93 protein-coding genes (1 of these 93 running past the window's edge) are annotated in these 115,343 nt (G+C 39.8%); 50 read left to right on the forward strand and 43 right to left on the reverse strand.

The features are described from left to right. Nucleotides 1-240 precede the first annotated feature (240 nt). The gene (gppA, locus tag H5120_RS11390) at nt 241-1,734 is read right to left on the reverse strand and encodes a guanosine-5'-triphosphate,3'-diphosphate diphosphatase (RefSeq protein ID WP_182674432.1); all 1,494 of its coding nucleotides are present in this window, start codon (nt 1,732-1,734) and stop codon (nt 241-243) included. Between the two features lie 43 nt (nt 1,735-1,777). Next, complete coding sequence (gene rhlB, locus H5120_RS11395) at nt 1,778-3,055, reverse strand: ATP-dependent RNA helicase RhlB (RefSeq protein WP_002960940.1); 1,278 nt, start codon at nt 3,053-3,055, stop codon at nt 1,778-1,780. Nucleotides 3,056-3,146: 91 nt separating this feature from the next. Between rhlB and trxA the strand changes: the two genes are divergently transcribed. Both trxA and rho read left to right on the forward strand, forming a co-directional pair. Further along, a complete protein-coding gene (trxA, locus tag H5120_RS11400) occupies nt 3,147-3,473 on the forward strand; it encodes a thioredoxin TrxA (protein ID WP_002960942.1) in 327 nt (108 codons plus the stop codon). A gap of 186 nt (nt 3,474-3,659) precedes the next feature. Further along, on the forward strand, nt 3,660-4,919 hold the full coding sequence (gene rho / locus H5120_RS11405) for a transcription termination factor Rho (protein ID WP_002960945.1): 1,260 nt from the start codon (nt 3,660-3,662) through the stop codon (nt 4,917-4,919). Nucleotides 4,920-4,982: 63 nt separating this feature from the next. Here rho and H5120_RS11410 read toward each other — a convergent pair whose 3' ends face one another. Further along, nucleotides 4,983-7,802, reverse strand: coding sequence for an ATP-binding protein (locus tag H5120_RS11410; protein WP_182674434.1), 2,820 nt, complete (start codon nt 7,800-7,802; stop codon nt 4,983-4,985). A 76-nt stretch (nt 7,803-7,878) separates the two neighbouring features. Between H5120_RS11410 and H5120_RS11415 the strand changes: the two genes are divergently transcribed. Beyond that, nucleotides 7,879-8,451: a DNA-J related domain-containing protein gene (locus H5120_RS11415; RefSeq protein ID WP_182674436.1), complete on the forward strand. Its 573-nt coding sequence runs from the start codon at nt 7,879-7,881 to the stop codon at nt 8,449-8,451. 22 nt (nt 8,452-8,473) lie between these two features. Here H5120_RS11415 and dbpA read toward each other — a convergent pair whose 3' ends face one another. Next, on the reverse strand, nt 8,474-9,862 hold the full coding sequence (gene dbpA, locus H5120_RS11420) for an ATP-dependent RNA helicase DbpA (protein WP_002960948.1): 1,389 nt from the start codon (nt 9,860-9,862) through the stop codon (nt 8,474-8,476). Between the two features lie 188 nt (nt 9,863-10,050). Here dbpA and H5120_RS11425 point away from each other — a divergent pair, with 188 nt between their 5' ends. The 3 genes from H5120_RS11425 (at nt 10,051) to H5120_RS11435 (ending at nt 14,738) form a co-directional block, all read left to right on the forward strand. Further along, on the forward strand, nt 10,051-12,129 hold the full coding sequence (locus H5120_RS11425; protein ID WP_182674438.1) for a TonB-dependent siderophore receptor: 2,079 nt from the start codon (nt 10,051-10,053) through the stop codon (nt 12,127-12,129). A 180-nt stretch (nt 12,130-12,309) separates the two neighbouring features. Continuing rightward, nucleotides 12,310-13,710, forward strand: a complete 1,401-nt coding sequence (locus H5120_RS11430; RefSeq protein ID WP_182674440.1) for a M20/M25/M40 family metallo-hydrolase — start codon at nt 12,310-12,312, stop codon at nt 13,708-13,710. An 86-nt stretch (nt 13,711-13,796) separates the two neighbouring features. After that, nucleotides 13,797-14,738 (forward strand): tetratricopeptide repeat protein, encoded by a 942-nt coding sequence (locus tag H5120_RS11435; RefSeq protein WP_182674442.1) that lies wholly within the window; start codon nt 13,797-13,799, stop codon nt 14,736-14,738. Nucleotides 14,739-14,771: 33 nt separating this feature from the next. Here H5120_RS11435 and H5120_RS11440 read toward each other — a convergent pair whose 3' ends face one another. After that, a complete protein-coding gene (locus H5120_RS11440; RefSeq protein ID WP_259397836.1) occupies nt 14,772-16,736 on the reverse strand; it encodes a S9 family peptidase in 1,965 nt (654 codons plus the stop codon). 80 nt (nt 16,737-16,816) lie between these two features. Next, nucleotides 16,817-17,722 carry a DUF808 domain-containing protein gene (locus H5120_RS11445; protein WP_182672069.1) on the reverse strand — a complete coding sequence of 302 codons (906 nt, stop codon included), beginning with the start codon at nt 17,720-17,722 and terminating at the stop codon, nt 16,817-16,819. A 145-nt stretch (nt 17,723-17,867) separates the two neighbouring features. On the opposite strand from H5120_RS11445, the gene H5120_RS11450 reads away from it, so the two are divergent. The 5 genes from H5120_RS11450 to H5120_RS11470 all read left to right on the forward strand — a co-directional run bounded on the left by H5120_RS11450 (nt 17,868) and on the right by H5120_RS11470 (nt 23,185). Then, entirely contained in the window at nt 17,868-18,149 is a 282-nt protein-coding gene (locus tag H5120_RS11450; RefSeq protein ID WP_024595167.1) for an MliC family protein, read from the forward strand. Nucleotides 18,150-18,215: 66 nt separating this feature from the next. Continuing rightward, a complete protein-coding gene (locus H5120_RS11455) occupies nt 18,216-20,246 on the forward strand; it encodes a methyl-accepting chemotaxis protein (RefSeq protein ID WP_182672070.1) in 2,031 nt (676 codons plus the stop codon). A gap of 71 nt (nt 20,247-20,317) precedes the next feature. Next, nucleotides 20,318-21,784 (forward strand): 4-hydroxy-3-polyprenylbenzoate decarboxylase, encoded by a 1,467-nt coding sequence (gene ubiD, locus H5120_RS11460; protein ID WP_002960958.1) that lies wholly within the window; start codon nt 20,318-20,320, stop codon nt 21,782-21,784. 109 nt (nt 21,785-21,893) lie between these two features. Further along, nucleotides 21,894-22,607 carry an NAD(P)H-flavin reductase gene (gene fre, locus H5120_RS11465; RefSeq protein ID WP_149594663.1) on the forward strand — a complete coding sequence of 238 codons (714 nt, stop codon included), beginning with the start codon at nt 21,894-21,896 and terminating at the stop codon, nt 22,605-22,607. A 167-nt stretch (nt 22,608-22,774) separates the two neighbouring features. Next, complete coding sequence (locus H5120_RS11470) at nt 22,775-23,185, forward strand: CBS domain-containing protein (protein WP_182674444.1); 411 nt, start codon at nt 22,775-22,777, stop codon at nt 23,183-23,185. A gap of 54 nt (nt 23,186-23,239) precedes the next feature. On the opposite strand, the gene add is transcribed toward H5120_RS11470, so the two are convergent. The 8 genes from add to cyaY form a co-directional block, all read right to left on the reverse strand. Next, nucleotides 23,240-24,241: an adenosine deaminase gene (add, locus tag H5120_RS11475; protein ID WP_002960964.1), complete on the reverse strand. Its 1,002-nt coding sequence runs from the start codon at nt 24,239-24,241 to the stop codon at nt 23,240-23,242. A 127-nt stretch (nt 24,242-24,368) separates the two neighbouring features. Further along, on the reverse strand, nt 24,369-27,056 hold the full coding sequence (locus H5120_RS11480; protein ID WP_182674446.1) for a CHASE domain-containing protein: 2,688 nt from the start codon (nt 27,054-27,056) through the stop codon (nt 24,369-24,371). A gap of 51 nt (nt 27,057-27,107) precedes the next feature. Beyond that, entirely contained in the window at nt 27,108-28,217 is a 1,110-nt protein-coding gene (locus H5120_RS11485) for a heme biosynthesis HemY N-terminal domain-containing protein (protein ID WP_182674448.1), read from the reverse strand. Next, nucleotides 28,214-30,055 carry a uroporphyrinogen-III synthase gene (locus H5120_RS11490; protein ID WP_182674450.1) on the reverse strand — a complete coding sequence of 614 codons (1,842 nt, stop codon included), beginning with the start codon at nt 30,053-30,055 and terminating at the stop codon, nt 28,214-28,216. The genes H5120_RS11485 and H5120_RS11490 overlap by 4 nt, the downstream gene beginning before the upstream one ends. Next, nucleotides 30,056-30,994, reverse strand: coding sequence for a hydroxymethylbilane synthase (hemC, locus tag H5120_RS11495; RefSeq protein WP_024594617.1), 939 nt, complete (start codon nt 30,992-30,994; stop codon nt 30,056-30,058). It abuts the gene before it with no gap. A gap of 35 nt (nt 30,995-31,029) precedes the next feature. Next, entirely contained in the window at nt 31,030-32,007 is a 978-nt protein-coding gene (locus H5120_RS11500; protein WP_182674452.1) for a DUF2914 domain-containing protein, read from the reverse strand. A gap of 22 nt (nt 32,008-32,029) precedes the next feature. Continuing rightward, nucleotides 32,030-32,686: an alpha/beta hydrolase gene (locus H5120_RS11505; protein ID WP_182674455.1), complete on the reverse strand. Its 657-nt coding sequence runs from the start codon at nt 32,684-32,686 to the stop codon at nt 32,030-32,032. Then, nucleotides 32,683-33,006 (reverse strand): iron donor protein CyaY, encoded by a 324-nt coding sequence (gene cyaY / locus H5120_RS11510; protein WP_002960979.1) that lies wholly within the window; start codon nt 33,004-33,006, stop codon nt 32,683-32,685. The genes H5120_RS11505 and cyaY overlap by 4 nt, the downstream gene beginning before the upstream one ends. 168 nt (nt 33,007-33,174) lie before the next feature. On the opposite strand from cyaY, the gene H5120_RS11515 reads away from it, so the two are divergent. The 8 genes from H5120_RS11515 to H5120_RS11550 all read left to right on the forward strand — a co-directional run bounded on the left by H5120_RS11515 (nt 33,175) and on the right by H5120_RS11550 (nt 39,295). Next, entirely contained in the window at nt 33,175-33,369 is a 195-nt protein-coding gene (locus H5120_RS11515; protein ID WP_182674457.1) for an LPS translocon maturation chaperone LptM, read from the forward strand. Further along, nucleotides 33,370-34,623, forward strand: a complete 1,254-nt coding sequence (gene lysA / locus H5120_RS11520; RefSeq protein WP_002960983.1) for a diaminopimelate decarboxylase — start codon at nt 33,370-33,372, stop codon at nt 34,621-34,623. Between the two features lie 64 nt (nt 34,624-34,687). Further along, nucleotides 34,688-35,518, forward strand: a complete 831-nt coding sequence (gene dapF, locus H5120_RS11525) for a diaminopimelate epimerase (protein ID WP_182674459.1) — start codon at nt 34,688-34,690, stop codon at nt 35,516-35,518. After that, nucleotides 35,515-36,126, forward strand: coding sequence for a DUF484 family protein (locus H5120_RS11530; RefSeq protein WP_182674460.1), 612 nt, complete (start codon nt 35,515-35,517; stop codon nt 36,124-36,126). The genes dapF and H5120_RS11530 overlap by 4 nt, the downstream gene beginning before the upstream one ends. Continuing rightward, nucleotides 36,123-37,067: a tyrosine recombinase XerC gene (locus H5120_RS11535; protein WP_182674463.1), complete on the forward strand. Its 945-nt coding sequence runs from the start codon at nt 36,123-36,125 to the stop codon at nt 37,065-37,067. The genes H5120_RS11530 and H5120_RS11535 overlap by 4 nt, the downstream gene beginning before the upstream one ends. Before the next feature lie 10 nt (nt 37,068-37,077). Beyond that, nucleotides 37,078-37,785, forward strand: a complete 708-nt coding sequence (locus tag H5120_RS11540) for an HAD-IA family hydrolase (protein WP_182674465.1) — start codon at nt 37,078-37,080, stop codon at nt 37,783-37,785. Nucleotides 37,786-37,813: 28 nt separating this feature from the next. Then, the gene (locus H5120_RS11545; RefSeq protein WP_182674468.1) at nt 37,814-38,917 is read left to right on the forward strand and encodes a retroviral-like aspartic protease family protein; all 1,104 of its coding nucleotides are present in this window, start codon (nt 37,814-37,816) and stop codon (nt 38,915-38,917) included. Between the two features lie 21 nt (nt 38,918-38,938). Then, on the forward strand, nt 38,939-39,295 hold the full coding sequence (locus H5120_RS11550; RefSeq protein WP_008136149.1) for a HopJ type III effector protein: 357 nt from the start codon (nt 38,939-38,941) through the stop codon (nt 39,293-39,295). Nucleotides 39,296-39,305: 10 nt separating this feature from the next. Here the strand turns inward: H5120_RS11550 and H5120_RS11555 are convergent, their stop codons facing one another. Continuing rightward, the gene (locus H5120_RS11555; protein ID WP_182672083.1) at nt 39,306-39,713 is read right to left on the reverse strand and encodes a GNAT family N-acetyltransferase; all 408 of its coding nucleotides are present in this window, start codon (nt 39,711-39,713) and stop codon (nt 39,306-39,308) included. A 40-nt stretch (nt 39,714-39,753) separates the two neighbouring features. Continuing rightward, on the reverse strand, nt 39,754-40,059 hold the full coding sequence (locus H5120_RS11560; RefSeq protein WP_002961002.1) for a DUF6482 family protein: 306 nt from the start codon (nt 40,057-40,059) through the stop codon (nt 39,754-39,756). Nucleotides 40,060-40,168: 109 nt separating this feature from the next. On the opposite strand from H5120_RS11560, the gene H5120_RS11565 reads away from it, so the two are divergent. From H5120_RS11565 to H5120_RS11575, 3 genes are all read left to right on the forward strand, one after another. Then, nucleotides 40,169-40,861: a pseudouridine synthase gene (locus H5120_RS11565; RefSeq protein ID WP_182674470.1), complete on the forward strand. Its 693-nt coding sequence runs from the start codon at nt 40,169-40,171 to the stop codon at nt 40,859-40,861. Between the two features lie 102 nt (nt 40,862-40,963). Continuing rightward, complete coding sequence (locus tag H5120_RS11570) at nt 40,964-41,338, forward strand: BlaI/MecI/CopY family transcriptional regulator (RefSeq protein ID WP_007377323.1); 375 nt, start codon at nt 40,964-40,966, stop codon at nt 41,336-41,338. A 9-nt stretch (nt 41,339-41,347) separates the two neighbouring features. Next, a complete protein-coding gene (locus H5120_RS11575; protein WP_182674472.1) occupies nt 41,348-42,556 on the forward strand; it encodes a TonB family protein in 1,209 nt (402 codons plus the stop codon). Between the two features lie 73 nt (nt 42,557-42,629). Here H5120_RS11575 and H5120_RS11580 read toward each other — a convergent pair whose 3' ends face one another. After that, on the reverse strand, nt 42,630-43,013 hold the full coding sequence (locus H5120_RS11580) for an MAPEG family protein (RefSeq protein ID WP_182674474.1): 384 nt from the start codon (nt 43,011-43,013) through the stop codon (nt 42,630-42,632). Between the two features lie 239 nt (nt 43,014-43,252). Here H5120_RS11580 and H5120_RS11585 point away from each other — a divergent pair, with 239 nt between their 5' ends. Next, nucleotides 43,253-44,131 (forward strand): DMT family transporter, encoded by an 879-nt coding sequence (locus tag H5120_RS11585; RefSeq protein ID WP_182696179.1) that lies wholly within the window; start codon nt 43,253-43,255, stop codon nt 44,129-44,131. Nucleotides 44,132-44,198: 67 nt separating this feature from the next. Here H5120_RS11585 and H5120_RS11590 read toward each other — a convergent pair whose 3' ends face one another. The 4 genes from H5120_RS11590 to H5120_RS11605 all read right to left on the reverse strand — a co-directional run bounded on the left by H5120_RS11590 (nt 44,199) and on the right by H5120_RS11605 (nt 49,329). Continuing rightward, nucleotides 44,199-44,516, reverse strand: a complete 318-nt coding sequence (locus H5120_RS11590; RefSeq protein WP_002962354.1) for a multidrug efflux SMR transporter — start codon at nt 44,514-44,516, stop codon at nt 44,199-44,201. Continuing rightward, complete coding sequence (locus H5120_RS11595) at nt 44,516-46,048, reverse strand: bifunctional GNAT family N-acetyltransferase/carbon-nitrogen hydrolase family protein (protein ID WP_024595458.1); 1,533 nt, start codon at nt 46,046-46,048, stop codon at nt 44,516-44,518. Before H5120_RS11595 ends, H5120_RS11590 begins: the two co-directional genes overlap by 1 nt. Before the next feature lie 88 nt (nt 46,049-46,136). Next, nucleotides 46,137-46,985 carry an MBL fold metallo-hydrolase gene (locus H5120_RS11600; protein ID WP_039486908.1) on the reverse strand — a complete coding sequence of 283 codons (849 nt, stop codon included), beginning with the start codon at nt 46,983-46,985 and terminating at the stop codon, nt 46,137-46,139. 58 nt (nt 46,986-47,043) lie between these two features. Continuing rightward, nucleotides 47,044-49,329, reverse strand: coding sequence for a penicillin acylase family protein (locus tag H5120_RS11605; RefSeq protein ID WP_182674476.1), 2,286 nt, complete (start codon nt 49,327-49,329; stop codon nt 47,044-47,046). Between the two features lie 156 nt (nt 49,330-49,485). Here H5120_RS11605 and ycaO point away from each other — a divergent pair, with 156 nt between their 5' ends. From ycaO to folX, 7 genes are all read left to right on the forward strand, one after another. Further along, nucleotides 49,486-51,246 (forward strand): 30S ribosomal protein S12 methylthiotransferase accessory factor YcaO, encoded by a 1,761-nt coding sequence (ycaO, locus tag H5120_RS11610; protein WP_182674478.1) that lies wholly within the window; start codon nt 49,486-49,488, stop codon nt 51,244-51,246. Between the two features lie 115 nt (nt 51,247-51,361). Further along, nucleotides 51,362-54,724 (forward strand): ATP-binding protein, encoded by a 3,363-nt coding sequence (locus H5120_RS11615; protein ID WP_182674480.1) that lies wholly within the window; start codon nt 51,362-51,364, stop codon nt 54,722-54,724. A 43-nt stretch (nt 54,725-54,767) separates the two neighbouring features. Further along, nucleotides 54,768-55,397, forward strand: coding sequence for a YceH family protein (locus H5120_RS11620; RefSeq protein WP_002962344.1), 630 nt, complete (start codon nt 54,768-54,770; stop codon nt 55,395-55,397). Nucleotides 55,398-55,465: 68 nt separating this feature from the next. After that, nucleotides 55,466-56,296: an ammonia-dependent NAD(+) synthetase gene (gene nadE, locus H5120_RS11625; protein ID WP_182674482.1), complete on the forward strand. Its 831-nt coding sequence runs from the start codon at nt 55,466-55,468 to the stop codon at nt 56,294-56,296. Nucleotides 56,297-56,518: 222 nt separating this feature from the next. Continuing rightward, entirely contained in the window at nt 56,519-57,238 is a 720-nt protein-coding gene (gene folM, locus H5120_RS11630; RefSeq protein ID WP_182674484.1) for a dihydromonapterin reductase, read from the forward strand. 22 nt (nt 57,239-57,260) lie between these two features. Continuing rightward, nucleotides 57,261-57,815, forward strand: a complete 555-nt coding sequence (gene folE / locus H5120_RS11635) for a GTP cyclohydrolase I FolE (RefSeq protein ID WP_002962341.1) — start codon at nt 57,261-57,263, stop codon at nt 57,813-57,815. A 4-nt stretch (nt 57,816-57,819) separates the two neighbouring features. Further along, nucleotides 57,820-58,176 carry a dihydroneopterin triphosphate 2'-epimerase gene (folX, locus tag H5120_RS11640; protein ID WP_002962340.1) on the forward strand — a complete coding sequence of 119 codons (357 nt, stop codon included), beginning with the start codon at nt 57,820-57,822 and terminating at the stop codon, nt 58,174-58,176. A gap of 16 nt (nt 58,177-58,192) precedes the next feature. On the opposite strand, the gene H5120_RS11645 is transcribed toward folX, so the two are convergent. Then, nucleotides 58,193-58,627 (reverse strand): YqaA family protein, encoded by a 435-nt coding sequence (locus H5120_RS11645; protein WP_182674486.1) that lies wholly within the window; start codon nt 58,625-58,627, stop codon nt 58,193-58,195. A 228-nt stretch (nt 58,628-58,855) separates the two neighbouring features. Next, nucleotides 58,856-59,221, reverse strand: coding sequence for a DUF4870 domain-containing protein (locus H5120_RS11650; RefSeq protein ID WP_002962338.1), 366 nt, complete (start codon nt 59,219-59,221; stop codon nt 58,856-58,858). Nucleotides 59,222-59,406: 185 nt separating this feature from the next. On the opposite strand from H5120_RS11650, the gene H5120_RS11655 reads away from it, so the two are divergent. The 4 genes from H5120_RS11655 to H5120_RS11670 all read left to right on the forward strand — a co-directional run bounded on the left by H5120_RS11655 (nt 59,407) and on the right by H5120_RS11670 (nt 63,142). Beyond that, entirely contained in the window at nt 59,407-60,108 is a 702-nt protein-coding gene (locus H5120_RS11655) for a spondin domain-containing protein (RefSeq protein WP_182672096.1), read from the forward strand. Between the two features lie 10 nt (nt 60,109-60,118). Further along, complete coding sequence (locus H5120_RS11660; RefSeq protein WP_182674488.1) at nt 60,119-60,856, forward strand: spondin domain-containing protein; 738 nt, start codon at nt 60,119-60,121, stop codon at nt 60,854-60,856. A gap of 62 nt (nt 60,857-60,918) precedes the next feature. Continuing rightward, complete coding sequence (locus H5120_RS11665; protein WP_182674490.1) at nt 60,919-61,644, forward strand: response regulator transcription factor; 726 nt, start codon at nt 60,919-60,921, stop codon at nt 61,642-61,644. A gap of 10 nt (nt 61,645-61,654) precedes the next feature. Next, nucleotides 61,655-63,142 (forward strand): cell wall metabolism sensor histidine kinase WalK, encoded by a 1,488-nt coding sequence (locus H5120_RS11670; protein WP_182674492.1) that lies wholly within the window; start codon nt 61,655-61,657, stop codon nt 63,140-63,142. 43 nt (nt 63,143-63,185) lie between these two features. Here H5120_RS11670 and H5120_RS11675 read toward each other — a convergent pair whose 3' ends face one another. Next, nucleotides 63,186-65,360: a S9 family peptidase gene (locus H5120_RS11675; protein WP_182674494.1), complete on the reverse strand. Its 2,175-nt coding sequence runs from the start codon at nt 65,358-65,360 to the stop codon at nt 63,186-63,188. Between the two features lie 199 nt (nt 65,361-65,559). On the opposite strand from H5120_RS11675, the gene H5120_RS11680 reads away from it, so the two are divergent. Next, nucleotides 65,560-66,030: a DUF2721 domain-containing protein gene (locus H5120_RS11680; protein WP_007377300.1), complete on the forward strand. Its 471-nt coding sequence runs from the start codon at nt 65,560-65,562 to the stop codon at nt 66,028-66,030. 74 nt (nt 66,031-66,104) lie between these two features. Here the strand turns inward: H5120_RS11680 and H5120_RS11685 are convergent, their stop codons facing one another. Continuing rightward, nucleotides 66,105-66,638, reverse strand: a complete 534-nt coding sequence (locus tag H5120_RS11685) for a S8 family serine peptidase (RefSeq protein WP_101163830.1) — start codon at nt 66,636-66,638, stop codon at nt 66,105-66,107. 11 nt (nt 66,639-66,649) lie between these two features. Then, nucleotides 66,650-68,983 carry a S8 family serine peptidase gene (locus tag H5120_RS11690; RefSeq protein WP_182674496.1) on the reverse strand — a complete coding sequence of 778 codons (2,334 nt, stop codon included), beginning with the start codon at nt 68,981-68,983 and terminating at the stop codon, nt 66,650-66,652. Nucleotides 68,984-69,208: 225 nt separating this feature from the next. On the opposite strand from H5120_RS11690, the gene H5120_RS11695 reads away from it, so the two are divergent. Continuing rightward, complete coding sequence (locus H5120_RS11695) at nt 69,209-69,661, forward strand: cytochrome c (protein WP_024595584.1); 453 nt, start codon at nt 69,209-69,211, stop codon at nt 69,659-69,661. 114 nt (nt 69,662-69,775) lie between these two features. Here the strand turns inward: H5120_RS11695 and H5120_RS11700 are convergent, their stop codons facing one another. Then, on the reverse strand, nt 69,776-72,931 hold the full coding sequence (locus H5120_RS11700; protein ID WP_182672100.1) for an efflux RND transporter permease subunit: 3,156 nt from the start codon (nt 72,929-72,931) through the stop codon (nt 69,776-69,778). A gap of 14 nt (nt 72,932-72,945) precedes the next feature. Further along, nucleotides 72,946-74,124, reverse strand: coding sequence for an efflux RND transporter periplasmic adaptor subunit (locus tag H5120_RS11705; RefSeq protein WP_182674498.1), 1,179 nt, complete (start codon nt 74,122-74,124; stop codon nt 72,946-72,948). A gap of 288 nt (nt 74,125-74,412) precedes the next feature. On the opposite strand from H5120_RS11705, the gene H5120_RS11710 reads away from it, so the two are divergent. Beyond that, nucleotides 74,413-76,920, forward strand: a complete 2,508-nt coding sequence (locus tag H5120_RS11710; RefSeq protein WP_182674500.1) for a zinc-dependent metalloprotease — start codon at nt 74,413-74,415, stop codon at nt 76,918-76,920. Nucleotides 76,921-76,989: 69 nt separating this feature from the next. Here H5120_RS11710 and H5120_RS11715 read toward each other — a convergent pair whose 3' ends face one another. The 4 genes from H5120_RS11715 to H5120_RS11730 form a co-directional block, all read right to left on the reverse strand. After that, nucleotides 76,990-77,778 (reverse strand): PhzF family phenazine biosynthesis protein, encoded by a 789-nt coding sequence (locus H5120_RS11715; RefSeq protein WP_182674501.1) that lies wholly within the window; start codon nt 77,776-77,778, stop codon nt 76,990-76,992. A 19-nt stretch (nt 77,779-77,797) separates the two neighbouring features. After that, nucleotides 77,798-78,271 (reverse strand): pilin, encoded by a 474-nt coding sequence (locus tag H5120_RS11720; protein WP_154903804.1) that lies wholly within the window; start codon nt 78,269-78,271, stop codon nt 77,798-77,800. Continuing rightward, a complete protein-coding gene (locus H5120_RS11725; protein WP_182674503.1) occupies nt 78,268-79,092 on the reverse strand; it encodes a hypothetical protein in 825 nt (274 codons plus the stop codon). The genes H5120_RS11720 and H5120_RS11725 overlap by 4 nt, the downstream gene beginning before the upstream one ends. Nucleotides 79,093-79,162: 70 nt before the next feature. Continuing rightward, nucleotides 79,163-79,777, reverse strand: coding sequence for a PQ-loop repeat-containing protein (locus tag H5120_RS11730; RefSeq protein WP_182672142.1), 615 nt, complete (start codon nt 79,775-79,777; stop codon nt 79,163-79,165). A gap of 290 nt (nt 79,778-80,067) precedes the next feature. Between H5120_RS11730 and H5120_RS11735 the strand changes: the two genes are divergently transcribed. Both H5120_RS11735 and H5120_RS11740 read left to right on the forward strand, forming a co-directional pair. Then, nucleotides 80,068-81,201, forward strand: a complete 1,134-nt coding sequence (locus H5120_RS11735) for a PepSY domain-containing protein (protein ID WP_182674505.1) — start codon at nt 80,068-80,070, stop codon at nt 81,199-81,201. A gap of 49 nt (nt 81,202-81,250) precedes the next feature. Further along, the gene (locus tag H5120_RS11740; protein ID WP_182674507.1) at nt 81,251-82,411 is read left to right on the forward strand and encodes a lipopolysaccharide assembly protein LapB; all 1,161 of its coding nucleotides are present in this window, start codon (nt 81,251-81,253) and stop codon (nt 82,409-82,411) included. 16 nt (nt 82,412-82,427) lie between these two features. Here H5120_RS11740 and H5120_RS11745 read toward each other — a convergent pair whose 3' ends face one another. From H5120_RS11745 to H5120_RS11760, 4 genes are all read right to left on the reverse strand, one after another. Continuing rightward, on the reverse strand, nt 82,428-85,244 hold the full coding sequence (locus tag H5120_RS11745; RefSeq protein ID WP_182674509.1) for a hypothetical protein: 2,817 nt from the start codon (nt 85,242-85,244) through the stop codon (nt 82,428-82,430). A gap of 122 nt (nt 85,245-85,366) precedes the next feature. Then, nucleotides 85,367-86,914, reverse strand: coding sequence for a PH domain-containing protein (locus H5120_RS11750; protein WP_182674511.1), 1,548 nt, complete (start codon nt 86,912-86,914; stop codon nt 85,367-85,369). Beyond that, nucleotides 86,907-87,440 (reverse strand): PH domain-containing protein, encoded by a 534-nt coding sequence (locus H5120_RS11755; protein ID WP_182197757.1) that lies wholly within the window; start codon nt 87,438-87,440, stop codon nt 86,907-86,909. The genes H5120_RS11750 and H5120_RS11755 overlap by 8 nt, the downstream gene beginning before the upstream one ends. 36 nt (nt 87,441-87,476) lie before the next feature. Beyond that, nucleotides 87,477-88,325, reverse strand: a complete 849-nt coding sequence (locus tag H5120_RS11760) for a D-hexose-6-phosphate mutarotase (RefSeq protein WP_182674513.1) — start codon at nt 88,323-88,325, stop codon at nt 87,477-87,479. A gap of 427 nt (nt 88,326-88,752) precedes the next feature. On the opposite strand from H5120_RS11760, the gene H5120_RS11765 reads away from it, so the two are divergent. The 11 genes from H5120_RS11765 (at nt 88,753) to H5120_RS11815 (ending at nt 104,456) form a co-directional block, all read left to right on the forward strand. Next, the gene (locus H5120_RS11765) at nt 88,753-89,235 is read left to right on the forward strand and encodes a MarR family winged helix-turn-helix transcriptional regulator (protein ID WP_002960189.1); all 483 of its coding nucleotides are present in this window, start codon (nt 88,753-88,755) and stop codon (nt 89,233-89,235) included. 100 nt (nt 89,236-89,335) lie between these two features. After that, nucleotides 89,336-90,658, forward strand: coding sequence for a hypothetical protein (locus H5120_RS11770; RefSeq protein WP_002960190.1), 1,323 nt, complete (start codon nt 89,336-89,338; stop codon nt 90,656-90,658). Nucleotides 90,659-90,787: 129 nt separating this feature from the next. Next, nucleotides 90,788-91,183, forward strand: coding sequence for a YbaN family protein (locus H5120_RS11775; protein WP_024596096.1), 396 nt, complete (start codon nt 90,788-90,790; stop codon nt 91,181-91,183). A 124-nt stretch (nt 91,184-91,307) separates the two neighbouring features. Next, nucleotides 91,308-91,940, forward strand: coding sequence for a PepSY-associated TM helix domain-containing protein (locus H5120_RS11780; protein WP_182674515.1), 633 nt, complete (start codon nt 91,308-91,310; stop codon nt 91,938-91,940). Next, nucleotides 91,940-92,449: a DUF2271 domain-containing protein gene (locus tag H5120_RS11785; protein ID WP_182674516.1), complete on the forward strand. Its 510-nt coding sequence runs from the start codon at nt 91,940-91,942 to the stop codon at nt 92,447-92,449. The genes H5120_RS11780 and H5120_RS11785 overlap by 1 nt, the downstream gene beginning before the upstream one ends. 34 nt (nt 92,450-92,483) lie before the next feature. Beyond that, entirely contained in the window at nt 92,484-93,329 is an 846-nt protein-coding gene (locus H5120_RS11790; protein ID WP_002960196.1) for a DUF4198 domain-containing protein, read from the forward strand. A 544-nt stretch (nt 93,330-93,873) separates the two neighbouring features. After that, the gene (locus tag H5120_RS11795) at nt 93,874-96,402 is read left to right on the forward strand and encodes a TonB-dependent receptor (RefSeq protein ID WP_220487077.1); all 2,529 of its coding nucleotides are present in this window, start codon (nt 93,874-93,876) and stop codon (nt 96,400-96,402) included. A gap of 282 nt (nt 96,403-96,684) precedes the next feature. Beyond that, complete coding sequence (locus H5120_RS11800) at nt 96,685-98,688, forward strand: methyl-accepting chemotaxis protein (RefSeq protein ID WP_182672113.1); 2,004 nt, start codon at nt 96,685-96,687, stop codon at nt 98,686-98,688. Between the two features lie 203 nt (nt 98,689-98,891). After that, nucleotides 98,892-99,785, forward strand: coding sequence for a hypothetical protein (locus H5120_RS11805; RefSeq protein WP_182674518.1), 894 nt, complete (start codon nt 98,892-98,894; stop codon nt 99,783-99,785). A gap of 222 nt (nt 99,786-100,007) precedes the next feature. Further along, nucleotides 100,008-102,404: a PKD domain-containing protein gene (locus H5120_RS11810; protein ID WP_182674520.1), complete on the forward strand. Its 2,397-nt coding sequence runs from the start codon at nt 100,008-100,010 to the stop codon at nt 102,402-102,404. A gap of 162 nt (nt 102,405-102,566) precedes the next feature. After that, nucleotides 102,567-104,456 carry a monovalent cation:proton antiporter-2 (CPA2) family protein gene (locus H5120_RS11815; RefSeq protein ID WP_182674522.1) on the forward strand — a complete coding sequence of 630 codons (1,890 nt, stop codon included), beginning with the start codon at nt 102,567-102,569 and terminating at the stop codon, nt 104,454-104,456. Nucleotides 104,457-104,588: 132 nt separating this feature from the next. On the opposite strand, the gene H5120_RS11820 is transcribed toward H5120_RS11815, so the two are convergent. From H5120_RS11820 to H5120_RS11850, 7 genes are all read right to left on the reverse strand, one after another. Next, on the reverse strand, nt 104,589-105,422 hold the full coding sequence (locus H5120_RS11820; RefSeq protein ID WP_182674523.1) for a hypothetical protein: 834 nt from the start codon (nt 105,420-105,422) through the stop codon (nt 104,589-104,591). Between the two features lie 232 nt (nt 105,423-105,654). Then, nucleotides 105,655-106,368: a hypothetical protein gene (locus H5120_RS11825; RefSeq protein WP_182674524.1), complete on the reverse strand. Its 714-nt coding sequence runs from the start codon at nt 106,366-106,368 to the stop codon at nt 105,655-105,657. A 139-nt stretch (nt 106,369-106,507) separates the two neighbouring features. Continuing rightward, a complete protein-coding gene (locus tag H5120_RS11830) occupies nt 106,508-108,298 on the reverse strand; it encodes an alkaline phosphatase (RefSeq protein WP_182674525.1) in 1,791 nt (596 codons plus the stop codon). An 11-nt stretch (nt 108,299-108,309) separates the two neighbouring features. After that, nucleotides 108,310-109,899, reverse strand: coding sequence for an alkaline phosphatase (locus H5120_RS11835; RefSeq protein ID WP_039486975.1), 1,590 nt, complete (start codon nt 109,897-109,899; stop codon nt 108,310-108,312). Nucleotides 109,900-110,108: 209 nt separating this feature from the next. Continuing rightward, nucleotides 110,109-112,544 carry a TonB-dependent receptor gene (locus H5120_RS11840; RefSeq protein ID WP_182674526.1) on the reverse strand — a complete coding sequence of 812 codons (2,436 nt, stop codon included), beginning with the start codon at nt 112,542-112,544 and terminating at the stop codon, nt 110,109-110,111. A 208-nt stretch (nt 112,545-112,752) separates the two neighbouring features. Continuing rightward, entirely contained in the window at nt 112,753-114,492 is a 1,740-nt protein-coding gene (locus tag H5120_RS11845; RefSeq protein WP_182674527.1) for a solute:sodium symporter family transporter, read from the reverse strand. Nucleotides 114,493-114,583: 91 nt separating this feature from the next. Continuing rightward, nucleotides 114,584-115,343: the final stretch of an alpha-xylosidase gene (locus tag H5120_RS11850; RefSeq protein WP_182674528.1), read on the reverse strand. 1,301 nt of this gene lie beyond the right edge of the window; the window shows 760 of its 2,061 coding nt (coding positions 1,302-2,061); its start codon lies off the right edge, out of view — the gene reads right to left on this strand; its stop codon occupies nt 114,584-114,586.

Genomic DNA, 115,343 nt, shown 5'->3' on the forward strand with positions numbered 1-115,343 from the left:
TTGTCAACACTTAAATTTAAACTTTCTAAAAAGATTCAATCTAAGTTTTACTTAACACCCTGAGTTGTTCGTGCCTCGCTATGCGTTGCTGTTTCCCGTCTCAGTGGGGTCGCATTATAGGGAGATCCAAAAACAGATCAACCCTTTTTTGAAGAAAACTTGAAATAATGTGCTGTTCGCACATATTTACATCGAAATGGTTACTTTAAACACTAAAAAGGCCCTAATGGGCCTTTTTAATTAGTTTACTATGAGCATCCAGCCAAGTTTTCCTTGCTGTTTAGACTCTTGTTGCAGCTCGCTGGCCATTAACGGATGATCTTTTAACCAGTTACTTTCAAACTTAAGGTCTAACACTTCATTTTTAGCAGTTAACTTAAACTTAGGCAGTACATCATCTTGTCTGCGCATTGATAAAATGACTGCTATTCGTAGTAATCTCACTATATATTGCGCTAATAGACTATTTACGCCGAGTGAATTAAAACAACCTTTTGGAAAATCAGATCGATGTGCATCTGCTACCGCTACTATTAATTTATGCTCTGATTGTGAAAAACCAGGCATATCGGTATTTTCCAAAATATAAGCGGTATGTTTATGGTACTGCTTATACTCTATTAGTAATCCAACCTCATGAAGCTGCGCTACCGCTTTTAATAGTGGTAACCCATTTAAGCTTTCAATTGGCCAATCTTTATCAATACTCAGCGCTAACTGCATTGCCAAGCTAGAAACTCGACACGCTTGTTTTTGATCAACATGATAACGACTCATAAACCCATCAACTGTGCGTTTGCGAATGTCGTTATTATGAAACTCCGGAACCATGCTATATAAAACACCTTCACGCAGTGCTCCACCCGCCAATCCCATTTTTTCTATTTCAAGAGATTCAAATAGTGCGATTAAGATTGCAAGTCCTGATACAAATACCAGTCGACGGTCTTCACTTAATCCAGGAAGGTCTAGCGCTGCAATAGTGCTAAATGCAATTGCTTGGTCTTTTATAGTGTTGAGCTTTTCAAGTGTAAGTAAGTCGTCAAGATTTTGCGCGACCATAATTTCTTGAATTGCTTGTACTGTACCAGAAGCTCCAGATGCAATTTGCCATCCAGCTGCTTTATACTCTGGAGAAATTTCATCAATGACTGTACGAGCCGCTTTTATTGCTGCGTTAAAGTTACTCTTACTTAGTTGGCAATCTTTAAAATAGCGTTCAAGATAGGTAACACAGCCCATATTGAGGCTTTTGTAATGTAGGGCATCAAATGCTTTACCAATTACAACTTCTGTACTTGCACCACCAATATCAATAACAAGCTGTTTGCCAGTACAAGATGAAGTATGGGCAACACCTTTATAAATTGTGCGCGCTTCTAATTCTCCGCTAATAACATTAATGTTATGGCCAAGAATCTTTTCTGCATGATTTTTAAATACGTCGGCGTTAGTTGCTAACCGTAAGGTAGCTGTTGCTACTATGGTGATGTTTTTATCTGGGATATCTTGTAGACGCTCAGCAAAAAGGGCAAGGCATTCCCAGCCTCGCTGCATTGCTTCAGTGCTTAATACGTTTCCTTTATCAAGCCCTGCGGCTAATCGGACTTTGCGTTTAACACGTCCAATTGTTTGTAGACCGCCAGCAATTGATTTGGCAATAAGCATATGAAAGCTATTTGAGCCCAAATCAATAACTGCGTACACATTTTTTTGCGGTTTAAGTTGCCCCACCGTTCAAAAACCTCTAGTTACTACTACTTATACAAACGGTCGCTTACGACCGTCCTTTTTGGTAACTATTATTTGGGCGACGTCCGCTGTTATTACTACGGTTACGTGGACCTGTTGAATAGTTGCGCTTTCTTTGAATAATAGGCTGAGTTAAATCATCTAGCAATGCTGTTTTATCATAATGTGATAAAGGAATGCTGTGCTCTATATATTCTTCAATTTCATGCAGGTTGTATGCATATTGCTCACATGCAAAACTAATTGCGTGGCCTGATGCACCAGCGCGGCCAGTACGGCCAATACGGTGAACATAATCTTCACAATCGTCAGGTAAATCAAAGTTAAACACATGACTTACTTCTGGAATATGAAGACCACGCGCTGCAACATCGGTCGCAACTAAAAAGTCTAAATCACCTTTGCTAAATTGCGCTAATATAGTTTGGCGTTTTTTCTGGTTAACATCACCAGTAAGCATACCTACACGATGACCGTCTGATTTAAGCCAAGCATATACTGTTTCACAACTATGCTTGGTATTTGCAAACACGATTGCTTTCTCTGGCCATTCTTCTTCAATTAAGGTTAACAACAGCTTAATTTTATCTTCTTGCGAAGGATGAAATAGCTCTTCTTGAATACGTTTACCCGTTTTAACGTCAGGTTCAATTTGAACATGCTCTGGGTTTGTCATGTGCTCAAAAGCTAATTCTTGTACGCGGTACGATAATGTGGCAGAAAATAATAAGTTTAAACGCTTTGATGTATCTGGCATGCGATCGAACATATAGCGAATATCTTTGATAAAACCTAAATCGAACATACGATCGGCTTCGTCCAGCACGACTACCTCAATTTCATTAAGGGTGTAACAGCCTTGCTTATACAGATCAATTAGGCGACCTGTAGTACCAATTAAAATATCAACGCCTTTTTCTAGTTGTGCACGTTGTTTTTCGTAATCTTCGCCACCATATACTAAACCTAAGTTAAGATTACAGTGCGGCGCTAAAATTTTAGCATCTTTGTGTATCTGAATCGCAAGCTCCCGAGTAGGGGCCATGATCAGGGCTCTTGGATGTTTACTAGGTGCTTTGCTAGATTGTAATAACCGATGGCACGTGGCAGTTAAAAACGCCAACGTTTTGCCTGTACCCGTTTGAGCTTGGCCCGCGATATCGCGTCCATCACAAATAAAAGGTAGGCATTTTGCTTGAATAGGTGTGCAATATTCAAACCCATTCTCGGTTAAACCGGCAACCACTTCCGGTGCGATAGCAAAGTCTGAAAACTTTTTATCGGTTAAATGTGTCTTAGTCATAGCGTTTAAGCATAACGTTTAAACTTGCAATAAGAAACAAGAGTGTTTAAATACGCACTAAATATTTCGCCTAACTAAATCGGAGAGCGCAATGAGCGAGAAAATAATCCAAATTACTGACGATAGCTTTGAAGCTGACGTATTACAATCAGACAAACCAGTACTAGTAGATTTCTGGGCTGAATGGTGTGGACCTTGTAAAATGATCGCCCCTATTCTTCACGAAGTTGCTGATGAATACGACAGCCGTGTGACTGTTGCTAAATTAAATATTGACCAAAATGCTGGCACACCGCCAAAGTTTGGTATTCGTGGTATCCCTACTTTACTTCTTTTTAAAGATGGCCAAGTAGCTGCAACGAAAGTAGGTGCTCTTTCAAAAACTCAACTTATCGAGTTTTTAGAAAACAACATCTAACGGTAAGCTAGAACAATAAAAAGGGCTTTTTTGCCCTTTTTTAAATTTATTTTGTATAAAGACTGGACGCTTTGCCAGTGAACTGCTAGTTTATAAAGCCAACTAATCCTTAGTTATATTCAACAAACCTCACTCAACGATCAAAGCGATTTTGAGTATGACAACTGTAATAAAGAACCCACCAATATGCATTTACGCGAATTAAAAGACAAGTCGATTAAAGAGCTTGTAGACTTAGCTGAGTCCATGGGGCTCGAAAACGTAGCCCGCTTAAGAAAGCAAGATATCATTTTTGCCATTCTTAAATCCCATGCCAAAGGCGGAGAGAATATCTTCGGCGGCGGTGTATTAGAGATTTTACAAGATGGTTTCGGCTTCTTAAGATCATCAGAAGCCTCTTACTTAGCTGGGCCAGATGACATTTATGTTTCACCTAGCCAAATTCGCCGTTTCAGCATGCGTACTGGCGATTCAATTTCAGGCCTTATTCGTCCACCTAAAGACGGTGAACGTTACTTTGCTTTACTTAAAGTAAATGAAGTTAACTTTGATAAACCTGAAAACTCTCGAACTAAAATTCTTTTTGAAAACCTTACTCCACTACATGCAAACGAACGTTTTCGCATGGAACGTGGTAACGGCAGTAAAGAAGATATTACAGCCCGTGTACTTGATTTAGCATCTCCAATTGGTCGCGGCCAACGTGGCTTGTTAGTAGCTCCGCCAAAAGCGGGTAAAACAATGCTACTTCAAAACATTGCACAATCAATTACGCATAATCATCCTGATGTAACATTAATGGTTTTACTTATTGATGAACGTCCGGAAGAAGTAACAGAGATGCAACGCCTAGTAAAAGGTGAAGTTATTGCATCAACGTTCGATGAGCCAGCTTCTCGTCACGTACAAGTTGCCGAAATGGTTATCGAAAAAGCAAAACGTTTAGTTGAACATAAAAAAGATGTTGTTATCTTATTGGATTCAATCACTCGTTTAGCACGTGCTTATAACACCGTTATTCCTTCATCAGGTAAAGTACTTACTGGTGGTGTTGACGCTAACGCATTACATAAACCTAAGCGCTTCTTTGGTGCTGCACGTAACGTTGAGGAAGGTGGTAGCTTAACAATCATAGCTACAGCGCTTATCGACACTGGCTCTAAAATGGATGAAGTTATCTACGAAGAGTTTAAAGGTACTGGTAACATGGAACTTCACCTTAACCGTAAAATTGCGGAAAGACGTGTATTCCCTGCTATCGACTTTAATCGTTCAGGCACTCGTCGTGAAGAATTACTAACAAAACCAGATGAGCTTCAAAAGCTTTGGATTTTACGTAAAATTGTTCATGACATGTCAGAAATTGATGCAATGGAATTCTTAATCGATAAACTATCGATGAGCAAAACCAATGATGAATTTTTTGATTCGATGAGACGCCAATAAAGCGTTTTAGCTGAATAAAAAAAGCGCCTAAGGCGCTTTTTTTATGTCGGGATCAAACACAGTTTAACTTTCGTTATACTTTTTAAGTACACTCTGCAGCGTATCAACGAGCGCTTTAAAGTCATTCGCACTACTTTTTTGGGTCCTGCGTAAAAGGGCTCTATCTAAACTTTGAGCCGATTGCGCAATTTCATCTAAACCAAACATTTGCGCCGCTCCTAAAATGCGATGACTATCTTTTTGTAGCGCGGCTAAATCTTCACTTATAAAATGCTGAGTAATCGTTTCACTCTCCAAAGCAAAGCTTTGCTTAAAACTTATCACAAGATCGCTCATATCAACTTCATTTTGCTTTGTAATTGGCTGATCTTCTGCATTATGTAGGTGACTAGAAAGCGCTTTATAAAATGACTCTTTATCTATCGGTTTACCTAAGTAACCACTAAACCCTAATTCTAAATAGCCATCCACTTCATGACTCATAGCATTTGCAGTTAAAGCAAAAATAGGCCGCTCAAAACCACACTGTTTTAATAGCTGAAAAGCAGAACGCCCATCCATCACAGGCATTTGAATATCGAGTAGCACTAAATCAGGATACTCTTTTAAGCACTGCTCTACCGCTTGCTCACCGTTTTCAACGGCAATAACCTCGAGCCCCATTGAACGTAAATAGCGGCTTATTAACCTTCGATTATCAGGGTGATCTTCTGCAAGTACAACACGCCCTGCCAATTGCTTATTTACCTTTGGAGCACTTTGAGTTTCAATCAGGCTTTGCGATTTATTTACTTCTGCGCACGGTAAAAAGAACGAAAACTGACTGCCCTTTTTGTATTCGCTTTGTACACTGATATAACCGCCCATCATCGCGGCTAATTGTTGCGATAAGCTAAGGCCTAACCCTGTCCCCCCAAAGCGACGGCTAATACTGTTATCAGCTTGGCTAAAGCATTCAAAAATAAGCTTTAACTGTCTAGAGCTCATACCAATACCGGTATCTTTTACAATAATTACTAGCCCTTGTTCACTCTTATTTAAAGCAATAATGATTTGGCCAGCGTGAGTAAACTTAATAGCATTAGCACATAAATTTATAAGAATTTGTTTTACGCGTATTAAATCCAGCTTAGTGTAAAACTCATTACCCACTTGATTGTCTAAAATGAGGCGTAAATTTTTTGCTTTTGCTTGAGTGATAAACATTGCATGTACGTCATTTACAAGCTCTACAATATCAAAGCACGAAATATTTAACTCTAACCTATTAGCTTCAATTTTACTTAAATCGAGCACGTCGTTTATTAAGCTTTTTAAATGGTCGCTATGGCGCTGAATTACTCTTAATTCATCTTTAAGTGACTCAGGCTCATATAATTCATTAATTAAAGCATCTGTTTGCCCTAAAATAGCCGTTAGTGGAGTGCGGATTTCGTGGCTAATATTGGCCAAAAACTGGCTTTTAACATCGTTAGCTTCTCTTAGCTCCTGTGCTATTGCTTGTAACTCGGCAGTGCGCTGCGTAACTTGCTCTGTTAACTGCTGCTTAGCGCGTTTTTCTGCGCCACGGCGGTAAAGCGCAATACCAGTTACAACAACCAAAAGTAATAGTAAAAAAGAGAATAAAGTAAGCTGAGAACGCTGCGACATTTTTAGCTCTTGCACACGTCGATCTTGTTTAAGTTTTTCTATCTCTTGGTTTAATTGGGTTGCTTTAAATTGATGCTGAAGTACCGCTAATGCATTTATAATTGCTGTACTTCTGAGTTTTCGCAGCTCACTAATATATTCTTGTTGCAAGGCCATTGCGCTTGAATAATCGCCTTTACTGGCTTCAAGTAGTGCTTTAGTCCCTAAACCCTCCCTAATTATTCGCTCACTGCCATATTCATGGGCAAGTGAAATAGCTCTATCTAAACTTATTTTCGCCTCTTCTAAGTTGCCTTTAACAAACTGAATTTTACCAAGCGCATGTAGCGCATTAAGCTCTAAATTATGGTTACCTATTTTAAGCGCATAATACTCACCTAATTTAGCTTGCTCGTATGCTTCATCTACTTTTTTTAACACTAAATTAGTATTTGCCAAGTTAGTATATTGCGTAGATAACTTATTGTAATCATTGGCTGAAATATAATAACGCAGCGCTAGCTGGTAATAATGAAGTGCTAAGTCAAATTGATTACTCTCCATATGAGCAACACCCATATTGTTGTATACCTGCGCAATACCGCTTTTATCATCTAACCGCTGATAAACTTTAAGTACATCTTGATAAAGACTAAATGCACTATCGTAGCGTGATAAGCGTATATAAACGCCTGCTATATTAAGTAATATGTCGGTTTGATCTTGCTCACTACCGTGCGCTTCGTAAATAGCTTTTGCCTTTAAGTAAAACTCTAGGGTATCGCCTAGCTTATTCATATTAAAATAAGCCAAACCAATATTATTTAGTAAATTTGCTTGTTCAAGTAGTTGTTCATTTTTTTCAGCTAATACTAGGGTGCGGGTATATTCACTTATGGCCTTTTGAAATAAGCCTTGGTAAAAAAGTGCTACACCTTGCATTTTTATTGCACGAAAGTGCTCGTCAGGAAAGAAAGTATCTGAAGTGTTTTTTTCTAATAATTTAAAATAGTGTAAAGATTCTTTAAAATTATCAGCCGATAACGCACTATTACCTAATGCCGAATAAACAGCGACACGCTCTTTTTTAGAAACGTTTTTATTAGCAAGTAACGTATTTGCTAATTGTAATTTAGGCTCCCACTGCACTTCGTTTTTGAATTGCTCAAATAACGAATCACTATTTTGGGCATAGCTAGGAGCTATTAGTACACAGCATATAGTAAATAAGAGGCATTTAAACTTGCCCAGCATAATTTTAATCCTTCAAACCGTTACTTATATCAGTGTAATCTTTATTGAAGATACACTAACTACTAGGGCCTAAACAATGCTTAACCCACTGATTGATGAGATTTTTGAGCTGATATTAACAAGGCAGGTTTGGCAAGTTCATACTTTAGCAGCAGAACTGACAAACCGCAGCGCAATAACAACACTCGATAAAAGCCCTGAACGTGATTTATTTAAACGTAACTTTTTAATTATGAATGCATTGTACCAACTGCAGGCACAATTACGCCCTCAAAGTTTACTCATTTCAACTCTGCATATCGAGCTTTTAGAAAAAGAAGATAATAGTTTAGTAACAACGAACGAAAATTTGCGAGATTATTATTTAGATTGGCGTAATTACGATACCGGTGAAGAGAAAATTGATGAGCTTTTGAATAGTTTTTGGCATCAGTTTAAAACGACATCACCACAACAAGTATTAAATGACAATGAATTTAAAGCGTTGGCTTTAGAATGGAAGTTACCTGAAAATTTCACTCTTAAAAACGTTCAAAAGCGCTGGAGACAACTTGCATTACAGATGCACCCAGATAAACCAAATGGTTGTGAAGTTAAGTTTAAAAAAATAAAATTACAATACGAGCAGCTAAAGGTAGCTGCTCGCTAATTTGTTAATTTAGCTATTTAAATTAACGAGTAAGGCGACGAGCGCGTATTTTACGCCCTTTAATGTTGCCTTCGGTTAGTTTGCGAAGTGCTGGTTTTGATGAGTTACGTTCAACAGCAACAAATGCTACGTTATCAAGTACGTTAATTTTACCTACTTGACGACCTGCAACCCCATCCTTACCTGTCAGAGCACCAAGAATATCGCCTGCACGTACTTTTTGCTTTTTACCTGAGTCAATCATCAAAGTAACCATTTCAGGGCGGTACGGCGGTTTATCTAATAAATTAAACGGCGGCATTTGCTCTGGAGTAATATCACGCTCGTAATGATCGCCAATTTGTGCAATTTTAAACGCTTCAGCTTCACCGTAAATAGAACAAGCAATGCCCTTTTTACCAGCACGTCCAGTTCGGCCAACACGGTGAACATGTGTTTGCGTGTCATGTGCTAAATGGTAGTTAATAACCATATCCATGTCATCAATATCTAAACCTCGTGCAGCAACATCGGTTGCAACAAGTATTGAAGCACTTTTATTTGAAAAGTGAATTAGCGTACGTTCACGATCGCGTTGCTCTAAATCACCGTGCAATGCAACAGCGCTGAAGCCTTCGTCAGCTAAATCATCACACACTTGTTGAGTTTCTACTTTGGTATTACAAAATACAACACAGCTTTGTGGTGTAAATTTAAGAAGTAATAACTTAAGCGTTGGATAGCGCTGCTTATTGTTATCCATTTTGTAGAAGTACTGCTTAATTGTGCTTTTGGCTTGCTCTTCTTCTACTTTAACCATTTCTGGATTTTTAAGTACACGCTTAGCAATTGCTTCAATAGCTCTTGGGAAAGTAGCACTAAATAACAATGTTTGACGATTTTGTGGAATACGCTCAATAATTGCATCAAGTGTGTCTTGAAAACCCATATCAAGCATTTGATCAGCTTCATCAAGCACCAATGTTTCCACATCATCTAAACGTAGAGTACCTTTACGAATATGGTCATCAACACGCCCTGGCGTGCCAACAATAATATGCGCGCCATGTTCAAGTGAACCTATTTGCGGGCCAATTGAAACACCACCACATAACGTCAATATTTTAATGTTATGAATGCCGCGCGCTAATTTACGCATTTCTACCGCAACCTGCTCGGCAAGTTCGCGAGTCGGACACAAGACTAAAGATTGAATACGAAAGCGTTTTACGTTTAATTTAGCTAACACACCCAAGCTAAACGCAGCAGTTTTACCTGAACCGGTTTTTGCCTGAGCAATGATGTCTTTACCAGCAAGTACAGGCGGCAAACTTTGCGCTTGTACAGGTGTCATGTGGGCATAGCCAAGTGTTGATAAGTTATCAACGAGTCCAGCCGGTAAAGCCAAAGATGAAAAAGCAGTTGAAGTCACAGTAAGTTCCATAGCAATAAAATAACATGGGAGAAAGCCCCACTAATATGCAGCTTATAATAGCAGAATTCGTAATTTGCAACCATTAACAAACACATTATAAAACATGTTAATGAAAGGTGTTGAAAATGATAGTAGTTTGCATTAAGATCGCGATTGTTTTTACATACCTGCGCTGGAAGCAATTAATGAAACTGAATTCTATTTACATAGCACTATTAGCAAGCATTACAACAAGCACATATGCAAACACTACCGACCTTGAACGCATAGAAGTAAAGGGAAGCTACTTTAACGATTACAAAGTAGATAACGCTAATGGCGCAATGAGAACATCAGCTTCATTACTTGAAACTGCACAATCTGTCACTGTAATAACCGACACTATTATTAGCGAACAGCTTGCCACTACACTTGGCGAAGTACTCACAAATGACGCAAGCTTAACTGCAGGCTCACAACAACGGAATCGTGAAGTATTTAACTTACGCGGCTTTGAGCTGAGCTCATCGACAGGTTATTTACGCGACGGTCATCAGCATTGGTCGCACTATCAGCAACCAATCGAAATTTTGCAACAAGTTGAAGTAATTAAAGGCCCATCAAGCATTTTATATGGTCAGTCAGGCCCAGGTGGCTTGGTTAACATGGTAACTAAAAAGCCTACAGCACAAACATTATTTAATGCCAGTGCCGATGTAGATCAGCATGGGTCAACGCGCTTTATGGTTGATGCTGCAGGTGCCTTGACTGAATCGGAAGATTTACGTGCTCGCGGGATTTTAGTAAAGCAAGACGTTGACTACTGGCGTGAATACCAAAATGGTGAAAACCGTGAGCGTGACCGCTTTTTAGGTGCTTTAGTTGTAGATTACGATATTAGCGATAACGCATTAGTACGTGTGCATTACGACCGCACAGATGACGAAGCAGGTTTAGATACTGGCGCATGGATAGACGATAACGCCAATGTAATTGGTAGCGATAAAACAATCCGTGATATGTCTTGGGCGTTTACCGATATTACCGTAGAAAACCTAGGTGTAGACCTAGAAGTATTTTTAACCGATAACTGGCAAGTAAAACTTGGCTATAACGAACAAACGTTTGAGCGCCAACGCTTTGAGTCATCTCCTAGTCGAAATTCTTACGACGCGCAAACTAATACATACACCTCGAATCCATACGATCGCTTTGATGATTGGCAGTTTAAAACAGCATTTATCGATTTTATTGGTGAATTTGAAATGGCTGGCATACAACACCAATTTCTAATTGGTGCTAACTCGCTTGACTACTATTATGGTCAACTGCGTACATCTGCTGATTCATTTAGTTTTACAGCAGGACAAAATGAACCTGCCCGTCCAGATATCAGCTATAAAACAGATCTCACTAAAAGCGAAACTGAATACGACTACTATGGTCTATATGCGCAAGACTTAATTACTTTCTCTGAACAATGGCAGGTGTCTGTTGGTGCTCGCTTTGATAAGCAAACACGTGAAGGCCAAAATAACGAATCTTTCTTACCTAAATTTGGCGTACTTTATCATCCAAATGCATCGGCCACTATCTATGCCAGTTATACAGAAGGTTTTGAGCCACAAAATGAAACCATCACTAATGATAAAGATATCAACTTCGGTATGGAAATAGATGCTGTTACCTCTGAACAAAGAGAACTAGGTATAAAATGGCAACTGCTTGATGACCGTTTACTGCTTAGTGGTGCCGTTTTCGATATAAGTAAAAACGGAACGCTGGTAACTGAAGACCTTGAGGCTCCTATTGGCTCAATTACAACCGAAACAAATCAGGTTGGTGAACAACGCCACAAAGGCTTTGAAGTTGCAGCACAAGGCGCTGCAACAGATCGTTTATTTGTAATGGCCTCTGCGATGTATTTAGATGCGAACTATGAAAGAGCGAATGAGGAGCTGCAAGGTAAACGCCCTACCGATGCACCTAAATGGTCAGCATCTCTGTGGACTCGTTATGAGCTAAATGATGCGATTGCTTTTAACGCTGGTGCTTTTTATGAAGGCGAGCGCTTTGCAGATAGCGATAATACAATTACTAAAGATGCATATACACGTGTTGATGTTGGCGCCACTTATAAGTTTAACTTAAGCAATATCGATATTAACTTACGCCTTAACATCGAAAACTTATTTGATAAAAGCTATTTAGGTGGTGGCGGCACTAGTAATGTAACTGTTGGCGAGGGTACAAATCTTCGTTTAGCAGCGCAATTTAGCTTTTAAATAAATGCCTTAAATAACAGTGTTAAAATATAGCCCGCGTACATTTACGCGGGCTTTTTTATATCTAAACGTTTATACCTAACAGCATTAAACCTATTACAAAGCCTATTCATCTCATCTATTTTTTATCATGTTTGTTACATGTTCTAATAGCGCTAATTATTAAAAAGGCTTACCCAAATGAAAAAATTAATTACCGCACTTCTGCTTACTAGCAGTATGGCTGCAAACGCTAACAACGCCGAATTTACCCAAAAGCAATTACAACAAGTCAATGAAGTGCGCACCTCTGCTCTAAATAGTGATTTAAGCTATAAATTACTAGAGTCATTAACAACTGAGGTTGGCCCTCGCTTACCTGGTACTGAAAATGATAAAAAAGCAGTGGCATGGGCTAAAGCTAAATTTAATGAGCTTGGTTTTGATAAAGTATGGCTTGAAGAAGCGACTTTTCCTGAATGGCGCCGTTATAGCGAAAGCGGAAAAATACTAACACCAAGCGAGCAACCTCTACATTTAACTGCATTAGGTAACAGTATAAGCACGCCTAAAGATGGGATCACAGCACCAGTAGTCTTGTTCGAAACACTTGATGAGTTAATTGCAGCACCAGAAAATAGCCTAAAAGGTAAAATTGCGTATATTAATTACCGCATGAACCGCGATATAGACGGGAATGGTTACGGACCTGCTGTAAAAGCACGTGGCACAGGCGCTATAGAGGCGTCTAAAAAAGGCGCTGTTGCCTACATGATGCGCTCGGTAAGTACTGGTCATCATCGTTTTGCACACACTGGCGGTAGTTACTACAAAGAAGGTGTTACAAAAATACCTAATGTAACCATTGCTAACCCAGATGCCGATCAAATAGCACGACTCATTGCTTTAGATAAAGACGTTTCGGTAAATATTAATGTGCAAACCGAAAGCCTTGGTGAAGGCACTGGTTATAACGTTATTGGCCAATTTAATGGTACCGAAAACCCTGAGCAATATGTATTAATTGGCGGGCATTTAGATTCTTGGGACTTAGGGACTGGCGCATTAGATGACGGCGCAGGCGTTGCACTAACAATGGCAGCCGCTAAACATATTAGCGATGTAAAACGTCCTAAGCGCAGTATTCGTGTGGTACTTTTTGCAGCCGAAGAGCTAGGCCTTTGGGGTGCAAAAGCCTATTTTGCAAAGCATAAAAACGAGCTAAGCAATATTGTTGCAGCAGCTGAGTCTGATTTTGGCGCCGATGTTGTATATGCTTTTGAATCGAACGTAAGCGCAGAGTCACTTCCTGTAGTGCGTGCTATTGCAAAAGAACTTTCGCCGTTAAATATTGAGCATATTGGTAAAAACCAAGCGAATGGTGGCCCTGATCTAATTCCACTTAAAGCAGCAACCTCAGCACCTATTTTTGAACTTGCTCAAGATGGAACAGATTACTTTGATTACCATCATACAGCTGACGATACGCTTGATAAAGTAACACCTGCTAAGCTGCGTCAAAATACCGCTGCATACGCTGTATTTGCTCTAATGGCTGCTGATGCAAAAACAACAATTAAGCCTAAAGCTCAAAATAAGTAATAACTGACATACTTACTTACAGTTTGTGGCTTTAACTAACACGCTTCTTGTTTTACCTTTAGGTAATTAAACAAGGAGCGTGCTTTATGTTACTTTTCAACACGAGTGAATCATTTCCACATTTTGCACAAACAACACGCTGCCCTCATTGTCAAAGCGACGCCTACCATTTAGTAAATAAAAGCCGCTATTTACGGTTTAGTATTTTACCTATGCTTGCCTTAAAATTAAGTTATAAACGCGAGTGCTATCAATGCGGAAAAAGCGAACCTGTAAAAATAACGCAACTACCGTTAATAGAAAAACTAAGCCTACCTAAATACTTTATTGGTGTATTTTTATTACTTTGGATTGTTTTATTTTTTTATCAACAGCACCTTAATAGCGAGACTCAAAAGAAAAACTATTTAAATACGCCTAAAATATATGATACTTACTTAGTACACGCCGACAAATTTACACACGAGCCCTGGACCCTAACCAATTTAAAAATTGCTCAAGTTTTAAATTTTGACGAACAATTTATTACCTTTCAGATAAGCAACTACAGCTATAAACGTAATAATAGTATTACTTTGGCAATGCGTACTAGCCAGCTAATTCAAGACAATTACTTTTCCACTAAAACAATCACCCTCCCTCGTGATGAAGTAGCACGCCTTTACAACGACGAAGCTATTTACGACGTGCTGCGCCCTTATGCCAACATCCTTTATGGTGGGTTTGTGATGCATCCTCCCAAACCTAAGCCACTATATAAAGGCTTAAAGCTCGATAAAAACAATCAACAAGGCATTATTTATTTTAAAGATGGTTTGTTTGTTGAAGCATTTAATAGCTTTAAACAAGCTGCTGAAGCGGGCTCTCAATGGGGGCAATTAAATTTAGCGCAAATGTATCGTGATGGTCAGGGAATAGATCAGGATCCGCAGCAAGCTATTTATTGGTACAAAAAGGCCATTGAGCAAAAAAATACTAAAGCACAATTTGAATTGGAATCTCTTTGTAAAATAGCTAGCTGTGAATAAAGCAGCAAGTATGTTACTTGCTGCTTTATTATTTTATAACTCTAAATGTTTATCTAAAAAATTAATTACTTGTTTGTAGTAAGCAGTTCTGTGTTCTTCTTTATAAAAACCATGGCCCTCATCCTCCAATAATACGTACTTATAAGGATGGTTAGCTTTTTTCAATGCAGCAATTAATGATTCGGCTTGTTCAATAGGGGCTCGTGCATCTTCACCTGCGTGAACTATGAACACAGCTGCTTTAAGCTTATCTATATTATAGCTAGGTGAAAATGCCTTCAAAAGCGTTTCATCAGTGCCTAAAACGTTTTCAAGATAGTTTTGTCCTGTACTACGCCCTGAAATATCACCTTCTTCAAACATTAGAGGTAGGTCATAAATACCAACTGTTCCAATTGCACACTTAAACATGTCTGGTTCTAAAATGGCGCTCTGCAAAGCTGAATAAGCACCAAAGCTTGCTCCCATTATACAAATGTTGTTTTTGTTTACCGTTCCATTAGAAATTAAAAACTTAACACCATCAATAATATCAAACTGAATATCAGAACCCCACTTTTGGTAACCTGCTTCTTCGAAGTTTCGACCAAACCCACCTGAACCTCTAAAATTAACTCTTAGTACAGCCATTCCCCTACTTGCTAATAACTGTACCTCAGAATCATAACCCCAATAATCACGAGGGCCATGTGGACCGCCATGAGGCATTACAACTAGAGGTAAGTTTTTATCTTCAAGACCATTAGGAATAGTTAAATATCCATAAATAGTTAAACCATCCCGAGTTTTATATTGAATAGGTTTTGTCTTTGAAAGCTCATTTTCGTTCAGCCAGCCACGCGCTGAAAATAATATTCTTAGCTTATTTTGTACCCCATCGTATAAGTAATATTTACCAGGGTTGGTATCACTTGATGCGTAAATAACATTAATATCGCCATTAGAGGTGCTACTGACTAACTGCACTTGGTCGCCCTGTAATGCTTCTATCAAAGACTTTAAACGAACACTTTTATGAGAGTCTTTATCTATAAAAGCATAGTTTGGATAACCTAACTCACTTTCTATTGCAAATAATTCTTTTGAAGCTTCATCAACCCACACTCTTTTTGGAGATACATATTGTTCTTGATGAACTAATTCAATTTCCTTAGTATTTAAATTTAGTTTATATAACCCTTCAGCCTCTCCACCAACAGAAGCAGTCATATAAATGTTGTCACCAGACTTATCAAAAGCTTTTAGTCTAATATCGCCATAACTAACCTCTCCTAAATTTAATTTCTCCCAGTCACCGCCATCTTTTGCCTTAGTATGTATTTTTGCATCTATATAATTATCTGTAGATACTGAAACTCTAACATTACCATCATGATCAGTTAAAAATTCAGCCATACGTGATGGAGACAAAGTAACTTGCTTCCTTTTGCCCGTATATACATCTACTTCATAGACAATAGTATGCGGTTCATTACTCGAGGTCCAAGGATAGGTAACTACTAACATTTTTCTTTTGTTAGTAACTAAGGGATCTAATACAAATGAAGTTCCGTATAAAGGAGTCTGCCTTTTAAGGCGTGTACCTGTTTGCATTTCACCATGGTAACCAATTAGATATTTACCTCTAGCTCCATTAGCATTTACGCCAAATATCTCACCATGATATTCAGGGTGGTCTTGCCACCCTTTTAAATACTCTTTAGTAACAACAACTCGTTCATTATTAACCCAATGATAATCACCAACTTGAGCATTTCCTTCAAAGGCAACTGCATGAAGCATTTTAAAGTTTTCAGTATCAAAAATAACAAGCGCATTTTTACCTGCAACTTTATTTATAACCGCTAAATACTCGCCGCCTGGAGAAATAGTAGCGTGATTAAACTCTTTATTTTTACTGAAGTACTCCACGGGGATTTGGGGCTGCTTTGAGAAGCTAAAAAAGCTTACAAATAACAGAAGTACTAACAAGTTACATCTTAAAAGAAAATTCATCATAATTCCCTGTATTAACAACAAGAAGTCATAATATATAAAGTCTTATAAAATGTAACGAAAATGATAACCAAATGTGTCTGCTATTTTTTAATTAACTTTGTATAACCTACATGTATAAGCACAACAACTAAGCCAGCAATCACGCCTAGCAAACCATCAAACAATAGAGGAGCCAATACCTCTCCTGTACCGCCAGCAACAGATTGGGCATAGTTTGTTACATCGACTTGAGTATGATGCAGTAACTCAACACCATGTACTAAAATCCCGCCACCTACTAAAAACATCGCGATGGTGCCCGCAAATGCTAAAAACTGCATCAACCTAGGCGCTGCTGCGAGTAAGCCTTTCCCAAGTAATTCTTTAAATTGATTAGCTGACACTTTAGATTGGTTGAGTAAATAAAGTCCGGCATCATCCAGTTTTACAATACCTGCCACTAAGCCATAAACACCAATAGTCATTATAATTGCGATAACACAAAGCACTAAAGCTTGATTAAGCAATGTAGCACCTGCCACAGTACCTAAAGTAATCACAATAATTTCGGCAGAAAGAATAAAGTCGGTTCTTATTGCCCCTTTTATTTTTTGTTTTTCGTACTCAACTAAATCTAACTTTTCATCTTCGTCTACCGCTTCACTGTTATGAGGCAAAAACTTAGCAAATACTTTTTCAGCTCCCTCAAAACATAAAAACAAACCACCCATCATTAAAAGCGGTGTTATTAACCAAGGCAGCCATACGCTTATTAATAAAGCAGCGGGTACGAGTATCGCTTTATTTAAAAATGAGCCCTTTGCCACAGCCCAAACAACCGGTAATTCACGCTCTGCTGCTACACCTGTAACCTGCTGTGCATTGAGCGCTAAGTCATCGCCTAATACACCTGCTGTTTTTTTTGTTGCTACCTTACTCATTGTCGCAATGTCATCAAGTAAAGTGGTTATATCATCTAATAACGTTAAAAGGTTAGTGCCTGCCATAAAGCTTCCGAGCTCAAAAAATATTGCTATAAACATAACTTAAAGCGCTACTTTCACCAACGGTTAATTTTGCTTTGTTATTCTTACATTAGATTAAAATTTTGCCCTGTGTTTTAACTAACGTTTAAAGAAGATGGGAGGAAAAATGAAAGTATATTTAGCATTAATCGCTATTTTACTAAGCTTAACCGCATGTAGTGATTTAAAAACCAGTACTGCTTACCAATGCGATGATGAGAGCGTAAAACTCAATATTATTAATAATTCTGAAGCCGAACTTATCTTTAACAATAAAGTGCATGTACTTAATCACGAAAAAAGTGCATCTGGGAATAAATATATAAGTGAAGAGGTACTGTTTTGGGGTAAGGGTAATGAAGCCATGTTAATCATTGCAGGTAAAAAAAGACAATGCACCAAGGTTTAACATAAAAAAAACCAATAAATTACAATAATGCTACAATAATTAAAGACCCATTATTGTGATGAAGTTATGCGTTCAATTGCGATCAAACATAAAATAATTTTAGCCTTTACAGCCATTGGCATATTGGTGCTAACAAGTAGTGTATTTTTTTATTGGTCATTAAACAAAATTAGCGTTAACAATACCCGAACCGAAAAATTAGCGGTTCCGGTACAACAGTTCAGCAAAGATTTAAGGCTATCATTACTGTCTATTACCAAATTTAACGCCTTAGCTTACAGCCAAGCAAACCTTGATTTACTTCAACAAAATAAAAAACAGGCGCAAGTTGAGCAACTACAATTTAGCGATATGCTCAATTCGTTAAGCGCTCAGCTAAATCAACAAATAACCATGCAAAATTTACTCACCAGTACCAACGCAGGCTTCGAGCAACTGACTGAAGTAAGTGTCGCAATGTTTAGCGCTAAAGAGCGTAAGTTTGTAGCGCAAAATTCCACCATAGAATTATCAGCAACGTTTAACGAGCAACTTTACAATTTAAGTTCTAACTTACTTGATATAGAACTTTTAGAAGTGCCTGTAAAACAGCAGGCGTTACTTAATGCTATGTTTGGAACAGCGACCCGTATAGACGATTTATTGTTTAACTTAAGCAATAATATAAAAAGCATTACTCAAACTGCAAGTATCAATGATTTAAATAGTCATCAGCAAGATACTCTATTTCTACTAGATAACATCCAACCTAATTTCACCTATTTAGAGCAACAAGCGCTACCTTTTAATAATGCGTTTAATGCTAAAAATTTAACGGCTAAGTTTAATCAATTAAGAGAATTGCTTAACAACGATACAGGAATTTATGCCCAACAAAATAAAGTACTCAAAAGTGCTATTGCTGCGGCTCAAAATTTTGAACACTTTCAACAGCAATTTATAACAACAGAAGGTCAGCTTATTGAACTTAATAAATTGGCTGATGAGCGCTTTAATGCCTTACAAACTAATGCAAAGGCCGCCATAAATACAGGGATTAGTTCTGTAGTAATTATTACGATTGTTTTAATTATATTGATTATCGCTATCTCTATTTTTACAACTCGCGCAATGCTAAAACCGCTTAAAAAAGTAAACCGCGATTTAGCCCGAATCGCCTCAGGTGATTTATCAAAGCGAAGCCACCCACGTAGTAAGGATGAATTTGGTACTTTGCTAAATAACATAAATAAACTCAGTGAAGACCTGACTAACCTAATTGGTGCAATTAGTAGTGACGCCCACGAGCTAGACCGCAGCGCTATTAAAACCAGTGAAAAAGGTCAGCAAATGACGGTTGTTGCACAACAGCAGTTAGAGCGAAGCGCGCAGGCAACATCGCTTGCACAAAATATGCTAATCAACTCACAAGCGGTTTATGAACAAGCAGATAAAACATCAAGTGAAATAACAAACGCATCGCAATTTGCAAATGATGTAAACGAGATTGCTAATCAAAATAGTCTAAGTATAGAAACTTTATTGCAGCGTCTTGATAAAGCAGTAGGCAGCACAGAAGAACTCGCACAGTACACCCAGCTTATTGAAGCCATTGTTGAAACAATTAGTAGCATTGCCGAGCAGACTAACTTACTTGCACTTAATGCTGCAATTGAAGCAGCGCGAGCGGGTGAAAACGGACGCGGGTTTGCTGTAGTTGCTGATGAGGTTCGATCATTAGCTGCACGAACACAAACCTCGACTAGCGAAATAAACACCATGATCCAAACATTGCAACAACACACTAAAACAACTCAAGAACACATTACTGATGGCCAACACCAAGCCAAGCAATGTGTTAAAAACAGCACTGAACTAAATAAAGCCGTAGAGCGTATTAAAAGCACATTGTTGTCTGTTAATCAGATGAGTGAGCAAATTGCTCATGCATCACATGAGCAATTGACTAACAGTGGCGACATTCAACAAATAATGGCAAAGGTGACAGAGCAAGCAACCTTGAATGCCCAAAACGCGACAACCCTAGCAAGCGAAAGTGAAGACGTAAACCAACTTGCACACTCTTTAACGAGTGCCGTAGAGCGCTTTAAGTTTTAAGTGCAAGTAATGACTTGCCTTGCATGAAATGGGTATAATACTTTAACTCTTTTGCTTAATAGCGGCCCACAATGAAATATAAAGATCTACGTGATTTTATCGATTTGCTTGAAAAAAAAGGCGAACTTAAACGTATCACCCAAGAAATCGACCCGTATCTTGAAATGACCGAAATATCTGATCGCACATTGCGTGCAAAAGGCCCTGCGTTATTATTTGAAAACCCAAAAGGCTACGATATGCCGGTGCTTACCAACTTATTTGGTACACCAAAACGCGTAGCAATGGGCATGGGCCAAACAGATGTTAGCGAGCTTCGCGAAGTGGGCAAGCTACTCGCTTTTTTAAAAGAACCTGATCCACCAAAGGGTATTAAAGAAGCTCTAGGCGCTATACCTATTTTTAAGCAAGTGCTTAATATGCCTGCAAAAGAAGTTAAAAAAGCGCCTTGCCAACAAGTAGTTTTAGAAGGTGATGATGTAGATTTAACTAAATTACCTATTCAACATTGCTGGCCAGGTGATGCAGCACCATTAATTACTTGGGGCCTTACAGTTACCAAAGGGCCTTATAAAAAGCGCCAAAATTTAGGTATTTATCGCCAACAATTATTAGGCAAAAATAAAATAATTATGCGCTGGTTGTCACATCGTGGTGGCGCGCTTGATTTTCAAGAATGGTGTAAAGAAAACCCAGGGCAACCCTACCCTGTATCGGTAGCATTAGGTGCCGATCCTGCCACTATATTAGGTGCCGTAACGCCTGTACCTGACACTCTAAGCGAATATGCATTCGCTGGCTTATTACGTGGCAGCAGAACCGAAGTTGTAAAATCTATTTCAAATGACCTACAAGTCCCTGCCAGTGCAGAAATAGTACTTGAAGGTTACATAATGCCTGGTGAAATGGCGCCAGAAGGCCCTTATGGTGACCATACCGGTTACTATAATGAAGTCGATGACTTTCCAGTAATGACGGTTACTCACTTAACGCATCGTAAAGATCCTATTTATCACAGCACATTTACTGGCCGTCCGCCTGATGAGCCTGCTATTTTAGGTGTGGCACTTAATGAAGTGTTTGTGCCGATACTACAAAAGCAATTCCCTGAAATTGTCGACTTTTACCTTCCGCCTGAAGGGTGCTCATATCGTATGGCGATTGTAACAATGAAAAAACAATATCCAGGCCATGCTAAGCGCGTGATGATGGGTGTTTGGTCGTTCTTACGTCAGTTTATGTACACCAAATTTGTAATCGTCTGCGATGACGATGTTAACGCCCGCGATTGGGAAGATGTTATTTGGGCTATAACAACCCGAATGGATCCAGCGCGTGATACAACATTAATAGAGAACACACCTATTGATTATCTCGATTTTGCATCGCCAGTCTCAGGTCTTGGTTCAAAAATGGGAATGGATGCTACCAATAAATGGCCTGGCGAAACCACCCGCGAATGGGGCGAGCCTATTGTTATGGATAAAGACACCAAAGACCGCGTAGATGATATTTGGGAAAGCCTTAATATTGTTTAAGTGTTTATATGTAAGTACATATCAGGCTATAAAATAACCCTGCAGATATGCTAGAATCGAGCTATTCGATTGCGTATCTGCTGTTACAAGCGCTGCTAAAAGGTAAAAAATGCAAACATTAAAAGCTGAAGTTGTAGCTATCAGCCCACTTACAGAATTTGTTCATAAAGTAATTTTAAAGCCACAACAACCTGTGACCTTTGAAGCTGGCCAATACATGCAACTCGTATTAGGCGAAAAAGACAAACGTGCTTTTTCTATAGCTAGTCGCCCTTCACAGTGCGATGCAATAGAACTGCATATTGGCGCCTCAGGTGCCGATTCGTATGCAATGCAATCGTTAGAGCATTTACGAAACGCCCATACCACAGGGCAGTTAGTAGACATTGAAGCTGGCTTGGGTATTTCACAGTTGCGCCTGCAATGTGAGCGCCCTATTATTTTACTCGCCGGTGGTACTGGTTTTTCATACGCAAAATCAATGGCTGATCATTTAGCTGAAATAAAATGCGACCGTCCTGTGTTGTTTTACTGGGGCGTAAAAGAAGAATCTGCTTTATACGCACACACAGAAATGCAAGCATGGGCAGATAGCCATGAGAACTTTAAGTTTATTCCTGTAGTAGAAAATCCATCTGCTAATTGGCAAGGACACACTGGCTATGTACACAAAGCAGTAATGCAAGATATTGTGTCACTAGAACCATACGATATTTATATGGCAGGTCGTTTTGACATGATAGGTATTGTCCGTGATGACTTTATTACTCATGGTGCAATACGTGAAAACATGTACGCAGATGCATTCGCATTTATCAAATAATTGAAATTTACTTTCAGTTATAAATAAAGGCACCTAATCGGTGCCTTTATTTTTATAACAACAAATATTTAATAGTTAAAACCTATCAACTCCATCAATATAAACAATTTCCTAAATCCCTATCTATAAACCATACTTTATATAGAACATCAGCGGGAGAGACCCAAATGCTAAATACAAAAGTAAAAGATTTTATGCGACGCAAGTTGCCAAATATCACACCAGATACAGAAATGACGACAGCCATAGCAGAACTACAAAAATTTAAACTACTTGGCGCGCCAGTATTTGATAAAGATAAATGCTTAGTTGGATTTATATCAGAGCAAGAGCTGTTAAAACCACTTACTCAAAGCAGTTATTTTTGTGATGGGATGGTTAAAGTATCGCAGCTTATGCAAACAGAGGTAGTGACCGTTAGCGGCGATACCAACATTATTGAGCTTGCACAGCAGATGCAGCCTGGTAAACCAAAAAACTACCCTGTTGTAGAGGGCATTAAAGTAATCGGTATGATCAGCCGAGCAGATGTACTTAAAGCACTTTACGATAATTACATAAGCTGCCAAACACACTAAATTGCAGATACAAAAATGCCGCTTATATAAAGCGGCATTTTTAATGCTCTTACATTAACGTGCGCTAACGAGTGCTAAAAGTTCTTTTTTATCGCCATCGCTTAAAAATGCTATTTCTAACGCATTTTTTTGGGCTTTTTCCATATCAGCTTGAGATAAGCCTGCTTTAGGTGCAGCAACGGTATATTCATACTCAATTTCAATACCTTCAACCGCAGGATCATCAGTATTAATACACGCTAAAATACCATGATCTAAAAACTGTTTAAGTGGGTGCTTAGTTAAATCGTTTACTGTACTGGTTTGAATATTACTTGTTAAGCATGACTCAATACCAATACGGTTATCGCGTAAATAATCCATTAGTTTTGGATCTTCAATTGCTTTAACGCCATGCCCTATTCTGCTCGCACCCAACTCATTAATTGCTTGCCAAATACTTGGAGCGCCAAGTGCTTCTCCAGCATGAATAGTCGAAGCTAAATACGCATTTCGTACTTGTTTAAAGTGCTCTACAAACAACTCACCCGGGAAGCCAATTTCGTCACCGGCTAAATCAACAGCGACTAAATCATTTTTAAATGCGAGTAATGCATCAAGCTCTTTTTGACACGTTTTTACGCCATAAGTACGCGATAAAATACCAATCAAGTTAGCTTTTATATTTGCGCCCTTTGTTGCTGATTTAATACCATCAACAACTGCCTCTACAACGCCTTCTGGGTGTAAACCTTGGCTTTGTGCCATGTAGTAAGGGCTAAATCGAAGCTCCACATAATCAAGACCTTGTGCTTGTGCATCTTCAATGTTTTCAATTGCGATACGTCTACACGCATCGTAGTCGCCAAGCACAGTAACTCCCCAATCTAACTTTTGTAAAAAAGCCATGAGGTTTGGTTCAGGATCAATAACTTGAACATGAGGGATTAATGCTTCAACGTTATCTGCAGGTAGCTCTATATTAAACTGTCGACCAAGTTCTAATATGGTTTGCGCACGTACATTACCGTCTAAATGGCGGTGAATATCTAGCAAAGGTAATTTTCTATTGATCATAATAGCAACCCAGTTTAGTTAAATTTGCGCGCATGATACGCAGATACAGTTATTTTTCAAGTCTATATGATTTGCGGTAAGTTTTAGCGGTCATATGTCTGCTTTTTGTGCAAAAAAATGATACAGCTTATTTTCCTGATAAGTGATGCCAAAGAGTTTTAAAAAGCGTATTTGCATCAATAGGTTTGGTAATATAGCCATTCATTCCACAGGCTAGTGCCTTTTTAACGTCCTCGTCATGGGCGTTCGCCGATAGCCCTATTATGGGTAAATCAATTAACTCTAAATCACGACGAATTACTTTTGTTGCTTTGAGTCCATCCATTTTTGGCATTTGAATATCCATAAGAACAATGTCGTAGCTATTTTCGGCTAGCTTTTCTATGGCCTCAAAACCATCGTTAGCAATGTCGGCAATACAGCCTTTCGTTTTTAAAATAGCATTAGCAACATGCTGATTAAGTGGATTATCTTCTACTAAAAGTAATTTATAGCCTGTAAATGATAATGTACTTACGTCTATTTCGTTGTATTGCTGCTGAATTTGCTCTGCCTTTGGTAAAGGCGATATTAGCGGCAAACTAAATGTAAATGTAGAGCCTTTACCTTCATAACTAACTAAATCAATTGCACCACCCATTAACTCAACCAGTTTTTTGCAAATACTTAATCCTAAGCCTGTACCACCATATTGGCGTGAGGTTGAGCTATCAGCTTGTGCAAACGGTTTAAACAATTGTTTTTGTGCTTCGCTACTAATACCAATACCCGTATCGTTAATACTAAAATAAGTCATTTTTTTCGATTGCCAAATTTTCAGAGTGATTTCACCTTCCCCTGTAAATTTAACCGCATTATTGAGCAGGTTCAGCAGCACTTGTTTTAAGCGGATTGGATCGGTATTAATGACCAAATTTGATGTTTTATCAAAATCGAGACTTAACTTTATCGATTTAATATCAGCCTCAAATTGAAGTAAATTAAGCATTTCATCAGCTAAACTCGCTACATTAATAGGCTCTTGCATTAAGTCTAGCTTGCCTGCTTCCATTTTTGAAAAGTCGAGCACATCGTTTAATACCCTCAGTAAAACACCAAGTGCCCCATCTGCTTGCTCTATGTAACTTCTAGCTTGTTGCCAATCGTTTTGCTGGAGCGCTAAATAATGCAGCCCTTTTATACCGTTAATAGGGGTGCGGACTTCGTGGCTCATGTTTGCTAAAAACTGCCCCTTTATATGACTCGCTTCATCTGCCTTTTGTTTTTCTTTGCGTAGTGTATGCGTTTGCTTGGCCACTTGTTCGCGAATTTGTATGTTTGTACCAGTAACTGAAATCAAAAATGTAATCAGTAACCACACAAACAACATACCTACTATTTGTGCAAGCCAATACATTAACCAAGATGTTCTAACTATTGGTTCATATAACTCGACCTGCCACATGCGTTTGCCAATCAACAATTGATATTCTTTAAACAGCGTTTGCGAGTTATCGGTATCGGCAATATAAATTGCCTGCTTTTTCCCTGGTATCGTTGTATCAAAAAAACTGACTGAAATTGAGTTGTTGTGATCAAATAATAGTGTTTGCGATAAGCGTTTCAGACTGACAATCGCTGCCACAAAACCTTGAAAATCATCTTCGGTAGACGACTCTCCAAAAACAGGATATAAAAAGAGTACACCGTCTTCAGCTGTATTTTGGACTAAATTAATTGGCTCACTTAGTGCAAGTTCATTAAGCTCTTTCGCTTTGCTAAGCGCTGCACCTCTTACTTTACTAGAAGCTAAATCAAACCCTAAAACACCTTCATTATCTTTTAAGGGATATACATATTTTACAGGAAAGTAATTACTACGAGGACCTGCAGGTTGCCAACCTCCATCAAGTGACTTTTCTTTTATATATAAAGGTTTGCCTGTGGCTGTATTTTCATGTGTTTCAAAATCTGCGAGTTTATTTGCTGGTACATAAGGTATCCATTCAAATGCTAAAATTTCTTGGCTATAGTCCAACTGCTTTGAAGTAAATTGTTTAAACTCTTTAAAGTTCACGTCATTACTACTAGCAAAAAATGTAGCTAACAATCCTAAGTGAGCAGTAATACCATCGAGCTTCTGGCTTATAGCATTTTGCACAGTAAGTATTTTGGCTTCTTGCTTTTGAATGTCTTTTTCTTTTTTAACACTGGCAGCGCCATAAAAACTAACGCTGATTAGTATATAAATTAATAGTGAAGGTAAAATTACCAACATACGGTGGCGTACTTGCGTGTAATTAAAGGCTGCGAGCATGAGTGGAGTAAATATAAGTACACCGATACTGTCGCCAATCCACCATGCTATAAAGCTATCAAAAATAGCATTGGTCGGAATCACATTATTCAATGCTAATAAACTAGTTCCCACACCTGCAGCAATAACACAGCATATTGGTCCTGCTACTATTAAGCTCTGCACACTGTGTTTTAAAGAAGATAAATCTAGTGGAGCCTTTATAACATTTACTATAATTTGTCGGCCAATCCAAGCCTGTAAAACAGAGGCTAAAGTAATGCCTATAGCTTGTAAAAGCACAATAAAATGAAAAATATCTACGGTGCGTTCAAGATGGATTAAGTTAGTACAAAAAGCCCCAATAACAAGGCCAATAAATGACTTACGTCCCCAAATTAAAAAGCTCGCTAAAGCAATTCCTGAGGGCGGCCAGGAGGCGACCGCATAGCCATCTACAGAAAGAAGTGAGTTGCTAAAGTATCCTGTAAAGAAGTAAGCACAAGCCAAGCTAAGGGTTAATATTAGAAACTTTCTCAAAGCTTGTGCTCCTGAACTACAAAAAATGCTAAGTAGTTATAGTGTAGTCATTTATTGATATAAAACGAGCGCCTTTTCTGCCTGTGCACTATTTTTATAACTCAACACAGCTTGTTCAGAGAACTGTTTTTTATTTTCACTATTCAGTGCTTTATCAAATATTCTAGCTGCTAAGTCATAATCACCCTTAGCATTAGCAAGGCAAGCTAGCGCAAGTAATAGTGAATTATTTGAATCATCCTTCTTAAGCCGTTCTTGAATACTTATTTGCAACTTAGCTGCATCGGCTGCTGTTGCTTTACTTAATATATTGGCAAGCTCTAAGTGTTGCTCATTGTGCTTAACCATTTTAATTAAGTCACTTTCAATAACAGCCAATTGACCTGCTTGCGCCATTTGCATTAAATATGCGGTGTGGGCATGAGCTTGCAGCTTTTTAGGCAGCTGTTTATATTTTTCACTCAGCTTGTCTGCATCTAACGCACTAAAATAAGCACTAAATAACTGCGTCCACTGTGCATCAGTAAGTGCTTTTTTGCGCAGTAAACGCGGCAAAAAGTCTTCCAGCGCACTAAAGTGTTGTTGCTGTACTAATACTTCTGCATAAAGTTTTAACTCAAGTGCGGTGGCTTTTTTAGCTTCTGCGCTAATACGCATTTGTGATTCAATCGCGCTACTATCGCCACTTGCCAACCATAGCTTTGCTACTTTTAATTGATGCTCTAGGCTTATTTCAAATAAACGCTCAAGTGCTTTATCTGTTTGATTATTAGCAAGCGCTGCTTTTGCAAGTAATGCTAAGCGAATATCTTCAAACTTATCTGGTACGCTATTACCCGATAAAGCCTGTTCTACGTGCTCGTAATCATCATTAATAGCACTCCAAAGAGCCTGCTCAATAGCTGCTTGTTTGCGCTCTTGGCTACGTGCAAAAAAGCCATGCTTAGTATTATGATAAATCGATAATAAATAACGAATTAACTTATATGTTAAATATAAAACAACAGCGGTAATGACTGCCATTATACAAAACGATACTATCGTGCCTTCTATCGTCGTATTGTTAAATGAAATAAGTACATAACCTTTTTCATCTAGAACGAATGGAGTAACCGCTATTACAACAACAATAGCTACAATTAAAATAATTAGCCCTATCATTGCGCCCACTCCTTAACCTTTTGTGTACTGTTTAAGGTTACTTTTGGATTAAAGTTAAGCTGCTCTTTTTCAAGTTTAGACAACGCTTTAAGTACCGTTTTAGTTGTATCATCGTCTTGCTTAAAGTACTCACCAACTAAACGTTTTGCTTCACTTAAGGCGCTAAAGAAAATACTCGCCTGCTTACTCATAAGTGCATCTTGTGCCTGAGTTATATTAAGCTTGATTCGTTGATTTATTAAATGGCGCTCTTGATCCGTAAGTAATGGCTCAATGGAAACACCCTCGTGCTGACGAATAGTAATAAAGCTATCCACAATTTTATTCCAGCTATTACTCAAGTTTTGCTGCCAATCACTCACGTCACCACTTAAAGCATTTTCATCTATTGCAGCTGCTTCTTCTGGTAAATTAACTGCATTAAAAACTAAGTCGTCAATACTGCTTAGTACACTGTTTAGCTGTAAATAAATAGCCTCTGTTGCAACAGGTTTAAGGCTATCAAGTGTTTGTATATCTTGCATAATCGCTTGGCGAACTTCAACTGTTCCTGGGTGCTCACTAAGCAATCCATCTAAGCGCTTTAAAACAGCACTAGTGCCTTGATAATCTTTTTCAGCCCATAGTTTAAACTCAGCCATACGTTGTAAGCTGGTTACTTCTTGTGGGTTTAACGATGAGCCTTGTTGCTGCGCCTTTTGCAAAGCGGCTTTCAATTCTTGCTGATTTTGAACTGCACTTTCATTTAGGGCTGCGGCAACTTTTTCCTCACTATTAAACAGCGCTTGTTGCAAATTAGATTGCGCCGATTTAAGTGCTTGCAGCTCCTGGGTGAGTAACTTATTTTGCTCGCTTAACTCATTAACGGCTAGGTTTTGCGCCTTACCAGCATTTAATTTTTGATAAAACTCGTATCCAACACCAGAGGCCACAATTAACGAAATAAGAAGCGCAAGTACTGCAACCTTACTTATTTTTTGTTTACTTTTGTCTGCCGTATTTTTTGTAGCTGTAGGCTCTTGCTTAGTTGATTTAGCAGAGGTCGTGTTAGCTATTGTTGGTGTGGCTTTTTCTGCCGTTACTGGCTTTGACTGTTCGCTCATGTTGCTACCTTGCTGATTTATGCAGGTAAACATAGCATTATCGCTAGCCCCTGCTGCAATGTGTATATTAGCCGAACTTACCTGTTGCAGCTTTAAATAAGCGGCTATACGCTCGCTAGCAACATAAAATCGGCACTGTTGTAACCATTGTAGTTGGTGTGCAGTAAGGCTTTTAAATATAGCATCAACTGCTGCATTACTTGTTATGACTATACCGTGTACATTCTGGCTTTTCCAGTGGTCTGTCCAGTTAGAGGTGATACTCTCTGTCGGTTCACGTTTGTACACAACACAATTATTTAAAAAAGCACCGCGCTCTTTGAGCGTTTTAGCTAACTCAGGGCGGCCACCTTGGCCCTTAACTAATACTATATTACAGCCACCCACCTCGGCGAGTGATTTAAGCGCAAGTAACCCTTCTGAATCATACTGCTTTGGTACTGCTGCGCGCACACCAAATTGCTCATATATAACATCGGCTGTTTGTTGTCCAACCGCATAAAACTGCGCTTTGGTATTTATATCTGGTTTTAATTGCGAAAGTGCACTGACTGCATCTTGCGAGATAAATATTATTTTATCTGCATTTAATAGCGGACTAAGCTCAGTGCTGGAGGGTGTTAAATGCGTTATTTTTAATACCGGAAATAAAGACGCCTGATAACCCGCTTGCTCAAGTTGCTGTGCAAGGGCTGCGCCTTTTCCTTCGGGCCGAGTTATCAGAATATGTGTCATTTATGCGTCTCTATAAACTTCAGCTAATATTTTGTCTGCACCTTGAGCTAGTAATTTTTTAGCAAGCTCAATACCTAGTTTTTCTGCGTCATTTACATGGCCTGTTACTTCGTCACGTAAAATTTCGCTGCCATCAACAGCACCAACTAAACCACGTAAATGCACTTGTTCGCCATCAACCAATGCATAAGCACCAATAGGAACTTGGCAACCACCTTCTAAATAGCGATTCATCGAACGCTCTGCGTTTACGCGAATACGTGTTTGTGTATGCTCAAGTGGTGCAAGTAATGCTTTGGTTACTTCATCATCAATACGACATTCAATACCTACAGCGCCTTGACCATTTGCTGGTAATGACACTTCTGGCTCAATGTAGTCAGCAATACGCGACTCCATTTCTAAACGAATAAGCCCTGCAGCCGCTAAAATAATAGCATCATATTGGCCGTCATCTAATTTACCTAAACGCGTATTTACATTGCCGCGTAAATCACGAATATCTAAATCAGGGCGAAGTGCCTTAATTTGGCACTGGCGGCGTAGGCTCGAAGTACCAACAATAGCGCCTTGTGGTAGCTCACTTAAATTAGCAAAATTGTTTGATACAAACGCATCGCGTGGATCCTCACGCTCACAAATAGTATGCAGTGCTAGCCCTTGAGGAAACTCTACTGGCACATCTTTCATAGAATGTACGGCAATGTCAGCTCGGCCATCTAGCATGGCTTGCTCTAGTTCTTTAACAAATAAGCCTTTACCGCCAATTTTAGCCAATGGCGTATCTAAAATTATATCCCCTTGCGTCGACATTGGGACTAATTCTACGCGCACATCTGCATGAAAACGCTCAAGCTCTGCTTTTACAAATTCGGCCTGCCAAAGTGCTAGAGCGCTTTTGCGCGTTGCGATGCGTACTAATTTTGTTTTTTCTGTCATAGGGGTATCCAATTAATTACTGCGTTTAGCCAGTTTTAGTCAGCTAAAATTCTAAATTCTTTTTGGGCAATTAAATTACCTTGCTCATCAACTACATCAACACGCCAATGACCTGTTTGTGTGTTCATTATATTTTTTGTTGAGTACGTTCTGTAACGAGGCGAAGTAACATTAAGTGTAATTTCAGCCATCGTTTCACCTTCAAACGACCAAACATGCTTAACTTGCTGGCCTTGAAGGTTTTTAATCTCGCTAAAAAACGATAACCCTTCCTCAAACTGGCTTAACCTAATATCAGCAGCAAACACATTAGTAGGCTCACGCTTACTTACTTTACGAGTAAGTACCGCGCGACTAATTTTACCCGTGTCTATTTGCGCCCCCAATGCCACACTTGCCACATGTGCTGTAGAGGAAAAACCTTCAGTGCCACTCAATGCGCCATCATCACTTTCTAACTCTAAAAGTAAGTCACTTTGACTTGCAGGCTCAGTTACGTTTTGGGCTTCTGCGGTTTCTTCTTGCACATCATTATCAAGGTTTGAGTTTAACTCTGTATTAATACTTTCGCTTTGATCAGTAACAATATCGTTGTTAGCCAACAAAGCCGGGGGATTATTTACAAGGTCTACTTCGGCAGGTGTATTACTAGAGATGCTTTGTTGAGTCTCATTTTGCTCAGCTAACAAAGGTTCAACAATCGCTTGAGTTACCTCTGCAGACTCAGCTGGGATATTGTTTACTGATGATTGAGGCTCAACATCCATTACCTCATCGCTTGTTTGGTTTTCAGCGTCACTGCTAAAATTTAAGAGTTGTTCCTGCTCATTTGGGTGCTCGCCTTGCTCTGCATTAACTGAGGTGGTTAAGCCATAAACAACTGCTGCAGAGGTCATTAATACCAACATAGCAATACTCACAATACGACGCCAATTCCACTCGTAGCTTACCGTTGGTACGCTCTGTTGTAATTCGCGTTTAACATTTGCTTTTATAACTATTTTTTGACTCATATTGACCTCAGCGGTTCCAAAATTAGCTTAAACGAGCAATTAACCATTGGCGAATAGCTTGCAATTCTTCTGCGCAAACTTGATGAGCCATTGGATATTCTTGCCAGCTTACATCCATGTTATGTGCTGTTAATACTTCAAACGCATTTCTACCCGCACTGTGCGGTACAACGTTATCTTGGCTACCATGAGCCATAAATACGTTTAAATCAGTATGTTTTGCTTCATCAGCAAATTTGTGTGGCACACACATATAAGTAGAAAGCGCCATAACACCCCCAAGCTTTTGCTCAAAGCGCGGCGCTAAATGCAAAGACACAACACCACCTTGAGAAAAACCAGCTAAAATTATTTTATTAGCAGGAATGCCATTAGCAATTTCTTTATTGATTAACTCTTCTACCTTTGCAGCAGACTCTCTTACGCCTTGTTCATCGGCACGCTTATCTAATTCTATAGACTTAATATCGTACCAAGAGCGCATTTCCATGCCACCATTTATGGTGACCGGTTGCACTGGCGCATGCGGAAAAATAAACCGTATACCAAGCTCGCTTGGTAAATTTAGCTGCGGGGCTACTGGCGCAAAACCATCCCCAGAGTCACCTAAACCATGTAACCAAATAACCGTTGCTTTATGTTCACTTTGGGCTGCATATTCTACAAATTCTAAACTCATAGTGATGATTGCCACTTAACTTCTTGGCCTGCTTGGCGAGTTGAGGCTTCATTTATAAACGCCCAAAATTCAGCGCCAGAGCGGTTATCAATCCATAACCCATCACGCATTTCAAAATGATGTCCGTTAAACTTAGTCGCAACCCATACTTGATGAAGAGGTGCTTGCTTATTGATCACTATTTTACTTTTATCAGGAAAAATAATTTCTAAAATACCTTGTGCCGATTCATAATCTAAATCAGCTTCGCAATCATCAACCTGCTCTTCAATAGTGAACATAAGAGCTTCGGCTAATTGGTGATATTCGTGTTCAGTCATTGTTATTTCCTTTGCAGGCGAGCCGCCTAATATTGGGTACGTTTTAGCTTTAAATTAGCTTTAAAAATGTGCAACTAGTGTAACAGGAATAAAATCATCCGCGAATAGCTGCATTTTTTAGATATTCTGTTACTCTGCGATTATAAAGCCAGCAACCGTATTAATCTAATGAAAGCGACACATACCTTACAATTAAAAAGACTATTAATAAGCACTGTACTGTTAAGCGCCTTAGCTGGCTGCGGACAAAGCGGTCCGTTATATTTACCAGAGCAACAAACAGAGCAAAACCAACCTCAAAATACAGCTAAACTAGCCACTACCGCTGAGCAAGCTAAAGCATCGCAAAGTCAGGAGCAATAAATGGATTATTTTAACTACAAAAACAACCAATTATTTGCCGAAGACGTCAGCGTAGCAAGCATAGCGCAGCAATACGGCACGCCGTGTTATGTATACTCGCGTGCTACATTTGAGCGCCATTACTTAGCATTTGCTAACGCCACTAAAAATCATAAAAGCTTGGTATGTTACGCTGTAAAAGCAAACTCAAATATTGCCGTACTTAATATATTAGCGCGCTTAGGATCGGGTTTCGATATTGTATCTAAAGGTGAACTAGCGCGTGTAATTAAAGCGGGAGGCGATGCTTCTAAAGTGGTTTTTTCAGGCGTGGCTAAAACGTCTGACGAAATAGCTTACGCATTAAAACTGGGCATTAAATGTTTTAATGTAGAGTCGGCGTCTGAGCTTGAGCGTATTTCTGAAGTGGCTTGCGAGCTTAACCTAGAAGCGCCTATTTCTATTCGCGTAAACCCAGACATAGATGCAAAGACACATCCGTATATTTCTACCGGTTTAAAAGAAAATAAATTTGGTATTGATATTCAAACAGCAGTGAGTGTTTATCAACAAGCAGCGGCTTTACCTGGTTTAAAAGTAATTGGTGTCGATTGCCATATTGGCTCTCAATTAACGCAAGTTAGACCTTTTTTAGAAGCCCTTGATAAATTAATGGCGCTTATTGATGAGCTAAAAACTAACGGTATTGAGCTAACTCATTTAGATATTGGCGGCGGTTTAGGTGTGCCATACGACAACGAGCAACCACCACACCCAAGTGAATATGCAGCGCAAGTTACCGAACGCTTAGCTAACTACAAACATCTTGAACTTATTTTTGAACCAGGGCGCGCTATTGCAGCTAACGCAGGTATTTTGGTTACTCAAGTTGAATTTATCAAACAAAACCAAGACAAGTTTTTTGCAATTGTAGATGCAGGTATGAACGACATGCTTCGCCCTGCGCTTTATCAAGCGTGGCAAAAAATTATTCCGGTATCCGTTCGCGACGACGAAACACCTACTCACAACTTTGATATTGTGGGTCCGGTGTGCGAAACCGGCGACTTTTTAGGAAAAGACCGCGAACTAGCGCTTAAACAAGGCGATTTACTTGCACAACGAAGTGCGGGTGCATATGGCTTTACAATGAGCTCAAACTACAACTCGCGCCCGCGTGTTGCAGAAATAATGGTAGATGGTCAGCAGCATCACCTTATTCGCGAACGCGAAACTATTGAAAGCCTTTATCAAGGTGAGAAAGTTTTACCATAAACGTTTTTGTCTACTAGCTGCTCTGTGGCATGATTAGCACAGAGCAAAACCGAATTAGAGCGCTATGTTAGTTAATTTTTCCAAAATGCACGGCTTAGGTAACGACTTTGTTGTGATTGATAACATTACACAAAATGTTTTTTTGTCGCGAGACCAAATCAAAAAACTGGCAGATCGCCACTTTGGCATTGGCTTTGACCAATTGCTGATGGTTGAAGCGCCGTACTCTCCTGATCTCGACTTTCATTATCGAATTTTTAATGCCGATGGTACCGAAGTAGAACAATGCGGTAACGGCGCACGCTGTTTTGCCCGCTTTGTACGCATGAAAGGCCTTACTAACAAGCACAAAATTAGTGTATCGACTAAGTCGGGCAACTTAACGCTCTACATAGAAAAAGACGGTCAAGTAACTGTTAACATGGGCCATCCTAATTTTGAGCCAAGTAAAATTCCGTTAAAAGCCAGCAAACGCGAGCTTACTTATATTATTAGAACGCAAGAACACACTGTATTTAGTGGCGCGGTATCTATGGGTAACCCACATTGCGTGCTAGAAGTTGACGACGTAACCACCGCGCAAGTTGATGTATTGGGTCCATTACTCGAAAACCACGAACGCTTTCCGCAAAAAGCGAACATTGGCTTTATGCAGGTTGTATCGCAAGAACACATTAAGCTAAGAGTGTGGGAGCGCGGCGTTAACGAAACCCTAGCCTGTGGCACAGGTGCGTGTGCAGCAATGGTGATTGGTCATATGCAAAATAAATTATCAACAACCGTTCAAGTAGATTTGCCGGGCGGTACTTTGCAAGTGCGCTGGAGTGGTGAAGGTCACCCGGTACGTATGACTGGTCCCGCAGAGCATGTTTTCGACGGACAAGTAGCGCTATGAGCGAGCTAAGTACAGAGCAGGTTATTAATTACTTACAGCAACATCCTGACTTTTTAGTTCATCACCCTGAGCTACTCGCACAACTTGAGCTGCAACAGCAAGCTCAAGGTGCAACGTCACTAGTACATATTCAGCAACGTCAATTACGCGAGCACAACACGCTTTTAAAAAGCCAAATAGATGCTATGAGCAAGCATGCAACGCAAAACGAACTCGTATATCGTTTGTTTAGCCAGTGTCATCGCCAGCTTTGGAATCATGACGATTTTGACGCTCTTGCAAATAATCTACGCAATATAATCTGCTCAAGTGAAGATGTTAACGACTGCAAATTAGTAAAATACAATCCCGAGTACGACGAGCTTATTGCGCATCGCCTTACCCATTCTGGGCATTATTTAGGGCGAATTAATAAACAAGAGCGCGAACAATTATTTAGTGAAGATACACAATCCGTCGCTATTTATTTAATTGGCGACACCAAGCACCCTATCGCTATTTTGGCGTTTGGTAGCAATAACGTAAACCATTTTGAGCCCGCGCAAGATAACCTGTTTGTGCTCGACTTTATAAACGCATTACACCTGCGGTTACAAAAACTAGCATGAGTGACGATACGCCTAATATTACCGCGCTAAGCGACCACTGGCGTACACCCATAATGCTATTTAGCGATTATTTAAAGTTTGAAAAACAATATTCAGCGCACACAGTTAATCAATACGTAAGCCAACTTGGCTTTGCAGCCCTATATTTTAGCAAACTATGTGATGACTGGTTTGGCGTACAAGGCGAACATATTCGCCGCTACAGCATGGCACTGCGATCAAAGCAATTAAGTGGCCGTACAATTAGCTTAAAGCTCAGTTGTATTCGCAGCTTATATAAGTTTTTAAAAGCAAAAAATATTGCCGAGCAATCGCATTACCATAATCCGGCTATAGGTATAAAAGGCCCTAAGTTTGCAAAGCCCCTACCTAAGAATCTCGATGTAGATCAAATGGCACGCTTGCTCGAAATACCCGACGACGAACCTCTCGCAATTAGAGATAAAGCAATGATGGAGTTAATGTATTCATCTGGGCTGCGTATAAGCGAGTTAGTTGGCGCTAACATGCAAGATATTAGCGCTGCCAATGGTGAAATTTTAGTGCGTGGTAAAGGTAATAAAGAGCGATTAATTCCGGTGGGCAAAAAAGCGTTAGACGCATTAAAAAAATGGCTCACAATACGCCCTCAGTTTGCAAAGCCCGATGAAATAGCAGTATTTTTAAGTAGCCAAAAAAACCGTATTTCGATTCGCCAAGTGCGCCTACGCATGCAAGAGTGGGGAATAAAACAAGGCATTAGCTCGCAGGTTCATCCGCATAAGCTACGCCACTCGTTTGCGTCACATATTTTAGAATCATCTGGTGATTTACGCGCAGTGCAAGAGTTACTAGGGCACAGCAGTTTGTCGGCTACACAAGTGTATACACATTTAGATTTTCAACATTTAGCCAAGGTGTACGACAACACTCACCCTCGTGCAAAAAAACGAACTGATTAGGTAAATAAAAATGATCCGATTTAATCGTGCTATTAAGCCATTTTCTGTCATGAGCTTTGATTTAGACGACACTCTTTACAACAATCACCCCATTATAAAAGCAGCGGTTAAAGCGCAGCAAGATTATTTAAACGCGCTCCCGAGCTACTTAGCCCAAGGCCCAAAATACTGGCAACAATGCCGCAATGAGGCCGTATTAAAGTTACCTGAACTTGCTGATAACGTCACTAAATGGCGCCAACATACACTGCGCTTAGCCCTCTCTAAACTAGATTTGAACGAGCAAGAGGTAGAGCATCATGCCGATGCTGCCTACAACGCCTTTGCCAATGCGCGCAGTAAAATAGTGGTAACCGACGACGTACTAAAGCTGCTAGATAACTTAGCCCAGCACTTTACGCTGGTTGCTATAACTAATGGTAATGTTGAAATTGAACGCTTTAACTTACACGATAAATTTGAGCTTGTATTACAAGCCGGTATGCACGGTAAAGCAAAACCTCACAGCACCTTATTTGATAAAGCCGCCGAGCACTTAAACGTTGCTAAAAGTGAAATTTTACACATTGGCGATAGCCTAGATACCGACGTACAAGGCGCAAATAATGCCGGTTGCCAATCGGTATGGTTAAACGATCAAGGCGCCAATTATGCTTATAAAGGGCTGGCTGATATTGAAATAGCCAATATTCATGCCTTAACGCACTTTATTAAATAATACCAATTGCATTAAATAAGAGGTCACAATGAGCCACTATACCAAGCTAATTACCTTGCTATTAATTGGCTCACTTAGCCTTAACGCTTATTTATTGTGGCCGCAGCCCGCGCCAACCAAAGTACAAAAAACGCAAGGTGCTGAAAAAAGCATATCGTCTAAACAACAAAATACGCTATTAAATACGGCAAAGCAGCAGTTTAAAAAACACCAATTTGAAGCCGCACTTAGTAGCTATCAACAACTCAAAAACAGCAATCCAGAAATCGCAAAAAACCTTTATTCATCGTGGCTGATACAGCTTAAAACATGGCTAAATAGCAATTTATTACTCAGCGAATCATTTCTCAATGCGCTATTAAATAACAGCCCTTATAACGTAGAGTTACTTAATTTACAGGTTGAGTATTTAATAAATAGCGAGCAAACACAAAATGCCATTATTGCTTTATTTGAGCTTAATTCATTACAACCTGCTGATAAGCAAAGTAATGTAAATACACGTTTAAATACGCTCACTCAAAACGAATTACACACATTAACTGAGCAACAAAATTGGCAAGCTATTATTGAGCAAACACAAATTTGGCTTGATTATAAAAGCGATAACGCGCAGTTTTTATATCCGCTTGCGTATGCCTACTATCAGCAAGGCGATTTAATTAGCGCACAAGCAACCCTTGATCGAATGCCAAACCAGCACAATCTAAAAAGCCAAGTGCAAACACTGCAAGCGATGATCAATAAAGCACAATCGCAAGACGACTTCGTTGCTTTAACGCCGTATGGCGCGCATTACTTAATAAACACCGAAATAAATAATAACCTATCAACCGAACTAATGATTGATACAGGCGCAAGCGTAACCTCACTCCCTACAAGTATAATTGAGCAAATTTCGCCACAACCTTTGTATTTAGGCGATGTAACGGTCAACACAGCTAATGGTCAAATTGTTGTAAAGCGTTATCAAATTGAATCGTTTAAAGTGGGCTCGCAAATTATTTATGGTTTTGAAGTGTTGAGCATTGAAAACACCCGTGGGCAAGGTTTGCTAGGAATGAACTTTTTATCGCGATTTAAATTCAATATAAATCAGCAAACAGATGAGCTAGAGTTGAGCGCTAAATAATTAAAAATCCAAAGGTAACACATGACACTAAATAACTATTTAAAAGCACTTGCTGAAAACCCAAAAAGCATTCAATTTACCGATACAATGGCCGTGATAGAAGCAAATTACGACTTTACTGCATGTGGCTTTAATAACCATGGATTACTTAGCGCTGCGAGTGAGAACAACGGCTCATGTAAAATTTTTGCGTTTGCTAAATTAAACGATTTAAGCAAACAAAATACGTTGGATTGTTTTGGTAAGTTTTACCGAGAAGACGTGCTGCAAAACCCTAAAGGGGATGATCACATGAACATTCGCACGTTTATGTTAGCACCAGAGGCAACACCTTTTTTAGGTATTACCTTTGAAGGCAAGCCACTAAAAGAAAAATAGCCAACAAAAATTAAAGTGGCTTTTCCATAAAGTAACGCGTACCTGAGCGTGGGTAATTATTAAGTTGATACTTAACACTATAACCGCGCTTTTCATAAAAGGGTTTTGCTTGAAAATCAAGTGTATCAAGCTGAGAAGTTGTAGCACCTAGCTCAATAGCAGCTTGCTCAAGTGCCGTTAGCAATTTATCTGCAAGCCCTTTACCTCGTGCAATATCGCTACACCAAAGCCAACTAATCATCAGCCAGTTTCCAAACACACACCCACTAATACCGGCAACAAGCTCGCCCTGCTCATCAGTAAATTTATAGCCTAATGGCACTCTTTGCACATCAAAATGCTGGGCGTTAAATTCAACCATTTGTGCGCGAAGCGCTGAGTTTAACGCATCGGTATTATCTACTTTTAATTGATACATTTATCGCCCTTAAAAAGCAGATACTAGCAAATTAGCTCAATCAATAAAGATTATTTTTACCATAAGGTACTTCAAGCATATTGCTGCTGGTTTTATCCGGCTGGCCGCACATTTCGTCGTAAGCGCTTGTTTGCCTTAACATCATCTGTGCGTACGCTATTTTTTCAAAACGCTTTTGAACATGCAGTGGGCTGAGCGCTCTTAAAAACTCACCGCTGTCTTCTGTTACATAGTATTCAACGTTATTAATCATTACCGATACTTGATAAAGCGCCATATCTAACGAGTGAACAATAACTTTTTGTAGCGGCTCGTGCTTTTTTAACTGTGAAAATTTAATACCCATCTTGGCTACCTTTTTATATTTAACCTGAGTTCTGGTTATTTAACATTATCGATACGCAGCTTTGCTATAATCACGATCAAATTTTTATTAGCCGCTGGCGTCACACGTTATGAGCACAAAAATCCGACTCGCTAAATATATTGCCCATGCAGGTATTTGCTCTCGTAAACAGGCATCGCGCTTAATTGATGAAGGTGTGGTGACTGTAAATAATCGCCCAGCAAATCATATAGATCACGTTGATGAGCAAGACACAATAATAGTGAACGAAAAAGAAATTAAAGGTGCTGCCGATTTAGTTTATTTTGCGTACCACAAACCAGTAGGTATTGACTGTAAATTAAATATTGATGACCCTGCCAGCCTTATTCACCATTTGCCCACACTCACCCGTGTTTACCCTATTGGTCGATTAGATAAAGACTCTCGTGGTTTGCTTATTTTAACCAACGATGGGGATTTTTGTAATCAACTAATACATCCTGACTTCCACCAGCCTAAACATTATTTAGTCACCGTAAATAAGTCTTTAGACGATGCTTTTTGTAAAAAAATGGCAGCAGGCGTACCCGTTGATAAACACATAACCCTGCCTTGTGAGGTAAATAAAATAGCCAGTAATCAGTTTAGTATTGTTTTAAAACAAGGGCTAAACAGACAAATACGTAAAATGGCGCATTACTGCGGATACAAAGTAATTGATTTATTTAGAGTGCAATTTAGTGACCTCACCCTTTCAAAGCTAAACCTACCTGAAAACCAATATATACAAATTAATAAAACCGATATTTCAAAAATCTAATACCAAATCACTTAACTACATCTCAAAAAGTTAAAAAATAAACTTGCAAAAATAGATTACAGATGTAGTCTTAAATTAAAGATTACACTTGTAGGCGATAAAATGATTGAATTATCAAAAGCAGAGTTTGACGTGCTCGACGCACTTTGGATTAACTACCCCGCCACCGCGAGCCAAATAATTGAGCGCTTAAGTGACGATAAGCAATGGCACGAAAAAACCATTAAAACCCTGCTAGGTCGACTAGTAAAAAAAGGCGCACTTACATTTGAAAAAGAAGGTCGCCAATATATTTATACTCCCTGTATGGAGCGCGCCGACTACACCCTAAAAGAAAGCCAAAACTTTATTGAGCGATTTTTTAGTGGGCGTATTGCGCCACTTGTAAGTGGTTTTGCTAAATCGGAGCAGCTTTCTCAGCAAGATATAAACGAGCTTAAAAAAGTTATAGATGACTGGGAAAAAAACCAAAAATAAGGGATTAACATGGTTATTCAAACTGGTTTTAATTGGTTAATTGAGCAGCAATTACTATTAAGTATTTTGTTTTGTGGATTTATTTTACTTGAGCGATTTGCTTTAAAAGCCCTTGGCTCGCGGTTTGTATATAAATTAGCATGGCTATTACCTGCGGCATTAGTGATTGCTAATTTACCAAATGCGATTAAACCACTGCAAAATAGCAATATTAACCATTACTTAATCACCCCTAACCAGCCTTTTACAAACGAGGTAGGTATTAGCTGGGCGCTCATGTATGTACTTATTACCGCAGGGTTATTAATAGCTAGCTTTATTACGCATACCCGCTTTGTTAAAAGCCTGCAGTTAACTGAGTTAACCCAATTTGAAAGCACTCTTACCGCTGATGTTAAAACTTATACCAGCCAACATGTAGCCACGCCAATGGTGGTCGGTATTTTAAACAGCAAGCTGGTGTTACCGAGTAACTACAATACCCAGTTTGATAAAGCCACATTAGCGCTTATTTTAGAGCACGAAAACGTACACATAAAACGCAAAGACAACCTAACAAACGCACTTATGTTACTACCTACTATTTTACTTTGGTTTAACCCACTAGCTTGGTTTTGTTACGCAAGCATGCGCCGACTACAAGAGCTAACTTGTGATGAACGGGTACTTGCCAATAAAACCACACAACAACATATTTTATATAGCAAAGCCTTAATAAACTGCGCGGCAAATGCGCCCACAGGACTTATGGCTTATTCACACTACGGAGATAAAAAAACCATGTTACAACGACTTACTAATATAAAACACAGCGGGGAGCGTTCAAAGTTTGCTAAAGGTGGCTTATTACTTGTAGCCGCAAGCATGCTAAGCGGCTTAGCGATTGCAAAGCAACCAGAGGCAATGACTAAAGAGGATCACATTTCACCAACAATACGCATTGAACCTGCTTACCCAATACAAGCAGCCCAACAAGGGATCAGCGGCTCTGTTGTATTAAAATACGATATTGCAGCAAACGGTAAAACAAAAAACATTAGTGTTATTCAATCTAAACCTAAAGATGTTTTTGATAAATCAGCGAAAGAGGCGCTAGCAAAATGGAAATATAAAGCATCAGATTCAGGTTTTGAAGATGTACTTGTGCAACTAGATTTTGCGATTAATAGTGAAGTAGCGCCTACCGATTTAATTGAGCGAATTAAAGTATCGCATTAACACCTCGAGTTGTTCAAGACTACAAAGCAAGCGCCCTTTTAGGCTGCTTGCTTTGTGGTTTTACGCCATAAAGTTATAAGCTCACCACAATCATGGATATGGCTGTACCCAAACCAATAAACCACACTAATGAGCGAATTATATCTAGGTTCATATAGTAAAAAACGCAATACAAAATACGCGACACAATATGCGTAACCGCTAGCGTTTCGGTCACTGCACCTACAGAGTTAGTGCCCAGTACAACTGCAATAGCGACAGCAAAAACAGCAAGCGATTCAAAACAGTTTTGATGAGCAGCGAGCGCCCGTGCACCAAAGCCGGTTAATTTTGTTTGTTGCGCCCTTGGGTGTTTATTGTCGTATCGACCTAATTTGGCCATTGCTATAGCAACCGGCACTTTTGCAAAGTAAGGCATTAATACCGCAAGTAATGCACATACAACTAATGTTGTCATAATTTATCCTTTTGATGTTTCGGATAATTTAGCATAAGCGTAATAAAAAAGCCGCCAGATACGTTTTATGACAAACTCTGGCGGCTAACAATAACATCAGACCTACTATAGCTAAATTTATCCTCAAACCCATGCGACATAATGTCGCAGATGATGAATATTCAACATCATAGTTAATGCATCGCTTTACTTCACAAAGCTTGTTAACTTTACTGCCTTACATTTTAACGATGACGACCATGACCTGGATATTTTTCACTTTTTTAGCCGCCTTCATGCAAGCATGGCGTAATGCCCTGCAAAGTAAATTAAGTAACGATGTGAGTGTGGCTGGCGTAACACTCTCTCGCTTTATTATTGCAGGCCCTATTGCTGGCGTGTATTTATATGGTTTGTATCAATATCAAGATACCGCCATGCCTACGTTTAATAATGCCTTTTGGGGATTTATTGTAGGCGCAAGTGTGATGCAAATACTTGCCACTGGTTTAATGGTTAAGCTATTTAAAATGAATAATTACGCTGTAGGTGCTGGTCTTGCCAAAAGCGAGGCATTAGTAGCTGCTATTTTAGGTGTATTATTTTTTGGCTCGGCACTTTCTTTGCTCGGTTGGCTTGGTGTGTTTTTTGGCGCTATTGCCGTATTGCTACTCAGCGGCATAACAAGCGTTAAACACTTTAATGCTAAAACAGCATTACTAGGACTGGCTTGTGGTACTTGCTTTGCACTTACATCGCTATGGGTACGAGAAGCGAGTTTAAACTCAGGATTACTATTTCCTCACTCAGCAGCTTGGGTTTTACTGTTTGTAATTAGCTTACAAACACTAATACTACTGGGCTATTTATTATTAAAAGAGCCGCAAACACTTAGTAAACTATGGCAATACAAAGGTACTACAGCCGCAATTAGTGTTTTTAGTTGTGTCGGCTCTATTGGCTGGTTTAGTGCAATGAGCTTACAGCACGTTGCTTACGTTAAAACACTTGGACAGGTTGAAGTGTTTTTTACCATGCTAATTGCCGTACTTTGGTTAAAGCAGCCACTTAAGAAACAAGATACAGCAGGCTTAATACTCATAGCCATTGCCGCTGTTTTGGTTATGTTGCCGAATTAAGGGCATAAAAAAGCGCAGGCTTTTATACCTGCGCTGTTATAATTTTTTATCGCTTTAAGAACTGGTTCTAAGAGCTGATTTTTAGTGTTATCACACCACTAATAATCATTAATACTCCCGCAATACGACCAAATGTAGCGGCATCGTTATAAAACAATATACCCACTAAAAACGTACCGGCGGCGCCAATACCTGTCCATACGGCGTATGAGGTGCCCATTGATATTTGCCTTTGTGCAAGCCACAACATAAAACCACTAGCGACTAAAAATACCACCGCTATTGCTATGCCTTGCCAGCGTGTATCAGCGTTTTGCGAAATTTTTAAGCCAATCGGCCAGCCAATTTCAAGTAACCCAGCAATAATTAAGTACACCCACGCCATTAAACGTCTCTCTTTTTAACAATCACTTCGTATAAATCTTCGCGGCGATCTTTTAAGTTACGCACTGTGCCTTCGCTGTGAAGTATTTTAAGCTTATCCATATCAAGGTCACTAAATAGCAGCATTTCGGTGTTTGGTGTGGCTTCGTTAAGTGTTGCATCGTGCGGGAACGAAAAGTCCGATGGCGTTAATACCGCCGATTGTGAGTACTGCACATCAAGACTTTCTACCTCTGGTAAATTACCCACCGAACCTGCAATTACCACATAACATTCGTTTTCTATTGCACGCGCTTGTGCACAGTGGCGCACACGTAAATAACTGTTTTTAGTATCAGTCCAAAATGGCACAAACAGAATATCTAACCCTTGTTTGGCCAATATGCGTGAAAGCTCAGGAAACTCTACATCGTAACAAATTTGAATACCTACACGACCAGCATCGGTATCAAACACGGCAATTTTGTCGCCGCCTTGAATAACCCAATCGTTTTGCTCATGCGGGGTAATATGTATTTTACGTTGCTCGTCTATTTTACCGCTACGATGGCACAGGTAACTTACGTTATAAATTTTATCATCTTCGGCAAGTGGCATAGAGCCGGTAATAATATTGGCGTTGTATTCTATTGCCATACGCGACATGGCGTTTTTAAATGTTTCGGTGTATTCCGCTAAATAGCGAATCGCTTCTGTTTGATTACTTTGATTCCCTAGCCCCATTAGTGGCGCATTAAAAAACTCAGGGAATAATATAAAGTCACTTTTGTAGTCAGATACGGTATCTACAAAGTATTCAACCTGCTTTAGCATTTCTTCAACTGATTCAACGCAACGCATTTGCCATTGCACAGCACCTACTCGCACGATTGATTTAGTTGACTCAAGTACCGTGTCTGTTGGCTCATACATGATGTTATTCCACTCAAGTAAAGTAGCGTAACCAACGGACTCTTGATCCTCCGGTAAATACTTTTTAAGTAAGCGTTTTACCTGAAAATCGTTAGATAACTGAAAACTCAAAATAGGATCGTATAGTTCTTTTTGATCTACTTTTGCAATGTATTCCATTGGCGTCATTTCACTGCTGTGATTGTAATAACGCGGAATACGCCCACCAGCTAAAATAGCGCGTAAGTTATATTGGCGGCACAATTCTTTACGGGCATCATAAAGGCGACGACCTAAACGCATGCCTCTGTGACTTTCGCTAATAGCAACATCTAAGCCGTATAGCGCATCGCCGTCGGTATCGCTAAATACACGGTCGTGACCGTCTGCAATATCTTCGTATGTATGCGGGTTTGAAAAACGCGTGTAATCAACCTGCACGCTTAATGCTAAGCCCACCAGCACGCCGTCATCTACAATACCTATTTGCCCTTCAGGAAATTGGTCTATTAATCTAAAAATGGTATGACTTGGCCACGCACCGCCTAGGTCGGGATACGCTTGATCCATCAAGGTTTTAATTTGCGGATATTGCTCTCTGGTTAAGTTACAAATTTCAAGATGGGTTTTTTCTGCCGACATACACAACTCCTTTGGGCATAAGAAAATAAAAGCCGAATGTACGTTAAAGTACACTCAGCTTTGTATCATGTTTTTTACGTTACGCGTACTACTTTAAGCTACGATAAAAAAGTGTGGTTACTTTCTCTTTTGGTAACCAGCCTGCGTATTCAAGATTCAGCTCAGCCAATGGATCGGCTTTAAGTACTTGCTCTAAGCTTGCATTATTTTGCATTGCTTTTAGCATTACGTCTTTCGCGTTTTGAACTAGCTTACCATACGCTATCAGTCCTGAACGGTCACTTACCTTGCCGTGTCCTGGTATTACTTTAGTGTTGTCGTCAATTTGATTAACTACATCGTTTACTGCCGCTAAAATACCATCAACGCTGCCGCCGCTATCTACATCAACAAACGGTAAGCTACCAAAATTAAAGTAAATGTCGCCCATGTGCACTATGTTGTCGTTACTAAAAAAGATAACCGAATCGCCATCGGTGTGTGCATGTTCGTAATGCACTACATGGGCGTGTTCGTTATTAAAATGCAGTTTTAAGTCATGACCAAAACTAATGCGCGGTAAAAAGTCAGACCCTTCCCCGTGCTGCTCTTCTAGACGTTTGTGTACATTGTCGTGCGCTATAACGTGCGCGCCCGCTTTAGCAAAGTTCTCGTTGCCACCGGTATGATCGCCATGATGGTGAGTATTAATAACAAACTCTGCACTGCCTGGTTTTAAATCGCTAATGGTTTTTTTAATATCATCTGAGAGTTTGGCAAACTGATCATCAATAATATAAATGCCATCATCACCTACACTTGCTGCAATATTACCGCCTTGCCCAAATAGTACGTATACATGCTCACTTAGCTTTTGTGCTGTTACTGGGCCATCATCTGCTTGCGCTGTAGTGCTTAGTAATAAACCTGTTATTAATGCGGGTAGTATTTTTTTCATTTTAGTTCTCTGTTGTTTTATTGGTAATTATATAGAACGTGTTTAGCTATACTTTAGTTCATCGTGTCGGCTTTATTACTATTTGATGTATTAACTCTTGAGGCAATAAAGGCGTATGCTTACCTTCTACGTAATCACTAAACCCCGCTCTGTAAAATTCAGAAAGAGGGTGCCCCGATTGCCCACCGGGAATAGCTAAAATTGCATGCTCTAAATGCCCAGGTTGAGCAATAAAACGCTGCGATGCGCCAAAACTACGCCCTTGTACGGCGGGCATATAACTATCTCCAAAACCCGCTGCTGTGGGCATATTTAATAACTTAGCAAGTAACGGCATTTGCTTTGCAAACGGATGCTCTATCACTAACTCATTTACCTTGCCCCACTGCCAGTTTTGTACGTTATTACCAAATTGTTCTGTAAGCTTAGTAATAGTTTGGCTAAATGCTCCTTGTAACTGCTCATCCCAGCTTTTAAATTGTGGGTTTATCCATGCGTCGGGCTTGTTGTTTATAAGCTGCCAAACAGCGGGCTCTAAATCTCGTTTTACGTATTTAAGTGTGCCTTGTTGTTTATTTAATTCATCTTCCATATTGCTAAATAAAATATTAATCACTTCATCGCGGTAGCGCTTAACTAAGGTATACCCTGTGGAGGTTGAACACGCACATTGCTGCCAGTTTTCAAGCGCTGTTATATATTGCTGATTTTTAGTTATATCGGCTTTTAATTGCTTTAATAGCAGAGCATGCCAAGGCATTAAAAAGCGAGCTTGATTATCAAGTTGTAATGCGTAAAAGTCGCTCTCAGCAAATGTTTGTTTTTCAAATAATCTATCGCGAATTTGACTCGAACGTGCGCCGAGTGCATAACCACCATTACCAAAACGCGAGTCATCCTCAGCCGATACCACGCGAGAATTACCAGTCCATAATCGACCGTTTTGCGGGTTTTTAATAAAAGGGCGTTGTAATTCATTTTGCTGCCAAAGCGCTGAGTAGTCATCGGCATTTACGCCAAGCACACTTGGCGCTTTACGAGCAGGTATACCGCCCATGTTTTTCCACGCTGCGCTACCTTGGCTGTCTACCACCATTAGGTTTTGCACCGGAATGCCCACATCGCTTGCTACAGCAAGTGCATCATCTACCGTTTTGGCTTGCTCTAATTTTAATAACTGCATATTAACGGCATAAGGCTGATGGGCAGCCCAGCTCAACGCATAAGGTTTTTCGTTAATATATTTTACAGGTCCGTATTCACTGAGTATTAATGAATAGTTTTCAACCTCCCCATCGGGTAATGCAATCGATTCATCAACTTGCCATGTTTTACTATCATCGTTTAATGCAATCCAATCGGCAGTATCTAAATAACCGTTAGTAAATCCCCATGCAACATTGTTGTTAGTGCCAACAACAATGGCTGGTGCTCCGGGCAGCGATACTCCGGTTACCTGAGTCTGCTCACCACTGTGCATGTAATTTAATTGTGCCCTGTACCAAATTACAGGTACTGCCATCGATAAATGCATATCATCCGACACCATACCAGCACCTGTTTTAGTAAGCGCCCCTGTAACAGCCCAGTTGTTACTGCCGCGCTCTTGGTTAGCTTCAATACTTTTAACTATATGCTTTGTTTGAGTTGGAAAGGTAGGTATGCCGCCGTTATAAGGCGCTAATTTGCTGCCATCAAGCGCGGCTTGGTACTTACTCGGTTGCGTTAAAAAATCAACCATTTGCTTTGTGTATGCTTGCTCAATTTGAATAAGTGCTTGGTCGCGCTCAAATGTGGCGCTTTGTAAATCAAGGTACATGCTAAATATCACAAGTAGGCTGTCTTCACTTTGCCATGGCTTTTGCGCTGCACCTGTTAGTAAATATTCAAAGCTTGAATACCCTACTTGCGCTAAGCCTTCGTTTACACCTTGAGCGTAACTTTTAAGTAATTGCTTATCTGCCTCTGGCAAGGTTTGTAAAATAATTTGGCTGCGTTTACGTAATTGATGAAAACGTATTTTTTTATCGAGCCCCAACGCTGCTTGGCCAAATAATTCACTTAACTCACCTGCGGCATTACGCCTTAGTAAATCCATTTGAAAAAATCGGTCTTGCCCATGCGCATAACCTAAACCGTAGGCGGCGTCGTTTCGGCTATTGGCGTTTATTACTGCTTGCCCTAATGCATCTCGCGAAATTTTTACAGGCTCTGCTACCGCGTTACTGCGTCCGTTTCCATCAAGGGCGGGTAAACTTAAACTAAGTACCCCATAAACAACAGCGGTACTTGCCAGCCCTAATATCACAATTAATAACAACAAGCGTTTGATTACTTTAAACATCACCGTTTCCTTTGCACGTTTTGACCAAGCGTTAAGCACATATAATAACCACAGTTTTATTAAATAATAATGTTCTTGCTCGCAAAGGGTGAAATAAACATCAAAATCCACGATAATGTCAGCTCCACACATCGTGCAGAACTAGTTGAGATCAATATGACTGAAAAAACATTTATCAAAGGTAAAGACCGCGACCTAGAATCGTCAATCTCTACCATGCAAAACAAGCTTAAAGCCCTAAACATTAATGTTGAAGAAGCGCTTTGGCTTAACCCTGTAGCTAACTGTTATTCGGTTCATATAAAAGACAGCGACTGCGGTGTTATGTTTACCAATGGTAAAGGCGCAACCGACAAAGCATCTATTGCTTCAGCACTCGGTGAATACTTTGAACGTTTAAGCTGTAACTACTTTTTTGCAGACTTTTATCTAGGTGAAGAATTTGCTAATGGCGAGTTTACTCATTACCCAAGCGAAAAATGGTTTAAAGTTGAAGGCGATGAAGTGCCAGAGGGCATTATGGATGAAAGCTTATGGGATTACTTTGACCCAGAGCGCGAACTAAACGCATCACACCTTTTTGATTTTAACTCAGGCAATATCGATCGTGGTATTTGTACCCTGCCATACACACGCCAACGCGATAACCAAGACGTATACATTCCGGTAAACGTTATCGGTAATATTTTTGTATCTAACGGTATGAGCGCAGGTAACACCAAGTTTGAAGCTCGCGTACAAGGTTTATCAGAAGTATTTGAACGTGCTATTAAAAACCGTATCATCGCCGAAGGTATTTGTTTACCAATCGTGCCTGAAGACGTTGTTAAGCAATACCCTAAAATTCACGAAGCGTGTGAAGAGCTTCGCAGCCATGGCTTTCATTTACGTATTGCCGATGCATCACTTGGGGGTAAATACCCTGTAATGAGCGTAACGCTTATTAACCCAACAGATGGTTCTGTATTTGCTTCTTTTGGTGCTCACCCATCATTTGAAGTTGCGCTTGAGCGTACCGTTACTGAGTTACTACAAGGTCGTCGTCTTGATCAGCTAGATGTATTCCAACCTGCAACATTTGATAACGATGAAGTAGCAACACCAGAGAACATTGAACTGCACTTTATTGATTCAAGCGGTTTGATTTCGCATGATTTTTTCCGTGCAAAACCTGATTTTGAATTTGTACACTGGGACTTTAGCGGAACAACAGAAGAAGAATATAACTTCTGTACTGACCTAATTCATAGCATGGATCATGATATCTACATCATGGATTACACGCACCTAAACGTATACGCGTGTCGTATTTTAGTACCTGGCATGTCTGACATTTACCCTGTTGATGAGCTTATTTGGCGTAACAACAACGAAGGCGCAAAATTTCGCGAAGTATTCCTATCGCTTGATCAGTACGATGCAGAGCAATGGATGGACATTTACGACAGCCTTGAAGAAGCAGGCCACAGCGATATTATCCGCGCCGCAGAATTTATTGGCCTTGCAACCGATGCCGACACACCATGGCACACACTGCGCATTGGTGAGCTTAAAGCACACCTATGTTTAGCTGCAGGCAGCGAAGAAGCCATTGATTGGGTTGATTGGATACTTCATACAGGCCAAGTAAATGAAGAGGCAATGCGCCACTTCCGCTGTTTAAAAGCAGTTCTTGAAATTAAATACGATGACGAGCGCGAATACGCAGATTACCAAGATGCACTAGGCTTAATGTTTGGTGCTAATAATGTAGCGCTGGCTATAGAAATTGCCGAAGGTAAAAAGCAGTTTAACGGTTTAACTTTCCCTGGTTTATCGCTTGAAGGCTTTAAAAAGCATGCGGCGCTACTTGATGGTTACCGCAAGCTACATGTAGCAAAGCAAAATCACTGGGCGCGTGAAGTTAGCGACTCGTAACTCGCTAAACTACTAATTATAAAAAATAAACGGCGCATTTGTTAATGCGCCGTTTTCATTTGTGTAATAAATTAGCTATAGTTAATTTGCCTAAATTAACGCCACGATGTAGCAAATGCCACCATCTACTAACAATAAAAAAACGAACGTTCATAACTTTAAGTTGACCTTTTGGTTATCGCTTACGCTAACTGTACTAGTTGGTATCGTTCTTGATCGTATTAACTACAATCGTGTTAAAGATGCTCATCGCCTACAAATTCTTTCTGAAGTAAGTACATATCGAGCTCAATTAGAATCTATTTTAGTTTCTAATATCCAACTAGTTCGAGGTTTAGGTGTTGCCGTAGCGGCGCAGCCTGATTTACAGCAAACACAGTTTGAACAAATTGCCCAACCACTATTTAAAACCTCAAATGAGCTTCGCAATATTGGTGGCGCTCCCGATATGGTAATTCGCATGACTTACCCCTTAAAAGGTAATGAAAAAGCACTCGGTTTAAACTTTTTAGAAGAAAAAAACCAACGCGCTGATGCTATTAGAGCTCGCGATACAAATACCATTGTAATGGCTGGCCCATTAAAATTAATCCAAGGTGACATAGCACTTATAGCCCGCGTTCCTGTTTACATACCGCCAGAAAATCGCTTTTGGGGATTACTTTCAGTTGTTCTCAACATTGAAAAAGTCTATGAAAATTCAGGTATTTATGAGCTAGGAAAAGAATACAACGTCGCTTTACAAGGCAGGCATGGACTTGGCAGCAAAGGGGAGTTTTTTTACGGTAATCAAAACATAATAGAGCAAGACCCCCTTGAGTTTACGTTAAGCTTTCAAGGTGGCAATTGGCAACTTTACGTAGCACCTAAAATAGGTTGGAGCCCACCAAATTCAGCTGTATGGCCACTTAGGCTATCAATTATAATTATTTGCGGGTTATTAATTTGGGCCTTTTTATTCTTTTTGAAAATGCTTAATCGCCAGCAACAAAACGAAAAAATGCTTGAGGCAATGAGTGATCTAGCCCAAATAGGCGCATGGTCATTTAACTTAGAAACGAAACAAGTGTATTGGTCTGATATGACCAAAAAACTATTTAAATACCCATTAAATAGCCAACCAGAATGGCCTAAAGATTTAAATTACTTTAAAAAAGGCACTAGCAGAGAAACAATTAAACCTTTAATTGAACGAGCTATAAAATATGGTGAAAGCTACGAAGTTGAATTAGAAGTAATGGATGAAGAAGGTGAATCTGTTTGGGTACTCGTACATGGTGAAGCAGAACGAAAAAATGGACGATGCACACGTATTTTTGGCTCATTACAGAATATTGATACCCGTAAAAAGATTGAATTAGAAAATAATAAAACAGCATTACACAACGAAATTTTAGCCTCCCTTACCGTTAATAAATTAATATTAACTGGGCAACTGAGCCAATCAAAAGATATTATTACTGAAGCAATCTGCCAAGCATTTGATATTAAACGTGCCAGTATTTGGTTTTTTAATGAAGACAAATCCCAACTAAGCCCTTTTGCCATACATAGTAAACATTCGTCTAGTGATAAAATTGACTCTATTTGGCTAAGAAAAAATCTTCCCGGCTTTTTTAATGCAATAGATCACCAGCCTGTATTTAATGTGCCTGACGCCCAAGAACACCCAATACTTGAGCCAATTAAAGAACAGTATTTAATGACTCTCGAGATTAAATCAATGCTGTGCGTAATAATCCCTGCAGGAAGTGGCGCTATAGGAGTCGTTTGCGCAGAGCAATGTCAATCAAAACGCTACTGGTCTAAAAACGAAGAAAGCTTTTTAATTGCCGTTGCAGCGTTAATAGGCAGCTTGCACTCAAGCCAACAGCGAATTGAAACCGAACAAAAACTAGTTTCAGCCAAAGAAACCGCCGAACAAGCTGTTGAAGCTAAAAGTGAATTTTTAGCGAGTATGAGCCACGAAATTCGCACCCCAATGAACGGTGTTTTAGGTATGCTTAACATAATTAAGCAAACTCAATTGGACCTACAGCAAAAACATCATATTGAACTTGCTCAATCATCAGCTCAATCTTTGCTTAATATAATTAATGACATATTAGACTTTTCTAAAATTGAAGCCGGTAAGCTCGATATTGAAAACGTGCAATTTAATTTACCTCGGTTATTAGGCGAAGTGGTGGAATCCTTTGCTTTAAAGGTAGAACAAAACAATACAAAACTTATTCTAGATGCTACTCAAATAACTGTTAGCGAGATAATTAGTGACCCTAACCGCTTGCGCCAAATTTTAAATAACTTAATTGGCAACGCGGTTAAATTTACTATTGATGGCGAAGTAGTCATTACTGCCAGAATAGATGAAACAACGGATGGCTCGTTCCTACAGTGTTCGATTATTGATACTGGTATTGGTATTGACCCTAAAAAACAAGCGTCGTTATTTGACTCATTCACACAAGCCGATGCTTCAACAACACGCCAATTTGGGGGCACAGGGCTTGGTCTTGCCATAGTAAAACAATTGTGCGAACTGATGAACGGTGAAGTAAGTGTAAACAGTATGCAAGGTGAAGGAAGTACATTTTCTTTCACAGTACAAATACAACCGCGCTTAAGTAAAGAACAAGATTTACCGAGTCATTTAATTAAAAACAAACATATTTTAATTATTGATGAGTGCTCGTTAAATGCTAACACCGCTAATAAGCAGCTCACTGTTTGGGGTGCAAAAGTTAATTGTATACATAACTATCTTGAGGTTGATGATTACTTAAGTAATGTAACCACCCACCCTGGTGCTATTTTAGTTGATTACTACTTTTTTGAAAAAGCCCCACAAACGCATATCAACGCGCTCAAAAACTTTATAAATATGCATAGTTGCAAGTTAGTTATTATGGCGCCAATGAGTTATTCGTCTGAGGAGTCTAAAGTAGGTATGGAAGTCGACTGTATGATTTTCAAACCTCTCACACCGTCTGATTTGTTTGACTCACTTACAAACGATAAATACATTGAACAACAGCAGCAACAAGCACAGCTTCAAAACAAGCTAACTAAAGCGCCAGTACTCGATTCATCAGAACCACAACTATTGCTTGTTGAAGACAATAAAATAAACCAAGTGGTTGCCTCTGCGCTATTAAAGCAGGCGGGTGTTACTTTTGATATTGCCGAAAATGGACTTGAGGCAATTATAAAGCTCAATGCAAAACAAGGTAAACCATATAAGCTAGTTTTAATGGATTGCCAAATGCCCGAAATGGATGGCTACCAAGCCACTAAAGCCATTAGAGAAGGTGATGCAGGTAAAGATAATGAAAATATTACTATTATTGCGCTAACAGCCAATGCCATGCAGGGCGATAAAGAAAAATGCCTAGCCGCAGGCATGAACGACTATTTAAGTAAGCCTCTCGATTTAGCTGCATTACAACCAAAGCTTCAACAATGGCTTGGCATTCAATAAAGGTGTAAGCTAATAAAATACGCTTACTAATTTGAGATTATTTATGCAGTTATCAACAAATCAACAACGTATTCTTGGTTGCCTATTAGAAAAACAAAGCACGACGCCAGAGCATTATCCGCTATCGTTAAACGCTCTCGTGAACGCATGTAACCAAAAGTCTAATCGCGATCCTGTGTTAAGTCTTACAGATGAAGACGTGCAAAACGCACTTGATGAACTAATAGAAATGCGTTTGGTCACAATAGATGAAGGTCTTTCGGGTCGTGTAAATAAATACGATCACCGCTTTTGTAACACTGAATTTAGTAATCTGCAATTTTCTGCTCAGCAGCGTGCCATTGTTTGTTTGTTACTTTTGCGTGGTGCTCAAACCCCTGGTGAATTAAGAACCCGCAGTGCTAGGCTTGCTGATTTTAATAACGTAAATGAAGTAGAGGCAGCGCTCAATAAACTGATTGAAAGCGAGTACGTCACAAAGCTAGAGCGTGAAGCTGGTAAACGTGACAGCCGATATATTCATTTATTTGGCGAACAACAAAATAATCCCGCCGATGCCTTTGTTGCTCTACCAAGCGAAGTAATTAAAGACAAAGAATTAAGCGATTTACTTGAAGAAGTAGAAAAATTAAAAGCAGAGCTTCGCCAAATAAAAGCTCATTTAAAACTTTAATTAACTAAAACTAAATCACATAATAAGTTTATTGCGTATCACATATTAAATTTTATAAGGAGCTGGCAATGCGCGCCGAAATTATGGCTGAAATGAAGGTTCAGCCAACGATTGATGTAAATGCTGAGATAACTCGCCGAGTTAATTTTATTAAAACACGTTTGGTAGCAGCTCATTCACGCTCGTTAGTACTGGGTATTAGCGGTGGTGTTGACTCATCAACCTGCGGCCGCTTATGTCAACTTGCTGTAAACGAGCTAAATAAAGAACACGATACTGACAAGTATCAGTTTATTGCAGTGCGCCTACCTTATGGTGTACAAGCTGACGAAGATGAAGCACAAATGGCGGTTGATTTTATTCAGCCAAATAAACGTATGACCGTAAACGTACAACCTGCGGCTGATGCACTGCATGAGCAAGCGATAGCTGCCGTAGTTGGCTGTGGTGAAGCACTGCCTGAGCAAGCTCAAATAGATTTTATTAAAGGCAATGTTAAAGCGCGTCAACGTATGGTTGCTCAGTACGAAATTGCAGGTTTTTGCCAAGGCTTAGTAGTGGGTACCGATCATAGTGCTGAAAACATTACTGGTTTTTATACTAAATTTGGTGACGGCGCGTGCGATTTAGCCCCTCTGTTTGGTTTATCAAAACGCCAAGTTCGTGCACTTGCTACTGCACTAGGTGCGCCAGCTTTATTGGTAGATAAAGCACCTACAGCTGATTTAGAAAGTGACCGCCCAGGTTTAACAGACGAAGAAGCACTTGGTTTGAGCTATGAGCAAATTGATGACTTTTTAGAAGGTAAACCTGTGTCTAATGATGTTGAACAAAAGCTTGTAAGCATTTACACGCGTACACAACATAAGCGTCAACCAATTCCGACAATTTACGATTAATGTTTAGTAGCTAAAATAAAGCAATTAATGCTTTGAGGATTAATTGCTTTTTTGATCGACAGATTAAGAAGCTGCGTATATTTTAATAAATTAACGCTTTGAATTTTATAATACCAATTGCATTAAATTAGTGAGCTGTTATAGCCCTACGAAATAGCGATAGAACGATAATATTTTTAATAATATTGGTATAACTACCCGCCAAAGAGAACACTGCCTTATATGACATCGCCCATTTTAATTACCGGCGCAGGCCAACGTATTGGTTTAGCACTCGCTCAGCATTATATAGCACAAGGGCAGAGTATTATTATCACGTATCGTACTCGTCACGCCGCTGTTGATAAATTAGAGCAACAAGGCGCTGTATGTATTTATGCCGATTTTAGTACCGATGACGGTATTAGTGCATTTATAAATACGCTTAAAAAGCATACAACATCGCTGCGCGCTATTGTTCACAATGCATCAAGCTGGGACTGCGAAGCTAACAACCCTGACTTTGCAGCACTGTTTGATAATATGATGCGTATACATGCCAAAACACCGTATTTAATTAATTTAATGTGCGCAGAGCTGCTTTTAAACTATCAGCAAAATGAAAAAGTACCTGCCGATATAATACATCTTACTGATTATGTAGTTGAAACAGGCAGCCCTAAACACTTAGCTTATGCAGCAAGTAAAGCAGCACTCGACAACCTAACCAAATCGTTTAGCGCTAAATATGCGCCAAATATAAAAGTGAACTCGGTTGCTCCATCGCTCATTATTTTTAATGAACATGACGATGAGCAATATCGAGCTAAGACCCTTAAAAAATCATTAATGGGCATTGAACCCGGATGCCAAGAAATTATCAATAGCATTGATTTACTATTACAAAGCCACTACATCACAGGGCGCTCTTTGCCTATTGATGGCGGTCGTCATTTAAAGTAAATATAAATAAACTGAGATATTTATGCACAATGAATTAAAAGAAAGTTATGAAAAAATCATCACCGCTGTAGGCGAAGATGCTAACCGCGAAGGCTTACTTGATACGCCAAAACGTGCTGCAAAAGCAATGGAATATTTAACGCAAGGGTATCGTCAAACGCTTGATGAAATAACTAATAAAGCAGTATTTACATCTGACGCTGACGACATGGTGTTAGTACAAGACATAGAGCTCTACTCTATGTGTGAGCATCATTTACTGCCTTTTATTGGCCGTTGCCATATTGCTTATATACCAAACGGTAAAGTATTAGGCTTGTCTAAATTTGCCCGTATTGTTGATATGTTTTCACGCCGTTTTCAAATTCAAGAACAGTTAACGCATCAAATCGCTAAAGCAGTTGAAGAAGTTACTGGCGCTAAGGGCGTAGGCGTTATTGTTGAGGCAAAACACATGTGTATGATGATGCGTGGTGTAGAAAAGCAAAATTCAAGCATGCGTACATCAGTAATGTTAGGTAACTTTAGAAGCGATCCTAAAACACGTAACGAATTTTTGCAGCTTATAAAAGGTTAACCCTATGGCTAATGCAATTATTAACGTTACTAATTTACGCCTGCGTACGTTTATTGGCTTTAACCCCGATGAGCGTGAAAAAAAGCAAGATGTAGTGATTAATCTAGAGATTCACTACCCTGCTGATGATGCATGTAAAACGGATGAAGTTGACCAAGCACTTAATTATAAAGTGATCACCAAAGAAGTTATTAGCTTAGTAGAGCAAGGGCACTTTTTACTGCTCGAAAAATTAGTGGCTGAAATTCTTGCCGTTTGTCACGCGCACCCAAGCGTTCATTACGCTAAAGCACGTGTTGATAAACCACATGCACTGCGTTTTGCCGACTCAGTGTCGTTAACGCTTGATTGGGCTAAATAAGGTCTTAAAAACTTATTTAAAAAAGCTTTTCGAATCCTACGGCAAGGGCGATAACCGCTAAATAGCGCGCGCCTTTGCCTAGTGTTACTAACAGTAAAAAGGTACTAAATCGTACTTTAAATATACCTCCAATCACCGTTAATGGGTCCCCCACAACCGGTAACCAAGCAAATAACAAACTATACACTCCATATTTATTAAATTGCTTTTGTGCGCTATCAAGCCCTTTTTGCGATACAGGAAACCATTTTTTATCTTTAAAACGCAGTACCTGCGTGCCTAACCAGTAATTAACACAGCTCCCTAACACATTTCCAAGTGTTGCTACGCACCACATAAGCCATAAATTAACTTTACCTTGAGTAATCATTCCCACCATAATCACCTCAGAAGAGCTAGGCAGTAATGTGGCAGATATAAATGCGCTAATAAATAACGTGAGATAAAGCATAATGCCCTTATGGCTAAACGTAAAAACCCAGCATATAGCTGGGTTTATAATACCAATTTTATTAAAAACATGATCATTCTAGCGTATTAAATAACTCACTAACTACGTTAAAAATTATTTATATAGAACAACTATGTATCATAATTTTAGCCTTGTTATTGAGCTATTTTCTTATCGCTATAATAGATCACTAATTTAATGCAATTGGTATAAAAATAAACTGTGTGTTTATTTTATCAAATTTAAACTAAACGGGTAATTAAACTCTTTACCTTCATTAGCTTTAATACTTGCCATTACAACCATTACAAACCCAAAAATTGCCACTATAGGTAGTAATATTAAGCCGACTGCTACAAACATCAGTACAAAACAAACTACATATGCAATTGCCATCGTTATTTGAAAGTTAAGCGCCTTTTTACCGTGTACGTCAACAACTGGCATTTCATCTCTTTTAATTAACCACACAATTAATGGCCCAATTATTGAGCCAAACGGCACAACAAACCCAGCAAGCGCACTTAAATGGCATAACATAGCCCACGTACGGTCATCTTTATTAACTGGTTCAACCTGTTGATTTTCTTCCATAACACTCTCCTTTTTGTTTTATGTATGTTGCCTCTTAACTAAACAAATGTCTACAAATCAACCAACGTATTTATGTTTAAAAATCACAGCGTGAAATCCTGTGATAAAAAAGTGATAAGTTTGTGAGAGTTTCTGGAGACGATTATTCAATACTTAACTCGAATCATCACTTACAGGAAATAATAATGAAAACTTCTACATTAACAATCGCAATTCTTTTAGCGGCAGCTAGCCAATCGACTATGGCCGCAGAATTAGACCTAAAAGTTACTAACCTAACCAAAGGTATTCACTTTACTCCACTGTTAATTACAGCACACAACAGCGAAGACACACTATTTGAAGTCGCAACAGAGGCATCTACAGCACTACAAACAATGGCTGAAGGCGGCAATATTGCAGAGCTAGTTGCACAAGCAACTGCAGCGGGCAGTGATATGGCTGCAAATCCAGCTGAAGGTTTACTTGCACCAGCCGCATCTACAACGGCAACACTGAGCACGACTGACGGTAATGAGTACCTATCTTTAACTGCAATGATGCTACCAACTAATGATGGCTTTGTAGGCTTAAACAGCTGGAAAATCCCAACAGAAGCGGGTACTTACACAATTAATTTAAATGCTTACGATGCAGGCACAGAACAAAACAATGAGCTTGTAGTTGAAGGCTCTGGCGCACCAGGTACTCCAGGTATTCCTGCAGCTCCAGGTGGCGACGCTGGCACTGGCGGTACAGGTGTATTAAGTGGTGATACAAATATTAGCATTCATATTCACCCGGGTAGCTTAGGTGATGACGATTTAGAAGCGGGTAATAGCGATTTAAGTAATACAGTACACAGATGGTTAAACCCAGTAGCACAATTAACCGTTACAGTTAAGTAGGAGCATGATTATGTCATCTGCTAACAACCTTAAAAAAAGTCTACTAGTGCTTGCACTTGCAACCACACTTGCAGCGTGTAGCGATAACGATAATGACGATCCAATAATAGAAGAACCGGTCGTTGTTGAGCCAATTGTTGTAGAACCTGTGATCAGTGAGTTTACCATTACTTTTAGTAACTTAACTGCAGGACAGCCTTTGTCACCACTCTCTGTCATTGCTTTTGAAGATGAAGCACCTTGGACATTCGGTACAACCGCTTCTGTTGGTTTAGAAATGCTTGCAGAAAGCGGCGCAAATGAAGAGTACCTCAGCTACGAAAATGCACTTGCTGCAGTTTCAGCTGAAGGCGCTATTGGCCCTGGTGAAACGACCACAGTGATTATTACTGTTGAAGAGCAAGAAACGCTTAATTTGTCATTTGCTGCCATGCTTGGGAATACAAATGATGCTTTTACCGGTCTTAGTTCTTTAGATGTATCAACATTAGAAGTTGGTGGTTCGTTATCACGCACTACGACTGCTTATGATGCGGGTACGGAAGCAAATACAGAAACAGCTGAAACTGTGCCAGGTCCTGCCGCTAGCGGTGAAGGGTTTAACGAAATACGTGACGATACAGCCGATATAATAACGATGCATCCAGGCATTGTTTCAAATCAAGATGGATTATCTACATCAGCACTTGGTGTTGAACATAAGTTTGATAACCCAGTATCGAAAATAGTAATTACGCGCACGCAGTAACGTTCCAGCTTGTAATGGGGAAGTAAGGGAGCACGGATGCCCCCCTTTTTACGAGGTAATACATGCGTCACGAAAAAATATTAGTAGTAGAAGATGACAGAGAAATAGGTAAGTTAATTACCACGCAGCTAACGTCGCTTAACTTACATGTTGATCATGTTGTGAGCGCAGAACTTGCCTTAAAAAAAATAGCTAAGCATCCCTACGGACTTATTTTACTCGATATAAACTTACCCCAAATGGATGGTTTGAGCTTATGTCGAAAAATAAAAGAGCATTACCCTACTACCTCCGTTATTTTACTCACCGCGCTGAGTAGCGATATGGACAGAGTTATTGGCCTTGAAATGGGCGCCGATGATTATATTTGTAAACCCTTTTTTGCACGCGAATTACAAGCCAGAGTAAAAACCCAATTACGCCACAGAGCACAACTACTCGCGAGCCAAAACAACGACAACTCTCCCGTTGATAGCGAACAAACACTAAATATAGGCTCACTCAATATAGAATTTAGTTCGCACCAAGTGTTTTTAGGTAAACAAGCCCTTAACCTTACCGCCACCGAATTTGATTTACTCGTTTACTTTGCACGCCATCCTAATCATGTTTTTAGCCGCCAGCAGTTACTCGATAAAGTATGGGGTTACCAACACAGTGGTTACGAGCACACGGTTAATTCACATATAAACCGCTTACGTGCCAAGCTAGAAGAACACCAACAAGCGCCTATCATCGAAACAGTTTGGGGTGTTGGTTACAAACTAAACCCTAGCCAACTCAATTAAGACACCCATCATGAAATTATCTTTGTATCAAAAATTAGCTATATCGCTAGTCGTGATTTTTTGTTTTATTTGCGCCCTAGTTTACGGCTGGAGCAAGCAATTAGAACTCACCTCAAAACATCATGCTGAGCAAAATTTACATTTGGCGCTTGCCGAGCATTTAGTACAAGATAACCCGCTAATAAAAGAAGGTGTTTACGACTATAAAGCGCTTGAAAACCTCTTTCATACCTTGATGTTATTAGGCCCGGCGTTTGAATTTTATTTTGTAGACGAAACCGGAAAAATTCTTACTTACTCCGCAAAGCCGGGTAAAGTTAAACGCACGCATATTAGTTTAACGCCTTTAAAAAGGCTGATTAACGACCCAAGCGCTGCACCTATTTATGGTGATAATCCTCGTAATAAAGAGCAACAAAAAATATTTTCAGCCGCGCCAGTATTTAATCAAGATAAGCTACAAGGTTATTTATATGTAATTATTGGTGGTGAGGCTTACGATACCTCACTAAGCACTGTAAAAAATAATGATAAGTTATGGCTAGCTGCTTTATGGCTTGGCTCTGCACTCGCATTTTTATTTATTGCGATGCTAATTTTACTACGTTTTTTTACCAACCCAATTCAGCGCTTAGCACGCGATGTTAGTAATATTGAAGCCGCTAACTACAGCCTTACCGACACCAAGCTAAGTAACTATTCAATGCAAAAAAGTAACGAAGTGCATAGTTTAGGGCGAAGTATTCAAGCCATGCTAACGCGTATTAATGAGCAGTTTAAAGCGCTTGAACAAGGCGATAAACAACGCAAAGAGTTACTAACTCACTTATCGCACGACCTACGTACACCACTTGCTTCACTGCAGGGGTTTTTAGAAGTATTAAATCAGTCGGGTGAACAACTAAGTAAAAAAGAGCAGCAAGAATACTTGCAGGTATCGCTTAATAATTGTGGGCAATTAAAGCTACTCATAGAGCAAATATTTGAGCTTGCTCACTTAGAAAATGGCGAAATAAGTATAAATAAAGAAACCTTTAATTTAGGTGAGCTTATTTACGATTGCATGGCAAAATTTAGTTTAGCCGTTGATAAAAAAGGCATTAGTTTGTCGGTAGAACCTGCAATTTGTGATTTTCCTGTGGTTGCCGATATAGCTAAATTAGAGCGCGTGTTAAGTAACTTAATTGACAATGCAATTAGGCACACCCCTCGCGGTGGCAGCATTGCAGTACATGTAAAACGCAGTGACGATAATCAACTATTTGTGCATGTATCAGACACAGGCGTAGGTATAAAAGAAGATGAGCTGAATGCTATTTTTGACCCGCACTACCAAGCAAGTAATTCTAATAAAGAAGGGCGCCAGCAAGGTGGTTTAGGATTGGCCATTTGCAGAGGTTTATTAAAACTGATGGATAGCGAAATTTACGTACAAAGTGAAATTGGTAAAGGCACTATGTTTAGCTTTAATTTGCCACAAAAAAAGGTGCTTTTTTAAAAAGCACCTTATTGAGTTAAATCTATTTAAATATAAAGATTAATTACTTTTTAATACCCGCTAAATCAAGCATAAATGCATAGTTTAGCGCGGTATCTTCTAAGCGCTTAAAGCGACCTGATGCACCACCGTGCCCTGCTTCCATATCTATTTTAAACAATAACTTATTGTCATCAGTTTTATAGTCACGCAGCTTAGCAACCCATTTTGCAGGCTCAAAGTATTGAACTTGTGAATCGTGCAAGCCAGTCGTTACTAACATATTAGGATATGCTTGCTTAGATACTTGGTCGTATGGCGAGTAAGACAGCATGTAATCGTAATACGCTTTTTCGTTCGGATTACCCCACTCGCCGTATTCATTTGTTGTAAGCGGAATACTCGCATCAAGCATCGTGGTTACTACATCTACAAACGGTACCGCTGCAACCATGCCTTTATAAAGTTCAGGCGCTTGGTTTGCTACTGCGCCCATTAATAAGCCACCAGCACTGCCACCTAACGCAAATATTTCATCTTTTGCGCCATACTTTTGAGAAACCAATGCTTTAGTTACATCAACAAAGTCATTAAACGTATTCTTTTTAGTGAGTAGCTTGCCGTCTTCGTACCAAGGACGACCTAGCATTTGCGATCCACGTACATGGGCAATTGCAAATACAAAGCCACGGTCAAGTAAACTCAAACGCGTGCTTGAAAAAGTAGGGTCCATGGTTGCGCCATAAGAGCCGTAACCATATTGCAGTAGCGGGTTAGTACCATCTTTTTTAAACGCATCTTTACGGTAAACTAAGCTTACCGGTACTTTTATGCCATCACGTGCTGTTACAAAAATACGCTCTGAGGCGTAATTATCAGCATCAAAATCACCTAATACAGCTTGCTGTTTAAGTAGTTTTTTATCGCCAGTCGCTAAATCTACATCGTACGATGAGCCCGGAGTGGTCATGCTTGTGTAGTAAACGCGTAACGTGCTGCTATCTATATCGTTATTACCATAAGTACCAATTGTATAAGCGCTATCGTTAAAGCTCAGTGGTAACTCTTTACCTGTTTTTAAATCACGCGCAATCAACTTTGATTGGCCCATTTCACGCTCTTGGTAAACTAAGTAGTCATTAAATAAATCAATGCCTTCGAGCTTAATATCATCGCGCGCTGGGATCACACTTTGCCAATTTGCTTTGTCACCTGCTTTATCAATATCCACTTTCATCAGCTGAAAATTTACAGCATCTAAGTTAGTTACAATGTAGTAAGTATTCCCTAGTTTAGATATTTCATATTCAAGCCCTGCTTCGCGCTCAATTAAGCGTTTAGGCATTGCCTTAGCATCATCAGCACTTAGTACCGATACGCCTGATGCTGCTGTGCTGCTGTGCCAAATATAAATTTCTGACTCATCTTTGCTTTTACTCATACCCATGTAGTAACTGGTATCAGTTTCTTCGTAAATTAGCTCATCATCAGCTTGTGGTGTACCTAATGTATGACGATAAACTTGATAACCTAATAAAGTTTGTAAATCTTTTTTAATGTAATAAACAGTTTTATTATCGTTTGCCCAAACTATACCGCCGTTGGTGCCCTCAAGTGTATCTTCGAGTAATTTACCGGTTGTTAAATCTTTTATTTTTATACTATAAATACGACGGCTAACAGTATCTTCGCCATAAGCCATTAAATTGCCATTCGGGCTTACATTTAAGCCACTTACTGCATAATAATCATGGCCTTTCGCAAGCTCATTTACATCTAAAATAACTTGCTGATCGGTACCTGCAAAATCGCTGCTGCGTAAGTAAGTAGTGTACTCGTTATCGCCGCGTGTTTGCGTTGAGTAAAAATAATCACCGTTTTTAACGGGGACTGAATCATCGTCTTTTTGAATACGCCCTTTTAGCTCTTCAAACAATTCACTTTGCAGCGTTTTAGTATGTGCAAGCATTGCATCTGTGTATGTATTTTCAGCTTCTAAATAGTTAATAACCTCTGGCGCTTTACGTTCGTCATCACGTAACCAATAGTAATTATCTACACGTGTGTCACCGTGAATAGTCATCCCATGAGGCACTTTTTTTGCAACAGGGGCAATAGCTTGGGCTACTTGAACCGTTTTAACTTGTGTATTATTTTTTTTGGTTTCTTCAGGGGCTTGATTACAGCCACTTAAAATAGCTAGCGATAATGCAGCAAGTGCGAATGGAGTACGTTTCATCAGTCAAAGTCCTTGTTGTTTTTTTATTTTTTATTAAGTAATTAAGTAATTAAATATACCTAAAAATAACCTGTGTTGTGATTTACTTTGTGAAGCTATGTAAAGTAAATCAACGTAATTCCTCTTTTCTTAATAAGCCTACATCAGGTACTCTGTAGATATATAAGTCATTTTCAAGCTCAACTGATTAAGGGTAGGAATGAATAACGAAGTAATAAATATTTTAACTATGGCTAAAGTAATTCAAACAGCTGTTGCCCCAGTATTCTTGATCACGGGTATTGCCGCTACTTTAGGTGTTTTATCTAATCGTTTGGCACGTATTACCGATAGGGCACGTCAGTTAGAACGCAGATTAAAAGTAAGTACTGACGAGGACTTTAATAAATCACTCGCTACAGAGCTGCGCGCCCTTTTAAAGCGTTCTCGATGTATACATATTGCTTTTAGTTTAAGTGTATTAAGCGCTTTGCTTGTATGCGCTGTGGTTATGTTGTTATTTTTATCGCACATTCAATCTATAAACTTAGGCGTGACTATTGCTTGTTGTTTTGTAGCAGCAATGGCATTACTCATATGTGCATTTATGTCGTTACTTGGTGAGGTATTCTTAGCAACTAGAAGCATGCGTCGCGGGATGATATTTGCAGATATTGATATAAACGATTAATTTTTTATAAAAAAACCCCGAGCAACTAATGTTGCTCGGGGTTTTTATTAAATAAGCTTATTTAATAAAATAACTTATTGCGCAGTATAAATCGTCTCTAGCACTTCAATTCTAGCTTCTTTAGCATAACCTGAAGCATTTAACTGCTCTGCTGCAACTAAAATATCTTGTCCATCATTCACTGCTAAAACAGCAATCTTAGTACCAGGAAATACAGACACCACTTTTAATCCAGCCGCTGCAGCAATGTCGCTAGCAGTAATACCATCTTTTAAAAGTACCGTAATATTACCTGATAAAGAACTTAAGTTATTAGTAAGAATATTACGAACTAATGACCCTTTAGTTACTACATCAGATGTACTTGCAACATTAACAACCGCCATGTCGCCTTTTTGCATAACTACATGCTCATCGGCAGCAACACTTGATGGCACTAAGCGTAAATTTTTCTCTACTTTATAAGAGCCAAAATCAGCTTTAGTATACTTTAAGCTAGATGCTTGCTTCTTTGGTAGTTGAAGCTCTTTATCAAAGCTTGTGTTTGCCGTAGCGCTTAAAGAAATACACGCAGCAGCACTTAATACGATTAATTTATTAACTTTCATTTTCATAATCCTTACTCTTGACCTGCGTGACCGAATGCGCGTAAAGACACACCCTCTAAAACACTTGCTGAACTATTATTGCTAATACCTACTACACCTAAACCATTGTCATCACCTTTACTAAGTGCATAGCTATCTGCGCTCGTATCTAGTAAACGAACTGTCCAAGTGCCTTTAGTCGACTCACCATAAAACGCATTTGAAAGCATTACTGCATCTTTTAGTATATAGCCAACACTCCAACTGCTAGTGAAACTATATGCTGGGTAGAATAAAGCTTGCTTAGATGACAGTAATACACTTCTTGTACCCGCTGGCGATGTAACTTCTATAGCTAAATCTGTCCCGGCTGAAGTTTGTGTACCATCGCTTAAGCCAAAGCCCATTTCAGCATTACTTACATCAAACTTAAACTGCATTGCTTCAATGCTTAGCTCTTCAGTCACTTCAATTTCTTGTGTAAGACCCGCTGCATTGTTATCTGGAATTTCTAGTGCAAGTGCGTCTTCAGCAACTGCTGAACCAACACCATTCCACTGAGTAATAACTTGTTCACCTAAAGCAACATCGTAAGCCTTTGCCATAGAAACCGCAGCTCCAGCATCAGCACGACCAAAACCATATAAGTTATTGAAGTTATAACCGGCAGAGTTTTCAATCCAACCGTCGTGAGCAACAAATTCGCCTTCACCAACTGTTAATTTAACAGCAGCATTATCTGCATCAATTAAAGTGCTAGTTGATGCAAGGATATGGCGAACGTCACGCCATGTTAAATCTGGATTAGCCGAAAGAATTAACGATACCACACCCGATGCATTTGGCGCAGCAGATGATGTACCATTAAACGTTGAAGTATAGTTACAGCTTGCATTGTCTGCATGGCCTGGGTAGTTAAATGGATATTGACTTGCAGCAAACTCTTCACCATAAGCAGCAGCCCATGCTGCAATAGAACCACCATTGAAACCTGAATAACCATTAATACAAGTCATTTGATCTGTTGTTACCATTGCAGGTGCAAAACGACCATACTCACCCGCTGGAGCCGACACCATTACGTTAGCACCCGCTGTAGAATAGCTAGTATGTTTACCATTAGCATTTACTGCAGCAACACTTAAATAATAAGGGTGGCCTTGGCTTGGCTCAAAAGCGCCATTATAACAAGTTAAACCTAAGTCATTTGCACCATTGTCAGCACATAAAGAACCTTCATCGCCACCGTCTTCAAATGAGTTACCGCTAGATTTCATATTTAGCGCACCTTTACCGTCACGAAGGTTAAGGTTAGGGTAAGACTCAATTGCCTCATCTAGCTCTGAATAACCGATAAACGTAGGGAACGTAATACCGTAACTGCGGTTAAAGGCTGAAATATTTTCAGACGTACTAATACCACTACCAGGGAAGCCATGAGCAAGTAAATCAGTTTGTGCTACTTTATCTCCACCAAGGTAGTTCATACCGATTAAGCCTGCATCAGGTGCAACACCACGGCCGCCTTTGCCATTCCAACCTTTTGCTGCAATTAAGCCGGCAACACTTGTTCCGTGGTCACCACTGTTTGATGTACTTGTAGGGTCTGTACGATCTAGCGCTTCAGCGTTAAGGTTTAAAGAACGATTTGGTAATACGTTATCTACTAAATCTTCGTGGCGAATTTCCATACCTGAGTCAACAACAACAGCAGTTACACCAGCTCCTGTAACGCCTTGAGCATAAGCGGCTGTTACATTCATATCTTCACCAGCAACCAAACCTGTAGCTTCTGCATTAGCAAAACTAGTATCAACACTTGCTTGCGCTTCTTCTTCGGTATCGCCAAATAGATTTACATATAAATTAACTAAGCCCTGCTTCATTTCATCGCTTAATGAGTATGCTTTTTGGCCTGTATTATTTAGGTGCCATTGTTGATTTGCTAATGGGTCACCAACAACTCCTGAAATGTTTATTTGTGCAGAAGCCGTTTTACCATTTGCGTTTACAGTGTAATCGATAACTGCATCATCATCCGTCATTGGAACATAAGTAAATGATGTTCCCTCTACAGTTAGAGTACCGTGACTAAATGTGAATACGCCATCTTCTGCAACCACTTCTTCACCATTTTCCGTGAAGCTAAATGTAAGTGCATCGCCATCGTTATCGCTGGCTTTAAATTCTGCAGTAACAGGGATCCATTGTTTTAAATCTACAACAACTACATCGCTCGCTTTAGGCGCTACGTCAGTAACTAATGGTACGCTACTTTTATTATCGTCATCACTACTTCCACAACCAGAAAGTGATACCACTATTGCAGCAGACAATGCTGACATTTTAAAAATATTATTTTTCATAAACTCTCTTTGTTAGTTATTTTTATGATGGTGTGACGTTACACAACAACAATCAAAATAACAACGAGGCGTTTACAGTCATTAACAATAAAGACAATAGATGTAACGATAGGGTAATCATTGTATGCTTAGTTAAAGAAACAATTATTAAGCACATATATTAACTTGAACATTTAAAGAAGCTAATATAAAACAGGATTAACAATTACTTTAAAAGGGGCAAACATGAAATTAAAAAAAGTATTAGCAACAATAGCACTGGCAACGTGTGCATTTAGCGTATCGGCAAATTCTGCATTTAAAGAGCCAAGTGACGCGATTGAATACCGCCAAGCAGCGTTTTCAATGATCTCAGTACAAATTGGTGACATGGGCGCAATGCTAAAAGGTAAAGTACCTTTTGACGCAGAGCAATTTAAAAAGCGTGCTAACAACGCAGCTGCACTTTCAAAAATGCCATGGGAAGCGTTTTACGAAGGAACAGATAAAGGCGACACAGCTGCACTTGCTGCTGTTTGGTCTGAAAACGATACTTTTATGAAAAAAGCAACTGCATTCCAACAATACGCAGATGAGCTAGCAGTAGCGGCTCAATCTGGCGATAAGGCCGTAATTGGTAAAGCTTTTGGCGCATGGGCTAAAGGCTGTAAAGATTGCCATAAGCAATTTAAAGATTAATTATTGTTGTTTTAATACTTAATGTAGTAACAACAAATGATAAAAAGCACTGAATGGTTAATCATTCAGTGCTTTTTTGTACCCGGCATTTAAGCCCGTATGTTATTTATTGAGCTAAACCTTCTGCGGGCGACGTTTAAATACGGTCCTAATCCCACCCAAAATTCGTGTAAACACCTTACCAATATCACTTAATATAATGTATAAGCATGGCACTAATATAAGTGTTATTAATGTTGCAAACATCACTGCAAAACCAAGCGCTACCGCCATAGGTATTACAAACTTAGCCTGCAGGCTTGTTTCAAACATAATGGGCAATACACCTGCAAATGTAGTAATTGAAGTAAGTAATATAGGTCTGAATCGAGCACAACCGGCATCTATTACAGCATTTTTAATACTAACACCTGTTTTACGGGCTTGATTCACATAATCGGTCATAACGAGTGAGTCGTTTATAACCACCCCTGCTGCTGCAATAATACCAAAGCCAGACATTAAAGTTATATCCAAACCAAACCAGTAATGCCCCCATATTGCTCCCGTTAAGCTAAATGGAATCACCGACATAACAATAAGTGGTTGCGCATAACTCTTAAGGGGTACGGCTAATAAAATATACACCAAAATCATACCGCCGAAGAAAAACATCTTCTGCTGATTAGCCTGATCTTGTTGCTCTTCAATGGCGCCACCTAGTTCTGACTTAACACTTGGATATTCTTCTTTAAGTTGTGGTAGTAGCTTTTCTTTAATTTGATCTACAACTTCGTTTGGCTCAATCACTTCTTCATCTATGTTTCCATAAACATACACAGTACGATAGCCCCCTTCACGGCGGATATAACTAATACCTGGTGTTTCAGTAAGTTCAACTACATCACCAAGCAGTACTTCACGGCCCTGTGGGGTAGTAACAACCGCATGCTTAAGTGACGAAAATGCCTCTCGAGTCAGTTTAGGGTAACGCACCATTACACGTACTTCCTCGCCTCGGCGAATAACACGTTGAGCCTCACCACCGTAAAAGCTTGCCCCAACTTGATTTGCAATAGAAGCTAAGTCTAAACCTAAGTCGTAAGCGACCGGTTTTAGGCTCATTTGCACTTCTTTACTTGCAGGATCTATTGTTGAGCTAATATCAAACAAACCTTCTTGCTGTTGCAGCAACTCTATAAAACGACGTCCTGCATTATTTAATGTATCAATATCAGAGCCATATAATAAATAACCAAATTCGCCGTCACTGCTCCCTCCATTTACATCATCATAAATGGTTAATGATTTAACACCGGCAATATCGGGCATCGCCTCGCGCCAACGTCGTGATAATTCAAACGCGTTATAAGGCCTTATACTTTCATCAACAAGGGGAACAAGCACTTGTGCTTCAGTTCGCCCTTGGTTAAATACTAAAATATCTCTTATGAGTTTTTGACCATATTTGCGTTCGGTATCTTCATCAATCGCAATCACCATCGCTTCTATTTCACGAATAGCATTTATTGTTTGTATGTCTGATACATTGTCATTCATTTCTAGATTTATTTGCGGGTAGTCATGCGGGATCTTTGGCATAAACCCGGTACGAACTTGATTTGATGAGATTAAAGCAAAGGTTACGATTAATAGAGCAATAAATGAAAATAGCACTGACCAACGCCATTCAACACAACGTATAACAAAGCGTTTATATGGGCCATTTACAAAACCAAAAAATCGCGTATTAAACCGATCTCGCCAGCCCCCCTCTTTTATTGGTGAAAAATGAGTGTGAGCAATATGGGCAGGCAATATCAACTTTGATTCAATCAAACTAAATACCAAGCACAGCATTACCACCACAGCTATACCATAAAAGAAGGCACTTTCTGGGCCTGTAGATAACGTAAATGGAGCAAATACTGCAATGGTAGTTAGTACACCAAAAGTTGCAGGGGTTGCTACGCGTTTTGCGCCATTAATCACATTAACAACACCGCCGCCTTTTTTCTCTATTTCGGTGTAGGCACTTTCGCCTATGACAATGGCATCGTCCACCACAATCCCTAGCACCATAATAAAAGCAAAAAGTGATAAAATATTAATGGTTACACCAAACAGTGGCATCATCATCATTGCGCCCAAAAAGCACACTGGTAAACCAATCATTACCCATAATGCCAACTTAAAGCGTAAAAAGATTGATAGCATAATTGCAACCAAAACAGCACCCTGAATAAGGTTTGTAACCATCATGTCTAAGCGAGCATTTAAGTAGTACGTCATATCCATTAATGGCTCTAAGCGAACCCCCAGTGGTAGCTCTTTATTTTTTAATTCTATAAATGCTTTTACTGAATCAGCAACTGGGATAATACTTTGCTCTTCGGTCGCTTTCACCGATATATAAACCGCATTTTCACCATTGAATTTAAAGTAACGCTCACCTTCAGTGAACTGATCTTTAATCACGGCAATATCTTGCAGTAACACTTTAGCGCCATTAGCCCCTATTTTTACCGGTATTTGTCTAAATTCTTCACCTGAGTAAAACTGATTTTCGACGCGAACAGAAATAACACCTGCGTCTGTTTTTAGCTGCCCCGCCGAAAAGTTAGCTGAGTAACGACGCACTGCATTCATTACATCACTAAGAGTTAGGTTATATTGACGCAGCGTATCGGGTTCGATTTCAATTGCTATTTCATCAAGAGGAACATCGTTTACCACTAACGACACGTTAGATAGCTGTAGTAACTCATCCTCTATTTGGTTTGCTATAGGCTTAAGCTCAGTAAGCGGCAAGTCAGCAACGAGCGTCATACCTATAACATCTTGCCTAAACTCAACCTGACTTATGGTGACCGGTTCCATACCGGCAGGAAACGTTGCTATACCATCAACCCGTAACTTAACTTTATCGAGTATATCGGTCAGCTCTACATCAGTATTAATTTCAAGACTTGCTCTACCGCCATTTCTAAATGCCCTGTACACACCTTTTTTAATTTCGGTCACATCTTTTAGCGACTCTTCAATTTTTATAAGTATGCTTTCTTCTATTTCCTGAGGAGAGGCACCGGGGTAATTAGCCTCAATATTAATGTAGTTAATTTCTACATTAGGAAACATTTGGCGTTGGATATTTAGAAAGCTAATAATTCCCATCACCACAATAAAAATCATCATTAGGTTGGCAGCAACGGAGTTATTAGCGAAGTAAGCAATAATACCGGTTTGTTTTTCAGCGTTAGGCGCTGTATTTGGTAGTTCAGTGTTACTCATAACTCAGCCTACCTTTATAATTTTTCAGTGGAAGCATTTTCAAGTGCCTCTGTATTTTTAGTATTTTGAAGGCCCGCAATTTTTACAGCCATGCCTTTTTGCGGATATTCTGGCAAAGTAATCACCAACTTATCATCTGCTTGCAAACCATCACTGATGTAAAAGTACTCACCCTCTTCACGAATAACTGTGACTTTGCGCGGCTCAAGTTGCTGCTCTTCATTAACGATCCATACGGTTTTGTTATTAACTAACTCTTGCGGTAAGCGGTAAATATTATTAAGCATTGCACCTGCAAAATTTACCTGTACGTAGCTACCAAACTTAATGGCTGGTTGTATATTCTTAAGACCGTATGGGTCTTCTATACGCACTACTAAACTGCTCATACGCGTAGCGTTATCAACAATCCCTAGGTCGCGGTCAATTACACCTTCACGGGTGAAGCTGTTTAGGCCTTTTTGAATAATCGTTGCGGTAATACCTTTAATACGCTCTGGCAAAAAAACGCTATCGAACCCTGCTATAGGAATAATCACTTCAGCGGTCTCAATATTATTGAGTTCAGCAACTTGCGAACCCATAGTGACAAACTGGCCAACACCTACATTACGGCTAACCACTAAAGCATCGTAAGGAGCGGTTACTTCACAATTATCTAAATCGCGTTGCGCACGCTTTAAAGCTGCTTGCGCCGATTTAACTGCAGCTTGAGCACTTAACACTTGAGGTTTACGTAAAAATAAATCTGTGCGCGCTTTACTTGGAAAGCGCTTTGCTTCGTCTTCGGCTACCTGTGCCTGAGCCTGCTCCTCAATAAGGGCAGCCTGTGCTCGAGCAACATCAGCCTCAGCAACAAGTACTGCTGCTTCATAGTTGTCTTTTTCGATAGTGAATAAGGTTTCACCGCGAGCAACTATGCCACCGGCTACAAAATTAGGATGCCAACTTAACACCTCGCCCGACACCTGCGCCGAGAGCAGTGTATTTTCAAGAGGCTTTACTTCACCGTAGCTATTAATAATAACTTGATGATCGTTTGCAATCACTGGCTCAACTTGCACTGTTGGACGAGTATCAATTACTTCTTTTTTTTCTGGATCTTTTGCAATGGCATTGATTCCCATAAAGCCAACAACACCAACAATGAGCGCTACAAATGGAAAAACCCATCTAAGTGAATTTGTTTGCATATCCTATTATCCCCAAAATTCTATTAACGCCATAATACCAGAGCCATATGAAACATTAAGGTGACATTTGTAAGCAACTGTTGCAAATACATATAAACCGCTGCTATTTAGGGCTATAGAATATAACTTCACATGCAGCTCACCTCATTCGTTATATTTTGTTACAAACTTTTATTCATTAATATCAGTTTGTTAGAGTTAAACACTTAAATTTCATCGCGAAGATGTGCGAAATTAAATTAATTTACGTACAGTCCAATTAAATTAACAAATATTAAAAGTCTCAAAATGAAATTAACGACCATCACCCTTGCGCTTAGCTTAGCGTTTGGCAGCCATGCATTTGCAGCCGATAAAAAAGACGAAAAAGAGTCAAAAACACTTAGCGAAATGATCAAAGGACAAACCGAATTTGCCGGTATATTTAGCCTTTATCAAGACGAAAAAACCGGTAAGCACCTTATGGTGATTAACCAGTCCCAACTCAATACGCCGTTTGTGTATTTTGCGCACACTGTCGATGGCGTTACAGATGCAGGCCATTATCGTGGTTCGTACCGCGAAACTAAATTAATTGAATTTAGAAAATACTTTGATCGTATCGATATCATTAGCAAAACACCTCGCTACAAATTTGACGAAAGTAGTGCAATTTCAAAAGCAAGTGATGCCAATATTAGTGAAGCGGTACTTGCGAGCATTAAAATAGAAAAAGAAGAAGACGGTAAAATAGCATTTAATGTAAATAAGTTATTTTTAAGCGAAGCACTTCATAAAGTATCACCTACGCCAAATCCAGCAGATAAAAACGCTAAAAAACGCTTTAAAGTAGGTAAACTAGACGATAAAAAATCACGCATTATTAAACAACGTCCATATCCTAATAACTTAGACGTGGTTGTTGATTACGTATTTACTAACCCAAGCCCAACGGTACGTGGCTCAAATGCAGTAAGTGACCCGCGTAGCGTATCGGTAAAAGTTCAGCACTCGTTTGTCGCTCTACCTAGCAATAACTACGCACCACGTATGGATGATGCGCGCATTGGTTATTTTACAAATCAATTCGATCAAATGACATCTACCGATTGGGCACCTTATCAAGATGTTATAAAACGCTGGGACTTACAAAAGAAAGACCCAAGTGCAGCGCTTTCAGAGCCAGTAAAACCAATTACTTGGTGGATAGAAAACACCACACCCATTGAATGGCGCGATACTATTCGTGACGCTGTTTTAACGTGGAATAGCTCTTTTGAAAAAGCCGGCTTTAAAAATGCCTTAGAGGTAAAAGTACAACCAGACGATGCAGACTGGGATGCGGGCGATATCAATTACAACGTACTGCGTTGGACTTCGTCACCTAAGCCTCCATTTGGCGGATACGGGCCAGCACTTGCTAACCCATTAACAGGCGAAATACTGGGCTCAGACATTATGCTTGAGTTTGTATTTATGAAAAACCGCTGGATTTACGACACACTTTTCACACAAGGAACAATGAGCCACGGTGAAACAACAAATACCGGCGAGCTAAATTGCTCTCTTGGGCATGAGATTCAACAAAATCTAATGCTTGCCAAAGGCCTTGATAGCGGCGACAAAATTGAAGATAAAGAAATGCTTCGCCAAGGTCTAACGCAATTGGTACTTCACGAAGTTGGCCATACTTTAGGTCTTAACCATAATATGAAATCATCAATTTTGTGGGATGAAAAAGAAGTACACGATAAAAACAAAACCCAAGGCATAGTAACCGGTTCTGTTATGGATTATGCACCCGCTAACATTGCCCCAATTGGTGTGCAGCAAGGTGATATTTTTCAAACAAAACCTGGTCCTTACGATGATTGGGCAATTAACTATGGCTACAGCGTAGCGCTTGCAGATGAAGCTGCTGAGCAAGCTCGACTTGAAAAAATACTTGCTCGTTCAAGTGAACATGCCCTTGCCTTTGGTAACGATGCAGACGATATGCGCGCACCAGGTCGCCATATCGATCCACGTGTAATGATTGGTGATTTGTCGTCAAACCCTGCTGCCTATGGCGCAGATCGTATGGCACTAATTAATAAACTATTTACTGAGCTAAAAGATAAAGCAACGGTTAAAGGTGAGTCTTACCAACAGCTTGTTACCTCTGCTAATAGCTTATTTGGTCAGTACCGAGCTCAAGCAGGTGTGGTTTCTCGCCAGATTGGTGGCGTATACGTTGAGCGCGCTGTAGTGGGTGATACAAATGCAGATAAACCATTTACACCGGTATCGCTTGAGCGTCAAACACAAGCAATGGATATACTAGCCAAGTTTGTATTTGCACCAGATGTACTACAAAACATGCAACCTCTTTATAGCTACTTACAGCTGCAACGTCGTGGCTTTAATCACTATGGCAAAAATGAAGACCCTAAAGCACACCAAATGATTTTAGGAATGCAAAAGTCTGTACTTGCACAGTTACTACACCCAGCGGTATTACTGCGTATTTCTGACACAGCTCTGTACGGTAACGAATACAGCCTAACTCAGTTTATGGAAGATTTAACCGCCAGCATTTTCGTGAAAAGCAAAGACGCAAACTCTATTAGTCACAACTTACAAATTGAGTATGTTAACCAGTTAATTGCAATTGCTGGTCTTGGCAAAGCAAGCAAATACGATAACTTGGCTAAAACAGCAGCGTTATATCAGCTAACTCAAATAGCCGATACCAGTGTTGCTTGGGGTGCAGATACAGCAACTAAAGCGCATAAAAAATATATTGATCGCTTAATTGCAAAAGCGCTAGAAGCATAAAATACCTCTACTAATTGAGTAAACCAAGGCCACGATTTACGTGGCCTTTTTTATAACTTAATTCACAGTTTAAATATAAATAGTGCCTTTTAAATACCTTACAGCATGTCCGGTCAAAGTGACGGTTGTATCATCCACTTTGCAAATTAAATGCCCGCCTCTGCTTGAAGCCTGATAAGCACTTAACGTAGTTTTATCCAATTGCTGCGCCCAGTAAGGTGCCAAGCCAGTATGAATTGAGCCCGTTACATAATCTTCGTCGCCACCGCTTGCAGGCCAAAAATAACGAGATATAAAATCATATTCAGCACTTGGAGCAGTGGCCACTACATCAAGTGGATAAAGCGTTTTTAAAAGCTCTGAGTTAGTTTTTAATTCAAGTATTTGATCGGCATTTTCATAAATAGCAAAGTAAGCTTGGCGATTTTTAAGTACTTTGCTCGGTTGTATAGACAAGCCATCAAGCAATTGCTGCGGTACATTTTGTACCTCAATAGGTGCTTGTTTAGGAAAGGTCATTGCAAAGCTGCCATCAGCGTTTCTATTAACGATTAGCGAGCCCACCGCATCAGCAACAAAGCGAATTTTCGATATATTATGCTCTTCACATAAAACATAGGCAGCCGCAAGTGTGGCGTGACCACAAAAGTCGATTTCCATCAACGGCGAAAACCAGCGAATAACAAAACTTCCATCGTCTTGCAGGTAGGTAAAAGCAGTTTCAGATACGTTATTCTCAGCGCCAATCTTTAACATTAAATCGTCACTTAACCACGATTCTAGTGGGATCACTGCCGCATAGTTACCTTTAAATAACTCATCCGTAAACGCATCAATTTGATGAATAGCTAATTGCATTTTAATTCCCCAAACTATTTTATATACACGCTGAAGGTAAAATTTCTTTTGGTACTGTTGTTTTATTTTCGCCAACCGCTTGCATGCCAGTCACCGGCTCGTCAAACCCACATAACCACGCAATTGGGCTTGTAGGGCTTCCCGTTACAACAGCCGGTCTGAATGTTAAAACTGTATTTTTCAAAAGCTGTGAAGCTTTATTACCCAAGCTAATATGAATAGCACCATTATCAACTGTAATACCCGTTACCCGATTGCCAATCAAAAATTTACTTGCTGGCACACCTGCTTGTTCATTGCTTGCTGGAAAACGCCTGTTTTCAAGATAATAAACCGTAACGTCTTCTCTAATGGCAGCAGCCATTGCAAGTGGGTCAACAAGTTCTGCTCGTTGTATATACTTACTGTATTGAGGTAGCGCAACCGCAGCTAAAATACCAATAATAGACACCACCACCATCAACTCTATTAACGTAAATCCTTTTGTTCTCATAGCACTTCTCCTAGCATAAATAGTGGTTGATAAGCCGCTTTCACAAATAAGCAAATAGACACAACAATGACCAAACCATAAACAATAACGAGCTTACTTATAAAGCTTTTAATATGTGTGTTAAATAACTTTAGCTGCTGCTTTAATAACGCTTTAAATTCTTCTTGGGTTTCTAAACCTAGCAGCTCGCATTGAGCTAAGTGCTGGGTTTGAGGTGTAGAGGCTTTAACACCCTTTTTATGATTACTTGGAAATAATAGCGTGGTAATTAAAGAGTTATGCTCATTAATTAATTGACGAGGAATAAGAAATTTAAATAAACCCGAAAAAGGCTTTAGCTCTGTGAGAGCACTTACATTTTTTAGCTTTAAAATAACGGTAAAAATAACACTCAGCAATAAAAAGAGTAAAATAATTGGCACATACCAGTACGTAAAATAATCATCAAATACATGATTTAAAGAAATAGTATGCTTGCTATATATCTCTACAAAAGTAGGCACAACAAAAGACTGATACAACAAAGAGGATAAAACATAAATAACAAATACAATGGTTAAGTAACTAAGCCAGCCCTTGTGCTCAAACTTAAATTCGTTAACTAATTCCGGTAAACATTGATAATACGCAGCTTGCTTTTGCGATGTTGCTTCATCTTGAGATGCAATTTGCGCCACCAGATTATGCGCTAATTTACTATGCGACCCGCTATTGCCATACATATTTAAATGGGACTGTGTACTTAGCTCATCTTTTTGCTCTGTACTTAGTGTTTTAGAGCTATTAACACGGCAAATATAGCCAAACTGATTCCAATTCATACTTTATCCTTTTGTTAGATAAAGTAATTTGCCATAAATTAGGCTAAATAGGAACTTAAGTAGCTTGTTTTTAAGCCATTACAGGTCGCATTCTATAGTATTGCATACAACCAAATTGCACAGCATTGGTAAGCAATAGCATAATAAACATAAGTAAGTGCGCCGTGCTTGGAGCAACTGTCGTAAGCTCAACAACTAAGCCGCAAATACCAGCAATAAACTGCAAGCTAAAGTAGCGCGCGCTTAAATTATTCACATTACCCGTACGCAATGTTTTATAAGTTTGCGGCATAACACGTACCGAACTCATCACAAGACCAACATACGTTAAAGCGCTTAATACCGTTGCAGTATCAAGGCTTGAATTTAAAAGCAGTGAAAAAGGCAGTAACGAAAAACCTAGCATAGTAACCAGCTGTACACGTTCTCGTTTAGCTGCGTTGAAACGTGCAAAAAAATATAAAATAAGCCCGCTTAATGCACCGGTTACAATAAATGGTAACGCAATATAATAGCGCTCAAAGAAAATATTGTAGGTTATAAAATAAAGGCTTTGTGCTAATCCAAATGTCATCATTAATAGTGACAAACCAGAGACACTACGATTTTTTCGAATTTTGTTTAGTAATGGTAAAAAACTAAAAACCAAAATAAAAGAAGACAATATAGGCAAATAATGCGCCAAAGCAACCTCGCTCGTTATATAAATGTTAATTAAAAACAGAAATAAAAACATTTAATAAACATCTGTTTTTAAAAGGCTTTTACTATGAGCGCGGCATTGTAGAGCCGCGTAAATTTAACTCAACTAAATAAGACATTCTTATTTTAGGTACTGGCAAGCTAGGTATACAAAAACCGTAGAATTAAGTTCACGGTTTACTTATTTAATAGGAAACCTACTCACAAGCTATCAAATGAAAATGATAGTTGTTATCATGCGCAAGTCATTAACTGCAATATATAAAACTATCTATGAGAAAAACTCTTTTTAAAATTCACAGTTGGATCGCTCTTATAGCTCTCATTCCCTTGATTGTTATTAGTATTACAGGGAGCGTATTAGTTTTTAAAAGTGAAATAGATGGCTTACTTATGCCAAGCAGTCACTATGTTATAAAAGCACTGCCAGAGCGCATGCCAATCGACAAATTAATCGCAAAAACAGAGCTTGCTTACCCTGAGTATGTAGTAGGTAGTTGGGAAATATTTAACGATGATACTGCTGATCGGGTTTACTTAGTTAAACGCGGGACAGAGCAATGGTATAAGTTTCATTTAAACCAGTATACGGGTGACATTTTGTCAGAGCCTGTTGGTACCAGCCATTATTTTACTGATTGGTTTTTAGAACTGCATTACACCTTTTTACTTAACGACTTTAAAAACCTGCCAGGGCAAACAGGCACAGTACTAGGCTTCTTTTTTGCTCTGTTTTTATTGGTATTAGGTATTACAGGACTTATTATTTATCGTAAATTTTGGCAGCGCCTATTTAGTGTGCGCTGGCGTGCAACACTGCAAATTGTACTTAGCGACATTCATAAGATGACGGGGGTGATAGGGTCGCCCATCATTATTATTTTAGCTATTACAGGTGGCTACTTTAACTGGGCGGTGTGGTATCACGAAGTTATTGAACACGCTGAGGAAGAGCACTTCGTACTAACCAAAAACTTGCACAGTAGCGATATTTCGTTTCAACACATACTTGATGACAGTAAAAAGCAAATACCCACTTTTAATGGTACGTTTTTAGTTATGCCACTCGAGCCTGACGAAAATATCACCTTATTCGGCGAAGTCGATACAAATAACCCACTTGCGAGCGAATATGCCAATACGGTTAGCTACGATAAGCAAACAGGCGAACATTTAACTAACTGGGATATTCGCGAAGTTGGCGTTGGCTGGCAAGTAATTGATAGCTTTAGAAAACTTCATTTTGGCTACTTTGCAGGGCTAATAAGTAAAATACTGTGGTGCGTAATTGGTTTGAGCCCAGTGTGGCTAGCAGGTACTGGTTTTTACTTGTGGTTTACCCGCCGTAAACGTAAAAAACAATCACAAAAAAATCGCTCAAGTAAACGCAGTACAGCAAGTGCTTGATTAAAAACCCACCACATTGTAATGTAAAATTTAACAATGGAGTGGGTTTATGATGTTTTATAAAATAGCAGTCTGTATTACTTTTTTATATTTAGTTGGATGTAACACAACCAAGGTTCACCAAGTAGAACAACAAATAGAGCTTGAACAACTATTAAACCATTCTTTGTTTAATAAACTCGACACTCCTTCTGAGTACAGTATTTTCGAGCTGCCAAATGCTGAAAAAGAAAAATTTTTAGCCTATGCCGAAAAACAAAAACAGTCTGAAATCCGTCATGACCGCATTATTTACAACTACCTCGAAAGCAACTTAGCTAACTTTAAATACCACGGCGATACACTTACTTCAGCCCAAGCCTTAAAACTTTCGCAAGGCAACTGCATTAGCTTAGCTGTTTTAACACAAAGCTATGCACAAGCTCTCGGATTAGAAACGAGCTTTCAAGAAGTAACAAGTCAGCCTGTATACGCAAAAGAAAATAATGTTGTTTATGTAGCAAGCCACTTTAGAACAAGAGTATACGCCCCAAAAGTAGATAAAAAGGATGATAATATTGTTGAATTTTTCAGAGCGGGCACCTTAATCGACTACTTTCCTACCCGTCGCAGCTTTTATTCAAGCAGTGCAGATTATAACGATTTAGTTTCTAAGTTTTACAGTAATTTAGCTGCAACAGCGCTAGCAGACAAACAGCTGGATATTGCTTACTCACTTATTCTACAAGCAAACAAATACACTCCCAATGATCCTGAATTATTTAATATAGCGGGCATTTTGCATCGTCGGGCTGGTGATTTACAAAGCGCTAAAAACATCTATCAAACAGCACTTAGTAATAATGAAATAAGCATTAATTTAATCAGAAACTATCAGCTTTTAGCTAAAAAATTAGGCGACAAAGAGCTGGTTAAAGAGCTCACTTCACAATTAGTTAATAAAGAAAAAGACCCATACGAATTACTAGTAATCGCTAAAAACGACTTACAAGCTGGCCACGCTCATCAGGCTAAAGCACACCTTGAGCAAGCTATTACTAAAGCGCCTTACATTGCTGAGTTATACTTGGAACTCGCAAAAGTTCGCTATCAACAAGGTAATATTAAACAAACACAAACCTTACTTGAGAAAGCTATCGAACTAGAACGTGATAACCAAAAAATCGATGTATATCAAGCTAAGTTACTATCCTTGCAGATGGATAAGTAACTTAGTCAATTGATATTTATAGCGAATAATAAAAGCTCAGCCACGCTCGCATTTCATCTTCAAAACTGTCGCCTTCTACTCGCGACAGTCCCATATTAAACGTTAAATCGTTTACACCAGCAGGCCCCATTCCAAAACTAAAGTCACCTTGGTACTTTAAGCCGTAGCTTTGTGCGTATACGGTGTCGTCGAGTTGATGTTGCTTATAATAAAGCCACGGCATACCTTCTTTTAAGCTAAACCCACCACCATAACCTTGATAGCGCTTTGCAGCTGCGCTATAAAAAGGCAGCTCAGATGAAAGTACATATTCACTATTTTGCTGCTGATTAATAAGATTTGAGCTAAAGCCACCTAATGCAAGGCTGCTGTCATCACGTTGCTTTTGATCAAAGTTTGCATAAAGAGGAATACCAAACGCTTTACCAAAAATTTTGGCGGCTAAATCGTAACCTTGCCAATTATTACTTTTGGTGCTGCCATCGTACCAACTCGCATAAAGGCTTTGGCCTATTACAAAGTCTTGACGATCATATTGCCAATTTTGGGCAACGCCTAAACGCGTCCAATTTTTATGGCTTTGTTTATAATCAGTGTAATTGTAGGCAAACTCTGGCGTTAAACTTAGCTGCCCAAATTTAACAGGGTAACTTATTGCAGCAAAACCACCACGGGCATCCATATCTGCATTTAGGCTTTGTTGATACTGCCGCGATGTATTCAAATTATAGTCAAACAGTGCAAGTTTCAGTTTTACATCAAGCGCATTATATTTTGCCTGCACATAACCACCGTGCAGTGCTCCATCGTGTAAATCAGTGCTATATCCTGCTTGCAAGTCGAGCTGTTTTAATAAATCGCTACTTTTAATACTTAAATCTAACAAACTGGTAGAAGCCGAATAATACTGCGTCCCTAGTGCAAAAGTAGCGTGCTGGTCGAGCACGTTGTAATTTGTTTGCTGCGTTGTTTGGTGCGTATATACTTTAGCTTTTGGAAGCGTATGTTCGTTTACAATGAGCAGCGGTGCTTTTTTATTAGCCGAAAATTCAGTAACTACAGTGCTGTTTATAGCTTTTGGCAATGTTTTTACATTTGGCCCATCTGCGGTTATCGAAAAATAGAGTAACGAGCCATCGGCCATTTCAATCGGGTGGGCAACTGCTTCCTGCCCCTGAGTTAACTTGGTAAGTGTTTTACTCTCTATGTTGTAGTTATAAATATCAGTAGCGCTATTTAAGCCTGCAACAAAGTAAAGTGACTCGCCATTAAAACTAAAGCTCGGCTGGCTTAAATATTGATACCCGTTTGGCATAGGTACTAGTTGCTGTTGTTCGCCGCTTACACCTTGTATATACAACTGCCAGTTTTCATTTAATGACGTTGATAAATAAGCTAATTTAGTTTCATCAGGACTGAGTATTGGGTAATCGTAAGTTGTCTCAAGGCTTTTTGTAAATAATGGAGTGATGGTTTGAGTATTGAGATCAACCTTTACTAATTCAGAGTAGCCATCTCTTATTTGCTCGCCATACAAGGTTTCACCGTTACTGGTTACGCTAAATCGTCGTATACCAGCAAGTTCGGTAAGCTGTGTAATATTTCCAGTGTCAGTGTTATAGCTAAATATGTCAGACACTTTGTTATAAATACCCGACTCTTCATTGCTGTACGCATTAAAATACAACGTTGTGTTATTTACCCATTGCGGGTTTGCGATACCGGCTCGATTAATTTGATTAAGCACTTGTTTTTGTTCGCGCTTAAACACACTTGGCGCTGTATCGGGGATGTCCTGTGCATCGTTTTTGAGTAGCTCTTTTTGCGCTTTAGTAAACTCCTCTTGCGCCTTTATGTTGTCGTCCGTGCTATAAATTACAAGCTTGGTATTACTCTCTTTATCTCGCTCAACAATCGCAATCTTACTACCATCTTTTGAAAGTGCTGGGTTACTTGCATATAAGTTAAGCTCAAGCCAAAGTTCACTATTAAGTAACACCTCCCCTTGCTCTATTTGCATTGCTTTATAGGTATATTCAGCTATAAATCGGCGATATAGCTTGGCTGAACTTTGCCCAAACACACCGCTAAATGCCTCATCAAAATCACGCGTTTTTACGCCTTGCATTCGCGTCCAAACACTATCGAGTGTTTGCTCTGAATAGTTTTCCTCTAACCAATTTAAAAAGCGACTACCCATTAAATATGCCATTGAGCCGCCCATAAAGCCCTGCTCGCCATTTAATTGCCCATAGGTTGGCAAAGCACCTTGCTGAGCAAATTCTCGCAGTATTGACTCTGAGTAGTTATCAAATAAACGCCCACGACCCGTCATTTTAGACTCAATCAATGTGGCATAACCTTCGGCTACCCAGCGCGGTGTATCACTGTAAGTTAAGTCGTATAAATCCCATATGCCACGTACTTTTTGCTGCCAGTCATTGCGTGTAGGCTGTGCTAAGTGTACTAAGTGAATATATTCATGCAGTACAAGTAACTGCTGCCAGCCAGCGCTGTTTGATATAACGGTGTCGGATTGTGGTGGGGTTGTAAAAAGCGCCATTACAGGATTATTTGAGGTAGGTAGCGCAAAGCCATTTGCCGCATTTAGGGGATCAAACACCACTACATCAACTGTTTTATCAAGTGCTCGGTTTTGCTGCTCAAGCACTTTGGTGCGTACTATTTCAAGCTCTGCTGCAGTTGATTTAGCAAAATCAGCATGCTCAACACTGTAGTGAATGTTGAAATGTTCGGTATGAATAGTTTGCCAATCGGCTGCAAAGCTCGGTGCTGCTAGTAATAAAGCTGATGCGATAAGTGTTTTTTTCATGAGCGTCCCTAAAAGAATTTCTTAATACCATCTAGGGTATTATTAAGTATCTTTCATGGGCAGTAAGAAAGTGTAATAAAACATGTGAAAATGGGTATTTACACACGTTTTATTAGGGTAATTTACATCCAGCTGCGAGTATCTGACTCAATCTGTTTGATTGTAAAATCAATAATAAAGTCAGCATCTTGCTGCTTTATGTAGGGCATAAATACAAAGCCTGAAGCAAGTTGTATATACAGGCTTTTTAAGCCTGACTTTCTCATTAGGTACGTACTTATACTGCGCGCACTTTGCGCTTTATAAAGCTCAAAAACACGGTAATGAACGCCAATCATACCTTTGCGTACAACCATGTAAAATCGGCCATTATCCTCATGCATGTAATAACCATAACGCTGATACGACAAAGTCACCAAGCCAGAAAACACCACCAAAACACCAAGGCTTATCAGAGTATTAATATCAGCAATAAAACAAAAGCCAAACACTAATACACTGGGTAACAGTGAATAAAAGCCTAAATTTTTATACAAAAGCGCTCGCTCTGCGCGCTTAAAAGCGAGTTTTTTACTATTAAACCACGGGTAAATCCATTGGCATACACTATCAACTTGTTCGCTATTTAATACAGGTAGTACTAACGTTTGTTTATTTTTTTTAGCCGCCACACCGGCTGCTATTCCGCCGCTACTTGCTTGTAAACACTCAACGGTAAATCGCTTTAGTAATCGCCCCATTAGGTTTTGTTTAATAACAATAGATTGCACCTTGTCCATGCTCATTGAAAGCTGATGACGCTCTAACAAGCCAGCAATACGTTTAAACTTTTGACCTTTAAAATAAAGCTCAAAGTTATAAAAGCGAATAAGCGACATAGTCACCGATAGCATTACAGCCACCAAAACTAGCAAAACAATTAAGGTGATCATCGCAAAGGTAGCAGCACTTGCCAGCATACCAAGCTCTTGTTGATAAAAGCCTTCTACTTTCGCAATAATTTGCTTCTCTAAAAAATCAACAATTAGGTTTATAAAAGGGGCCAAAGCAGCCATTGCAAAAATGGCCATATTCGACATCAAACCAAATTTGGCTATTTCTTTATTGCTAATGCTTAGGCTGTTTTCGATAGTGTCTGTTTCGCTTTGTTCAGTATTTGGTACTTCTTGCTGTTGCTGCGCTTTAAAATCAAATATTTGTTTACGCATTTGCTGTGCATAATCTTTAGTGACACCAGGTAAAACAACTTCTTGCGACACACTGCCTGCGGCATCAAAAATACAATTAACTAAGTTTACGGGGGTAAAATAAAACGGCTCGGCAATATTAACGTTTTGCACGCGGCCAAATTTAAGCGTAAGTCGCTCTTTTTTAAATACACCTTTGTTAAGCAATATTTCGTTGTCGCTACTAATACTAAACTTAAAATTTAAATAATATAAAAATGAGTAAACAAGTAGCAAAATTAGTGCAATACCGCCTGCAACCTGCGCCCAAAACAACTTATTTTCTACTTGAGTAACAAACACGACAAGCATGGGCAGTAAGTTTAAAAGGCCATCTTTTACAAAGCGCACACTAAAGTGCACAACAAAGTATAAAAGTGCCCAGGGCGATACTTTCTGCCAGTAAATAGGGCTGGCTTTATCTTCGATAGTTGTATTATTCATCGACTAAAGCTGCCTGAGTAGTTGCGTCGTCTTGGCGGTAGTTTTGTACAAATTGGCGCATATTTTTACAATCATCATGGGTTAGCCCGCTAATTTGTAAATCGGCACTTACACCGCCAGCGCTAAATAATTTAATGCTTGCAAGGCTAAGTTTTCGCTCTATTGGCCCTTGGTGTATTTCCATATGCTGTACACGCGCTAAAGGTAATACCGTCACTTGTTGCCAAATAACGCCTTTTTTAAAAGCAATGTCATGATCTCGCACTGCAAAACCTCGCAACCTCACACTTATCATGTTGTACGCCATAGATACGGCCACCAAAATTGGCATGCCAATTAGTAAATATGTTTGTGCGTTATTAGCAAAGGCTTCATTAAAATAACAAACAGCAATAAGCGCTCCAATTAGCGGTACATAAAACAGAAGCGAGCTAAGTTGTGTATGTAATAAGGCTTTATCAGCCAATGGCTTAAAGCTAATATCACTATGCTTTGGTAAATCCATTATTTGTTGATTGTTAAACACTATTTGTCCCTATTTCTGCTTTTAATTATGACTAGCTTACCAACTAATGGTGGTTATTAAGGTGTGGCTTTGTTTTGGCTCAAGCGTTACTTTATCTGTCAGTACATTAGCGGCCTCTAGGCAGAGCATTGTTTTATATTCATCGTCAGCAAAGTTAGATAAGCGTTTTGATTTTTCTATCCACGGGTTCCACAGTACACACGAACTTGAGTTTTCGCGGCTCACATTAATAACACCCTCTGGCGTATTAATGGTTTGCATTGTACTTGCTTGTGTATAAACCATGTCGGTTTCGCGATTAAAGCTTACAACATCATTTTGTACAAATGGCCCTTCACTAAACTCAATATATTGCGCGCCTTGCAAACCATCAACATGGGTATTTGTAATATCTGAGGTTGGAAAATAGGTATGCAGTGCTTGAGTAAAGCTAAATGGCACACTTCCTAAGTTAGTGGTCGTTAAGCGAACCTGTAATTTATCGCTTAATATAAACTCAACTTTTAATGCACACTGATGCGGCCAATACGTTGTATTAACAAGTTTCATGGGGAGCTTTAAACTAACTGTAATTTGCTCATCAGATTCGTGTACTTCATCGGCTTGCCATACGCTTGTGCGCGCAAAACCGTGGGCAGGCCACCCATCATTAGCGTGTGTACCAAACCACGGCCAACAAATAGGAATACCACCTCGAATACTCGCCCCTTCTTGATAGGTTTCCTCTTGTGAAACCCAAATAAGTGGCTTGTTATTTTTAGGGATAAACTCGGTAATTTGCCCACCTTGCAAAAATATTTTTGCGTCGCACTTTTCACTAGCTACTTTAATAAACTCAAGTCCGGATTCGCTTTGCTCAATGCTAACTGATGGCGATAATTTCATACCTTCCCCTATAATACTGATACTAAAGATTTTTAATGTTTACATCTAAACAATAATGCATGCTTAAAGTATACGCTATTGATATTAAATATTGATTGCTGAATTTGTTCATTGCCGATTAATACATATACAGTAAACTCACAAACAATTACTTTGTACTAACAGCTGTAAATGAATAATACTAAAGTCTATACAATAAGACTTGCCAATTATTCACAACATACGTACTGTGCGCAACTTAATGCACACAAGGTGCTAAGAAAATTTACCAATATTTAAACAATATAATTTTACATTAGTTACTGCTCTAACTATTAAAAACCAATAAAAGCGGGCTAAAGTACAATATATTATTTGAATTCAATTTATTTGATGTGTAACATTTCGCGATTACGGCAAACTACCGCCCCATCGACGAGATAAGCAAATGCAAAAATATGACGAGTTATTGGTTTCTTTACGTAAAGTTATCCGCGCGATTGACTTACATTCTAAGCAGCTAAATAAAACTTCGGGTTTAACTGGCCCACAATTGCTTATAATGCAAGAAGTGCAAAAAACCGATGGAATAACGGCGAGCCGTATTGCTCAAAATGTAAATTTAAGCCCAGCAACGGTCACCAATATTCTCGACAGAATAGAAAGCAGAAACTTAGTAACACGCGTACGCAGTCAAATGGATAAACGCAGAGTGAGCTTATACCTCACCGATAAAGGAAAAGAGTTACTTGATAAAGCACCTCAGCCATTGCAAGAACACTTTATTGAAAAGTTTTCTGCACTTGCTGAATGGGAACAGAGCCTTTTACTCTCATCAATGCAGCGTGTAGCCGCAATGATGGATGCAGATAAATTAGATGCATCGCCCCTTCTAGAAGTTGGTGCGCTTACTCAAGCTCCTAAAGAATAAATAATAAAAAAAATACATAGTTTTTGTACTTACCCTAAACGTAAGGCGTTTTTTTACGTCTTGAATTTTTTATTTTTTAATCAAAATCTGAGCGGCAATTATGACTAAACTCTCAAAATTAACACTAGCACTAGTTCTAGGTGGTGTTACAAGTACTTCTTATGCGTCTGATGATCTAGACACGTTACAAAGCCAACTTAAGCAGTTAAAGCAACAAATGCAACTGCTTGAAAATAAGTTAGCTGATGAAAAAACAAAACAGCAAAAAATTAATGAGCAACACAAGCAAGAAGTTGCAAAAATTAGTAAAAAAGCTGATAACAAAGAAGTTGTTGTTGCTGCCGCTGAATCTGAGAAAAAAGACGAAGGCGTTAAAATTGGTGGTGCAGTGCGTTTTAATTACAGCACTAATTCATACGATGAAGACACTCAAGATCGTAGCGGCGACTTAGACTTTGAAGTATTTCGCATTAACTTATCTGGCGAAATAAACGATATTTCTGTTAATGGTGATTTTCGCTTTTACGATTACATGACCATTGTTAAGTATGCATACTTAGGTTACGAATTTACTGATGGCTGGGAAGCACAAGCTGGTATTGCACCTGTCCCTTTTGGTAATGGCCCATACAACTCACACAGCTACTTTTTTAGCACTAACTACTATGTTGGCCTAGAAGACGACTTTGACTTGGGTGTAACAGTAAACCGTAAACTAAAAGATAACTGGAAACTAGACCTAGGCTTTTTCAAAAATGATGAAGTAGGCGGCGTTGATGGCAGCTCTGAAGTTAACGAGCGTTACTCTTTTGATATAGTTGGTAGCCGTGCAACAACCGAAGGCACATACGATGCACCTGGCTCTCGCCTTGGTGAATACAACACATTTGCAGCTCGTACAGTGTACCAAATTGAGCATGGCGAAAACGCTAAAACCGATGTGGGTGTATCACTATTAAGCGGTGGCTTACATGATGGTAACGACCGTGCAGGTAACTACGGCGCATGGGCGTTCCACGTAAACAGCCAAATAAATAACTGGAATATTCAATTTCAGCACGGTGAGTACGACTACGACCTAGACGACAACAGCAACCGCTTTGTTGTAGGTGCGTTTGACTACTACGATACCGTATCAAGCGAAGCTACTATGACTAACTTTAACGTAGCTTACGACCTATCGGTTGATTTAGGCCCTATAACAGGCGTACAGTTTTACAACGATTACGGCATCATTTATGACAAATCTGACGACAGTGCAGATACATGGATGAACGTAACAGGTATGAGCGTATCAGCAGGCCCGTTATTTACGTACTTTGACTTTATTCAAGCACGTAACCAGCCATTTATTGGCGGAACAATTATTGGTGATGGCGATACAGAGCGTCGCTTTAACATCAACGTAGGTTACTACTTCTAGATAAGTAAAACCTATTTTATAAATTTAAAAGGGCAAACTTAGTTTGCCCTTTTTTATGTTTTTACACTTCGATTTTATAACTATTTGGCCTACAATCGAAAGTATCAGCCATTACTAAAAAGAGCCTAAGTGAATATAAAAGCAGTGTTTATTTGTTATAAAAACTTATGGTTTAAGGCACTTGGCTTAATACTTGTAGCCTTGGGTATTATTGGCATTGTGCTGCCGGTCATGCCTACCACTATATTTTTTATTTTAGCGCTCACCTGCTTTACTCGCTCATCACCCGCGCTTGAACAATGGCTGTTAAACCACCCTCGTTACGGTGTAACTTTGCAGCAATGGCAAGCCCATAAAGTAGTGCCTGTAAAAGCCAAATGCTACGCCGCCATTGGCATGTTAATTGGATTTACATTTTTACTGTATTCAGCCGCCCCTATTTGGGTTATTTATCTCGTTGCAGTAATAGAAGTATTGGTAATGATTTACCTTATTTTAAGACCTTCCAGCCCTCCTAAGCGTTAAATATTCATTTTTTACCTACTTACCGCCTTTGTTTTAAAGTTTTTATGTAAAGATAAGTAAGTAAATTTGTAATAGCTAATGCAAATCATTATCATGTTGTAAATTTAATTTATTTACTGTTTTTATGTCGTTTATTAACAAGCGGGCTTTGTATAGCACAAGCCGTGCTCTACATATTTATATTTCTACAGCTTTGTTTTTTTTGCTTATCTTATTTTGCGTTAGCGGCATTGTGCTCAACCATATTGATTGGCTTAAAAACGATAAAAATAATGGCCAAGTAACGGCGGTAATTCCAGCAGAGCTAGTTACCAAAGCGAATGAGCAGCTAAATACGCTGCCAACGCTTTACCCTGAAATAGAAGCTTACCTAGCCGAGCAATATGCACTTACAAAAGTAAAAAGCATTGAGTGGGAAAAAGAAGACGCGCTTGTCATGCTCGACTACCCACTGCCTGCTGGGTTTGCCTACGCAGAGCTTGATTTTACAACTGGCGAGCTAAATCTTGATTACCAAACAGGTGGCTTTTTAAGCCTTATTGGCGACTTACATAAAGGCCGCCACAGCGGTGAAGTATGGAGTTGGGTAATTGATATATCTGCCGTGCTAATGATTTTATTTGCCATCACCGGCATGATTATTTTGTTTCAAAATAGAAAAAAACGCTTAGCAGGAATATGGATAACCGCACTAGGAGTGGCAACTCCACTGGTTATTTATTTATGTTGGGTTCCACAAATAAAAGGAGTGTCTTAATGGTTAAATTTAAATTATTTATAAGCGCCGCATTACTGCTCGTAGCTGCGTTTTTTCAAACAATGGCGCATGCAAAAACACCACAGCTAGAGGTTGAATTAACGCTTCCTGACTTAGAAGTACAACCGTATCACCGCCCATACGTTGCAGTTTGGCTTGAAACACCAGAGCGCAAACACGTTACAACGCTTGCACTGTGGGTGCAAAAAGCAGAATGGTTTAAAGACTTACGCCAATGGTGGCGTAAAGCCGGTAAAAGCGATGCCAACTTTGACGGCATTAGCGGCGCAACAAAACGCGCAGGTACTTACACCATAAATTGGCAAGGTAATGATTTAGACGGTAACCCAGTAAAACCAGGTAAATACTTACTAAATATTGAAGTTGTACGCGAAGAAGGCGGCAGAGACTACACCCGCGTTGAGCTCGATTTAACTAAATCAGGCAAACTAACAATTGATGGTAAAAACGAGTTTTCTAAAAGCTTCGTCACTGTAAGCACTAAGTAGCTGCTACTTAATCATTTGAATTTAAGGAAATACAATGAAAATTAATTTATTAAAAACGGCATTAATCGGCGCATTGAGCTTATCTGCTTTAGTGTCAACTTCAGCAAGTGCACACGGACGTTGGTTACTACCTTCGCATACATCTTTATCAGGCGATAAAGCGCATTACGTAATGATTGACGCTAGTATCTCTAACGAAATGTTTGCACCAGACAAAGCCTTTAAACCTAAAGAAAAAGGCGCCGAGTACGACGACACATTATTAATGGCACTTGCGCCTAATGGTGAGCCAGTAAGCGACACCATTCGTGCTTATTACTTAAAGCGTAAAAGCTCAGCTGCAGTAAGCTTAACAGAGCAAGGCACTTACCATATTGCAATGACCCAAAAGCCAATGTACATGACCTTCTATAAAAACGAAGAAGGTAAGCGCAAGCGCGTATTTGGTAAAAAAACAGAAGCCGAGTTACCTAGCAATGCAAAAGATGTAACAACAACGAAGGTTGTTTCAACAGTAGATACATTTGTAAGCCGAAATGGCACCTCAAAACCTGCACAGCTAGGTTTAGGCTTAGAGCTTAGCGGTCCAACGCATCCAAACGATTTATTTGTAGGTGAACAAGCACGTTTTCAGTTACTACAAGATGGTAAATCTGCTGGTGAAGGCGTTGAAGTAAGTATTTTAAAAGGCGACACACGCTACCGTAACGAGCGTGGCGAAGTAAAAGTAACGACCGATAAAGACGGTATGTTTACAATTACGTGGAAAGAGCCAGGCCTATACCTAATCGAAACCTCTAACAAGGTTACCGTAAATGAAGAAGGCGTAGATGCAGGACGTTATGCATTATTTACAACGCTTGAAGTTGCCCCTGAATAATTTAAATTACTAAATTTAAAAAAATTGAAAGGCCAAGCATTTGCTTGGCCTTTTTACCTCTTACTAACTTTTATCTAAAACCCCCTTGAATTCGCAACCATTCGACACAAGATTGCAACTACAACGATCCAAACGCCTATATCGCGTGTAAACACTGGGGCGTGTTGGCCTTTGTGGATTGAAATTTGTTCAATCTAGGAGCGATTTAATCGCGGCGCGAGGTTTGTAACCTAGTGGGCTAAGTAAAAACTGAGCAACAAAGAGTTAATCGTTCCTAGAAAGAACCCAAAGGGCAGCGCATGTTTGGCATTTATGCTGCGTTATCGCCTATTTATGGGGAGTAACCACACTACATAGGCTCTGCCTTGCCTAAAAGCCAAACATACTGCTGCAAATTCAATCACCAAGGCAACACGCCCCAACTTACTTGTTAACAACTTAGAATATCTTAGATAGTTTTTATCTTTGCACTAGGGTAGTCGCTTCTATATGATGCGCTCCTTTTTAAAATCAATAGTCAGCAGCCCTCAAGGGAATCAACATCATGTTAAAGCCATTATCAGCCAAAAAAGTAGCACTTAGCCTGGCCGTTTCTTCTGCACTTAGTGCACCCTATTCTTCTGTATTTGCTGCAGAACAAGATGTTCAAGCCGAAAAAAGCATTGAAGTGATTTCAGTAACAGGTACTCGCAGAAGCTTACGCAGTATTGCCGAAAGCTCAGTACCTGTAGATATTATTACCAGCGGTGATATGCAAAGTACGGGTCAGCTAGAAATAAGCCAAATACTAGCAAACCAAGTACCTAGCTTTAACTACCCAAGTGCCACTATGGGTGATGGTACTGACCATGCAAAACCAGCTGTTTTACGTGGATTAGCACCCGATCACACATTAGTACTTATAAACGGTAAGCGCCGCCATGCCGGTGCGCTATTAAACTTAGCGGGTGTTGTTGGCCGAGGCTCTACCGCTGTTGATTTGAACATGATCCCAACCTCTGCAATTAAACGTGTTGAAGTACTACGTGATGGCGCAGCCGCACAGTACGGTTCTGATGCAATTGCTGGGGTAATTAACATTGTACTTAAAGATGCCTCAGAAGGCGGCAGCGTTAGCGTAACGTACGGTAAATACGATACTCAAATGGCTGGTGTATCTCAGCTAGAAAGCACCTATGCAGACGCAAACGGCGACTTAGCGTTTAATACCGGTGGCGACAGAGAAGTAAACGACGGTGCAACACGCACTGTTAGTGCAAACTCTGGTTTTGCGTTATCTGATAATGGCTTTGTAAACGTATCAATTGAATACCGCGATAACGACTCAACGCAACGCTCAGGCTTTGACCCACGCGAACAATACAGCCGTCTTGATGATGGCACCCTAGACCCACGCGAATTTACTATCGATCGTTACAACCACCGTTTTGGTAAAGCCGACCTTGAAGATTACGCGTTGTTTTACAACATGGGTTACGATTTAAATAACGGCTTAAACCTTTATTCATTTGGTAGCTACTCAAAGCGTGAAGGTAATTCAGGTGGTTTTTACCGCCGAGCAAAAGACAGCCGTAACGTTTTAGAAGTGTACCCAGATGGCTTTTTGCCGCAAATTGAAACTGACGTACAAGACTACTCATTTGCACTGGGCTTACAAGGCGAAACTAACGACTGGACATGGGATGTAAGTACCAACTACGGCCGCAACGACTTTGGTTTCGGTGTTGTAAATAGTATTAACACATCACTAGGTGCCGACAGCCCAACCGAATTTGACAACGGTGCATTGGTTTACGATCAGTTTTTAGTAAACGCAACGGCCAATACCACACTCGATTTAGGCTTACCTGATGACGTATTTTTTACCGTAGGTACTGAATACCGCCACGAAAGCTACAAAATAGAAGAAGGCGAAGAAGCGTCTTACATCACCGCACTTGATAGCGACGGTAACCCAATTGCAGCCGGTGGCGCGCAAGTACTTGCTGGTTTTGGACCAGAAAGTGCGACTGACGAAAGCCGTCATAACATCGCTTTATTTGTTGAGTTTGATACCTACTTAACAGAAAAATGGAACGTCGTTTTAGCGGGTCGTTATGAAGATTACAGCGACTTTGGTGATACATTTACTTCTAAGCTTGCTTCGCGTTACAGCATTACTGAAAACCTATCACTGCGCGGTGCAATTAGCACAGGTTTCCGTGCGCCATCTTTAGCGCAAAGCTCGTACCGCCAAATATCAACCGTACTTGAGAACAACCAACCATTTGAAGTTGGTTTATTCCCTACTGATTCTGCAGCAGCGCAAGCGCTAGGTGCCCAGCCATTAGATGCTGAAGAGTCAGTAAACGTTACAGCTGGCTTTATTTACACTCAAGGGAGCTTTAGCTTAACCGTTGATGCATACCGTATTGATATTGATGACCGTATTGTATTGTCTGAAAACCTAGAGGGCGATGCCGTAGTAGAAATACTACAAAATGCCGGTGAGCTAAACACCGAAAGCGTACGTTACTTTACCAACGCTATCGACTCGCGCACGCAAGGTGTAGATATAGTAGCCACTTATAACCTAGATTTAGACAACTTAGGTGATTTACGTTTAAACGTAGCTGCTAACTTTAACGATACCGAAGTAACACACGTAAACGACAACCCAGCACAGCTTAACTCACTAGGTGACGACTACGTAGTGTTTGCACGTCGTGAAGTAGGTCGCTTTGAAGAAGGCACGCCAGATAGCAAATGGAACCTATCAGCAGTGTGGAACTTTAACGAATGGCAAACAACGCTTCGTGCCACACGTTATGGTGAAGTCGCTGATATATCAACTACAGCCGATCGCGATGAATACCTAGACCCTAAATGGATCACCGACCTAGAAGTGGCATACCGTCCAGACGAATATTGGAAATTTGCCGTTGGTGCAAACAACTTATTCGATCAGTACCCACAAGCCACCGTGGATAACATTGGTTACTCTGACTTTGGCCAAATATTCCCGTACACACCGTATGCACCTTACGGATTAGACGGACGTTTCCTATACGGTAATATTACTTACAGCTTTTAATTTAAATTTAATGAGTTAAATTAAAATCCGATATGGCATGCCATATCGGATTTTTTATATTTAAAAAATAGTAATAAAAATAACCATCCTAGCTATAATCAAATAAATTCAGCAATAACACCTTCAACATAAATTGCTAACTTTTTATTATTATTAAATTTTTTTTATATGATAAATTGATTATTAGGTTAAGTTAGTTGCTAGTAAGTCATCAAAAAACAACTTAAAACGCCTATAATTAAACTAAGTACGCATAAATACCGTCTTTCTTTGGAGTGAAGTATGAGCTATAAAAACTGGTCAATATCAAAACAAATTGGTGCCCTAGCATTCACTTTAACGTTATGTATTTTTAGTTTAGTGGGACTATCTACCTATTTAATCTCGGCTAATACACTTTCTGAAAAAAGTGAAACTGCGATTAAGTCTGAAATAACCGCTATTTCAGATCTTTTAGAACTCCAATACGACAGCCTACTTGCAATAGCAAAACGCAATGCGACCGTATTTAAAGGTATGTACCCTGGTGAATTTAAAAAAAGCGATCAAAAAGTAATGGTCGTAGATACTATGGTTCCTATTCTTTTACATGATGGTGAACAGGTTAATAACAATATCGATATTGTTGAAAATTACGCTAAATTAACCGGAGGTAACGCCACGGTATTTATGCGAGATGGGGATGATTTTTTTCGCATTACTACCTCTTTAAAAAAGAGTGATGGGCAACGGGCTATTGGCACATATCTAGGAAAAAAACACCCAGGCTATCAGCCTCTTATGAACGGTCAAAGCTATGAAGGTTACGCTAAATTATTCGGCAACGAGTATATGACTGTTTACCAACCAATTAAAAATAAACAAAACCAAGTAATTGGTATTTTATACATAGGCTTTAATATAAACGATGCACTGGCATCGCTGAGAGAGTCTGTTAATAAAATAGTAATTGAAGAAAGCGGTAACTTATTTGTTTTCAGAAATACAAATGATGTAGTTATAGCGGGTAAAGAGGCCGCAGTTGACTCAAAAGTGAACTCCAAAGCACTTGATGGGCTTAATCTAGAGGCAATTAAAAAAGGTCTGTCATTAAAATACAATAGTGAAAATAACACCCCGATGTTTGCTTACAGTAAAACGGTACCTGGGTGGGATTGGACCTTACTTGGTCGTGTAAAAGAAAGCGAACTCACTGAAGAAAGCATAAAACTAATGGTAGTTAACAGCATAACGTCTGTTGGGGGGATCCTTGCTATCTCAATTTTACTTTTTTGGGTGCTAGTAAAAACACTTAAACCATTAAGACAGTTAACACGTAGCGTTGATGCATTAGGTAAAGGTGATTTGTCACAACATTTTTTAAATACCAACACAAATAGTGAAAATGAAATAGACCAAATTACCGCGAGTGTAAGCAGCATGTCGGTTGAACTCAAAAAACTAATACTCGCCTTACAAAACTCTGTAGTTGAGCTGGAAAAGCAAGCGGGCATCTCCAAAAAAATTGCACTCACTAACGGCAAAGAAGCACATGCAATGATGGGGCAAACAGATCTAATAGCCACCGCCATCGAAGAAATGTCAGTATCCATTAAAGATGTAGCCAATAACGCAAATGAAGGCGCTCAACGAACCCAACAAGTTGATGCAGAAGCTCAATTAGGTCGAACACAATTAACCCAAGTTGTTAATGATTTAATGCAACTAAGCCAACAGTTAAATGATAGCCATAACTCTGTAGAAAAAGTAAACACCGCGAGTAACGAAATAAGTAAAGTAACCGAAGTAATTAATGGGATTGCTGAGCAAACAAACTTACTAGCACTTAATGCAGCAATAGAAGCGGCAAGAGCTGGCGAACAAGGTAGAGGGTTTGCAGTTGTAGCCGATGAAGTTAGAACATTAGCGCAGCGCACTCAAAAATCAATTTTAGAAATTAGCCAAACAATTGAACAGCTACAAATACAAGTTACCGCCGCAACTAAACAAATGGAACAAAGCCGTCAGTTGGGTATTAAATCAGCTGAAGAGGGCGAAAAAACAGGAGAGCAACTTAACTTAATCACTCAAAGTATTGGTGATCTAACTCGCTCATCAAATAATATAGCTGAGGCAACAGATCAACAAAGCACCGTTGCAGCAGAAATCACTCAAAACCTACACTCTATAAGCCAACTCGCTAAAGAGGGTGAGTCTCGCACGCAAAGTACTGTAAATTCGGCAAGTGAACTAATGACATTAGCTGAAAAAATTAAGCAACAAATAAGCTACTTCAGAGCACATTAATACCACAGTTAAAGTTTCTAAATTAAACAAAGGATGCATCGCGCATCCTTTTTTATTAATAGTTAGTTATTTTAACCACTTATTAGTATTTCAACTTTCATAAAAAAACACCACCCTATATAAAACAATAACTTACATTTCGGCCTCATTTTTGCTCTATATTGTTTATATAAATACAAACAATAAATACCAAAGGACTAAACATGAGCTCATCAACACAATTAAGTATTGCAAAACCACTTTCACTTATTGGCGGCATTTTATTATTAAGTGGCTGTGTATTTCATATATCGCCAAGCGTTGCCTCAGTAAAGCAAACTCAACAGCTATCACTGCCAAGTAATAATTTAGAATACTTAAATGTGTTAAGCGGCGCAGGTAGCCTTGAAATAAAAGGCTCAAAAACAGCCACCAGCATCAGTGTTGATGCCACTATTTACACAGCCGACATTGAAGACGAATACGAGCTAACGCTCGATCAAGACGGTAAACAGGCAAAGCTTGTTGCCCAAAATAAAAGTCGTAATGGTATTAGCTTTTACAGTGGCCAATCTCCAAGTATTAATTTAGTGGTTACTGTGCCAAGTAATCTAAATTTAGATATTGATGATGGCTCTGGCGACATTTTAATAAGTGCTATGCAAAGCAATATTGATGTAAAAGACGGCTCAGGAGATTTAACGATAAGCGGTGCTAAAAACCTAACTGTTGACGATGGATCAGGTGAAGTAAACTTTGAAAACATCGCAGGTAATTTAGAATTAACCGATGGCTCTGGCAGTATTCATATAAACAACGTAAGCGGCAATGCAACTATTGACGATGGTTCTGGCGAAATGCACGTGAGCAACATAAGTGGTTCGCTAAACGTTGAAGATGGATCGGGTGATTTAGTGATAAGCCATATAAGCGGTGCTGTTAATGTTGATGATAACTCTGGCGACATAGTCATTGAGCATATTGGTTCAAGCGTAACAATTGAAGACGGTTCGGGTGATATTCGCGTTAATCATGCAAAGGGGCTGACTATTACTGAGTCGGGCTCGGGCGATGTAAGTATCGATAATATTAGCGGTTCAGTAAAAGTAGCAGACTAACTTTATTTAAGCGTTATTTAACTGTCATTTAATATACTTTATGCCCTATCAATCTGGGCATAAAGCACTCCCCTCAAAGTATAAATTATTTAAAAGCAGCACAGTTTCACATTAACTATTTCCTAAAATAATGAAAATTTACTTATTTGATTTATTTTTTTTGCTTTATAGCTAATTTAGGTACATATTAGTATTCGACTTTATTAAAAGGATATTAATACTATGAAATGGAAACTCTTAATTCTAATCACGACTCTATTCACGCTTGTTGCATGTGGCTCTGGAGGTTCAGACTCCAAAACAGTAACTAAACCGCTCAGCACTAATACAAAGCCTATTGCGGTTATTACCACCGAGCAATCGGAGTTTAAAGTAAATACCACCCTCGTGTTTAGCGCAGCACAAAGTAGCGACCCCGATGGCGATGCACTCACCTATCAATGGCAATTAGTCAGCAAAAACGAACAAGTAGAAATACCGATTACGGTTAATAATGAAAGTACCGTTGAGTTTTCAGTATCTGAAGCACAAGAGTACCAATTAGTATTAACCGTGAGTGACGGCAAGCTTTCAAGCACACCTGCACAAAAACAACTCACCGTTACTGCAAATACCCAACTAATTGCTAACGCAGGTAGCACACAAACCGTTAAGCAAGGGGATGTTGTGCTTTTAAATGGCGCGCAAAGTAGCACAACCAGCGGCGCCATTAATCAATACAAATGGCAATTTATTACCAAGCCCGTAGCAAGTAATGCAACGCTTGAAAATGCGACTCAAGTAAAAAGCCAGTTTGTTGCCGACGAAATAGGCGAATTTAAAGTTGAGCTTACCGTTACTGATTCACAAGGCGATACAGCAAGCACTGTCGTACTCATAAAGAGTGAATCGCTTAATTCTAACTCATCACCACAAGCGGTTATAAACGTAGAAAATCAAACAATTGCTCCAAATGAAGTTGTTACACTTTACGGAAACCAAAGTACTGATCCCGATAAAAACGATACACTTAGTTATGCTTGGGCAATTACATCAAAACCCCAGGGCAGCACGCCAGCTCTTTCAAACATGCAAAATCATACCGCTGGATTTTCAGCGTCAACAGCTGGAGATTACGCGCTTTCACTCACTGTTACCGACCAACAAAACAAAAGCGATACCGCATCAGTTACTTTAACTGTTACCACAAGTAATAAAGCCCCAGTTGCAACACTTGAATCCGAACGTGATATTACGTTAAACGAATCAACCACTTTGCAGTGCCAACAATGCAGCGACCCCGACGGAGATACGCTGAGTTATAACTGGCAGTTACAAGCTAAGCCTGTAAATAGCGCATCACAGCTCACTAACAGCACATCAGCAACGCCCTCTATTATTGCCGATAAAGAAGGCGACTACGTTGTAGCGCTTACAGTGTCTGATGGGCAATTAAGTTCAAACCAAGCAACCTCAGCACTGCATGCCAGTAGTAATAAAAAGCCTATTACTTTAGTAACTTATGAAACCTCTATAACGGTTGATGAACAAGTTTTACTTGATGCCTCAACTAGTTACGATCCAGAAGGCCAGCCACTAAGTTACCAATGGGAAATCATTTCGTCGCAAGGCCAAGCAACGCTTAGCAGTAATACAATATCAAAACCAACGTTTAGCGCATCAGTAGAGGGGCAAGTTGTTATTTCGTTACGCACTAACGATGGCGTGCAGTTCTCTGACACAAAAACCCTAACAATTGATGTAATACAAAATGCACTGCCAGTAATTAGCTTCACGGGGGAGCAATCACGCTACGATGTAGTGGGCAATACGGTTAAATTTGATGTAAGCCAAAGTTACGACCCAGAGGGAACCACTCTCGATTACGCTTGGACGCTATCAGCCCCTTCAGGCTCGAGCACCGGTTTAAGCAATACAAACCAAAGTATTACCGAATTTATCGCAGATATGACAGGTAGTTACACACTAACCGTTGTCGCAACTGATGCTGATGGATTTTCAAAAAGTGTGCAATTTTCAATTACAGTAACTAACTCTGTACAACTTACCGGTCGTATTAAAGGGCAACTCACTAATGTGCAAAAAGCGGCTATAAGCAATGCACAGCTAACAATTAATGGACAGCAATACAGCACCAACACAAATGGCTTTTTTGATGAAGAGGTTAATTTAGCGCAAGGTGAAAAAATAACGATAACAACAGCAGATCAAAGGCTTGCAGCTGGGGAATACAACTCTGTAGCTATTACGCAAAGCAATTTTACTGTGGATATAGGCCAAAATAGCATGCCCGTTTTACAGGCTGTTGAGGTTTCGGTATTTGTGTGTGCTGAGTTTTCAGGCCCCGACACCGTTAATTTACGTTTTAACATGGTAGATACACTTTTAGCGTCAGATAGCTTTCAATTTAGCTTTGATCAAACAAAACCACTTACTTTGCAAAAAAGCGGAAGTACCTACCTCGATAGCGAATTGGATATCGACCTACCTGCATCAGCCGAATTTGAAGTAACAGTAATTGAAACAAGCGTTGAAAATACAATCAGCTCAAACATTACTATTTACCATTCTGATTCAGGCCAACCAAGCTCAGCAATTATAAGTATTTGTAATATTTAGTCTCCAACAAGCCCTTCAACATAAAGTGCTATTTTTAGCCCAGTAGTTATAACCATTAGTGTTATAACTACTGATAAATAAGCAACTTTGAGCCATATAATCCATTGTATTTTATAAGCAGCTAAGCCATTCTAAAAGCCTTGATGTTATTAGGATAAACGCGTGTTAGAAATTGCTTTAATTTACTTAGCAGCAGCCATAGTAGCTGTCCCTATTGCAAAACGAGTCGGACTTGGCTCAGTATTAGGTTATTTAATTGCCGGAATACTCATTGGCCCTTATGCGCTGGGTGTTGTGGGCGATCAAACCGATGTAATGCACTTCGCTGAATTTGGCGTAGTAATGATGCTGTTTTTAGTTGGTCTTGAACTACAACCTTCGCGTTTATGGACATTACGCCACTCTATTTTAGGGCTTGGCGGCTTGCAAGTTGTGTTAACAGCAGCGGCAATATTTGCATTTTGTTATTGGTTTTTTGCCATGCATTGGCAAACCGCACTCGCCATTGGTTTAATGCTCGCGCTCTCCTCTACTGCTATTGTGTTGCAAAGCCTTGAAGAAAAAGGCTGGCTAAAACAAGAAGCCGGACAAAACGCATTTTCGGTATTGCTGTTTCAAGACATCGCAATTATTCCTATTTTAGCCCTATTGCCACTGCTTGCATTTGCCCCGCAAACTAGCACAAAAGAAATCAGCGATTCGATTATTGCAAGCTGGCCGGTATGGCAACAAGTATGTGTTTCGGTTGCGGTTATTGCCGCTATTATTGCCGGCGGTAAATATGTATCGGCGCCGTTATTTAGATACATTGCCCAAACGCACATGCGTGAAATATTTACTATTTTTGCACTCTTTTTAGTAGTCGCTATTGCACTGGTTATGCAAAGTATTGGTTTATCGCCTGCGCTGGGGACTTTTTTAGCAGGCGTTGTACTTGCCGAGAGTGAATTTAGACACGAATTAGAAGCCGATATAGAGCCCTTTAAAGGCTTACTGTTAGGATTGTTTTTTATAACGGTTGGCGCATCAATTAACTTTGAACTGCTATTCAACGAGTTTAGTACTGTTATTGCCTTAGTGGTTTTACTTATTGTAGTTAAAGCCTGCATTTTATTTGCCCTTGCCGTTACCTTTAAAATTAACAGCAAACAGCAATTATTATTTGCCTTAGCGCTTGCCCAAGGGGGTGAATTTGCCTTTGTACTGTTAAGCGTAACCACTACCTTAAGTATTTTAACGCCCGAGCAAACCAGCCTTGTTACCTTAGTTGTGGCGGTATCAATGCTAATAGCGCCGTTATTACTTATGGTTTATGAGCAAATACAAAAACGCAGCAGCAGTGCTCTGCCTGAGTTTGATAAGCCAGAGCAAATTAGCACCGCTAAACACGTAATTATTGCGGGCTACGGACGTTTTGGCCAAATTATGGGGCGTTTACTGCACGCGCAAGGCTACGAAATTACCGTACTTGATCACAGCCCTAGCCAAATAGAATTACTACGCCGTTTTGGTAACACCGTATTTTATGGCGATGCCGCACGCCAAGAACTCCTTGAAGCCGCAGGCGCGCACACTGCGCAAATGCTAGTAATTGCAATTGATAACCCCGATAAAACCATTGAGATAATTAAGCTCGCGCATAAAAACTACCCGCAACTTAAAATAGTTGCTCGCGCAATCGACCGCCGCCATGCGTATCAGTTACTTAATTTAAAAGTAGATGCGTTTAACCGCGAAACCGTCGACTCAGCTATTAACCTTGCTGTAGAAGCACTCGAGTTACTAGGTAACACTAAGCAAGATGCAGAACGTGCTGGTAAGCTATTTAGAGACCACGACCGCGCTGCAGTACTGCAACTTGCTGCATTATGGGGAGACGACGCCAGCTACGGCGTAGCAGTGCGCCAACGCATGGAAGATTTAAAACAAGTGCTGCAACAAGATAAACAAGCAAAAAGCGATTTAAATACCTGCGACAGCGGCGATTGCGAAGACGGCTTAACAGAAGTAGCGAGTAAACCTAAAAAGCCTGATGATCCTCATTTGGAGTAGTGTCAAGCGGTTGAGCTGTTGGAAGTAAATAGTATCTCAATAAGATTAAAAGCAGTTGGTTAAAGCAAGCAATATAGGTTCATAACCAACTTTTTTAGTTTAAAATTCTTGTTAGCAGTTTTTACACATTTCCTATTGCTTCATACGCTCTGCATACCATTCTGCATCAGCCTTCTGCTGTTCTTCACGATCTCGAGATGTGTAAGTATTAACATGTAGTTTCTTAGGTGAAGAGCTAGTCATTTTTTCAATTTGTTCTCTGAGTTTCTTTAAATCTTCTGCCATTTTATGCAGTGGATTACCTCCACCAATTTCAGTAATTCCTTTAAATTCAGCAAAGTCGATAGTTAACTCATTAGTATAAATATTACCCTCGACATCAGAGTAAGAAACAATTATTGTGAAAAATGGAGTAAAAATATCATTGTCTTCTAACTTTCCCTTTAAATCATAAAAACTGAACAAAAAGCTATCTATGCTTTGGTTAATCCCTAAAGAGTGCATGCCGTTAGAAAAAACGTGAAGATTTAAGAAAAGATCTACTATTACATTATTGCCTTCAGAAATTTCAGTTCCACTTTTATCGATAAATTTGAAACTGATATTTCTAGCAATACCTTTTCCCAAGTTACTTAAATTTACCATCATCAAATTAAACGCTATATCACTATTTTTAAGTGTAACTGATACGGCAGGCCTAATATTTTCTTTCCTAAGAGAATTGATTTGTTCTATTTGAGCTTCTCTTAAGTACCAAGTTTCTTTAGCTAAAATGAAGGTTAATACAGCTATTGCAACAGTAGCTAAAGCAGCAACCCAAGAAGATAGCGAATCTGTTGCAAAAATTGACGATAATTGAATTTGACTTCCAGTGGCTATTCCAAGTATGTAAATTAATGGAACGCTTACAAGTCCAATAACTGTCATTAAAGGAATTAAGCTTCTCTCGTTTTTCCGTTTACTCATAACTACCTTTAAATAACATCCCTATTGCGTGAACTTCTATTAATATCAAATAGTGTAAATTATTACCAACTATAAATCTTATGCGGCTGATGGTGTGTATTTTAAAAAAATAGGAAAGTGTTTGTTATATAACTGGGGTGGGGATGGCTTAAATTAATCTACTTTTGAATACCAGCTTATAGCTCATAGCCGCCCGTCATTCTTTCAGCTATGAGCTACAACATTAAAAAACCTAGTGGTGGTGCCCGCCTTGAATAGCCTCGCCCTGCTGGTTATAAAAACCTGTTGCGCTGTGCTCTATAAAACCAAGGTTTATCATTTTAGCTAAAAATGGGTCGCCTTCGTTATCGCCAATGTCGGCGTAATCGGTGGTTTGAAAGCGATCCCACTGTGCAAATTGAGCGGTAATTAATGGCTCATTAGTGTTTACATTATTAAGGCTTAGCAATGTACTTGTTTGGCTTTTTTTATTACTAATACTAAATGTTTTAACTAATTTTGAATGCGTAATAAAGGCAAGGTTAAAGTCGTTGCCATTTTCGCTCAGTGTATAGTTTTTCACTTCATCGCAGCCTTTGCCTTGTGTGCTTACTAAGGTCATTTTTTCGATTAAGTGGTTATCCACCAGCTGACTTTTAGCACTCCAATTTTGTACGCCGCGTACCTCAGATGGTTGGTATTCAATGCCGCGTTGCTGGGCATTAAAGTAACGTATTGGTCGTATTTGGTTATTGGCTAAGTGCTGCCAAAGCTCGGTTATTACTTCACTTTGATGCGCTACTTGCTGGTTGTTTCGCCAAAGGGTAAGTGACTCGCTACTTTGCTGCGCTTTATGGCTGTTGGTAATTTTATAATCGGCTTTTAAATGCTTAGCATCAATATCACATTGCGAGGCAAAGCTACTTGTACTTACAAGCGTGGCAATTATTAATAACGCTTTTTTCATTTAGCTATCTCTTATTTATATTTCAAGTTTATGGCAATAACATAACGATTATAAATGTCAGTTTAATGACAAAAACCCCGCACAGTAGGCGGGGTTTTTTATTTAGATATATTTAACTAAATTTATAACTAGGCGGTATTTATTGCGCTAGTTTTTCGTCTGCTGTTTTTACAAAGTCAGCGGCAAAGTCCATTACATGGAATAAAAAGCTTTGCTCGTTTGTGCCTGTTACCAAGTGTGCACCTGGTCCCATTGCATAAACGCCTACGTCTTCACCGGCATGTGTTTCAGAGCCCATTGGTACAAGTGCTTCTTGATGAAAACCAGGTGTTGCTGTATCAACATCTGTTAAATCAACACGCCCTGTAACCGGTGCAAAGGCATAACCTGCATCGGCATCGGTCTCGCTACCTAAGTTTCTAAAGCCACCACCATTGGTGTAACCAACCGTTGTATAAGGCATATCGTCGGCGGCTAAGCTTGGCTCAGTTGCACCTACTGCAACCACTTTACCTAAAATTGGGTTACCGCGTTTAGGGTAACCGGCAATGGTAAATACATGGCTGTGATCGGCAGTTACAACTATTAATGTTTCTTCTGGGTTAGTGTTTTCCATCGCCACTTTAACGGCTTTGGCAAGCTCAATAGTGTCGTTTAACGCGTTATAAGCATTACCCGCATGATGCGCGTGGTCAATTCGACCCGACTCAACCGTTAAGAAAAAACCTTGCTCGTTGTTATCAAGTACGTTTATTGCTTTTTCGGTCATTTGTGAAAGCGAAGGCTCGCCTGCAACATCGTTTACGCGGTCAGCTTCGTACTGCATGTGGGATTCGTTAAATAAGCCAAACACTTTAGTGGCGTCGTCACTTATTGCATCAAAACCGGTTTGATTCATTACGTAAGTGCCATTTGGATATTGCGTTTTCCACTCTGCGGTTAAGTCGCGGTTATCTGTTCGATCCCCTTCAACAGCACTTACTGCATCGGCTGAATTAAACGCGGCATCTTTTGGTAAAAAGTGACGACGACCGCCGCCCATTACTACGTCAATACCGTCTACATCAACACCACTAAAGCGTGCTTCTAGGTTGGCTTCAAAATTAACCAGTTGCGATGCAATGTCTTCACATGTTGCGGCACTTTCTGGCATATCGGAGATATCTTCCCAGTTACGCTCTGCCGATTTAGCATACGTTGCAGCGGGTGTTGCGTGAGTAATACGCGCTGTAGAAATAATCCCTGTTGCTTTGCCTGCAATTTCAGCAAGCTCTAACGAGGTAACAAGTTCGTGCCCTTTGCCTGATGCACAATTACCACGCTCAACCGCTTCATCAATACCAATAACGCCTGCGTCGGTTTTAACGCCCGATGCCATTGCGGTCATAGTGCCTGCCGAATCTGGCGTTTGCGCATCTACGTTGTATGTTTTTACAAAGCCCGAAAAAGGCATAGTTTCAAAGCTTAACTGGTGATCTTCACCCATTTCGCCCTCTAACTGACCCGCTAAAATACGTGCTGCGGTTATGGTAGAAATACCCATACCATCGCCCACAAATAAAATTACGTTTTTAGCTTTGCCTGATTCTGTAACAATGTTGCTACTGGCTGTTTGTGCAGCGCCTAATTTTGTTTGTGCTTCACTAAACCACGTATTACTAGTGAGTGAGGCTAACTGCTCGGTAGTTAACGACGTTGCAGGTGCATTACACACTAAATTAGTTGAATTAACTTCGTCGCTGTCTAGCACGTCGTTATTATTGGTATCTGCGCCTACTTGCGTCTCTACACCACCATTAATACACTGCTCAGAGCCCACTGCAATAGCGTTATCTACTGCGATAATATTGTTTTCATTTTTGTTATCGTCACTCGAGCAACCTGCTAGCGCGACCATTACTGCCAAAGAAAGTACCGTTAATTTGTTCATGTTAGCCGCCATTATTGCTGAGTTAGTTCAAGAGCTTGATTAATTAAATGAAATACAACATTTTGTTCAATTACGCCCTGTGCTAGCTGAGCACCAGGACCTTTAGCATGTAAAGATATGTCTTCACCTGCGTGTGTTTCTGACCCCATTGGTACGGTTGCTTCTTGGTGAAAACCTGGGGTTGTTGTATCAACGCCATTTAGCTCAACACGCCCTGCAACAGCAGCACTTGTGTAGCTTGCATCAGCATCAGTCTCGTCGCCTAAGTTTCTAAAGCCTAAACCATTTGCGTAACCGACTGTGGTGTACGGCATATCGTCGGCGGCTAAGCTTGGTGTTGTTTCGCCTACTGCAACTACTTGACCTAAAATTGGATTACCACGCTTAGGGTAGCCTGCAATAGTAAATACATGGCTGTGATCGGCGGTTACTAAAATAAGGGTTTCTTCTGGGTTGGTGTTATCTACCGCTGCTTGCACGGCTTTAGCAAACTCAATGGTGTCGTTAAGCGCGTTGTATGCATTACCCGCGTGGTGCGCGTGGTCAATTCTTCCCGACTCAACCGTTAAGAAAAATCCATTATCGTTTTTACCAAGCACTTCAATTGCTTTAGTGGTCATATCGGTAAGTGAAGGCTCGCCCGCTACATCGTTTGCGCGGTCAGCTTCGTACTGCATGTGGGATTCGTTAAATAAACCAAATACTTTAGTGGCGTCGTCTGCTATTGCATCAAAGCCCGTTTGATCCATTACGTACGTAGCATCTGGGTATTGTGTTTGCCACTCAGTCACTAGGTTGCGCTCGTCTGTACGGTCGCCTTCTATAGCGCTTACTGCATCTGTTGAGTTAGCTGTTTCGTCTTTTGGTAAAAAGTGACGACGACCGCCGCCCATTACAAAATCAAGACCGTCTACGTCGGTCCCTACAAATCGTGCTTCTAGGTTTTTTTCAAAGTTAACCAGTTGCGATGCAATGTCTTCACAGCCACCTGTTACTGCATCTTCTGGCATATCGGATACGTCTTCCCAGTTACGGTCAGCCGATTTAGCATATGTGGCAGCAGGCGTTGCATGAGTAATACGTGCTGTAGAAATAATACCGGTAGATAGCCCTTTAATTTCAGCCAATTCAGTTGCGGTAATTAGCTCGTTACCAGCTACTGTTGAACACACGCCGCGTTCAATATCTTCGTCTACACCAATAACGCCCACATCGGTTTTTACACCGGAAATAATAGCCGTCATCGTGCCTGCTGAATCGGGAGTTTGCGCATCTACGTTATACGTTTTAACTTGTGCAGAGTATGGGAACTCTTCAAAGCTTAAATAACCTTCTTCGCCAGATTGATTATTACGCTGCCCTTGCAAAATGCGCGCGGCGGTAAGAGTAGAAATACCCATGCCATCGCCCACAAATAAAATGACATTTTTAGCTTTAGTGGCTTGTGTAGCCTGCGCTTGTGCTGTTTTTGTTGTTAGTTTAGTTTGCGCAGCGCTATACCAGCTGCTGTCTTTTTGGCTTTGCGGTAGTACATCAGCATGGCTAACTGCGCTAAACGCAAATGTTAGCGCGATTGCCGCAGCGACTTTTTTAATTTTCATCCGTAATTCCCATTGTTTAGTGGTTATTTTTTGAAATGTGTAAACACAAAAAAGATCAACCGCTGCACTATAGAAAACAGATATGACTGATAAAGGTAATTTTGATGAAAGTAAAATGACTAAACTATTACAACAATAAGTCACAAAAAAAGCGCAACGTGTTAAACGTTGCGCTTTTAAGGGAAATTATTGAGGGAGTTATTTAAATATTAAAAACGTGCTTTAAACGATACCCCAAAGTAGCGCTCTGCATCACGTGGGATTTGGTAACGGAAGTTATCGCCACTGTAGGTTGTTGCGTAACTTTCGTCGGTTAAGTTTTTAGCAATAAGCGAAACTCTAAATGCGTCATCTTTAAACGATAAACCCACACTTGCGTTTAAAATACCGTAATCTGGTAATAAAGCAGCTGGGTTAAATTCACCTACGTTGTCTGGTAGGTCTGAGTATTGCTCATCGGTGTAAATGTATGAGCTGTTTATGTGTACGTTAAAGCCATGCTCAGTTTCAATAAAGTAGTCAGCTGTTAGTGAGTATTTTAAATCTGGCGAAAATGGAACATCTAAACCTGAGCGATCAGTACACGAGCCAGCGGCTACCTCTGCCGGACAATTAAACTCGTCAATTTCAGCTTTAATATAAGCAACACCACCGGTAAGCGTTAGCGACTCTGTTGCAGCCCACATAAAATCAACTTCTGCACCTTGTGTACTTACGTCGCCTGCATTGGTTAAACGGGTAATACAGGTGCCGTCTGAACAGTCAAAGTTGTTAGCTTGAAAGCCTTCAATTTCGGTTCTGAAAAGAGCCATGTTAAATACAAATTCACGGCTTGCGTATTTGTAACCAATTTCGTAAGCGTCTGACTCTTCAGGTGCTATTTCGCGGCTGTCGTTATCTGGATTAAAGTTATAATAAATATTAAAACCAGGGCCTTTGTAACCTTGCGAGTAGGTACCGTATACCATTTGGCCATCGCCTAAATCGTATTGCATACCTAAACGACCCGATACGTTGGTTTCTTCGGCTTTGCCTTCATCATCTGTATTAAGTGTTGCTGGGCGCACGCCTACTCCGGTGCGACCATATACATCGTTACTTACACGGCGATGCGTGTAAGACACTTCATCGTCGGTGTAACGAATACCAAATAGTACGCGTAAATCTTCAGATAAATCGTAAGTACCATCGGCAAAGGCTGCCCAGTTGTTAAACTCGGTGCTCATGTATGCAGTTGCCGACACGATATCGTTAGCGTTACAGCTAACACCTAAACCTTGTGCGTAACCATCTAAATCGGCAAGTGCGGCATCAAGCTCTGCGCCCGATAGGTTATTTTGCGCGAAATTCGCCATTGCAGCATCTAATTGGCCACCGTTATTTTGACAACTCGCATCACGAGTAAAGTTACGTTGTGAGTCCATGTTCCAATAAAATAAGCCGGCAACATAATTAAATGGCCCAGCTAGGTTTGATGTAACTCTAAACTCTTGAGAAAACTGATCCCATTGCTGTGCACCTAAGTCATGTAATTGAAACGGCGCGCCAAATACCGGCTCGTTGCTGTCGCCAGCAATAGAGGTAAAGTCGCCTTCGCGGTATTCTGTGTTATCCCATGAACGCTGCGCTGTAATTGAAGTATACGTATAGTCGCCAATTGTTTTATCAACTTGCACCGAAAATGCGCTATGTTCGTCAATTGTGCGCGACTCGTAGTCATGGTCAACTTTGCGCTGGTCTAGATCAATATCGGCTACGCCATCCACAATGCCGTTACTGTTTGGCGCTGCCTTTGAATCAGGGTTACGACCACTTGGCAGGGCTTCTAAGTCGGCACAACAGTCATCATCTGCGTTGTAAAACTCAGCTATAAACTTTACGCTTAAGTCGTCCTCTGGCTCGTATTTAAATACAGCACGTGCACCTTCACGGTCGTAACCATTTACTTTTTCGTTGTTGTAAACGTTATCAATGTAACCGTCAAACTTGCCTTTAAATACCGTTAGGCTTGCCGCTAGGTCGTCGGTTAAACCGCCGCTTATAACGCCTTTAAAACGGTATTCGTTATCTTGATAAAACGAGGTTTCTACGCTGCCTGTTGTGTCGTACGAGGGATCTTTTGTTGTTATGTTTACCACTCCTGCTGAGGCGTTTTTACCAAACAATGTACCTTGTGGCCCGCGTAATACTTCAATGCGGTCTACGTCGTATAAATCGGCAAATGCTTGACCCGAGCGGCCAAGTACCACGCCATCAACAACAGTTGCCACACTTGGTTCAGCAGCAATACTAAATGAAATAGTACCAATACCGCGCACTGTTAGCGCTGAGTTGCGTGTTGTGGTGCCTTTTCTAAAGCTAACCGAAGGAACAAGCGACTGTAAGCCTTCCATGTTATTAGCAAAAGCTGAATTAATTTGATCGCTATTAAGTACCGATACCGCAACAGGTACTTCGTTTAAGCTTTGCGTTCTTTTTTGTGAAGTAACGACTATTTTTTCAAATGTATCGTTTTTAGCTGTTTCTGTTTTTTGTTGTTCTTGTTCGGTTTGCTCTTGCTGCGCATGTACCTGCGTGCTTAATGCTAAACCGGTTGTCATTGCTAACGTGACTGCCAAGCTTAAGACGGACTTTTTAGCTCTCATGTCATTCTCCATATTGTGCGTGTGTGCTGTGTGGTACCGCGCTAGCAATTGTGTGGGTTGCTAAAAAGCGGTGTCAGTGTGTGATACTTTCCTTAAAGCTCTTATATCTTATATAAGAGCTTTAAATTTAAACAAACTATCTTACTAATGCAATCATTATGTGAATAAAATGTAATTTTAAATTAAGTAATGAGGAGTCAGCCGCATGTTATACGGCCTTTGGAATCCCAATATGCGCTAAGCTATTTTCGTAACGAACCTGCCAACGACGTACACTCCACCAGCTAAGCACTAAAACAGTAGACCAAACAGCAACTAAACTTGGTACAAAGTACACACTGGTTCCACCAACTAATCCGAGCGGCGAAAACAATATATACAAGCTAACAATCAAGCCTACTAATACAATTGCGCAAGGTAATGCGTATTTCCAAGGATTAAGGTCTACCTCGGCTTTGCGTGTAAATTGCCATGGTGTTTTAAGGGGTTTGTAGTAACCAATACCCAACATTATTGCCAATTCAATTAAGAACAAAATGGCGTAAATATGAATAAAGTTAATGTCTACATCCCATACAAATTTAAGCAAGGTATAGGCAATAATATGGAATATAATCGCGACTTTAGCGCCCAGTGCAGGCACTTTTCGAGTAAACAAACCAACCAATACAATTGTGATGACCGGAATGTTGTAAAAACCTGTAAACACACGAATAATGTGCCATAAACCTTCAGGTGCAAACATCAATAATGGCGCAGTTATAAACGACAATATGGCAATAACAATACTGGTAATTTTGGCTACTTTTATAAGTTGGCTGTCTGTTACCTTATTTTTTTTCATTGGCTTATAAACATCTAAGCAAAATAAGGTCGCCGCGCTGTTGAGCAATGAATTAAATGAGCTAAATACAGCACCTAGCAATACGGCCAAAAAGAAGCCAGATAAATACTGTGGAAGCACTTCTTTTACCAAATGTGGGTAAGCTAAGTCGATAGTTGGCAGGCTTTCGTGTTTATAAAGATGGTAAGCAATAACGCCAGGGATCATCATCATAAACGGTACTAGCACTTTAAAGTACCCTGAAAACAACACCCCTTTTTGACCTTCAACTAAGTTTTTAGCGCCCAATGTGCGCTGGATCACATACTGATTAGTGCCCCAATAAAACAAATTAGCTAAGATCATCCCTGTAAAAATAGTGCCAAATGGCACGGGATCATCGCTACTACCAATAGCATTGAGCTTTTCTGTGTCGGTGTTTACTAGGGTGCTTAACCCTTCTGAAAAACTACCATCACCCAATGCAATTAAGCCCAGTGTTGGCACTAAAATACCAATGATAAGTAACCCAACACCATTAATGGTATCTGAGACCGCAACCGCCTTTAAACCACCAAATACAGCATAAATAGCCCCAACTGAGCCCACTGTAATAATGGTCACAATTAGGCTTGATTGGTAGCTCATATTTAATAAGGTGGGTACATCAAAAAGTCTAAGTACGGCTATTGATCCTGAGTACAAAACAGAAGGGATCGTTATAAAACAATACCCTACCATAAATAAGATCACCGTCATGCGTCGTACGGTATCGTCAAAACGATCCCGTAAAAATTCAGGTAAGGTAGAAAACGCGCCCGCTAGATAACGAGGCAAAAAGATCAACGCCATAATAATGGTTGATACTCCTGCGGTTACTTCCCACGCCATTGAGCTTAGGTTGTAACCATAGGCTGAGCCATTAAGGCCAATTAGTTGCTCGGCCGATAAGTTAGTGAGGATCATTGACCCTGCTATAAATGTACCTGTTAACCCACGACCCGCTAAAAAGTAGCCATCTTGGGTGTTAACTTCCCCTTTGGTTTTTTGGTACGAGATATATCCCACCAGCGCCATAAACGCCAAGCACGATAGCAGTGTTATGGTAATGTTCATACCTTCCATCTTGCGCCCCTTTTAGCTTACTTTACTCGGTAAAAAGTAAGCTAATATCTTTATTATTGTGTGTGTTGTGTGTGTTTTATTAAGCCGAGTTTTATTTAGGCCATGCTGTTAATTGGCTCATGTCTTGCTCTGTGTGTTGAACCTCTGGGCCAAGCATTAGGCTGTCGCCTTCGCGTACAAATACTGCCATCTCTTCAAGTGCGAGTGTGTGCTCGTAGTACTTACTCCCTTCGTAAACTTGTTTATCGGGGAAGCGAATCCAATTACCTTGCGGTAAGTAAAACTTAACTTTACCGTTTGGTACTACACACGGCACAACCAGTAATTTTTCACCGCACATAAATTGCTGATCAAAACTATGCGCCAGTACATCATCAGGAAATGCCAATGCCATGGCACGCTGAACCGGCAAGCCTGTTTGCTGCGCTTGCTCTGCACATGTTTGTAAGTACGGAATTAACTGGTAGCGTAATTTAAGTGCTGCAAATACCGCATCACTTGCTTGCTCGGTGTAAGACCACGGTTCGCGAGGACCAATACCGTGTAAGCGCATATGTGCGCTAAATACTGAAGCTTGTGCCCAGCGCACGTAAAGTTCTGCGTCGCGGGTGTCTTTGTAAAAACCACCAATGTCGGTTGCAAAAAATGGCCCACCCGACATACCCCACGCTAAACTGCCACGAATGCTTGCCGCTAAACCCTGCCAATCGGCTTGCGGGTCGCCGCCCCACTGTGCAGGAAAACATTGGCTGCCCGTCCATGCTGAACGGCTGAACAAAAATGGCCCAGTTTTACAGTATTTTTCGGCGGCCTCAAAAACGCAGCGGTTGTACAACATGCTGTAAACGTTG

Origin of the sequence: Pseudoalteromonas sp. SR43-2 (genome assembly GCF_014163885.1) — a bacterium.
GTDB lineage: Bacteria > Pseudomonadota > Gammaproteobacteria > Enterobacterales > Alteromonadaceae > Pseudoalteromonas > Pseudoalteromonas distincta.

Bases quoted from the DNA above. Each gene is read 5' to 3' on its own strand.
- H5120_RS11645 (WP_182674486.1), bottom strand. From the start codon at position 58,627: ATGCTTTATCTCACGTTATTTATTAGCGCATTTATATCTGCCACATTA.
- H5120_RS11540 (WP_182674465.1), top strand. From the start codon at position 37,078: ATGATCCGATTTAATCGTGCTATTAAGCCATTTTCTGTCATGAGCTTT.
- H5120_RS11785 (WP_182674516.1), top strand. From the start codon at position 91,940: ATGGTTAAATTTAAATTATTTATAAGCGCCGCATTACTGCTCGTAGCT.
- H5120_RS11760 (WP_182674513.1), bottom strand. From the start codon at position 88,325: ATGAAATTATCGCCATCAGTTAGCATTGAGCAAAGCGAATCCGGACTT.
- H5120_RS11410 (WP_182674434.1), bottom strand. From the start codon at position 7,802: ATGCTGGGCAAGTTTAAATGCCTCTTATTTACTATATGCTGTGTACTA.
- H5120_RS11550 (WP_008136149.1), top strand. From the start codon at position 38,939: ATGACACTAAATAACTATTTAAAAGCACTTGCTGAAAACCCAAAAAGC.
- H5120_RS11725 (WP_182674503.1), bottom strand. From the start codon at position 79,092: ATGAATTGGAATCAGTTTGGCTATATTTGCCGTGTTAATAGCTCTAAA.
- hemC (WP_024594617.1), bottom strand. From the start codon at position 30,994: ATGACAGAAAAAACAAAATTAGTACGCATCGCAACGCGCAAAAGCGCT.
- H5120_RS11530 (WP_182674460.1), top strand. From the start codon at position 35,515: ATGAGCGAGCTAAGTACAGAGCAGGTTATTAATTACTTACAGCAACAT.
- H5120_RS11515 (WP_182674457.1), top strand. From the start codon at position 33,175: ATGAAAGCGACACATACCTTACAATTAAAAAGACTATTAATAAGCACT.
- H5120_RS11590 (WP_002962354.1), bottom strand. From the start codon at position 44,516: ATGGCGTGGGTGTACTTAATTATTGCTGGGTTACTTGAAATTGGCTGG.
- H5120_RS11680 (WP_007377300.1), top strand. From the start codon at position 65,560: ATGAATAACGAAGTAATAAATATTTTAACTATGGCTAAAGTAATTCAA.
- H5120_RS11750 (WP_182674511.1), bottom strand. From the start codon at position 86,914: ATGAATAATACAACTATCGAAGATAAAGCCAGCCCTATTTACTGGCAG.
- H5120_RS11595 (WP_024595458.1), bottom strand. From the start codon at position 46,048: ATGTCGGCAGAAAAAACCCATCTTGAAATTTGTAACTTAACCAGAGAG.
- dapF (WP_182674459.1), top strand. From the start codon at position 34,688: ATGTTAGTTAATTTTTCCAAAATGCACGGCTTAGGTAACGACTTTGTT.
- H5120_RS11500 (WP_182674452.1), bottom strand. From the start codon at position 32,007: ATGAGTCAAAAAATAGTTATAAAAGCAAATGTTAAACGCGAATTACAA.
- H5120_RS11825 (WP_182674524.1), bottom strand. From the start codon at position 106,368: ATGAAAAAAGCGTTATTAATAATTGCCACGCTTGTAAGTACAAGTAGC.
- H5120_RS11605 (WP_182674476.1), bottom strand. From the start codon at position 49,329: ATGTTTAAAGTAATCAAACGCTTGTTGTTATTAATTGTGATATTAGGG.
- H5120_RS11575 (WP_182674472.1), top strand. From the start codon at position 41,348: ATGGTTATTCAAACTGGTTTTAATTGGTTAATTGAGCAGCAATTACTA.
- H5120_RS11435 (WP_182674442.1), top strand. From the start codon at position 13,797: ATGTTACTTTTCAACACGAGTGAATCATTTCCACATTTTGCACAAACA.
- H5120_RS11670 (WP_182674492.1), top strand. From the start codon at position 61,655: ATGAAATTATCTTTGTATCAAAAATTAGCTATATCGCTAGTCGTGATT.
- H5120_RS11675 (WP_182674494.1), bottom strand. From the start codon at position 65,360: ATGAAACGTACTCCATTCGCACTTGCTGCATTATCGCTAGCTATTTTA.
- H5120_RS11425 (WP_182674438.1), top strand. From the start codon at position 10,051: ATGAAACTGAATTCTATTTACATAGCACTATTAGCAAGCATTACAACA.
- H5120_RS11560 (WP_002961002.1), bottom strand. From the start codon at position 40,059: ATGGGTATTAAATTTTCACAGTTAAAAAAGCACGAGCCGCTACAAAAA.
- H5120_RS11810 (WP_182674520.1), top strand. From the start codon at position 100,008: ATGAAATGGAAACTCTTAATTCTAATCACGACTCTATTCACGCTTGTT.
- H5120_RS11715 (WP_182674501.1), bottom strand. From the start codon at position 77,778: ATGCAATTAGCTATTCATCAAATTGATGCGTTTACGGATGAGTTATTT.
- H5120_RS11795 (WP_220487077.1), top strand. From the start codon at position 93,874: ATGTTAAAGCCATTATCAGCCAAAAAAGTAGCACTTAGCCTGGCCGTT.
- H5120_RS11770 (WP_002960190.1), top strand. From the start codon at position 89,336: ATGACTAAACTCTCAAAATTAACACTAGCACTAGTTCTAGGTGGTGTT.
- cyaY (WP_002960979.1), bottom strand. From the start codon at position 33,006: ATGACTGAACACGAATATCACCAATTAGCCGAAGCTCTTATGTTCACT.
- H5120_RS11545 (WP_182674468.1), top strand. From the start codon at position 37,814: ATGAGCCACTATACCAAGCTAATTACCTTGCTATTAATTGGCTCACTT.
- H5120_RS11470 (WP_182674444.1), top strand. From the start codon at position 22,775: ATGCTAAATACAAAAGTAAAAGATTTTATGCGACGCAAGTTGCCAAAT.
- ubiD (WP_002960958.1), top strand. From the start codon at position 20,318: ATGAAATATAAAGATCTACGTGATTTTATCGATTTGCTTGAAAAAAAA.
- H5120_RS11660 (WP_182674488.1), top strand. From the start codon at position 60,119: ATGTCATCTGCTAACAACCTTAAAAAAAGTCTACTAGTGCTTGCACTT.
- rho (WP_002960945.1), top strand. From the start codon at position 3,660: ATGCATTTACGCGAATTAAAAGACAAGTCGATTAAAGAGCTTGTAGAC.
- H5120_RS11685 (WP_101163830.1), bottom strand. From the start codon at position 66,638: ATGAAAGTTAATAAATTAATCGTATTAAGTGCTGCTGCGTGTATTTCT.
- H5120_RS11700 (WP_182672100.1), bottom strand. From the start codon at position 72,931: ATGAGTAACACTGAACTACCAAATACAGCGCCTAACGCTGAAAAACAA.
- lysA (WP_002960983.1), top strand. From the start codon at position 33,370: ATGGATTATTTTAACTACAAAAACAACCAATTATTTGCCGAAGACGTC.
- H5120_RS11735 (WP_182674505.1), top strand. From the start codon at position 80,068: ATGAGAAAAACTCTTTTTAAAATTCACAGTTGGATCGCTCTTATAGCT.
- H5120_RS11615 (WP_182674480.1), top strand. From the start codon at position 51,362: ATGCCACCATCTACTAACAATAAAAAAACGAACGTTCATAACTTTAAG.
- H5120_RS11710 (WP_182674500.1), top strand. From the start codon at position 74,413: ATGAAATTAACGACCATCACCCTTGCGCTTAGCTTAGCGTTTGGCAGC.
- H5120_RS11490 (WP_182674450.1), bottom strand. From the start codon at position 30,055: ATGACACATATTCTGATAACTCGGCCCGAAGGAAAAGGCGCAGCCCTT.
- H5120_RS11745 (WP_182674509.1), bottom strand. From the start codon at position 85,244: ATGAAAAAAACACTTATCGCATCAGCTTTATTACTAGCAGCACCGAGC.
- H5120_RS11695 (WP_024595584.1), top strand. From the start codon at position 69,209: ATGAAATTAAAAAAAGTATTAGCAACAATAGCACTGGCAACGTGTGCA.
- trxA (WP_002960942.1), top strand. From the start codon at position 3,147: ATGAGCGAGAAAATAATCCAAATTACTGACGATAGCTTTGAAGCTGAC.
- H5120_RS11790 (WP_002960196.1), top strand. From the start codon at position 92,484: ATGAAAATTAATTTATTAAAAACGGCATTAATCGGCGCATTGAGCTTA.
- H5120_RS11845 (WP_182674527.1), bottom strand. From the start codon at position 114,492: ATGGAAGGTATGAACATTACCATAACACTGCTATCGTGCTTGGCGTTT.
- H5120_RS11600 (WP_039486908.1), bottom strand. From the start codon at position 46,985: ATGAAAAAAATACTACCCGCATTAATAACAGGTTTATTACTAAGCACT.
- folM (WP_182674484.1), top strand. From the start codon at position 56,519: ATGACATCGCCCATTTTAATTACCGGCGCAGGCCAACGTATTGGTTTA.
- H5120_RS11580 (WP_182674474.1), bottom strand. From the start codon at position 43,013: ATGACAACATTAGTTGTATGTGCATTACTTGCGGTATTAATGCCTTAC.
- H5120_RS11765 (WP_002960189.1), top strand. From the start codon at position 88,753: ATGCAAAAATATGACGAGTTATTGGTTTCTTTACGTAAAGTTATCCGC.
- H5120_RS11820 (WP_182674523.1), bottom strand. From the start codon at position 105,422: ATGAGTAAACGGAAAAACGAGAGAAGCTTAATTCCTTTAATGACAGTT.
- H5120_RS11440 (WP_259397836.1), bottom strand. From the start codon at position 16,736: ATGATGAATTTTCTTTTAAGATGTAACTTGTTAGTACTTCTGTTATTT.
- H5120_RS11485 (WP_182674448.1), bottom strand. From the start codon at position 28,217: ATGATAGGGCTAATTATTTTAATTGTAGCTATTGTTGTTGTAATAGCG.
- H5120_RS11800 (WP_182672113.1), top strand. From the start codon at position 96,685: ATGAGCTATAAAAACTGGTCAATATCAAAACAAATTGGTGCCCTAGCA.
- H5120_RS11570 (WP_007377323.1), top strand. From the start codon at position 40,964: ATGATTGAATTATCAAAAGCAGAGTTTGACGTGCTCGACGCACTTTGG.
- folX (WP_002962340.1), top strand. From the start codon at position 57,820: ATGGCTAATGCAATTATTAACGTTACTAATTTACGCCTGCGTACGTTT.
- H5120_RS11585 (WP_182696179.1), top strand. From the start codon at position 43,253: ATGACCTGGATATTTTTCACTTTTTTAGCCGCCTTCATGCAAGCATGG.
- H5120_RS11445 (WP_182672069.1), bottom strand. From the start codon at position 17,722: ATGGCAGGCACTAACCTTTTAACGTTATTAGATGATATAACCACTTTA.
- H5120_RS11835 (WP_039486975.1), bottom strand. From the start codon at position 109,899: ATGAAAATTAAAAAAGTCGCTGCGGCAATCGCGCTAACATTTGCGTTT.
- H5120_RS11805 (WP_182674518.1), top strand. From the start codon at position 98,892: ATGAGCTCATCAACACAATTAAGTATTGCAAAACCACTTTCACTTATT.
- ycaO (WP_182674478.1), top strand. From the start codon at position 49,486: ATGACTGAAAAAACATTTATCAAAGGTAAAGACCGCGACCTAGAATCG.
- H5120_RS11705 (WP_182674498.1), bottom strand. From the start codon at position 74,124: ATGCAAACAAATTCACTTAGATGGGTTTTTCCATTTGTAGCGCTCATT.
- H5120_RS11780 (WP_182674515.1), top strand. From the start codon at position 91,308: ATGTCGTTTATTAACAAGCGGGCTTTGTATAGCACAAGCCGTGCTCTA.
- H5120_RS11555 (WP_182672083.1), bottom strand. From the start codon at position 39,713: ATGTATCAATTAAAAGTAGATAATACCGATGCGTTAAACTCAGCGCTT.
- H5120_RS11650 (WP_002962338.1), bottom strand. From the start codon at position 59,221: ATGGAAGAAAATCAACAGGTTGAACCAGTTAATAAAGATGACCGTACG.
- nadE (WP_182674482.1), top strand. From the start codon at position 55,466: ATGCGCGCCGAAATTATGGCTGAAATGAAGGTTCAGCCAACGATTGAT.
- H5120_RS11740 (WP_182674507.1), top strand. From the start codon at position 81,251: ATGATGTTTTATAAAATAGCAGTCTGTATTACTTTTTTATATTTAGTT.
- H5120_RS11565 (WP_182674470.1), top strand. From the start codon at position 40,169: ATGAGCACAAAAATCCGACTCGCTAAATATATTGCCCATGCAGGTATT.
- H5120_RS11505 (WP_182674455.1), bottom strand. From the start codon at position 32,686: ATGAGTTTAGAATTTGTAGAATATGCAGCCCAAAGTGAACATAAAGCA.
- H5120_RS11830 (WP_182674525.1), bottom strand. From the start codon at position 108,298: ATGAACAAATTAACGGTACTTTCTTTGGCAGTAATGGTCGCGCTAGCA.
- H5120_RS11430 (WP_182674440.1), top strand. From the start codon at position 12,310: ATGAAAAAATTAATTACCGCACTTCTGCTTACTAGCAGTATGGCTGCA.
- H5120_RS11455 (WP_182672070.1), top strand. From the start codon at position 18,216: ATGCGTTCAATTGCGATCAAACATAAAATAATTTTAGCCTTTACAGCC.
- H5120_RS11690 (WP_182674496.1), bottom strand. From the start codon at position 68,983: ATGAAAAATAATATTTTTAAAATGTCAGCATTGTCTGCTGCAATAGTG.
- H5120_RS11415 (WP_182674436.1), top strand. From the start codon at position 7,879: ATGCTTAACCCACTGATTGATGAGATTTTTGAGCTGATATTAACAAGG.
- H5120_RS11655 (WP_182672096.1), top strand. From the start codon at position 59,407: ATGAAAACTTCTACATTAACAATCGCAATTCTTTTAGCGGCAGCTAGC.
- H5120_RS11535 (WP_182674463.1), top strand. From the start codon at position 36,123: ATGAGTGACGATACGCCTAATATTACCGCGCTAAGCGACCACTGGCGT.
- rhlB (WP_002960940.1), bottom strand. From the start codon at position 3,055: ATGACTAAGACACATTTAACCGATAAAAAGTTTTCAGACTTTGCTATC.
- H5120_RS11665 (WP_182674490.1), top strand. From the start codon at position 60,919: ATGCGTCACGAAAAAATATTAGTAGTAGAAGATGACAGAGAAATAGGT.
- add (WP_002960964.1), bottom strand. From the start codon at position 24,241: ATGATCAATAGAAAATTACCTTTGCTAGATATTCACCGCCATTTAGAC.
- H5120_RS11620 (WP_002962344.1), top strand. From the start codon at position 54,768: ATGCAGTTATCAACAAATCAACAACGTATTCTTGGTTGCCTATTAGAA.
- H5120_RS11450 (WP_024595167.1), top strand. From the start codon at position 17,868: ATGAAAGTATATTTAGCATTAATCGCTATTTTACTAAGCTTAACCGCA.
- H5120_RS11720 (WP_154903804.1), bottom strand. From the start codon at position 78,271: ATGAGAACAAAAGGATTTACGTTAATAGAGTTGATGGTGGTGGTGTCT.
- H5120_RS11840 (WP_182674526.1), bottom strand. From the start codon at position 112,544: ATGAGAGCTAAAAAGTCCGTCTTAAGCTTGGCAGTCACGTTAGCAATG.
- folE (WP_002962341.1), top strand. From the start codon at position 57,261: ATGCACAATGAATTAAAAGAAAGTTATGAAAAAATCATCACCGCTGTA.
- fre (WP_149594663.1), top strand. From the start codon at position 21,894: ATGCAAACATTAAAAGCTGAAGTTGTAGCTATCAGCCCACTTACAGAA.